We start from the raw sequence: 108,193 nt of genomic DNA, 5'->3' as shown, positions 1-108,193 counted from the left end.
TTAAAACCATCGCCGCCTTTGCTGGAGTTGGTCTTAATGGTGCTGCGGGTTTTATGTTCCGGCAGTTTGTACGGCGGACGGTTAAGGCCGTGATACACCCGACCAATCACTAGCGGTTTGTCCGGGTCGCCTTCGAGGAAATCAACAATCACCTCTTCGCCGATACGGGGAATAAACATGCCACCAAAGCTACCACCGGCATGTGACTGACTGACCCGGATCCAGCAGGAGCTGGTCTCATTACCCTGGCCTTCGCGATCCCAGTGGAACTGAACCTTAATGCGGCCATGCTCATCGGTGTAGATCTCTTCGCCCTCGGGACCAGTGACCGTCGCGGTCTGGGTGCCTTCCACATGGGGGGACTTTACTTCCGTCGTTGGACGGAATGGCACCTCGAAGGGAACACAGAGATAGCTGTTGCTGTATTGGCTGCCTTCGGTGGATGCTCCCTCTTCCAGCACCTGAGGCTGAGCACATTCATGCTCAACCCGCGCAATCAGATACTCACTATTGAGTGCATCCCGGTCGTGCCCGGTGAGTTCGAAACTGTAGCCCGGTGTCATCCGGTTAACATCGCTGCTGCCCCTGGCCATTTGACGGTAACGGTTGAGGGATTCCAACCGGATCAGGGCGTTATTATTGCCCCGGCCTGAATCGATAAAACGGCCCGGGTGGTCATAGATCTCCAGCGGCACATCCAGCTCGCCCGATTTCGCGGATTCCAGTTTGAGGTTGGGCTTTTTAAAATCAAAATCCCGCAGAGTCACTTTTCCCGGGACAATTGATTCGCTGTAGCTGAAGCTGAAGATATGCTGTTCACGCACCGCCCCCTGACTGTCGTGAAAACAGTCCAGTAGCGGATCACCACTGATGGCGGGGTTGGAGCCGGAGGTATCGCTGAACACCAGCACATGGCCTTCGTCGCTGTGTTCGAAGTAGTAGTGAATCCCCTCTTCAGCCAGCAGCCGCTGAATGAAGTCCAGCTCGGTTTCCCGGTACTGCACGCAGTAGTCATAATCGGGATAGCTTTTGAGCAGATCAAAACGGAACTCATCGGTACTCAGCCCGGCATCGGTGAGAATGGTCTGAATGATGGTCTGGACATTCTGAAACTGGAAGATCCGGCTGTTCTGCCGATGCTGCAGTGCCCAGATTTTAGGCACCAGGCGGATATGATAGGTGCTCTGGTTAACCCCCTGATCACCGAGACTCACTTCAGAGACCATGCCGTGGATATAGCGGGTGAGATCCTCACTGCCATCGGTCTGATCCAACAGGGTGACGAATGCGGGCTGGCCGATCAGCGTAGCGAAATCGATATCGCCATCGTCTGAAACCACTTCGATGGCAAACTCAAACAGCGCCGAAATCTCCTCGGCACCGTTAAGCCGCACCAGACTGAACAGGTCCGAATCGTCTGTATTCTGTAGCTGAAAGAAAAAGCGTTCTTCGTTGGCGTTAAGAAACATCGTTAAATCCTTTTAACGGAGAGGGGCTTCCAGGCCCCTGTCGGTAAACTATATAGGTGTTATTTTATACAGCAAGTTGCATGCCGTACAGGCTATTTACCAATTCAGATCAGTAAATCCTCGCAACATCTGGATCTCTTCTGCCCAGATCGTCTCATCGATAGTTTCCAGCACCAGCGGAATACCGCGAAAACGGTCGTCGGACATGATAAAGCGGAACACTTCCAGACCGATCTCGCCCATCCCCAGACTATGGTGGCGGTCTTTACGGCTGTCGAACGCCGTTTTGGAGTCATTCAGGTGCATCCCTTTGAGATAGTCAAAACCGACAATCCGTTCAAACTCAGCGAAGGTCTGCTCGCAGTCAGCCCGGTCACGCAGGTCGTAACCCGAAGCAAAAGTGTGGCAGGTATCGAGGCAAACAGCGACCCGGCTTTTGTCTTCCACCCCAGCGATAATATGGGCCAGATGTTCGAAGCGACAGCCCAGATTACTGCCCTGACCGGCGGTATTCTCGATCACGGCGGTCACGCCAGTGGTTTTATCCAGGGCGATATTGATCGATTCAGCGATGGTGTTAAGGCAGGTCTCCTCATCCACCTTGCGCAGATGACTGCCGGGGTGAAAGTTGAGGTAGCACAAACCCAGCTGTTCACAGCGCTGCAGTTCGTCAATAAACGCGGCCCGGGATTTTTCTAACGCCTCAGGTTCCGGATGCCCCAGATTGATCAGATAGCTGTCATGGGGGAGGATCTGTTCAGGCGCAAAGCCTAAGCGTTCACAGCTATCACGAAACTTAGTGATATTGCCTTTGGTAAGAGGCTTTGCCTCCCAGCGACGCTGGTTTTTAGTAAACAGGGCAAATGCATTGGCACCGAGTTTAGCAGCGTTGAGCGGGGCATTTTCAACCCCGCCGCTAGCGCTGACATGGGCACCGACAAAATAATTCAAAAAAGCGCGACTCACAGCTTGCAGGCACCGCCAAGACAATCATCAAAGTCCATACTTTCCAGTTCAGCACGCTCTGCCTGTGCGGTTTTAATACGACTGAACATCAGCGCTTCAGCACTGCCATCATCGCTAACACCGGCCTTCTCAAATACAGCAACCAGGGTGTTCAGTTCGTCCAGGGTAAAATCATTCATGGTGTAATTCTCTTAAAAAAATAGCTCTTCATCAAAAATAGCTGCCAGATCAGAGAGGCAGCAGGTGGTCAATCATCAGTTGCAGGCTGCGTTGCCCGCGAAACTCATTTACGTCGAGTCGATAAACAGCGCGAACCCGCTGAATGGAATCATTGGGCCAGAGTGTAGTATCCGCATTAAAGTGGATCGCATCAATGGCGATACCGCTGGCGGGTTCCATCAGCACCAATTTCAGGTGCCGCTGGCCGACGATCCGTTGCTGCAACAGGGAGAACTCGCCATCAAACAAAGGTTCTGGAAACTGATGTCCCCAGGGACCAGACTCACGCAGTAGTTCAGCCATCTCCATCGACAACTCAGCACCGGATAAACAACCATCGGTCAGCACCGCATGCTGCAACTGTTCAGCGCTCAGCTGACGCCGCACCTCGGCATCAAACGCCTGTTGAAACAACCCCAGATTGTCGGCTGCGATGGTCATACCGGCAGCCATCGCATGGCCGCCAAACTTCTTCAACAGCTCTGGATGTTTCGCCGCCACCGCATCCAGTCCATCACGGATATGAAATCCGGGGACCGAGCGTGCAGAACCTTTCAGTTCACCCGCATCACCCATGGCAAAGGCTACCACCGGGCGGTTAAGCTTCTCTTTAATTCTCGATGCCAGGATACCGATAACGCCCTGGTGCCAGTCCGGATCGTAGAGACAAAGCCCAAAAGGCAATGCCCCCTCGGCGTCCAGCTGCAACTCATCCAGCAATGCCACCGCCTGCTGCTGCATCTCCTGCTCGATCCCCCGGCGCTCCTGATTCAGGGTGTCCAGCTGCAGCGCCAGTTTCTGAGCCCGATCGGAATCATTGGTCAGCAAACATTCGATACCGATCGACATATCGTCCAGACGGCCCGCAGCATTCAAACGCGGCGCCAGGGCAAAGCCAAGATCCGTTGCGCTGAGGCGGCTGCGCTGACGACCGCTAATATCAATCAGCGCCATAATGCCCGGCCGGGCTTTGCCCGAGCGGATGCGTTGTAATCCCTGATAGACCAGGGTGCGGTTATTCTGTTCCAGCGGCACAACATCGGCGACCGTCCCCAGCGCCACCAGATCCAGCAGCGATGCCAGATTGGGTTTAGCAAGGCCTCGCTGTTCAAACCAGTTCAGCTCTTCCAACGCCCGGCGCAATGCCGTCATCACATAGAAGATGACTCCCACGCCACAGGTGGATTTCTCGCTGAAGTCACAACCCGGCTGATTCGGGTTTACAATGGCACAGGCATCCGGTAACTGATCCCCGGGCAGATGGTGGTCGGTAATCAATACATCGATGCCCAACGCATTCGCTTCAGCGACACCGCTGACACTGGAGATGCCGTTATCCACGGTGATAATCAGGTCCGGCTGTTGCTGTGCCGCCACCCTGACGATCTCCGGACTAAGGCCATAACCAAACTCAAACCGGTTGGGCACCAGATAGCTGACCCGGTTGGCCCCCATCATGCCCAGCCCCAGTACAGCCAGCGCAGTACTGGTAGCACCATCGCAATCAAAGTCGCCAATAATCAGGATATGCTGATCCTGCTGCAACGCCAGAAGCAGTCGTTTGACCGCCTGAGCCAGGCCGAGCATATCCCGGCCGGTTTGCAGCTGTTGCAGGCTGCGTCCCAGAGCCTCAGCATCATCCAGGCCGCGACTGGCGTAAATACGTGCCAGCAATGGGTGCACCTGACTGAAGACTTTACTGTTCGGGTCGGCCTCGCGGCGACGGATGATGAGTTCACTCATTCAGACTGATATCCAGATTCGCGGAAGGGAACAGCTCATCGGTTTTATCGGTCACATAGTAAGCGCCCAGACCGATCCATTCTCGCACCCCGATAGACAGCTCATACAGATTACGGCCAAGGTCAGCCCGCCAGCTGTTCAGCCCGGCAGGTTTTGAGTAATAATCAACAGGATAGGGGATTACATTCCAACCCTGGCCACGAAAGATGCCCACTGAACGCGGCATATGAAACGCAGAGGTCACCAGCAACCAGCCCCGCGGATCAGCATAATCGGCACCCGGCGGCAAAACGCCCTGACTATAGATGGCATTTTCGAAGGTGTTGCGGGAATCCCGTTCAAAGATAACCTGTTTATCTAACTGCTGTTGCTGCAACCAGGTTTGCTGCACATCGGCACCGCGAAACTCAGGCTTACGTACCGAGCCTGAACCACCGGTAAGAATAACCGGAACATCGGTATAACGCTGCATCAGCGGCAACATCAGCATATCCCGTTCCGCCGCCATATTAAACTGGGGCTGGTTCCAGATTGAACTTAACTCTGCTTCCTCTGCGCCCCCCAAGACGATAATGCCGGCAATTTCATCCGGCAACACCTGCGGTGGAGCGAAGCGCTTTTCCAGCGGCTGCAGCAGCAGATCGCCGACCGGATAGAAGGTAATCAGCAACAGACAGAATGCCACCGCCGAAGAGAGTGCCCGCCAGCCCTTAAACAACGCAATCACCAGTATCAGAATCAGCAGATTGCCTGGATTGGCTAACACCCAGAAACCTTTCGACAACAGAAAAAACAGGTCCATGCTTATTATCCCCCAATAAAAAGCCCGTTAAAGCCTGAGACTCTAACGGGCTATTATCAAAGCAGCAAGTAATTACTTTTCGTGGACGTTATCTGCAACAAACTGCTGCACTGTTGCCAGTTGATTGGGCAACACGGTAAACCGCTCTTCACGCTCAAACAGATCCGCCATATGGGTCGGCAGCTGAGGTGATTCGAGGCCTGCTTTCAGCACGGCTTCTGGGAATTTAACCGGATGCGCAGTGGACAGCACAATCATCGGCACACTGGCATCGCGATTACATTCACGACCGGCAGCAACGCCGATGGCGGTATGCGGATCCAGCAGGTAACCGGTCTCAGCGGCCACTTTAGCGATCACTTCACAGGTCGCCTCGTCATCGCAGGCATAGCTATCGAACAGTTCACGCACCGCTTCCCAGCGCGCTTGATCCAACTGCACAGGCTGCGTTTTAAACTTAGCCATCAGTTCACTGATCGCTGCACCATCACGGCCGTAAACATCGAACAGCAGACGCTCAAAGTTAGACGACACCATGATATCCATTGACGGAGACAGGGTATGCACCAGCTCACCCTTACTCATATCGTTGCCAGAGATAACCCGGTGCAGGATATCGTTCTTATTCGTAGCCACCACCAGTTGACTGATCGGCAGACCCATCTGCTTTGCCAGATAGCCAGCAAAAATATCGCCAAAATTACCGGTCGGCACAGAGAATGCCACTTCACGGTGTGGTCCACCGACCGCCAGGGAGGCGGAGAAGTAGTAAACGATCTGGGACATAATACGCGCCCAGTTGATCGAGTTCACTGCACCCAGCTTACGCCCGCCGAGAAAATCCTGGTTGGCAAAACTGTCTTTAACCATCTCCTGACAATCATCGAAGTTACCTTCCAGAGCGATATTGAAGACATTATCTTCAAGAATCGTGGTCATCTGCTTACGCTGGACTTCAGACACCCGGTTGTAAGGGTGCAGAATAAAGATATCCAGATGGTCACTGTGGCGACAGCCCTCAATCGCGGCAGAACCGGTATCTCCGGAGGTCGCTCCCATAATCACCAGACGTTCCTGACGCTTGCTCAGGGCATAATCCATCAGCCGCCCAAGAAGTTGCAGGGCAAAGTCTTTAAATGCCAGCGTCGGGCCGTGAAACAGTTCCAGCACCCACTCATTGGTACCCAGCTCTTTCAACGGCGCTACGGCGATGTGGTTAAAGCCAGCATAGGTATCATCGATCATCTGTTTCAGATCGTTGTCTTCCACACAGTCAGCAACAAACGGCTTGATAATGTTGTATGCCAACTCGTTGTAAGGCAGACCCGCCCAGGAGGCGATCTCCTCTTGACTGAATGTTGGCAGAACTTCCGGCACATAGAGGCCACCATCGCTGGCCAGACCGGCCAGCAGTACTTCTTCAAAATTCAGTGCGGGGGCCTGACCCCGGGTAGAGATATATTTCACTGTCTAAATTCCTGCTCTTGCGGTTGCCTTACAGATGTTCAACACGGATACGGGTAACCGGTTCATTCACGTCAGCCAGCGCTTCAATCTGAGCAATCGCCGCATTCATCCGCTTCTCTTCAACATCCTGAGTCAGAATGATGATCGGTACCTGCTGCTGATGGGTTTCTTTCTGCACGATTGCATCAATGCTGATCTCAGCCTCGCTCAGAATTGACGCGACCTTAGCCAGAACACCGGGCTTCTCATTAACGGTCAGACGCAGATAATAGCCACTGACAATCGCATCAACCGGCAAAATCGGCAGGGCAGACAGGCTGCCAGGCTGGAACGCCAGATGCGGCACACGGTTATCCCGGTCTGCGGTCAGGGTGCGAACCACATCAACAATATCCGCCACCACCGCTGAGGCGGTAGGCTCTGCGCCAGCACCGGCACCGTAATACATGGTCTGACCGACAGCATCGCCATCCACCAGCACCGCGTTCATGACGCCATGCACATTCGCCAGCAGTGCTTTCTCCGGAATCATGGTGGGGTGAACCCGCAGTTCAATACCCGCCTCAGTGCGACGACTGATACCCAGATGTTTAATACGGTAACCCAGCTCCTCGGCATACTGCACATCTTCGGCGGTGATATTGCTGATCCCTTCGGTATAAGCTTTATCGAACTGCAGCGGAATACCAAAGGCGATAGACGCCAGTATAGTCAGTTTATGGGCCGCATCGATCCCCTCAACGTCGAAGGTTGGGTCGGCTTCGGCATAACCAAGCGCCTGCGCTTCAGCCAGAACATCGGCGAAGTCACGGCCTTTGTCGCGCATCTCAGTGAGGATGAAGTTACCAGTGCCGTTGATGATCCCCGCCAGCCAGTTGATTTTATTACCGGAAAGGCCTTCACGAATCGCCTTGATCACCGGAATACCACCGGCAACGGAGGCTTCAAACGCCACCATCACATTCTTTTTCTGCGCCGCTTCGAAGATCTCATTACCATGCACAGCGATCAGTGCTTTGTTGGCAGTGACAACGTGCTTACCGTTTTCGATAGCAGTCATCACAAGCTTCAGCGCGGTGTCATAGCCACCGATCAGCTCAACAACGATGTCGATTTCGGGGTTGGTGGCAATCTCAAAAATATCCCCTGTAATATGGGTACCCCAGGTGTCGCAATCGGGATTTACACGACGGGCGCCAATCGATTCTACAACGATGTTACGACCCGCACGACGGGAGATCTCTTCCGCGTTGCGTTTCAGTACATTGAACGTACCGCCACCAACGGTGCCAAGACCACAGATACCAACTTTTACAGGTTTCAAACCATTACCTCGCGCTTTTACTTTGCCATTCGAGTGGCAGACTTTTCTGCGGTTAAAAAACAGGCAGGCATTATAACGAAAACAGGGCACAAGCTCTATGCAGCGCCCGGCAGAGATTAAAAAAAACTGCGAAAAGTTTTGCCACAAAAAAGGGAGCCTGAGGCTCCCTGTTTACCAATAAAACCCAGCTGTATCAGTTCGTCACACCCAGCATTTTTGCCAGCTGAGCGGCAGGCATATATCCAGGCACCAGAGTACCATCCTGCAGCACCAGTGCGGGCGTTCCGGTGACCCCCATCTTCTGGCCCAGTTCATACTGACTCATCACCGGGCTGTTATCACAGCTCAGCGCGGGAATTGTCCGGCCGGACTTTGCCTGGGTAAACAGCTCAGCCTGATCCGCTTTATCGGCACACCAGATTGAATCCATCACCTTTTGCGTTTTAGAACCTGCACCGGCACGGGGGAACGCCAGATAACGCACCTCGATACCCTGAGCATTAATCTGTGCCATCTCTTTATGCAGCTTACGGCAATAGAAGCAGTCGGTATCGGTGAAAACCGTCATGTGAGCCTTGGTTTCCCCCTTGGCCGGAAAGATGATCATATCCTCTGGAGCAATACTTGCCAGCTGCTCTATACGACCCGCTTTTTTACCCTCTTCGGTCAGATTAACCAGACGACCATCCGCCTGAACCTTATACACCTCACCCACAATAAAGTGACTGCCGCTCTCGTTGACATACAACTTTTCGCCACTGGCCAGGGTCACTTCATAGAGGCCGGGGAACTGAGCATCGGCTACAGCTACAATGGGAACCTGGCTGTTCAGCGAACTCAGTGCGGCACGGATAGCCGCCTCCTTACTTTCATCTGCTGAGGCATTGAAACTCAGCAGTGTCATCGCTACCAGGGTAAAAAATATTTTTCGCATAATGTCCTCAACTATCCGGGCGTTGTCTGTTTGCACCCCGTTTCGGCCGCTTTAGTTTGCTAAAGCATACCTTAAAATCTGAACCCAAAAACCTTTACTGAAAAAGCGTCTGCTCTTAAGACGCCAAAAAGGCCGCTTAGTTTCCAGACTAACCGCGAAAACTGAAAATAACCTGAATGCGATCTTTAAAGTCATCCCCGGGGGTGATGCTGTTGATGCAGAGATTGTAACCGATGACGGGCAATATGCGTATAGATCTGCGTGGTTGACAGATCACTGTGTCCCAACAGCAGCTGCACCACCCGCAGGTCAGCGCCATGATTTAACAGATGAGTGGCAAAAGCATGACGCAACACATGGGGCGATGGCAGCTGTGCCACTCCTGCCGTCAGGCCGTGACGCTTAATCCTGTGCCAGAAGGTCTGACGGGTCATCTGCTGCCCCCTGCGACTGGGGAAAACCACCTCATTGCCTGAATCGCTGATCAGCGCCGGACGGGCCTCTTTAAGGTAACGCAGCAGCCAGTCGGCAGCTTCATCGCCTAACGGCACCAGACGCTCTTTATCCCCTTTACCAACAACCCGGATCACTCCCTGACGCAGATTTATCTGGGATAATTGCAACCCCACCAGTTCACTGACCCGTAAACCGGAAGAGTAGAGCATCTCCAGCATCGCCCGGTCGCGAAAGCCCAGCGCATCGCCCAGATCCGGCGCCTGCAACAGCGCTTCAACCTCGGCCTCAGTCAGACTTTTAGGCAGCGGCCTGCCCCGTTTGGGACTTTCAACCTGCAGAGTAGGGTCAACGCTTAGCACTCCCTCACGCAGCTGATAACGAAAAAAACCCCGCAAACACGACAGTAGGCGGGATGTGGAACTGGCTTTCATCCGCTGGCGAACACGCCAGTTAAGGTAACTCTGAAGATCGGTTCGGGAAGATTCCAACAGAAACAGCTGGCGACTATTAAGCCAGCAGGCATAGATAGACAGATCACGACGGTAGGAGCTGAGGGTATTCTTACTCAGCCCCTTTTCAAGCCATAAGGCATCAAGATAGTGTTCAATCAATTCTGCGTCGCGCGGAGAGGGATGCTCTGCCGTCATACGGGCATCTGTTACGGGGTTATCGCCAACAAGATCAGCATCAGACAATTGGGTAGTCACACAGGAGAGATCCTTTATCGGGCACGCGTTATCGCAACACTTTCAACCCGGAAAGCTTGGTTTTATCAATTGGATAACTTGCGCTACCCTGCCCCAGATGTTCATCAATATATAGTGTATTGCCATTGACGCTTCTGAGCGTACCTTCAACCTTACGGCCGAAATAGGTTTCCAGTTTTACCCAGCTACCCACATAGCGATCAATCTCTTCATGACTGACCGACTGATAACTCTTCTCCATCTTTTCCTGCGGCAGACCATCCCCACGAACAGCCCGACGAATAGCCTCACGCGTTGCTTCACGGCGTGATGCTTCATTGTTAACCGCTGTATCGGCCTTTGCCGCTGTTGTGGCTGCCTCCCCGCTGTCGTCACCCGCATAGGCTGCGATAACCGACAACAGTACAACTGAGCCCAGCCCGATCGATAGTCTCTTCACTGCACGAACCTAAGCGATGGTAAGTTTTGAAACTCTGCAGCCCGTGAAAAACCAGAAGCAGAAATTACATCCTGCCTGTATATTAATGCGAGTTCAACAATGTCGCCAACGCCAGACATCAAAAAAGGCAGCCGAAGCTGCCCTTTTATACTCAAACTGGTAAGCGATTACTTAGCCAGTTTCTCTTTAATACGTGCAGACTTACCGCTACGCTCACGCAGGTAGTACAGCTTAGCCTGACGCACGTCACCGCGACGTTTGACCTCAATGCTGTCTACAGTAGAGGAGAACGTCTGAAAAGTACGCTCAACACCCACACCGTGAGAGATTTTACGTACAGTGAACGCAGAGTTAACGCCACGGTTACGCTTACCAATCACAACGCCTTCAAACGCCTGCAGACGCTGACGGGTACCTTCAACTACTTTAACCTGAACAACAACGGTGTCACCCGGTGCGAATTCTGGTACTTGCTTGTTCATCTGTTCAGCTTCGATCTGCTGAATGATAGAGTTTTTGCTGCTCATAGCACGCTCCTAAATACTAACCCTGAGACGCTTTTGTCTCACGGATAAATTCGGTTAACAATGTCAGCTGCTCTTTGGTCAGTTCAAGGTCTTCCAGCAGTTCGGGACGCCGTTTCCAGGTTCGTCCAAGCTGCTGTTTCAGACGCCAGCGTCTGATCGCCTCGTGGTTACCGCTAAGCAACACATCCGGTACGGACATATCGTCGAGTTTTTCCGGTCGGGTGTAGTGCGGGCAGTCCAGCAACCCATCACTAAAGGAATCTTCTGCCGCTGAATCCTGGTGGCCAAGCACACCGGGAACCAGTCGGGATACCGCATCGATCAGCACCATTGCTGGTAACTCGCCGCCACTCAGGACAAAATCCCCTAATGACCACTCTTCATCGATCTCGGTCTCCACCAGGCGCTCATCAATACCTTCATAGCGCCCGGCTACCAGAATCAACCGCTCTGCAGCGGCCAGCTCCTTCACCCCGGCATGATCGAGTCGGCGCCCCTGCGGCGACAGGTAGATCACTCTGACCTGTTCGCCGGCAGACTGTTTCGCTGCCTGGATCGCGTCCCGCAACGGCTGCACCTTCATCAACATTCCGGGACCTCCGCCATAAGGGCGGTCGTCCACGGTTCGGTGTTTATCCCTGGTGAACTCACGAGGGTTCCAGCACTGCACATCCAGCAAGCCGTTGCGCACTGCTTTTCCGGTGACGCCGTGGCGGGTTATCGCCTCAAACATCTCCGGAAAAAGGGTTACAACACCGATCCACACCGGTTAAAACTCCGGGTCCCAATCGACCCGAATCGTACCTTCTTCAAGGTTTATCTCTTTAATCACCTGATCTGGCAGGTAGGGGATCAATCGCTCGCGGCGATCAATACTCTCAGCGTTGCCTTTGACCACCAGCACATCATTTGAACCGGTAGCGATCAGATGACTCACCTTACCCAGCTTGTCGCCGGACTCGGTTAATACTTCAAGCTTTTCCAGCTGGCTCCAGTAGAATTCACCCTCTTCCAGTTCAGGAAGCTGATCTTTCTCAATCGCAATATCAACGCCACAATACTGTCGCGCAAGATCCCGATCATCGACTCCAGCCAGCTTTGCGACCAGCCCTTTACCGTGTCGTTTACCGTCCGCAATTTTGAACGGTTTCCACTGACCATTAATGTTCAGTAGCCACGGTGAATATTCGAGGATGCTCTCCATCGGTTCGGTATGGGAATAAACTTTAACCCAGCCCTTAACACCATAAAGTGTGGTGATTCGCCCGATGGTTGTTAGATCTTCAGACGTATAGCCACTCATCACTCAAACCCGACTGATTGCTTAAATATGTTTACTTAGCTTCTTTAACCAGCTTAGCAACACGGTCAGACATTTGCGCGCCTTTAGCTACCCAGTACTCAATGCGTTCCAGGTTAATGCGCAGCTTCTCTTCCTGACCTTTAGCCAGTGGATTGAAGAAGCCAACACGCTCAATAAAACGACCATCACGCGGATTACGAGAATCAGCCACAGTCAGGTGATAAAATGGACGCTTTTTGGCGCCGCTACGAGCTAGACGAATAGTTACCATGCGTTAGGTCCCTTTATTAAGTGAGTTTTGAAATCGCTCACAGTTTACAGATAACAGCCCCATTCCGGGTTCATCAGAAACACCGACGCAGACTGCACCCATTTAAAAAACAGGGCGGCATATTACGTGAATTTGCCGCCCCTGTGAAGCTTTTTGATTATTTAATAATCACACTGCAGAAAGTTACATCCGCGGGAAGCCACCCGGGCCACCCATACCACCCGGCATCATCCCCTTCATACCGCGCATCATTTTTGCCATACCGGCTTTTGATGAAAACTTCTTCATCATTTTAGCCATCTGCTTATGCTGCTTGAGCAAACGGTTAACATCCTGAATCTGGGTACCAGAACCCATCGCGATACGTTTTTTACGGGAACCGCTGATGACATCAGGCCGTTTACGCTCATGGGGTGTCATCGAATTGATAATCGATTCAAACTGTTTAAAGCCTTTCTCCGCACTGGACAGGTTCGCCCCCTGCATGGCAGCTCCCATCTGTCCCATACCCGGCAGCTTGTCCATCAAAGACGCCATGCCACCCATATTGTTCATCTGCTGCAGCTGGTCACGGAAATCTTCCAGATCGAAGCCTTTACCTTTCTGAACCTTCTTCGCAAGGCGTTCCGCTTTCTCTTTATCTACCTTCTGTTCTACCTCTTCAATCAGAGAGAGAACATCCCCCATTCCCAGAATACGGGAGGCGATACGATCGGGATGGAAGGGTTCAAGGGCATCAACTTTCTCGCCAACACCGAGGAACTTGATCGGTTTACCGGTGATATGACGAACCGATAGTGCCGCACCACCGCGGGCATCACCATCAGTTTTTGTCAGCACCACACCGGTCAGCGGCAATACATCATTAAACGCTTTGGCGGTATTCGCGGCATCCTGACCGGTCATCGCATCGACCACGAATAACGTCTCTACCGGTTTAATCGCAGCATGCAGTGCCTTGATCTCATCCATCATATCGCTGTCGACATGCAGACGGCCGGCGGTATCGACGATCAGAACATCAAAATGCTTAATCCGGGCATGATGAATCGCGGCATTAACAATATCGATCGGTTTCTGATCGACAGAGGAGGGGAAGAACTCCACCGACACTTCCGCGGCCAGGGTTTCCAGCTGTTTAATCGCGGCCGGACGATAGACGTCAGCAGACACGACCAGAACTTTCTTTTTCTCCCGCTCACGCAGAAAACGGGAAAGCTTGGCGACCGATGTGGTCTTACCAGCACCCTGAAGACCCGCCATCATGACTACAGCAGGAGGCTGAGCGGCGAGGTTAAGGCCTTCATTGGCCTCACCCATCACTTTTTCCAGTTCCTGCTGAACGATCTTAACGAATACCTGGCCCGGACTCAGACTCTTACTGACTTCGGTGCCTACTGCCCGCTCTTTGACGTTGTTGATAAACTCTTTAACAACGGGCAGCGCTACATCCGCTTCCAGTAGCGCCATGCGCACTTCACGCAGTGTGCCTTGAATATTGTCTTCGGTCAGCTTTGCCTGACCCGTGACCGCTTTAAGCGTTTTGGCCAGACGATCCGTCAGATTCTCAAACATAGTTACGCCTTGAGGTGTTAAATCCGCTACTGCTTTTGTCAGAACCCATCGGTACTTCAGTTCTGTTACAGCAAAATAAAGTCCTGCATTATACAGCAGCAGCGCGCTTTAGGAACCATGATAATCATGGCACTCTGAGTATTCACCAGCCTCAGTCTGGCCAATCTGGCCTAATTGAGCTGGTATCAATATTTCATCACACTGATATTTATGACACACTTAGCGCCTGCACACTCTATGGAACTGATGAGTTAACCGCTAATGCACATTCTGCCCGCTATTTTCGCCATCGTATGTTATCTGATCGCTGCTGCATTACAGTGGCAGGTTGTCAGCGGGCGTAGCGTAAACAGCACGATTATCCGCCTGACCGGTTTGCTTGCGGTTATCAGCCACGGCTATTCCGCCTATCTTGATCTTCATCGTCCAACCGGTATTCATCTGGAATTTTTCAGCGCCGGCTCGCTGATCGGATGGCTGGTTGCCGCGCTGGTGCTGTTAAGTTCGTTGCGGCAAAAAATTGATAACCTCTATATCGGTATCTTTCCGCTGGCGGCTTTCGCCCTGTTTTTTACGCTGTTTGGGCTCGACTCTCCACAGGGAAAACATTACGACACCGGCCTGGTTATCCATATCCTGATCTCAATTCTGGCCTACAGCATCTTCACCCTGGCTGCGTTTCAGGCGGTGTTGCTGGCAAAACAGGAGTATCAGCTCAAACATCATATAACCAGAGGTTTGCTGCGCTCCCTGCCCCCCCTGCAAACCATGGAAACCCTGCTGTTTGAGATGATCTGGACCGGTCTGATTCTGCTGACCCTGTCACTGATCAGCGGCGCTATTGTGTTTGATGATCTGTTTGCTCAGCACCTGGTGCATAAAACCGTTCTTTCCATCCTTGCCTGGCTGCTCTATGCAACCCTGCTGATTGGCCGTCACCTGCTGGGCTGGCGCAGCCACCGGGCGATCCGCTGGACCGTGGGTGGTTTTATTGTGCTCATGCTTTCGTTCTTCGGCAGTAAGTTTGTTGTCGAGTGGCTGTTATAACCGGGCCCTGCGCGTGAAACGGTTTCACTGAAACCTTAGTATGCTTGACACTATCGGGGGTTAAACCCGACAATGACTCTCCAACTAGCAACCATAGGTTTACCGTCTTGGAAGGCGCATCGATCGAGTCCCTGTTGGGACTGCTTCTATTTCTGATTCTCTGCTCAGCTTTTTTCTCAAGTTCTGAGACCGGCATGATGTCTCTGAACCGCTATCGGCTGAGGCACCTGGTGAAAAATCGTCACCGGGGTGCGGTTAAGGCGAACAAATTGCTGAAGCGCCCGGATCGACTGATTGGCGTCATTCTCATCGGCAACAACTTCGTCAATATCCTGGCGTCGTCGATCGCTACCATCATTGCGGTTAAGCTTTGGGGAGAGGGAGGCATATTCATCGCCACCGCCGCCCTGACCATGGTTATTCTTATCTTCGCTGAAGTCACACCCAAGACCGTTGCGGCACTCCATCCGGAAAAGATCGCCTTCCCGGCCGCTTTTGTGCTTCAGCCACTGCTGAAACTGCTCTACCCTCTCGTCTGGATCGTCAATCTGATCACCAACAACCTGCTCAAACTGCTCGGCATCAAGGTCACTGCGGGCGAGCATCACCATCTCAGCACTGAAGAGCTGCGAACACTGGTAAATGAGTCCGGTGCGGTACTGCAGCAGCGCAATCAGTCAATGCTGCTGGGGGTACTGGAACTGGATGAAGTCACCGTTAACGATATTATGATCCCCCGCAACGAGGTGATCGGTATCGATATGGACAACGATCTGGAAGTTATTATTGATCAGTTAAGCAATACCGCCCACACCCGGTTGCCGGTCTACCGCGGAGAGCTGAATAAAGTGGTCGGTATCCTGCATATGCGCAATCTGGCGCAGGTATTCAGGCAGGAGTCGGTCACTAAAGCCGCGATTCTTCAGGTGATACACGAACCCTACTTTGTGCCGGAAAGCACTCCGCTGCAAACTCAGCTGCTGAACTTCCAGCAGGAAAGCCGCCGTATTGCACTGGTGGTGGATGAGTATGGTGATATTCAGGGGGTGGTTACCCTGGAAGATATTCTCGAAGAGATCGTTGGCGAAATGTCACTCAACGGCAAAGACGACAATCAGGATATTTATCCTCAGGCTGATGGCAGCTACTTTATCGATGGCACCGCCAATATCCGCGATGTTAACAAATCGCTCAACTGGAACCTGCCCACCGATGGTCCCAAAACCATTAACGGGCTGGTGATGGAGATACTGGAAGCGATTCCGGATGCCAATATCTGTATGCTGATCGGCAACTACCGGATTGAAACCCTGCAGGTCAGCGACAACCAGATCAAAACCATCCGGGCGATCGAGCAATACCGGGATTTTGAAGAGGAGGAGGAAGACTGATCAGGTCTTCTTCAGCTGTGCTTTAACGCTGTTGATCTTATCATCCATGGTTTGATCCCGATCAGTGCGGGTGCCGATACGCATACTACTGCTGATCCGCACCGCCCCCATCTCATGCACCACTTCATGACAGCGTTTCACGGCGGCAAACACCTCATCCCATTCGCCCTCAATATCAGTGCCATAAGCATGCATCTGATGTGTCAGTCCCGCATCCTGCAAAACCCGCTGGCAGGCGGTGACGTAGGCAGAAACGGAGGTGCCTACCCCCACGGGCACGACACAAAGATCGATCATCACTTTCATACTATTCTCCGGCTCAGCCCTTCCGGTCTTCCGCTTCCCGCTGTCGGATCAGCGCCCACACAGCTTTTTTCTGCTCTTCGGTTAAGACGCCCCATTCGGCAATCTCCATACCGCTTCGACGGCAGGCGACACACAGATCCTTCTCATCAAGGGCACATACGCCAATACAGGGAGAGCGGATCGGACGGGCTGGTGCAAACTCATTATTCATAGTTCAATTCTGTCGGGTTAAAAACGGGATCTATCTGATAACGCTTACCGGAGACTGTGCTCAGGCCTGATTTTCATCGGAATCCGGGCATCAAACCCGACGTTGAGCAACTCCACCAGCATATAAGCGGTCAGCCCCCAGATTATATCACCCTCATACTCATACGCGGGTACATAGTGAGTCATCCCCCGGAACCTGATTTTATCGGTGTGATGCCGATGATCATCGAGAAAAAAACTCAGCGGCACCCGGTGAATCCGGTCCAGCTCATCCAGATTCGGTATCAACTCAATATCGCTGGGTATTACGCCAACATAGGGCCTCACCTGCAGCATATGCTTCGACAACAGATCGCCCAATGAGCCAATAATTTCCACCCTGTCCGGATCAAGCCCCACCTCTTCCTGCGCTTCACGCAACGCGGTAAAAAGCAGATCAGGATCGGTATCGTCACGCTTGCCACCGGGAAAGGCGATCTCGCCGCTGTGGGTGCTCAGGTGATCACAGCGACGGGTCAGAATCACTTCCGGACCCGCTGGATTGTCGGTCAGCGCAATCAGCACACTGGCTTGCGGGCCACCATTATCAAGCGTCCTCGGGGCATATCCGACTAATCGTTGTTTCAGCTGACTTATCATGGGTATTACTGTGAACTACTTATAATCTGAAGTGGATGGTATCAGAACATCATACCGCTGGTTTAAACGAAAGTTTAGTTCTGATACATCGATTAACCGCGATTCATCTCGTTAGATGATGAGTGCGGCAGTTTGCCACGCGACAACATGTCACATTGTCACTATCGGTGTAATTGCTTATTTTCCGCGCAGACTAAATTTCTGAACGGACTCCTCTATGAATAACTATCTACCGGACTTTTCCCGCTATCATCTGACAATCATGGTGACCGCCGCACTTACCGGCACCTGCGTGCAGGCGGAAGAGAGTGATACCGAGAAAAGTGCTGCAGACGTTATCACGGTCACCGCCACCCGTACTGAGAGAACCTCAGCTGAAGTACCGGAAAGCATCTCTATTATTGATCAGAAACGGCTGGAACAGGAGAAGATGTTCAATATCGCCGATGCCCTGAAAGGCACGCCCGGCGTCCTGATTCAGTCCACCAGCGGCGGCAGCAGTTCACGACTGATTGTCCGTGGTGCCGGGCTGAAAGCACAATACGGTATCCGCGAAATCATGGTGCTGCGGGACGGAGTGCCGGTCACCGATCCTGATAGCTTTACCCGCATGGACTTTATCGATACCCAGGACATCGAGCAGATCGAGGTCAGCAAAGGTCCGGCGAATATTTATGCAACAGGATCTACCGGTGGCGCCATTCATATCATCTCCAAATCGGTGTTTGATGATCGCCGGGATCAGCTCAGACTGGGGCTTGGCGACGAGGGCACCCGTAATCTGCATCTGCGCAAATCCTGGATGACAGAGGAGGGCAACGCTCTGGCCATTACCGCCTCACACCGGGCGCAGGATAACGACTGGCGGCGCAACAACGAATATGAATCCAATCAGCTAAGTATTAAAGGAGGGATTCTGCCCAGCGATAACTCTGAACTGGAGATGGAACTGAGCATGACCCACTCCGATCTCAACCTGCCGGGCAGTATGGATGAGGCCCAGTTCGCTGAGTTTAAAAAAACCGGCAAACAGACTGACAATGATTCCGCCTTTAAAAACACCGCCCGAAACTCAGAGATCGTCTTTTTTAATAGTCGCCTGAGCGTCGATCTGGGCGACCTGACCTTCAGACCCCGGGTGTATTACAACCAGTGGAGTCACTTTCACCCGGTCACCGGCGTGATCAACGACACTGACGGCGTGGCGATATTCGGCACCGACCTTGAACTGGACTATCGTCATAACCTGATGGGGGAAGATAATCTGGTCAGTGGCGTGACCTTCCGTCAGGACCGTACCGATAACGCACGCAAATATGCCTATGCCGATATCGTCACCGCAGGCCCACGAATTATCAGAACGCTTTCAGACCGCAAAGGAGCACTGCTGGAGATAGAGGATTCAGTCAACACCGTGTACGGTGTATTTTTGCAGGAAAACCTGCGCCCGACAGACCGTCTGTTAATCGATGCGGGTTTCCGCCTGGATCAGATCAAAATAGACCAGGACACCTGGAACAGCGATACCTCTTACAACTATGGCATGGGCGGTTATCTGACCATTCCCGGCAGCGGCGGCGATAGCTCACTCACCCGTACCTTTACCCTGTTTGCCCCCCGTATCGGCAGCAGCTATAAACTGAATGATACCTTCACTCTGTTTGGCAATATCTCTCAGGGGGAACAGGTCCCCTACTCCAGCGAACTGGGCAGCAATGAAGATCTGCGCAGCGCAACCAATACCAGTGTCGAATTTGGCCTGAAAGGACGTACCCATGACTGGCAGTTTGATCTGAGCGCCTATGCCAGCACAGTGGATGACGAAATTATTCAGGTGCGTACCGATGGTGAGACGATCTACCAGAACGCGGGCCGTACTGATAAAAAAGGGATCGAATTCAGCAGCAGTGTCAATGTACTGCAGGATAGCGTGCCCGGCGAACTGCAACTGGGCTTCAACTACGCTTACAGTGATTACAAATATGATGATTTTTCGGAAGTTGTATACGTCATGGGCGTACCGACAAACTTCGACCGCTCCGGCAATCAGCTGCCCTTTATTCCCGAGCACTATTACAGTTTCAGCCTGGACTATAAACATCCGAGCGGGGTTAAACTAAGGCTGCAGGCCGACAGCTGGGGGGAGTATTACCTGGATAACGCTAACACTGAAACCTATGGTGGTTATGATTTTGTCACCAATGCCAATCTTGGCTATGAGACCGGGCCTCACACGCTCAGTCTGAATGTGCAGAACCTGTTTGATAAACGCTATGCTGTGGAGGTTAAAAAAGATACCAGTGGGGACAAATCATACTCGCCGGGTGCACCCCGCAGTGTGATGTTAAGTTATAGCTATCAGTTCTGAGATCTCTGCAGCTACCTATAGAAAAACGTGGTTTAAAATGCAAAAAACACCACCTGCAAAAAACGCAGGTGGTGGGCACGAAAACAATACCTGTTTTCCAATTGCCTACGAAAGTATGGGCTAATTCACTTTCGCTAAGGCATCCTACATTCTGACCACAGGTTTGATGGTGACACCGGACTCTGAATCCGCAATCGCCTCGTTAATCTGCTCAAATGGGTAGAACCTGACCATCTTATCGAAGGGAAATTTACCCTGCTGATAGAGATCGATCAGCTGCGGAATAAAACTGTCTGGATTCGATTCACCTTCAACGATACCGATCAGACGACGACCGCCACTCATAAAGTGCACTTCATCGAGCACAATCTCACTACCCGGAGCTGACGCCCCCAGCACACCACAACAACCCCGTGGAGCCAGGCTCAATACCGCGCCCCTGATCACCGGAGTCAGTCCGGTGGTATCCAGTGCATAGTCGACACCGTAACCGGTGATCTCCATGATTGCAGCGGTCACATCACCGTTAGAGGGATTCAGACTGTGTGTCGCCCCCACCTCTTCGGCAAAGGCCAGTCGCTCATCATTCATATCAACGGCAATAATAGTCGTGGCACCCATCGCATGGGCAGCCATCACCGCTGACAGCCCTACCGAGCCGGTACCAAAGATCGCAATCGACCTACCCGCCTTCACTTGCAACGCATTGATAACCGCACCTGCACCGGTTTGCACGCCACAGGCCAGCGGTCCGAGCAGATCCAGCGATACCGCATCGGTGACTTTGACGATGTTGCGCTCATGGCACAGCGCATGGGTGGCAAACGAGGACTGACCGAAGAAGTTACTCTGGATCACCTCGCCCTCTTTTGACAGCGCCGTCGTGCCATCCTCCCGGGTAGCAAAAAAATTGCGGGGGAAAAACTCATGGCAGTAACTGGGGGCATGTTCCTCACAGCTGGGGCAGCCGCCACAGGAGTTATAGGTCATCACCACATGGTCACCCGGAGCCACTTTGGTCACACTGGCTCCCACCTTTTCAACCACACCGGCCCCCTCATGTCCCAATACCACAGGCATCGGCGTTGGCAGCATGCCATCGCGCACCACGATATCGGTATGACAGACACCGGTCGCCACCACGCGCACCAGAATTTCATCCGCCCGTGGTTCCTCAAGTTCCAGACCTTCCAGAGTCAGTGGCCCATGTACAGTTCGGGCTACAGCCGCTTGAATCTTCATAAATTTCTCCTGTTATTATTATCTCGGTTTACGCAACAGAACTAAAAACCTGCCGCCAGACGGTCGCCACTTCATCAACCGCACGCCCCGCTGCAGCCACCGCACCGGACATGCTGATATAACCGTGCACCAGCTGCGGATACTCAGTCAGGTTGACGGAGTTACCCGCTTGTTTCAGTGCCTCAGCGTACGCCATACCTTCATCCCGCAGCGGATCAAACCCCGCCACCTGAATCAGAGTCGGGGGCAAATCTGATAGTTTTTCAGCTTCCAGCGGTGCAAGCCGAAAATCCACCGGCTCAACACTGCCTGCCAGATAATGCTCCATAAAATAGACCATACTGCGGTTGGTCAGCGTATAGCCCTCACCATATTTTTCATAAGAGTCATACCCGGTATCGGGGCCCGATGCAGTGGGGTAAATAAGGGTTTGCTGGCGGACTGAGGGACCTGCATGATCCCGTGCCAGCAACGCACAGACCGCGGCCAGATTTGCACCAGCGCTATCACCGGCCAACGCAATCTGTCCGGGTGCAACCCCCAGCTCCGACGCTGCATCTGCCAGCCAGCAGAGTGCTGCGTAACTATCTTCGACGGCCGCCGGGTAGGGGTGCTCCGGTGCCAGACGGTAATCCACCTGCACAATCAGACAGCCGGACAACCGGCTTAGCTGACTGACAACACCGTCATAATCCCGGGGGCAGCCCACCACAAAACCGCCACCGTGCAGATAGAGCACCGCGCCAGCCAGTTGATCCTGTCCCTCCGGACGGTAACACCGCAACGCCAGTTCACCGCCGGGGCCGGGTATGCTCAGATCAGAAATATTCACCCCGTCAGCGACGGCAACATCGGTGGCCGCCAGTATCTGGCTGTAAACCTCACGGCCAACCGCGGGGGGCAGATCAGCAAAGTCCGGCGCACCGGCAGCTATCGCCTGTTCCAAAATGCCTTTTATCTGCGGATCAAGCATGGCTGTTTTCCTCAGTTAAAGGCTGGCTTTTGAGACCATCCGGATCATGACTATTGTGCTTCTGCCCTGGCGCACTGCTGCTAACAGGCGGAGCAAGCACCGTAGAACCAAACAGGAAATGCGCCAGCGCCGGCAACAGAATCAACGCTCCCAGCATGTTAAACAGGAACATAAAGGCTAGCAGGATCCCCATATCCGCCTGAAAAAGGATCGGGGAAAACACCCAGGTAGCCACCCCCACCGCCAGGGTTGCCCCGGTCAGCATCACGATCCGACCGGTCTGACGCAACGCCAGCTGATAAGCCTGGGTGACCGTCATGCCGAAGCGCAGTCCCATCAGTAACACAGACAGAACATACAGCGCGTAATCCACACCGATCCCCACCCCCAGCGCAATCACCGGCAGAATCGCCACCTTAACGCCGATTCCCAGTTTGACCATCAGCGCCTGACACATCACCGAGGTCAGCATCAGTGGCAACACCGCCGCCACGACACCACGCCAGGTGCGGAAGGTGATCCAGCAGAGAATAATCACCGCACCGTAGACCATGTACATCATCTGATTCATCGCTTTTTTCACCACGATATTGGTAGCCGCTTCAATACCGGAGTTGCCCGCTGCCAGCATGAAGCGAGCCTCATCATCGCTGTTATCAGCGGCAAATGTCTGCGCGACTTCAACCACACTGTTAAGCGTCGCGGCCTTATGATCCTTGAGATAGACATATACTGATAACAAACTGCAATCCGCATTAAACAGCTCCCGTGGTGCCCGAGCCTGCACCGCTCCCAGCGCTGCATTGTTGGGAATCAACTCCAGCCATTTAAAGTTGCCCTCGTTGTAGCCCACCATCGCATAGCGGGAGAGCCGCGCCATTGAGTTGGTCGATTCAACACCGGGCAGCCGTTCCAGCTGCCCGGTCAGCTCACGGACCTTCGACAAGACTGAGTAATGGGTACAGCTATCCACGGCGGTTTTCACCATCACCACGAAGATATCGGAACTGGCGGCATAGTTATCGGCCATAAAGGCGGTATCCAGGTTATAACGGGAATCTGCCCGCAACTCAGGCGCCCCCGGTTCCAGATCACCGATCTGTAAGCGGCTGCCGACCACCGAACCAAACACCGCCAGTCCGGCCGCCACCGTCAACGCTGTCAACGCCCATTTACGCTCAGTAAACAGGGCAAAGAATTTCCACAACCGTCCGGGCAGTACCTGATGAATTTCACGATCACTGCCGTCATCACCAGCACCAACGCAGTCATGCTCAACCGAGCGCGCAGCTGCCTTAGGTGTGACACCGATATAGGAGAGCAGTACCGGCAACAGCACCAGATTACTGATAATCAGCACCGCCACCCCCAGACTGGCCGCAATCGCCAGCTCGCGGATCACACCGATATCGATCACCAGCAAAACGGCAAAGCCAAAGGCATCGGTAATCAGCGCCGCGATACCGGTGCGGAACAGACGACGGAAGGTATTGCGGGTGGCCACATAGGGCGCCATACCACTACCAATATCGCGCATCACGCCGTTCATCTTCTGCGCACCATGGCTGATACCGATGGCAAAGACCAGAAACGGTACAAGGATCGAATAGGGGTTCAGATCGAAGCCAAACAGCTGCAGCATTCCCAGTTGCCATAGCACCCCGATCAGGGAGCACCCCATCACCAGCAGCGAGCTACGCAGGCAGCGGGTATAGGCAAACAGTACCGCTGTGGCAATCGCCACCGCCAGTACGAAAAACACCAGAACCTGCTGCATCCCTTCGATCAGATCACCGACAATCTTGGCAAAACCGGTGATATGAATCTCAATATTATCGCTCTGGTACCTGGTTCTGATCTGCTCCAGTTGACGGGACAGTTGACCGTAATCCAGGGGTTCGCCGGTGCGAGGATCTTTATCCAGCAACGGCACATAGACAATACTGGAGCGGAAATTAGCTGACACCAGCTGGCCGATCTCACCGGAGCGCTGCACATTCAGGCGAACCTGTTCCAGACTCGCGGCAGAACCATCAAAATTACCAGGAATCACCGTACCGCCATCCATGCCCTCTTCGGTGACGGCGATCCAGCGGGTACTGGGGGTCCACAGCGACTTCAGATAGGGACGATCAACCCCTGGCAACAGGTAGAGTTCATCATTGATCTGCTGCAGTGTTTGCAGATACTGCTGATCGTAGATAGTCCCCTGTTTAACACCGACAGCAACCCGCAGAGAGTTCCCCAGCCCGGCCAGACTGGAACGGTTGGCAAGAAAATTGGTAATAAACGGATGTCCGGTGGGGATCATCTTTTCAAAGCTGGCATTCAGTCCCAACTGAGATGCCTGCCAGCCCAGCCCGATACTGATGATCAGGCAAAATACCAACACCAGCCGGCGCTGATTAAACACCAGTCGCTCAATAAACGATCCGGAATGGGGATCGAACGCTTCCGGCTGCGAGCTCGCTGCAGCGGTTTTTATATTATTCGCACTATTCACAACGCTATTCCTTCACACTGCCGGACGTACTATCCCTGGCAATACGCCCGGGCAGATCAAATCGATGAACACCGGCCAGACTGGCAACAATGGCCGCCCCGTCAGCCGACTGAACAACATCCGCTAACGGCAACGCTGGCAGATCCGCTACCGGCGCAAAACCGCTGTCATTCCGGTTAACCAGCAGCGAGCCACTCTGACTCACCACCAGCAGCCGCCCATCCGCCAGCATCGACGCCGCACTGAGTGCAACCTCTTCCCGGGTATCAAGCTGAGTCCAGCTGTCACCATTGTCGACTGAACGGAACAGGTGCCCCCGCAGGCCATAGACGACAAACGCCCCATCCGGCTCAGCGATAATACCGAAAAAGCTGCCATCATAAGGCGAGTCGAGCGCTTCAAAATGTTCTCCGGCATCACGGGAACGCAGCAGAGTCCCCTGCTCTCCGGCCATCATCAGCACCCCATCCGCCTCGGCCATACCATACAGATGCAGCCCCATCGGGTTATCAACCCGACTCAGCCACGGCTGCCAGCTCTGACCACCATCATGGGTACGATAGATGAGGTTGTAGGCACCGAAAACAAAGCCGTTGAGGGCATCAGTGAAATGCAGATTGAGAAAGGGTTTATCAGGGCCATCATCGATTAAGCGGCGCGCTTCACGCAGCTCACGCTCATCGCCACCGCGCAGCTGAACATCCGCTAACAATAACTGTGCCGCCTGAATCCCATCCAGTTGTTTTTGCCAGGTTTCACCGCCATCCGTGGTCGCCAGCACCACGCCATAGTGGCCGACAATCCAGCCATGACGGGAGTCGACAAACTGCACCTCAGTTAGCGCGGCAGACACCGGCGACACGATCTGATTCCAGTGCTGACCGTTATCGTCCGATAACAGAATAATGCCCTCTTCACCCACAGCCACCAGCCGCTGACCCGCCCGTGCAACCGACAATATGGTTTTATGCACTGACTGAGCAGTGATCTGTGCCGGCTTGTCCAGCGCAGTAAATCCGGTTTCAGCGGCAGCCACAGCGGTCCAGCTTTGCCCGGCCATCAGCAACAGCAGGCAACCTCCCGCCAGCCGGTTTCTTAATGTTGAATTGGAAAATACGACCATCAGAAAACTCCTGATCATCGCCTGAGATCAGCTGCTGTGGTTTACAGCAGCCGTCAGGCAACGATCAAATACGGATTGCGAGATATTAGCGAGCCCCCTGGTTGGCCAGTTCTACCGGACTCCAGGTGCCTTCAGATATCGGTTCACGCACCCGGTAATGTGGGGTACCACCATTCATGGCAGCGTTCAGATAGTACGCGCCGGTTTGCAGGTCATACCCCCCCCACATCACATTAGTCACCAATGCTGGCAGTTCGGGCACCAGATAGGTCAGTGAGTAGTTCATGCGCCACAGATCACCTTTAGCATCCCAGCCATCAAACAGGACAATTTTCCAGCTGTCTTCGTCGACATAATAGGTACGCTTCGGTACGGTGTGACGCATGCCGTCTTTCAGTTCAGCATCTACCACCCAGACCCGATGCAGTTCCCAGCGGACATTCTCCGGATTGAGAAAATGCTCACCCATCAGCTCATCAATACTCACCTGCGCGGCACGGTTATTGTTGTAAGGGATAAAGAGCTCTTTTTTGCCCAGCAACTTATAGTGATGGCGATCAATAGGGCCAAACATCATAAAGGCCTCATCAAACAAGCCGACCCCCGAGGTGACGAAATCGGGAGTATCATAGGCAACAGATGGCGCTTTACGCACCCGGCGCTGCCCCACCAGATACTGCCAGATAGCGCGTTTTTTCCCGGCGATTGACGGGTCATGAACCAGGATTGCTTCGCCGGCCTTAGACGCCGGACCGGTCACAATAAAACGCCCTAACTGGTTTACACCGCTATAGTCGGCAGCGTCCCCCTCCTTGTAATAGTAAGGAAACTGCATCAACTCATCACCTTCACTGGCCAGCGAGCGATGCCCATCGGCAGTCACAATATAGGTTTTCATCGCATACTCGACCGATTCTCCCGACCAGCCTAAGCGATGATTCCACATCACCTCGGCACCGGTTTTTGGAATCGGGAACGGGATGCCACCATAAGCACCACTGACGGAGGTTTCATCCGCTGCCAGTTCCGCGCGGGTGGCATTCTTTTCGGTATTGCTATAAACCCATTCAGGTGCCGCTGCCGAACGATGGGTGGGATAGATATTCATGCGAAAATCAGGATTTTTGGCAAACAGGGCTTTGACGCCATCACTCAACTGATCACTGTATTGCGCCAGATTTGCAGCTGTAATGGTAAACAGCGGTTTATCACTGGCAAATGGATCAGGACGTACCTCACCACTTTTATAACCGGCCGCCACGGTGGTATAGCCACCTTTCCACTCGGGAATGGTGCCCGCAGCATTGCCTGATTTTTCCGCCCCCAGTGGCGTCAGCGTAGTGTTAAGTTGTGCTGCCGTCTGGGCATCAACAGCGGCCAGCGAGAGTTGTGAGGTCAGTGCCAGAGCAACCCCTGTCACCAGTGCTTTAAGTGTATTTTTCATTATTTTTATCTCCACTGAATTCGGTTAGAAACTGCGCTGAATATACAGCGACACAAAATCCCGGTCGGCACGGGTCTGTTTAAATGAAAGCGCCGGAGCCGGGTTGTTCTGCGGCGTTACGAAGCTGAACTCGTCGCCGAGAAAACGCACATAACTGGCTCCCAGTTTCCAGGTGTTCTGGTAGGTTCCGTTAACCCCCAGAGAGAAATCACCGCCGTAAGAGGCACCACCATTCATATTGGCAACCGCGCCGGAACGCCCGGCAAAGTTGTATCCAAGGCCGACAGGCACTTCGACATCCAGACCTGGCAATACCTGAAAGTAGGCTGGCGAAAAGATCATCCGCATCGCCCAGGCGTCGCGGGTACTGTTAGGATCCAGCGCATTCGGATTCTTATCGACCGACACCACCCGGTTCCACGCCAGCTCACCCAGCAATGCACCGCCATCCCATAGGGAACTTGGCTGCAATACATAGATACCGGAAAGGTTGGCATGGGCGGTCTTACCCACCGCATAAAGAATGTTGTTATCGTTATCGGCGGTCTGGCCGACGGAGATCTGCGGATCACTGTTGAGCGGGGCGTTAGTGCGCATCGATGCTTCCGCCGCGATATTCAGCTGACCAATGGAGGTAGTCGCACTGGCGCCAAAGGTGTCAATATCCTGACCATAGACGGTGCGGATAGTCCCCCCGACCGGGTCAAAATAGAAGCCCGACGGCGTCTTGGCGTGATAGCGGGCATAGTAAAGACCATACTCAAAATCACTCTCTTCCGGGGCGATACGCAGTTTCAGACCACCCTGACCGGAATCATCCGGTTCGACATCTGAGATATGATTCCAGACAACCCCGGGACCGGCGATCAGTGATTCAGTACCGGGACCGGCCCAGTCAATATTGGACAGATAGCTGCCGACACCCGGCAGACGGGTCTCTTCCCAGCCGAACTGGTAGTAACCGCCCAAAGACAGTTCCGGACTGATCTGCAAGGTGCCAGACAACTGGTTAACCGGCCGCAACACCTCTTTAAACTGTGTGCTCGGTACGCTTAACAGTTTGATCAGATCGATGGGGCCCTGAGCATCAGCGATACCGTTGGCACCAAAGAAAAGCGTTTCACCGTATACCAGTGAGTGGCGTCCCAGACGCAGGTTGCTGCGCATATCACCGAGGTCAAAGTTACCGTAGACAAACGCATCCAGCAGCTCGGCCTTACGTCCATGCACATCGCGGGTTTCGTCGGTGAACTTGTTGTTTTTGACGCTGGTGGCATTATTGGTAAACGGCGAGTCGTTATCGTTGCTCTGGTTATACACCGAGTCATACCAGGCAGCGCCACTCACCCTTACTCCATAATCTTTATAACGGGCATCCAGTTCGGTCAGCCAGTCGAGTCTGTTGGATATTAGCCCTTTATCGAAGTTGCGGTCACCATCATCATAGTTAACATCGGCCAGCAGAGAGTCTGACTTGTCTTCCACCCTGAATGCCGCACTGTATTTAAAGGTGTTATCCCAGCGCAGTCTGATATCAGGATTACCGGTATCAATTTTATACGCCAGTGCCTCTGGAACGCATAGAACCGTTGCCAGTGAAATGGCAACCGTCAGGGGCTTTAATGACGTTCTTGTCAGGGGCAAGGATTTTAAGCGGGAGTTGTTATTCATATTTTATTCCTTCGCTTTGAATTAAACGTTGTTATGCGGCTGAGAGACTGATCGTCGGCAGCGCTGCAAAAAATATTGGTTAATCGATCAGAACACCTCAGAATGGATAGGCCGGCGGGGTATCTTTCACGGTAACCCACTGCCACTGGCAGAACTCATCCCAGTCAGCCGGTCCGCCGATGCTGCCACCATTGCCGGAAGCGCCGCGACCACCAAAGGGATTGATGCACTCATCATTCACGGTCTGATCATTGATATGCACCATGCCGGCGTGCAGACGCTCGCCGATCGCTGTCGCCCGACCGACTGAGCGACAGATCACCGCTGCGGCCAGACCATACTCAGTATCATTGGCGATACGGATCGCTTCCTCGTCGTCGCGATAGGTAATGATGCTGGCAACCGGACCAAAGAACTCCTCGCTATAGGCGCGCATCCCCGGTTTGACGCCCGACAGAACTGTCGGCTGATAATAGGGTCCTTCGCACTCGCCACCCGCTTCCAGGATTGCTCCGGCAGCCACACTCTCTTTGACGATGGCGTCAACCCGCTCCAACTGAGCACGGTTGATAATCGGTCCCATGGCCACGTTACCATCGGTTGGATTGCCAAAAGGCAGGTGAGCAGCTTTAGCCACCAGCCGTTCTGTCAATTGCGCTGCAATCGATTCATGAACAATGATCCGTCCCGATGCCATGCAGATCTGCCCCTGATGGAACCAGGCGCCCCAGGCTGCATTGCTGGCGGCCAGATCAAGATCGACATCCTCGGTGATGATCAGCGGGCTTTTCCCCCCCAGCTCCAGCATCACTTTTTTCAGATGGCGTCCGGCCAGCTCACCGATTCTGCGGCCAACCGGAGTGGATCCGGTAAAGGCGATCATGCGCACATGGGGATCAGTACACAGCGCTTCACCGGCATCCGCCCCCCCAGGAATCACGTGCAGAAGGCCTTTTGGCAGCCCTGCCTGTTCCAGCGCCCGGGCGATGATAAAACCACCGCTGACCGGCGTACGAGGATCAGGCTTGAGCACCACAGCATTCCCCGCCGCCAACGCAGGGGCGACAGCACGAATAGACAGTATCAGCGGAAAATTAAACGGTGAGATGACACCGATAACCCCTAAGGGTTGGCGCTTGGCATAAGATAGAGTGCCCGACGCCGAAGGCAGCACCAGGCCATGATCCGGATCAAGCAGCATCGCCGCCGAACGCCGCAGAATCACCACAGCCTCGCGCACCTCATGCTCGCCCTTGGCAAAGATGCCGCCGGTTTCCCGGGCGATCCAGTCTTTTGCGGCATTGAAATCCTGTTGCAGAGCCTCAGCCGCACGAAAAAAGATATCGGCCCGTTCACGACAGGACATTTTCACCCACTCAGCCTGAGCCTCAGCAGCACTTCGCGCCGCTATGGCGATATCTGAGGCATCGCCCATACCGGTACGGGTCAGTGCTTCCCCGGTGGCCGGTTCAGTGACGACGACACTACCTCCCTGCGCAACCTTCCAGCTACCATCGAATATCCGACCCTCCCAGAGGGATGGATCCAACAGACCTGAATCACCTTCTACAATTGACACAATAGAACCTCCAGCGTGTTGTCCGCCCCAATACAGATGGGATGAACTTTTTTTATTGTTAATCTGATAGAGCAACCGCTGTGCCAGATGTCACAACAACACTGTTTATTGCAACGCAACATCGACTGAACAGTTAAAAAGAGAAGGTTTTCACAGAACAATTTTTCTTTAGCTAATTGCAGCGCACAAAAATTATTTGTCCACTCAACAATTGATAAGATTGTTAAACACAGCAAAACGACTTAATATTTTTGTTAAAAATTACAATAAACATGAGTAAAGCCGATGCCCATCCCTGATCCGAACGGTTTGTCACAAACTCACGAGCTGCCCGCAGGTGACAGCGACAATCTCACTGAAGATTCAGGCCTGAATTTTGGCCAGCTGTCTGAATATCTGCACTTCTCCCCCAAAGACGGACGTATCTGGCTGGATGGCCAGCGGATGGTGCTGATGCACAACTCGTCCCTGGGCAGCCTGCGCCGTGAACTGATTGAACGACTGGGGATTGAGCGGGCACGGGGACTGCTGACCCGGTCGGGCTACAGCTCCGGCGTCCGGGATGCACAGCTGGTGCGCGAACGCTGGCCCGATGCTGATCCGGAAGCGATCTTCTTTGCTGGCACGCAACTGCACTCTCTGGAGGGCGTGGTGCAGGTGGAAACCATCCATTTTGAGTTCGACCCCCATCAGGGAACCTATGATGGCGAGTTTCTCTGGCACCACTCCAGTGAAGATGATGAACATATCGCCGCCTATGGTATCGGTACCGAACCGGCGTGCTGGATGCAGCTGGGTTATGCCATGGGTTACGTGACCACACTGCTGGGACGACTGACCGTATTCCGCGAGGTCGAGTGCCGCTCAATGGGCCATGCCACCTGCCGGGTGATCGGCAGAACTATAGAACTATGGGGCGATGTCGAAGAGGATCTGCGTTATCTGAATGCTGAAGATTTTGTCAGTCAGAATAATGCCGGTTTAAGCTCAGGCAATCTTCCGGCGGCGGCACCGCTGCCGGTGCCAGGTACGGACCTGCCGGTTCTGGGAGATCGACAGTTAATCGGTATCTCTTCCGCCTTTATCGCCGCCTGTCATATGCTCAAACGGGTCGCCAGCACCCGGGCCACGGTATTATTTACCGGTGAATCGGGGGTGGGTAAAGAGCTGTTTGCCCGTATGCTGCATGAGATCGGCAGCCGTAAAGATGAACCTTTTATCGCGATAAACTGCGCGGCTATTCCCGACACCCTGATCGAGTCAGAACTATTCGGTGTTGACCGGGGGGCTTTTACCGGAGCCACAACATCCCGCCCAGGGCGCTTCGAGCGCGCCCACGGTGGCACCCTGTTTCTTGATGAGATCGGTACACTCAGCCCCAGCTCCCAGGGCAAACTGCTTCGGGTACTGCAGGAGGGGGTGTTGGAACGGGTCGGTGGGACCAGTCTGATCAGCGTCGATGTCCGGGTGGTCGCCGCCACCAACGTCGAACTGAGGGATGCGGTCACCAAAGGAGAGTTCCGCGAGGATCTGTTTTTCCGCCTGAATGTATTCCCGATACTGTTACCGCCATTGCGGGAGCGGCGAGATGATATTCCGCTGTTGCTGTCCCACTTTCTTGAACACTACAACCTGCAACATGGGCGAAGCATACGTGGCTTTACCCTGAAAGCGATGCGGGCACTGCTGAACTACCGTTTTCCCGGCAATATTCGTGAGCTGCAGAATCTTGTCGAGCGGGGGGTGATCGCCGCCGAGGATCATTCACTCATCGACCTGTCTCACCTGTTCCGGGATGAAGAAACCACCCGGGCGTTGCTCTTCACCATCAGTAGCGAGGGCGAATTAAGTCCGGAAAGCGAAGAGTCGGCGCTGGAACAGTTTCGCCGTTTCGCCCCGGCTAACGCTGCCGGCCCGTCACTCGATAAACTGGAAGCCAGGCTGGTCAGCGAAGCGGTCGCTCAGGCAGACGGCAATTTGTCAGCAGCCGCACGACTCCTGGGGCTAACCCGTTCCCGACTGGCTTACCGTATGAAAAAGATCAATGAGAGCAACCAGGAGTCCGGGTAACCTGTCCCGTTCTATTGGCTATCCTCAATTACAGCAGCTTATATTCCAGTGCCAATCGATAACTGAATGCCCCCTGCCCCTCCGGCAGGGGCAGCGGCAGTGATCGTTTAATCGCATCCAGTGTTGCCTTATAAAACAGCCGGTTACCCTCCAGCCACTCAAAGCTCTCCAGTGCGCCATGGCGATCCAGTGATAGTTTGAAGCTCACCCGCCCCTCAATACCCCGGGACTGTGCCCGCCTGGGGTAGCGCTTATGCTGGTCGATACGCTGTACCAGCAAGGCCAGAAAACGCTGATATTGCTGCTCAGCACTGATCACCGGAGCGACCGGTTGCGTGCTGCTAACCGGGTTGTTTATGGGCACCGCGGGCTGCTCTTTGTGTGGCTCAGGCCCGGGGACAGGTTCTGGCTTCGGTTCTGGCTTCGGTTCTGGCTTCGGTTTGGGCTTCGGTTTGGGCTTCGGTTTGGGCTTCGGTTTGGGCTTGGGCTTGGGCTTTGGCTTTGGCTTAGGTTCTGGCCTGGGCTCTACAGGTGGGACTGTTTCCTGAGGCTGAGGTTCAGAGACTGTTGGCTGGGGCACCGCAGCGGCTAACGTTACCGGCTGATAACTGATAGGCAGGGCCGCAGCAACACTCAACTCCGGCTGTTGTAATTGCTGCCAGATAACAGCATGCACCCCACCGGACAGTATCAAACCCGCTAACAGAAAACCGCCAGCACGGCGAGGTGGCTCAGGCTTCAGACTCATTCTTCCCGGGTGGCGATTTCAAGGTTATTAATGTGTAGCAAGCGGGCGGCATCCAGCAGCTTCACCACCCGGTTAAAAGAGACCTGACTATCCGCTTTAACACGCAGCAGTCGTTCCGGGTGATCGCTGAACAGACTCTGTAAACGTGATTCCAGCAGTTGCCCATGAACCACTTCTGAATTGATATAGAATGTGCCCGCTGCATCGATCATCACCACCACCGGCTCCGCTTCTTTAACCTCCTCGGCACTGGACGCTTCCGGGAGCGTCAGTTCAATCTGTTTTTCATCCACAAAATGAGCGGTCAGCATAAAGAACACCAGCAGCAAAAATACAATATCGATCAGTGGTGTCAGGTTGAGCGTAATCAGACTATGGGCAGGGGACTTATAGGACATCCGCAACACTCTCCCACTCTTCCAGCTCCTCATCGTCTGCAATATCAACGCTCTCAGAGCGATTCAGCACCAGCGCCGCAGCCTGATGCAGATGCCAGTGATAACGGCCTAAAGCAGACTCCAGAAAGTGCAGCAAAATCAACAGCGGTATCGCCACAGACAACCCCACACCAGTGGTGAGCATCGCTTCCCAGATCCCCCCGGCCAGCGCCATCGCATCCACTTTACCACCGGCATCCTCAATCACCTGAAACGCCTTGATCATCCCGGTTATCGTCCCCAACAGCCCCAGCAGAGGAGCCGTATTGGCCAAGACCGCGACGGTTTTCAGCCCCGACTCAAAGGGCTTCATCTCGGCCTGAATCAGATGGGCCGCGGTGGCACGCAGTTCAGGGCTATGACCCTGTACCCGCAACACAGAACGTAGCTGATCAACAATTCTTTTCTCTGCACCGGCATGCCATCTTTGCGGCGAAATAGTCAGGTCACTTCGACGGGTAAACAGAAGTTGCAGATAGCGGCTGGCAATAATCGTCAGACCCAGCACAGAATACGCGACCAGAATCCAGATAACCGGACCACCCTTTTCAATCCACAACATAGTTAAACGCCCCTTAAAGCGGTGTTCACCGCGACTAATATCAACATAACAGCGCCGGTGCGGGTCAGGGCCTGCTGCCACATTGCCAGTTGCCGCTGCAACTCCTGCCCCAGCAGAGCAAAGCCGTAGCGCACCAGCAGAGTGGGAATAACGATAGCCCCCAGACCAAAACTCAGCGCTACCGAAGCCCCCCATAATGGGTCTGCACTCTGTGCTGCAGCAGCCAGCAACCCCAGCAGCGGCACACAGGGGTTCAATGCCAGAGAGAACCCCAGTAAGGCCAGCTGCAAACGATTCTTTTCCGTCGCCACAGCATCCGTGGCGATCAGTTTGACAGCGGAGGAGCGCTGATCACTCGTTTGTCGCCCGTCACTCTGCGCCATAGCAACCGAACAGACCGGCTTACGACTTTGAAACAACATCCGCAACGCCAGCCAGAAAGTCACCCCGGCGATGGCCCAGGGCAGTAACGGATGTTTCAGATAGTGTTGCAGCACACTGCCACTCGCCGCTGCGAGAGTTCCCAACAGCAGATACCCGGCGAGCCTGCCGCTCATAAACGGCAACAGAACTGCATGAAACGGTTGTTGCGCCGCCGGCCCCAGCAGTACCGGCCCCAGATAGGGCAGACAACTGATATTACAAGGGCCGCTACCAAAACTAAGACCGATCAGAAAGGCGGTCAATACCGCTGCAGTCAGTTCCAACCCCAGTAGTTCAACACTCATACTTTCTCTTTTTCCGCTTTGCTAAAGCCGATCAGCTTAACGCTGTCCCACTGTGTCTGAGCTTTCTTGCGCCGTTTAAAATACGCCGGGCTGGAACTGAACACTGGCACGTTAAGATAGCGTAACTGTAATACATCCTTATCGGGACAAAACTCAACGCAGCGGCCACACAGGGTACAATCAGCCAGAGTAATATCCTTTGGCCTGGCAACCGCATTAAATTCACTCTGCAGTTCACGGATATCCATCGGGCACGCCTCAGCGCACAGACCACATTTTTCGCAACGGGAGCTGCCCTGCTTCACCAGACGAGCTAACCCCACTTTTCTGAAGACGGCGTGCAGCGCCAGCATTGGACAGATACGGCAGAACGGTTGTCGCATCGTCAACGCCAGCGCCACCATCAAACCAAAGAGAAAATCGCCGGTGATGGAAAGGGCCATATAGCTGGGACTGGAGGTATCGACAAACAACTGTTCATTGGAGCCGGTCAGCAGGGTGGTCATAATCCGGCTGGGGCAGATCTGACAAAACGGATCGCCCCACTCATCACTGAGAAATCCCAGACTGGTCAGTGCCGGCAGAACCAACACCAAGCCCCCCAGCATCAGCCACTTCACCGGCCGGATCTTATCCACGGCTCCATGAGTCAGGCTATCTACCCGGCGCAACCCAAGCTTCTGGCCGATCAGTTGCATCACTTCCTGAAAAAAGCCCAGCGGACAAACCCAGCCACAAAAGGCTTTATTGAGGAAAACAAACAGCAGCAGGAAAGTGCCTACGGTAGTCAGGAAAGGCATCAGAAACATAAACCAGTTCCCGGCATCTGCCGCGGCTCCAAGACGGTGGTGCAGTTGATGCTGTAACGGGATCAGCGCACAGTAGTCGGCATTCATCGAATCGTAAGCACAACTCAGGGCGGGCAGCGCCCCGGAAATTTTATCGGCGGCATAGAAACCGATCACCACCGAACCATATACCAGAAACACAAACATCAGTAACTGAACAGAGCGGCGCACCAGGGTCAGATTTGCACACATCTTTTCTTCCTCCGGCTATGAGCAGGCAGACGACGGTTCAACCATAGTCCAAACAGCAGCCCGCCAAGGGCTGCCATCGCTCCCAGGCTGGCACTTTTCCAATGGGAAGGGTTAACGTAATAACTCATACTCAGAGAGCTCTGATAGTTGATCCCTTCGCGGTCAACCTCACTGAATATTCGCAGCTCGCCTGGCGGGTTTTTCCGGGCACCCGGAACAACCGTGGCAAAATCATCAGGGATAACAAGCTTCAGCACGCCATCACTGTCGCTGTGCAGAATCTCGGTACTGCCCGTTTCCGTCATCACCAGTACCGGCTGCTCAGGCAGTGGCTTACCGTTAAACTGCACCCTAAAGCGGTAGGGTTTATCACTGGTATATCGCCAGTGTTCCCGGGGCAGAGGATCTGGAACAATCTCCAGCTCCCCCAGGGATTCGGCCAGCAGATCAGAGGGGGAGCTGTCCACAGGCTTTCCATTGAAGTAAAGATAACGCACCGCCAGATGCCGATAATCGCTTCCCTCCTCCCGGGCCACCAGTGCATGGTAGTTGTTTTTACCGCTACCCTTTACCCGATAAAGGCCCTTATCAACCTCCAGTGGGTTGCGTTGCAGGTCGGAGTGCAGCAGCGCTACCGTGCGCTTTGCATCCGGGATCTGCTCAGCCAGTTTAAACATCTTTGCTGCGCCGCCATGAGCGCCGCCCCTGCCTGGCACGGGCTGCCAATAGAGATCCGCCTGAACCATAAAGGCTGGCATCCATAACACAAAAACGATGAGTGCTCGCATCCTGCTTTTCCCGGTGAAATAAACCCGCTGATATTAACCAGAGTTTGGCCACCGGGGATGTGACCTAATGACGCATGAGACAATTCGACGCATAGACAAATTCAACAGATGACGATACTCACCGTCAGACAATTGCAGAAAATAGTTAACCGATAATGAATTGAATATTTGAGCCAACGGCAACTATTAGATTAAAGTAAGTGCTAACCAGTTAAGCCCACTCCACTTAATCGATTTACGGACCAGGAAGACTACCGAAGGACACGCTATGAACTACTGCAATCTGTGCGGATCGACCGTTCGATTCGAAATACCCGCAGGCGATAACCGTCCCCGGCACATCTGCAATGAGTGTGGCGAAATTCACTATCTGAACCCCAAAATCATCGCCGGGTGTCTGCCGGTGTATGAGGATAAGGTGCTGTTGTGTAAACGTGCCATAGACCCCCGGGTCGGTTACTGGACACTGCCCGCCGGTTTTATGGAGAACGGTGAATCAACCCGCCAGGCTGCCGCCAGAGAAACCCTTGAAGAAGCCAACGCCCGGGTCAGCGATTTACAACTCTACACCCTGACCTCTATCGTCCCCGTCAGCCAGGTACAACTGATCTATCTGGCACAACTGGACGACCTGAATTTCTCTGCTGGAGATGAGACGACCGATGTAAAGCTGTTTACTGAAGACAGCGTGCCCTGGGATGAGCTGGCATTTCAGACCATCAGAAACGCTTTGCGATTTTACTTTGAAGACCGAAAAACGGGGGCGTTTCCCCTGCATCACGTCGATCTGGAAACACCGCCCGGACAGTATGTCGATAAATCTTAATCATTAAGACAAAGGAACTTAGGATGGATAACAAACTGATTCTTATTATTCTTGCTATATTACTGCCCCCAATCGCAGTATTTATGAAAACCGGAGCAGGCCTGCAACTGGTTATCAATATTGTGCTCTGTCTGTTTTTTTACCTTCCAGGTATTCTGCATGCCCTCTGGCTGGTGTTAAAATAACCACTTCCCTGTCCTGCCGTGTTTTCACCCCACGGCAACAGCTATGAATAACGGCCCACAAGGCCGTTTTTTATTTAACTGCGCTTATCCTGCGCGGATCATGAGAACCACCTATGACTTTATTAATCACCACCTGGATTAAATTTTTCGTCCTTTTCGCACCCTTCTTTGTGGTGTCTATGTTCCTCTCTCTGACCCGCAGTGACACCCCGGCAGAGCGACGCAGCACTGCTAATAAAGCGGTCCTGGCCGCGGCCCTGGCGTCACTGATTCTGTTTTTCTTCGGTTCACCACTGTTTGAGCTGTTGGGCATAACGATCGACTCTTTCCGCATTGGTGCCGGGATACTGCTGTTTCTGTCTGCCATCAGCCTGGTTAAGGATGGCATACGCACCAACGCTCAGGTACCTGGAGGTCCCAGAGAGGATGCCTCGGTTGTGCCGCTGGCGATCCCCACCATTATCGGTCCCGCCACCATCGGTGCGATTCTGGTATATGGTTCAGAGCTGCACGGCATAGAGGTTATCCTGGGACTCAGTGGCATGTTTATGGCGCTGATCTGTCTGCTGATATTATTGCATGCCGCAACCCGGGTGGAGCGCCTGCTGGGCAAAACAGGGCTGAATATTCTCAGCAAGATTACCGGCCTGATTCTCGCCGCCATGGCATCAGAGATTGTTCTGACGGGCATTACCGGCTTTATGAACCGCATCAGTCACTGAGCGTTATTACACCAATAGCGCAGATCCCCGCAGCCACGGGGTCTGCGTCGCTTACCCCAGTGATACCCATACTTAATCCACAATGATATCCACAGTTTTTGTGACTTATTTTCCCTGTTCGCTGCTGCTCAGTTAATAACCTGCTCAGAATTAACACAAAACAATTTATCTATTAAATAACAATACGTTACTTATAAAGTTAAGCGGTTACCCATACTTAATCAACACCCTTATCAACAGATTATGTTTATAACACTCAGAGTTATAAACATGATTATAAATCACTCAGCTGCCAGACATCGTAAGCGACTTCCTCATAGGGATGGGCCTGCTTCAGAGCACTCACTACGGCCTGGATAAGCTGATCTTCACACACCAGCTCAACCTTCCACTCCTCCACCTGCTGCAGCAAATTCTGACGGCCGATATGCGGGTTACTTCCCGGCAGCGGGCGGAACTGACCGAGCCCCTTTACCTGCCAACAGCAACAGTCATAGTCGCCGATCCTGCCTGCCCCCACCGCAAACAGAGCCTGCTTAACCTCTTCCAGGTTGTCTTGCGGTACAAAGAACGCCAGTTTATACATCTCTCCATCACTCCCGCTGATAAAAAAAACGGCCAGTGATTGCTCACCAGCCGTCTATCGTTATATCGAACGCTGTTTACAGCTCTTCAATCTGCCGACGCAGATCTTCCACTTTTCGGGTCACCACCTTCTCCAGGTGTTCCAGCTCTTCCAGCAGGTGCTGCTTCTTATCTTTTACCGACTTCTCTTCCACCACCAACTGCTCAAGCTCAGCAACCGCTTTCAGGTAATAGGGCGAAGGCTCGGTGCTGGCACGATAGGGCACCAGCCCCCCCTCGACCGAGACGTTGGTATGGCGCCGCTTAAACTTGAATTTCTTGCTCTTGGTCATCCATTCGCCATGATGACGATGCAGATAGACCTTCAGTACATCGATATCATTCTCTGTACGGGTGGTATATTTCTCAATTTCATGGGGATCTTCAAATCCCATCTCTTTCAGGGTCGCAAATTTTTTGGCAGACATCTGGTCACTCCATAAGCCGTTCGCTGTCATCCCATCAAATATAGATTAAAAATACTACTCTGTGGGGCAGGGTTCGCCCCATTATGGGATATTTAGTTAATCATTCATTAAAAATAAAAAAACCGTCATCCGAACCCGCTGTCACAGCTGATTCATCTGACGGTCTTTTCTCACCGCAGGTTGGTATCAGTCACGCAGACTGAGCACATCCTGCATATCGTATAAACCGTTCGCCTTACCCGCCAGCCAGCCAGCAGCCCTCACAGCGCCTTTGGCAAAGGTCATCCGGGAACTCGCCTTGTGGGTAATCTCAATCCGCTCACCTTCGGTCGCAAACAGCACGGTGTGATCGCCAACCACATCGCCGGCACGAATAGTGACAAAGCCGATCTCATCCCGGGTGCGGGCACCCACCTGACCTTCACGGCCATACACCGCACACTGACGCAGATCCCGGCCTAATGCATCGGCAACCACCTCTCCCATACTCAGCGCAGTGCCTGATGGGGAGTCGACCTTATGATGATGATGCGCTTCAATAATCTCAACATCATAATCGTCTCCCAGCGCTTTCGCGGCTTCAGCCAGGAGTTTAAAGCAGAGGTTGACACCCACACTCATATTGGAAGCGAACACCAGAGGCATCACCTCCCCAAAGCTCTTCAGCTCAGCACGTTCCGCTTCACTCAATCCTGTGGTGCCGATCACCATCGCTTTGCCCTTTACTGCACACAGCGCAAGGTTGGCCAGGGTCGCCTGAGGGGCGGTAAAATCAATCAGCACATCGAAGTCATCAATGACCTCATCAAGTGCGCCGACAAGCTTCACTCCCAGTTTGCCAACGCCGGCAACCTCACCGGCATCAGCACCGATAAGACTGCTGGTTGGTTCGACAATGGCGGCACCGAGACTAACGCCCTCAGCTGCCTGAATCGCTTCAATATTTGTTTTACCCATACGCCCGGCGGCGCCGGTTACTGCAACTCTTATCATTCTGAATACCTGGTCAGACGACTGGCTGATCTACGTCAGCCGGTCATTTAATTCATTACTCTTTCTGCTGACTAACGCTCTGATCCATATCAAACGCGGGCTTTTCGCACTCAGGACGACCCACAATCTTTGCCGGAACCCCGACCACGGTCGTATGGGGCGGAACATCTTCCAGCACCACAGAGCCTCCGCCGACTTTCGCCCCGGCTCCCACTTCGATATTTCCAAAGATCTTAGCGCCGGCAGCAATCATCACCCCTTCACGAATCTTGGGATGGCGATCACCGGTCTGCTTTCCTGTGCCACCGAGCGTCACGGACTGAAGAATAGAGACGTCATTTTCAATCACGCAGGTTTCGCCAACCACAATACCGGTGGCGTGATCAAACATCACACCGCAACCGATCTGCGCCGCAGGATGGATATCCACCTGAAACACTTCACTGACACGGCTCTGCAGGTACAGCGCCATCGAATGACGCCCCTGCTGCCACATCCAGTGTGCAATACGATATGCCTGCAGGGCATGAAAGCCCTTCAGGTAGAGAAGGACGGTGGTGAAGCTGGCAACCGCCGGATCGCGCGTGCGTACTGCGCTGATGTCCTGACAGATACACTCCAGGATGGCAGGGTCTCCCCCGAGCGCCTCTTCGATCAGCTCGCGCATCGTGATAGCGGCCATCACCTCATCTGAGAGTTTATTGGCCAACAGATAACTCACCGCTTCACACAGGCTGTGGTGACGAATAATGGTGCTGTGAAAGAAACTTGCCAGAAACGGCTCTCTGGCCATCTCCTCCCGGGCTTCCTGTTGAATCAGTTGCCACAGCTCTTTCGGTTGAGTGGGAAAATCACTCATGTAAGACTCCAAAAAGTCGCAGGGGCTGCCATGCAGCCCCCTGAGAATATCAGGTCATATCCTCAAAAAATTTCTTCACGCTGTCAAAGAAACCATGTTTCTTCGGCCCGTGATGTTTTTGCCGGTCATCCATCGCAGCTTCAAATTCACGCAACAGCTCTTTCTGCTTACCGCTCAGATTCACCGGTGTTTCAACGATCACCCGTACCAGAAGATCGCCCACGGCACCGCCACGGACCGGTTTAATCCCCTTGCCTCGCAGACGGAACAATTTTCCGGTCTGGGTTTCAGCAGGAATCTTCAGTTTAACACGGGATTCCAGTGTCGGGACCTCAAGCTCGCCCCCCAGTGCCGCGTCGATAAAGCTGATCGGAACTTCACAATAGAGATGTTTTCCATCCCGTTCAAAGATCGCATGATCCCGGACATTAACCTGAACAAACAGATCACCGGATGGACCACCATGGCTGCCTGCTTCACCTTCACCCGACAGACGGATACGGTCACCAGTATCAACACCCGCAGGGATTTTGACTGACAGTTTTTTGGTTTGCTGCTTACGCCCCTGGCCATGACAGCTGGAACAAGGGTCGGAGACAACCTGTCCCTCACCATGACAGGATGGGCAGGTCTGCTGTACCGAGAAGAATCCTTGTTGCATCCGCACCTGACCAATACCACCACAGGTACCACAGGTTTTAGCACTGGTGCCAGGTTTAGCACCACTGCCATCACATACTTCACAGGGAACCAGTGTCGGTACAGAGATGGTTTTTTCGCACCCTCTTACCGCCTCTTCCAGACTAAGATCCATGGTGTAACGCAGATCAGCACCACGTTGAACATGGCTGCGACGACCGCCTCCGTGCCCCTGCTGGCCAAAAATATCGCCAAACACGTCACCAAAGATATCACCAAAGCCTCCAGCGCCGCCGCCAAATCCGCCATGGCCACCCATGCCGTTCTGGTCGATGCCCGCATGCCCATACTGGTCATACGCCGCTTTCTTTTGACTATCCGACAAAACTTCGTAAGCCTCATTCACCTCTTTAAAGGCGTCTTCGGCCGCTTTATCGTCTGGATTACGGTCCGGGTGGTATTTCATCGCCATCCGACGAAACGCCTTTTTAATATCCCGGTCAGAAGCGTCTCTGGAAACGCCTAACACATCGTAAAAATCTTTCTTCGACATAATCTGTATCGCAATCCGGTTAACTAATACTTAAATCAGCTGAGAATAAAAACAGGACAACGCGGGACCGGCCCGCGCTGTCATATCAAGCCTGATTCACTAAAGAGACTTACTTTTTCTCGTCGTCTTTAACTTCTTCAAACTCAGCATCAACAGCATCGTCAGCCGGTTCAGCCTGGGCCTGCTCTCCGCCCTGACCTTCAGCCTGCTGAGCTGCTTCAGCATACATCTTCTGAGCCACAGCAGAGACTGCTTCGGTCAACGCAGCTGTCTTGGCTTCGATCACTTCTTTGTCATCACCTTTCAGCACGCCTTCCAGCTCTTCGATAGCGCTGTTGATCGCTGTTTTTTCCTCTTCAGTCGCCTTGTCACCCGCGTCTTCCAGAGTTTTCTTAGCGGAGTGAATCATCGCATCACCCTGGTTACGGGCCTGACTCATCTCTTCAAACTTCTTATCCGCTTCAGCATTGGCTTCCGCGTCCTGAATCATCTGTTCAACTTCTTCATCACTCAGACCAGAAGAGGCTTTGATGATAATAGACTGCTCTTTGCCAGTCGCCTTATCTTTTGCAGATACGTTCAGGATACCGTTGGCATCGATATCGAAGGTGACTTCGATCTGTGGCATACCGCGGGGTGCTGGCGGGATATCGGCCAGGTCAAAGCGACCCAGTGATTTGTTGCCAGACGCTTGTTTACGCTCACCCTGAACCACGTGAATGGTTACCGCAGTCTGGTTGTCATCGGCCGTTGAGAACACCTGAGACTTCTTAGTCGGGATTGTGGTGTTCTTCTCAATAACCGGAGTGGCAACCCCACCCATTGTCTCGATACCCAGGCTCAGTGGGGTAACATCCAGCAGCAGAACGTCTTTCACATCACCGGACAGCACCGCAGCCTGGATGGAAGCACCGATCGCAACCGCTTCATCCGGGTTAACGTCTTTACGTGCTTCTTTGCCAAAGAATTCGGTTACTTTACGCTGCACCAGTGGCATACGGGTCTGACCACCTACCAGAATGACTTCGTCGATATCAGAAGCGGACAGATCAGCATCTTTCAGTGCGATGCGGCAAGGATCCATGGAACGATCAACCAGCGCTTCAACCAGCGACTCCATCTTGGCACGGCTGATTTTTACATTCAGGTGCTTAGGACCGGTAGCGTCAGCAGTGATGTAAGGCAGGTTAACATCGGTAGACTGAGCAGAAGACAGCTCAACTTTTGCCTTCTCAGCCCCCTCTTTCAGACGCTGCAACGCCAGTGGATCATTGTGCAGATCAATACCGGACTCTTTCTTGAACTCAGCGGCCAGATACTCAATCAGACGGGAGTCAAAATCCTCACCACCCAGGAAGGTATCACCGTTAGTCGCCAGTACTTCAAACTGATGTTCGCCATCAACTTCTGCAATTTCAATGATAGAGATATCGAAAGTACCACCACCCAGGTCGTATACAGCGATGGTTTTATCGCCCTTGGACTTATCCATACCATAAGCCAGTGCCGCAGCCGTTGGCTCGTTGATGATACGCTTAACGTTCAGACCCGCAATTTTACCGGCATCTTTAGTTGCCTGACGCTGGGAGTCATTGAAGTAAGCAGGCACGGTAATGACCGCATCAGTGACCGCTTCACCCAGATAGTCCTCGGCAGTTTTCTTCATCTTCTTCAGAATTTCTGCAGAGACCTGTGGGGCCGCCATCTTCTTATCGTTAACCTGAACCCAGGCATCGCCGTTATCAGCTTCGATAATTTTGTAAGGCACCATCTTGATATCTTTCTGAACCACCTCGTCTTTAAAACGACGGCCGATCAGACGCTTAATCGCAAACAGGGTATTGTTCGGGTTGGTGACGGCCTGACGCTTCGCCGGCTGACCTACCAGAATCTCACCATCTTCTGCGTAAGCAATGATGGAGGGGGTGGTACGATCACCCTCAGCGTTTTCAATAACCCGGGGCTTGTCGCCATCAAGAATAGCAACACATGAGTTAGTTGTGCCCAGGTCTATACCAATAATTCTACCCATTTTTATCACTCCAGTAATTCTGTGCCCGTTCTGACGGGCGAAATTCTTTTAACTTGCTAGCTATATTGGTGCGGATTTATCAGTTTCAAGTCCTGACTTATTCTGCGCCTTTAGAAACAATGACCATCGCCGGACGAATCAGACGTCCATTGAGGCTATAACCCTTCTGCATGACTGCCATAACGTGGTTCGCAGCAACATCCGGATTAGGTACCATCGACATCGCCTGGTGCAGCTCTGGATTGAACGGCTCTCCCTCAGGGTTATGCTGCTCAACCTTAAACTTACCCAGGCCTGTAACGAACATATTCAGGGTCATCTCAACCCCTTCACGCAGTGCAACCACCGCTTCATCATCGCTGCTGGACGCTTCAATCGCGCGCTCCAGGCTATCGACGACCGGTAGCAGCTCATTGGCAAACTTCTCCAGCGCAAATTTATGAGCTTTCTCTACATCCATCTCCGCCCGACGGCGAATATTCTGCATCTCTGCACGGGTTCGCAATTCCTGATCTTTCAGGGCCGCAACCTGATCTCTGGCCTGAGCCAGATCCTGTTGCAACGCGTCCACATCGACATCGTCAGCGGCAACGTTTTCAGCGACCTGGTCAACGGTTGCATCAGCACCCACAGTCTCTTCAACCGCTTCAGTTACTGCTTCCGGCTGCTGCTCTTCAACCTGAGACTTATCTTCGCCTGCCATCACTTTCTCCAACCATCTGATATGTGAGTTTTCTGTTGAGCTTTTATATGGGGCTATGACAACAGGATTCAAGTGGGTATTTTTAGATTTTTTTAACCAGACTGAGTAGTTATTGATTGCACAGAAGCCATTATTGGCTTATACATTAACCACTGTATAAATACACAGACTAATGGTTATGCTGACTCAACTGAACATCCGCAACTACGCTATTGTCGAAGAACTGGACCTGGAGCTGGAAAACGGCATGACCGTTGTCAGTGGCGAAACCGGGGCTGGTAAATCAATTATGCTCGACGCTCTGGGACTCACACTGGGTGATCGTGCCGATATGGGCTCTGTTCGCAAGGGCGCCGAACGGGCAGAAATTATTGCCAGCTTCGATATCTCCAATATCCCCACCGCACAGAAATGGCTGAGACACCAGGATCTGGATGACGATGAGTGCATTCTGCGCCGGGTGATCACCACCGAAGGGCGCTCAAGAAGCTATATCAACGGCAGTCCCTGCCCGATCAACAAAGTCCGCGAACTGGGTGAATACCTGATCGAGATTCATGGTCAGCATGAACACCAGCGGTTGTTGAAAAAAGATCATCACCGCTACCTGCTGGATGCCTATTCCGGCAAGGGTGAACTGGCAGGCAAAACCCGTCAGCTGTTCCGCAACTGGCAAAGCCTGAACAACCGTTTGCGGCAGCTGTCAGCTCAGAGTGAAGAACAGACCGCCCGCCTGCAGCTACTCAGCTATCAGGCGGAAGAGCTGGAACAACTGGGAATCAGTGAAGGGGAATATGAAAAACTGGTCGAGGAGCAAAGCACCCTGGCCAATGCCGGTGAGATCCTGCAGTCCGGACAGCAGATCTTACAGCTCACCAGCGAGGCTGAAGAGGTTAACTGTTTAAGCCTGCTCAACCAGTGCCAACACCTGCTGGGCAAGATCAAGGGTACCTCACCCTCGGTCAGCCAGACCATCGAGATGCTGAACAGCGCTCAGATTCAGATCGAAGAGGCTTGTCAGGAGATGAGCCACTATATGGACCGGGTTGAACTGAACCCGAAACGCCAGGCTGACGTTGAAGAGAGACTCAGCAGCATATTTGATATGGCGCGTAAACACCGCATACCCGCCGAACAACTGCCACAGTTCTATCTCGACATCCAGCAGGAGCTGGAGGGTCTGAACATGTCAGATCAGGCACTGGAACAGCTGCATCAGGAAACAGAGAACGCCCGCCAGGCATTTATCGACAGCGCAGAGAATCTCAGCAAAGCGCGCAAAAAAGCCGCCCTGTCACTCAGAAACGAGGTCAACAAACAACTTCACAGTCTGGGGATGACCGCCGCTGAACTCAGTGTTTCCATCACCCCCTATAACAAAGACCAGCTGAATGCCCATGGCCTGGAAGAGGTTGAGTTTCTGATCACTACCAACGCCGGCCAGCCGCCCCGTCCACTGAACAAAGTCGCCTCTGGCGGCGAACTTTCGCGGATCTCTCTGGCGATTCAGGTGATTACCGCGCAGACCTCCAGCACCCCGACTCTGATCTTCGATGAGGTCGATGTCGGTATCGGTGGTGCTATCGCTGAGGTTGTCGGTCGGTTGCTGCGCCAGCTCGGTGAAAACAACCAGATTCTGGTGGTCACCCACCAGCCTCAGGTGGCATCCCAGGGACATCAGCATCTGTTTGTCAGCAAGCAAACCGTAAAGGATAAGACCCTCACCCGCATCGATCGCCTGAATATGAACCAGCGTGTTGGCGAAGTGGCACGTATGCTGGGCGGTATCGATGTCACCGAAACCTCCCTGGATCATGCCCGGGAGATGCTGGGACTGGATGCCATTAAAAGCTGACACCCGAACACAGCAGAGGTTAGAAACGTAAAAAACCGGCATAGCCGGTTTTTTAAAACTCTGAAAATATCTCTGAGATAACTATTTCGTGTTCGCGCAACCATCGGCACACTCACCGTAGAGATAGAGCGTCCGGTCAGTGATTTTAAACCCCAGCTCCTTAGCGATCTGATCCTGACGTTTTTTCAACGCAGGATCACTGAACTCACGCACTTTGCCGCACTTCACACAGACAATATGATCGTGCTGTTCATCCTGGGTCAGTTCAAAAACCGAATGGCCACCTTCAAAATGATGCCGTGAAACCAGTCCCGCGGCCTCAAACTGAGTCAGTACACGATAAACGGTTGCCAGGCCAACATCTTCATTGTGCTCCAGCAGAAGCTTGTAGATATCTTCTGCACTGAAATGATCACCTTCGCCCGCTTTCTCAAGAATCTGATAAATTTTCACCCGAGGCAGGGTAACCTTCAGGCCAGCTTTACGTAATTCTTGATTTTCAAGTGCCATAATCTTTCTCTATGATGTTTATCTCAACGAATGTTAGACTTGCGATCTCAATTATCTGATTTTATACGCGAAAGTGGAAGTCATTTACTAATGCAAAAAATTCTTATTAGCGTTATCGCCGCTATTTTACTGGCCGGATGCTCCGAATTCCCCGGCGTTTACAAGATCGATATACCACAGGGCAATGTGGTCACCCAGGAGATGGTCGATACCCTCCGCCCGGGAATGACACAGAATCAGGTCCGATATGTTCTGGGCACGCCCCTGATCACCGACAGTTTTAACAATAACCGCTGGGATTATATCTACCGTAACCAGTCCGGTGAAACCGGCACAATCACGCAACAACGCCTCACGGTTCTGTTCGATGCCAATGGCAATCTCTCAGGATTCGCGGGTGACTTCCGTCCCGGTGGCAATCAGCAATAACCACCGACCAGATCGGGTACAGTGAAACACCGGATACTCTCCGGTGTTTCATACTCCCTGAGCGGTTAAACCTCCACCACTCAGGCTGAATCTCTGATCGTCAGCTCTGCGCTTCCCGCTCCGCTTTTGCCTTAGCCGCCCGGCGGGCACGAATCTCTTTGGGATCGGCAATCAGCGGACGGTAGATCTCCACACGCTGCCCCGGCTTAAGGATATGCTGTTTAGGGTCAGCGATCGCTTTACCAAAAATCCCCATAGGGTCATGCTCAATATCGATCTGCGGAAAAAAATCTGCAATACGGGACTGAACCACCGCCTCATACGCAGAACAATCCTCTGCCACCTGCAGCGGGATAATCTTCTGTTCATTCGCAAGGGCATACGCCACTTCAACTTTCATCGTGCCCATTATTTTTAAACCTTAAACCGTTAACCATAAACCTGATCAGCGCGATTCACAAAAGCGTCAACCATCGTTGCTGCCATCTGATTAAACACCTTGCTCATTGCCAGGCTGGTAAGTTTGCCTGAAAAATCAAACTGCAGACTCAGACTCACCTTACAGGCCTCTTCACTCAGAGGCTTAAAGGTCCAGAGTCCGGACAGACTGGAGAACGGCCCCTCAACCAGCTCTATCCTGATCATTCCGGGTCGTTCCAGCGTATTGCGGGTCGTAAAGCTATATTTCAGTCCCGCTTTCGCAACATTCAGACTGGCCTGCATCGTCTCTTCAGTCGACTCGATCAGCGTCGTTCCAGAGCACCAGGGCAGAAACTGCGGGTAACTCTCCACATCATTGACCAGATCAAACATCTGCTCTGCTGTATGAAGTACTAACGCGCTCCGGTCTACCTGTGTCATGCCATCAGCCCAGTTTTTCGATCAGATTGAAAATAAAGATCGCAGCAACCGCGATCGGTGCAATATAACGGATCGTAACCGACCAGGCCAGATAGTAGGCCGGAGTCACAATCGCCAGTTCATCCCGGGTTATCCGCTGATGCAGAATCCAGCCGGTAAAGACTGCCACAAACAGCCCTCCCAGCGGCAGAAAGATATTCGCGGTAACGAAATCGAGAAAATCAAAGATATTCATACCAAACAACGCGATATCACTACCAAAGTTAAACGAACTCAACGCAGCGATTCCCAGCAACCACACCAGCAGCCCCAGCATGATACAGACCGGCCCCCGTTTCAGACCAAACTTCTCCACCATCCAGGCCACACCCGGCTCCATCAGCGAAATCGCCGAGGTCCAGGCGGCCAGCGCCACCAATACAAAGAACAAAAAGCCGAAAATCTGTCCGCCCGGCATATGACCAAATGCCACCGGCAGGGTAATAAACATCAGACCCGGACCCGCCCCTGGATCCAGCGAGTTGGCAAAGACGATCGGAAAGATAGCCATACCCGCCACCAGCGCGACAATGGTATCCAACGCGGCAATCGTCAGCACGGTACCACCGATAGAAGCACTCTTGGGCATATAGGAACCATACGCCATAATCGATCCCATCCCCAGGGACAATGTAAAGAATGAGTGCCCCAACGCCACCAGCACGGCATCCCAGGACAGCTCGGAAGGGTCAAAATGAAACAGGAACTCAACGCCTTCGCCAAACGAACCCGAGGTCATCGAATACCCCAGTAACAACAGCAACAAGACAAACAGCGCCGGCATCATAATCTTAGTGGCCCGTTCCAGGCCTTTATTAACGCCTCCCATCAACACCACCATCACCAGCACCACAAATACCGAGTGCCAGATCAACAGTGCCTGGGGATCTGCCAGCAACCGACTGAAAGCCTTGCCCGCCTGCTCACTGCCGATATCGAGAAACTCACCATTTCCCATCGCGGCAACATAGGCCAGCACCCAACCGGCAACGACCGAATAAAAGGAGAAAATCAGAAAACCAGCCAGCGCGCCAACCCAGCCAACCATCGACCAGTTAGGCGAATGATCAGCCTCGAGCGCCACCTCGCGCATTGAGTTAATCGGACTCTGGCGTCCGCGCCGTCCCACCAGCACCTCCGCCATCATAATCGGTACACCCACCGCCAGAATAAACAACAGATAAACCAGAACAAAAGCACCGCCGCCATTCTGACCAGCGATATAGGGGAACTTCCAGATATTACCCAGGCCAACAGCTGACCCCGTCGCGGCCATAATAAAGACCCAGCGACTGGCCCATGATCCATGGATATTTTGGCGATCTTTCATGTAAATCTCTTAAAGTAGACTGATATTTCAAATAATAAAATAGCCCGGCATTGTCCATATTTTGGCCACTCAATTCAATGACACCGGCCATGCTCCGGGCAAAAAAACCGTTTTTGTCTAAAGTTGACTGTTGAGAGGCATCAAGCCATCCTCGCCGCTCAATTCTCTTTCATTGAACTGTAACGCTCTATATAATCCCGCCCCATGGCAAAGAAGAAAGCAAAACCCAGTGGCAATACCATCTGCCAGAACAAGAAAGCCCGACATGAGTATTCGATTGATACTAAGTTCGAGGCCGGACTGTCTCTCACCGGATGGGAAGTAAAAAGCCTCCGCGAAGGTCGCGGCCAGCTTGTGGACTCCTATGTAGTTCTGCATAACGGCGAAGCGTGGCTTGTTGGCGCCCATTTTACACCACTGAAAACCGCATCCACCCACGTAATTGCGGACCCGACCCGACAGCGCAAGCTGCTGCTGCACCGGCGCGAAATCGATCGGCTGATCGGTGCTGTTCAGGCCAAAGGTTTCACCTGTGTTGCCCTCGCCCTTTATTGGAAGAACGACCGGGTAAAATGTGAAATCGCGCTGGCTAAGGGTAAGAAACAGCATGACAAACGGGATGCGGAGAAAGAGCGCGACTGGAACCGTCAGAAACAACGTGTACTGGCGGCAAAGTAGAACTGTTCTCAAGATAAAGCTATATTCTTGCTGTAAACCGGCTATAATGCCGGCCCGTCTTACATAACACGCTGACAGTTTGGTTAAACGAACTATCCGGGTGTTGTGTAGTCGGAAATACTATGGGGGTGACTTGGCTTCGACGCTGATTGCGAACCCTTTGGTGCATGTCGTGAGTGTAGTGAATCACGTAAATCAATTACTACACAGTTATAGTTGCAAACGACGATAACTACGCTCTAGCAGCATAAGTCTGCTTGCGCTGCTCCTATAGGTGTCTATAACTAAAGGATTTTGCAGTGTCATTCGAGATAGAATCGCCCGGAAGCTTTGTCTCAAGCTGAACGGTTAAAACCTAAAGAGGCTCGCCCTAAACGCCCTGACCTTCGGGCCGTGCTGGGTTAATTGAATAGAAGTGTCTAAACATGTAGATCTAGAGGCAGAGGATTGGCGGACGCGGGTTCGAAACCCGCCACCTCCACCAAATACCACAAAAAAGGCCACCCTCCGGGGTGGCCTTTTTTGTGGTATCGGTTTCGGTGTGGTGGGTATTGAGAAGCCGCGGAGCGGGTTCGAACCGAGCGCGCTCTTGGCGCGACACATCATCGTCGCTCTTCACGATGACCCGCAGGGCAAGGCCGGAACGGACACAGTAAACCCGCCACACATTATCCCAGCACCTGCCCAAACGCCGAGGAGCCCTTTTCTTTGCTCTGATGAAAGTAAAGCGGGTATTGAGAAGCCTCGTAGCAGGTTCGAACTGAGCGCGATCTTTGCGCAACACATCATCGTCGCTCTTCACAATGACCCGCAGGTCAAGGCCGGAACGGCCGCAGTAAACCAGCCCCCCACCAACCACCCAAAAAAAGGCCACCCAGAAGGGTGGCCTTTAACTACCATCGGTGCGTAAATGGTAGTACATCCATTAAATGGAATCTTAATGCATCATCCACACCGGCAATCTTGCGTGACCGACCATATTCTGGGTAACACCACCGAATATCTGCTCATGCACGCGGCGATGAGTAAACCCTCCCATGATCAGCAAGTCTGAATTGATCGAGTCCGCCATCGAAAGAATCGCTTCTCCGGTTGATCGGCGTCCAGTATCGAAGTGCTTTGATTCCGCTTTGATACCGTGACGTCCCAGATACCTGATCAGCTCTTCCGTGCCAGGTTTACATGGAGCTGAGCTTTCGCTGGTGGCAATAATGATCTCTTTTGCCTGCTGCATAATAGGTATCGCCTGAGTGATTGCCCGGCTCCCTTCTGTGCTCCCGTTCCAGGCGATTAATAGGCGTTCGGCACTAAACGTCGTCATTGTTCTGGGAACTAATAAGATGGGTTTACCACTGCGCATTAAGGCGGCTTCGAAAGTGGCTGTGGGTTTGCCGCTTCTTGGCTGAGGCAAAATAATGAGGTCACTCACCTTACCCCACTCGCCTACAAGTTCGCTACGCAAGCCGTAGATATCACGCCAGTAGGCGCTTGGTTTATCTGTGACTGAGTCATCGCTGTGAATAATATCGCGTTGTTCACAAAGCTGAATGAACATCGCTTTAAGTTCGCTCGACTCAGTATTGGAATATTTGTCGGCTATCGCTTCTAACTCATTCAAGAGTTTCTGGGGCATTGACCGGGCCACCGCATCGACGGGAATAAATTGTCGCGGGCTGACTTGCGCATGCAATACTTCCAGGTGAGCACCGAAGAATGCTGTGACTGATAATGCACCCAGCAGTCTTTCCTGCACCTCTCCACTGCTGGAAAGCGGCATCAGTATAGATTTTACTGATCGCATAATTCTTCTCCTTATATACCTGATTGATCAGTTCAGAGGCCAGGGCATATGTACAGTTTCCTGCAACAGACCACTTGGAAGATCAAGGACCATCACATGTGCCAGTGTTGCCATAAATACAACAGCTGAGCTGCAGAGTACGAACGTGCGGAGCATCGATGCGCGCGCTTTAACTAACAGGAATGCAACAAAGAAAACGGCAATGGATATCAGGAAGCCAACAAAATAGCAGCCAACAACAAGTCCAGCTATCCAGTAGACATAGTGTAAAAGACTGGCGATGCTCTGATCCCCCTGATAACCGGCAGCAACTTCGTTATCGAAGTTGACAGTATCTTCAACCTGGTTGGTTACAAGCTTGAACAGTACGATACCGCTCAGAATAAGCATTACGCCACAGACTCCGCCGGTAAAGACACCGCCCAGCATCGATTGCTGGAAGGCATCATAGAGGCCATAAGCAAATGTCAGGAAGATAGCGCCGGCAAATAGCTTTTGCGGTCCTAAGTTAGTTGGACGCAGCGGTTTTGCCTGAGTACCGGAGTCAGTGCTGGTTTCAGTACTGGAATCATCTTTACCACTGTTTGTTGCATGACGTGCAGCAAAGTAGATAGAGATAGCGGTAATGGCACCAATGATTAATACACCTGGTTTCAGCAGGAATCCGAGGCCATCAAACTGAATCGCCTGATATAAGTATGTTTCCATTCCGCTGGCCAGCACAAATCCGATCAGAAAAGCAGGGCGTGGCCAGTCAAAGCGCTTCATTAACACACCTAAAACACCAATTCCCAATAGCGCCACAAGATCGCTCAGATCACGGGTAGCCTGGAAAGCAGCGAAACAGATCACAGTGATCATGAATGGCGCCATCAACGCATAGGGAATCGTCGTTAATTTTGCGACCCATTTTGATAAAAACAAACAGGCACCAGCGCCCACAACATTAGCGATCGCTAATGACCAGACGATGGTATAGGTTACGTCCAGGTTAGATGTAACCATCGATGGTCCGGGCTCGATACCAATTAATACCATACCGCCCAGAAATACCGCCATGCTGCCTGACCCCGGAATGCCAAACAGAAGTGTCGGAATGAGCGCGCCACCCTCTTTAGCATTATTGGAGGATTCAGGTGCGATGACACCACGTACATCGCCGTTGCCAAAACCATCTTTATCTTTTGTGGTTTGTACTGCATGGCCATAGGCGATCCAGTCCACCACACTCCCACCGAGACCTGGCAGGGCGCCAACTATACAACCAATAATGGCACATCGCAGGGCCAGCCAACGGTTTTTAATCAGATCTCTGATACCGTTTACCCATCCACGGCCCAGCTCTGCGGCTTCTGAAATAGCGCTGTTCTGGCGAAGCAGATCGATAATTTCCGGGAGTGCAAAGATACCCAGGCCGACAACAACCAGCGGAATACCATCCATAAGATAGAAGTTTCCGAAGGTCATTCGGTATTCACCCGTAGCAGGTGCACCACCAACGCTACCCAGCAGCAGGCCCACACCACAAGCACTCAGGCCTTTTACCAGACTATTACCGCCTAATACACCGACCATGCTCAACCCGAGCAGAGTCAGCATAAAGAGTTCTGCCGACCCGAAAGCCAGAATGACTGGACGGGCGATCAGGACGAAGCCGGTCAGTACAACAGCACCAAACAGGCCGCCAAATAAAGAGGAGGCAAACGCAGCTGAGAGTGCGCGAGCGGCCTCCCCTCGTTTAGCCATGGGGAATCCGTCCAACACGGTGGCTTGTGAGCCACTGGATCCTGGAATACCCATCAACACCGATGTAAAGGTATCGGAGGTTGGGATAACAGCAACTAAACCAATCAGCATCGCCAGTGCGGTGGTTGGTTCCATGCCGTATAGAAAAGGAAGTAATAAAGAAAGCCCGGCGATACCGCCAAGACCCGGAAAAATGCCGATAGCAAGTCCCAGCAATACACCACCCGCTAAATAGAGCAGATGGGTACCAGTCATGACAGTCTGTAGGGCGGTTAGGAATGCGTCTAACATGGTTCCTTACCTCATAAAAAGTGAACGACGGGCTCGGATGAGCCCGTGTCAGGGATAGTCAACAGGAATAGTGTTTACCCGATGGGTTGACGTGATAAAGGAAACAACGAGCTTATAATTGCACGTTGTATCGGCTGGTCAGCCAGTTACGAACCCACTCTCGGTCAGCATCTGAGATATCAAGCGCTGCTTTAAATGCTTTAACTGCTTTACCTTTTACGGCCTGAGGATAGTCACCAAGAACCAGCTCAGAGCGACTCTTGAAGTCATCTGCCTTAACGGTTTTTTCTACTGCATCTCCCCAGGCATCGATGACGTCCTGTGGGGTTCCTTTAGGCAGGAAAATACCTTTTTGTGCGGCAAAGCCTGCCGCGAAGAACGCTTTCCACACTTTAAATGCAGTTCCTTCTGGTTTTTTGCCATGGATCATCTCATAGACTTCAGCAAAGTGAGGCAGATCCGGGAAGTTTGGATCACGTTGCAGGTTGCCATCCTCATCCAAAACGCCCCAGGACATGATAGGCACAACTTTGCCTTCATCTACCAGCGGTACAACTTTTTTCAGGTAGGCTGACGATGTTTGGTAATCAACGTTAACTTCGCCACGCTCGAAAGCCAGACGACCCGCGCCACGGCCTTTCATGCCGAAAATAGCCTGTACATCAATATCCAGAATATCCATCGCTAACAGAGGCACTAAGTCGAGGGAGGTTGCACCCTGACTGGCGTATTTAAGCTCTTTACCGCGTAGTGATGCCAGTTCTGCTGCCGATTTGATGCCGAGTTCAGGGCTGACATAAAAAACCCCACCCGTAGGTGATGCCAGTACTGGCGTCCAGTTTTTGTAATCATAGTTGACGCGTGTATCGCCTAACAGATACGGAAACTGAGTGGAGCCGGAAGTACCTATAATATTTAAACCATTATCTTTGGCTTTTCGCTGAAACTGATTAGCGCCTTTGGTTGAACCGCCTCCAGGAATATTTTTCACCACGATAGCCGGTTTTCCAGGTAGATTTTCAGAGATCAGTGGGGCAAAAAAACGAGCCCAGGTATCTGAACCGCCGCCTTCTTTAAATGGAATAATCCACTCCACGCGTTCGCCATCAAAGTCGACCGCATGTACGGGATTAGCGACTGTCAGACTCGCGATGCAGGCTGCGCTGGCAGCCAGGGCTTTGATTAATTTACCTGCACTTCGCTTATTATTTCTCATAGTATTCATTCAGGACTCCAGTCATACTTTTTATAATTAGAATAGAGATGACCATTAGAATATTTTTTTTGGTCTTCCCATTGTTTCTACTTCAAGTTACCGTTCAAAACTGTCAGCAACCTGTCATGCAATATTTATTTTGATGTTAAGTGTTTTCTTCAGGATGCTTTTGCTTGCGCGTAAGACCAGATGCGGCTGGGTATATACAGTTCCCCCCGGAAAAGTTTCCGGGCAGTGCGGATAAGCCCGGCCCGATTGACCTGCAAACCCTGATCAGTTTCTGCCAGGTCAAGCACAATATCGATTTTCCCACTGGGGTGCTCTACACCGATCAGAATAGGTTCACCTACTGGACGATCAGCTAAATCGTAAGCAATGGTTCCGGGCAGCATCGCTGCCGTGCTAACGCAGATAGCGCCTGTGACTGCATGAGCAGCGTGACAATCTGTGGGGACAAAGTAGCGAGAACTGATAGTGCCGCCATGCTGAGGCGGAGCCATTAGTGACACTTTAGGCAGGACTTTACCTGTGGCATCACCCAGCCCCATCTTTAAAGAAGCTTGTCGCCGGATAGATTCGATACGGGCCAGAAGTTCGCGATCACTATCTAACTCTGCCTTGCTTTCCCAGCCACTTTTGCCGAGCGAGCTGGCAGGAATAAGCACCATGGGCATTGCAGCATCAACGCAGCTAACCTCAACGCCATCAAAAACGTCGCGTAAATTACCGGTTGGGAGCAGATGTCCCGTTTTTGTCCCAGCAACATCAAGAAAGTTAAGCACCACAGGCGCCGCTGTACCTTCTACACCGTTTATGCTGGTATCCCCGTCATACTCAACCTTGCCATTTGGCGTTTGTACGACGACTTCGATAAATGAATCAGTATTGATATTGTGGACACGGACCAGGGTTTCACCCTCTTCTGCTGTGACCAGCCCTGACTCAATAGCGAAAGGAGCAACACCCGCCAGCATGTTGCCACAGGAAGGCGAGCAATCTACGATTCGTTCAGTGACGGATACCTGCGCAAACAGGTAGTCAACATCCGCATCGGGGTGCCTGGATACCGAGACGATAGCCACTTTACTGGAGAGGGTGGTTCCGCCACCGATACCGTCAATTTGCTGGGCGTTACCTGATCCCATCGCGGCAAGGAGTACTTCGTCACGTAATACAGGGTCACGCGGGAGGTCATTGGCTAAGAAGTATGGACCCCGTGATGTTCCACCTCGCATCATCGTACAGGGAATGGCTGTTTGTGCTGCCATGATTAGACTCCTCTTATGATCGCAGGCCTGCTGCGGAATTTGTTATTAGTTTTTGAGAGATAGAAATTAGTTATTGCTAAGCACTGCAACGGTCTCAATATCATCCTCACAACCAGCGGCCTCGCCTGCGTCAGACTGCTTGCCAGCACCTGCGGGTATTGAGTTATCGATCACTAATTTCAAAATTGGATGAATAGATCTTTTTATTATTCTTTGTGTCAGCATCGGTCTTCTCTTAATCTGAACAGGCATCTCTTAAGACTTGATAGATCAGCTATCAGGCGCGCTTCAGACGTGAAAATTTGGTATTCAGATGGCAACTCTAACGAGTCAAGCTGTCAGCAACCTGTCATCGATTGCGTGGTGGCTAAAATAGTGCGGTGATTAAAATAGTGTGATGGCAACAATAATTACCGCCAGAACTCAGTCAGAGCTGATGCTTGAGAAGTGGGAAAGACAGGTATTAAAAAGCAGTCGCGGGTGCGACTGCTTTTTCAGCTATCAATTAAAAATTGAAGGCGTGTGTATTAAAGATTAAAGGCGTAGGTATAATCCAGATACAGACGAACATCGGTTTCATCGGCTTTAACACCATCCACCCGACCGACTTCGTTTGAGTTGTAGTCGTGAATAACGCCAGTGAATTTCAATCCTTTTATTGCAGGAACTTTATAGCTGACTGCAAGTTCTTTCCAGTATTCATCAGCTGAACCTAACGAAGGATTGGCGGAGTTTTCTGCATCCCAGCCTTTTGCTGCAGCAATACTGGTCACCAGGCCTGGAGCGTAATCTTTCCAGTCGTACTGCACTGCCAGTTTCAAAACAGTTTCATTCGCATTGGTCATATCAGGCCCAACACGAGACCGTGTCGGAAAGGGGTTAGTGCCGTGATCGCCAGCAAAGTTGTCTTCTATCCAGATGTCATCGGTTTTCGATACGGCTGCAGTCAGTTGCGTATTGCCTTTGCTCCATTTCGCTTCAAGGAAGGCCCCCAGACCATCGTTACTGCTTTTAGTGACACCGGCAATGCTGCCTGCAACATCTTCATCGTCCAGATCCCCGCTTTCTGAACCAGTGACGAACAGATCACCGTTGTCAGATGAGCTGAACACCCCGGCGGTGAACTTCAGGCTGGAATCTTCAAACCGGGTCACATAACTTCCCCGCAAGCCAAGCTTACTGATGTAATCCTTAGCATTGAGGTATTCAGCGTCGACGGTGATATCATCTTTCTTATATTGAATGCCCATCAAGGACACATACTTGAGATCACCTTCGGCTGATTTGTCAGTTTTAAATCCGATGAAATGATTATCGGCACGCGGTGACCACTTATTGTACACAGCGCCATACAGGTTCAGCCCTTTTACGGGGATATACATGGCGCTGATGCCCTGAAAACTGTTAGGAACTGCGCGGCTACCAGAGCTACTCAGGAACATAGACTTATGAGTCTGGCGGCCAATTTTAGCGCTGAAGCCTTCAATCGGGGTCAGATTTATAAATACCTGCCCCAGCAAAGCGTAACCCTGAGCCTCACCATCTTTAACGGTCAGTACGTCTGTGGTGATTTTTCCGTCTGAATCAATATCCTGAACAAAATAGGGAGAGATGCCGACACCCAACAACCCTCCATATTGAGGCGTGCTCCAGTCTGCAGTAATGGCAAGCGCTGACTGGGTTCGATCATTCGCTGGGTCTTCATACTCCCGGTCAAAATAAACCAACCGGGTTTTGGTTTTCAGTTTATAGCTGCTGTCGCTTTTATCGGCTGCGATCGCATGTCCGCTGAGTATCGCGGATGCGACGGCGACAGTGAGTACTTTTGTTGTTGTTATTTTTTTCATGAATCTACTTCCCTTCAAGGCGAGTGGTCTTAACCGTTGATAGATAAGCCTGCCGGGTAAACACTCGTAATGAGCGGTTATCCCGGTTAGCTCATGCACCATAACGGACTAACCTGTCATAAACCTGTCACAACCTTCTGCGGTTGCCGGGACGGGGAGTTGAGAGCAGGGATCAGGCGTTGCCCTCAGGCTGGCGGTTGATTGGATAACTCACCGGTAAGGATTCGGATTCTGGCCTGCTGGGCCTGACGAATATGGTCGCGGGCGGCTTGTTCTGCGGCAACAGAATCGCCCTTTTCTATCGCTTCAAGAATTCGCTGATGTTCGGCCAGGGCCGTTTCACTACGCGAAGGTAGTGTATACGTCGTGGAGCCAAGAAGCGCCATCGCATCACGCAGACTACTCAGGGACTTCAGTAGATAGCGGTTATGCGCAGCATGATAGATCGCGTTATGAAAAGCACGGTTGATTTCCGCTTGTATCGCGACATTGCCGCTCTGTTGTTTCTCCTGATTAAAAATCTCCCGGAGACTGAAAATCTCTGGCTCAGAGGCGTGTTTCGCGGCGAGGCTGGCTGCAGCAGCTTCCAGCACTTCCCGCATCTGATAGAGTTCTATTACCGCCTGGTAGTCCAGCTCGGCGACGGCCATCCCTTTATGGCCAACAAGACAGATGAGCCCCTCAGACTCCAGTCGCCGAACCGCCTCACGTACCGGCGTACGACTAATTTTCAGCCATTCGGCCAGTTCTACTTCGCGTATCCGGCTGCCAGGCTTTAACTCACCACTGACAATTGCATTCAGAAGTTGCTGATAGGCGTGTTCAGCTCTGGAGGATTGCGATTTTTTTGAGGACTGTGTAGCCATGGAGGACCTCAGAATCAAATTGAAAAGAGAGCGTTAAATGCCACAGGGGTTTATCAGAAAACCCCTGTGGATCAATGGTCAGCTGGATCGCGACTTTTACTGCAATTGCTGTTCGCGTAACAGTGCCGCTAACCGATAGAAACCATGTACCATTTTAGAGAACGGCATTAACACAAAGAACGCTAATACTGAGCCAAGATGAAACGCTAACAGTTCGGGTAGCCAGGGGCTGGCAGCCAAAACATAAAGCGCTAATCCTGAAGTGCTGACCAAAAATAGCAAAATAATAAAGCCCATTTCACCACCCCAGACACGACGATCAGCTAAGTCCCGATCGGCTTGTAACTTTAAGACCCCGAGTCCCAGCGTTCCGATGCTGAGCAGTACCCCACCCGAAACGCCTAGCATTTTGGGAAGAGAGAAGAGGGGATACGGTGCCTGCATATCAAACAGGTAGTGCATCAGTGTGCCTACTGAGGTTGCAGCAAAGCAGAGCAAAAAGCCAATCATTGTCGCCTGATGATACCAGCGACGCGCATTGGAGAAGCGGTCTTCATCTTCGAAATTACACCCCTCCCCGCTACCCCCTGCAAGGTTACGCATCTTCGCAACACTCGCTAACGCTGCTTTGATATGACTCAGCTGCAACTGAGTGCCACCAACGCTGCGCCAGTAGCGCCGCACGCTGATAGCAATAGCTAACACCGGGAGTAAAAAAGCAGGGATAAAAATAGCAATCATAGCGTTATGAGAAAGCTGGCTATAAAAGCCTTCACCGAAGTTTGCGTTGATACTTTGAGGCAGCTGATTGATCAGCCATAGCAGCAGCGCAAACCCTATCACAACGGCAACAGCGAGAGCTGCACCACTACGATGGAATGCTCTGGCCATAAACGCAGGCATAGCATTGTCTTGCCAGCTGTTCTGACGAACTTCGGCCAGCACTTTAGGTATGTTAATACCGAACTCATGCGGTGCCGTGTACTGGCATGCGTAGTGGCAACCCCGGCAGTTGTGGCAAAGATTAGCCAGCTGAGTAATCGTCGACTCCGAGAAGGTCCGCTCGCGATTTACAGCAGGAAAGACCGAGCAGAAGCTCTCACAGTAACGACAGGCGTTACAGACTTCCAGTTGTCGCCGGGCTTCAGTCATAGAACCATCTATGGTTTGTACAGCTTCATTTGGGTCGATATTGACGACATTAATGCTTTGCATAGTTTGCTGCCTCCTTTCCGGCAATACGACCAAAAACGGTACCGATAGTCATTCCAAAGCCCGCCAGATAACCCTGACCCAGTATTGAGCCAGCCATAGTCTCTCCTGCAGCCCAAAGGTTTTCGATGGGGCCTTCGGCGCTCTGCACCTGGGCGGTTTCATCCACCTTTAAACCTAAATAAGTGAAAGTTACGCCTGTACGCAGGCTGTAACCGTAATACGGTGGGGTATCAATCGGTCTGGCCCAGTTAGTTTTAGCCGGTGAGATGCCATCAGTGGCAAGACCATCAAGTTCCGTTGGGTGAAACTGACCAGGGCGACAAGCGGCATTGAACTCCTCAATGGTGTTCTGTAATGCCTCTGGGGGTAAGGTGAGCTTTTCTGCCAGTTCTTCAATACTGTCAGCCTTGATCGGCGGGAATACCGATGGCATGAACAGTTCCAGCGACTTTGCATCGATGATGACATAGCCAACCTGTTCAGGCTGGGCTGCGACTAAGCGGCCCCAGATGGCATAACGCTTTGGCCATACATCCTCGCCTTCATCATAAAAGCGCTGAGCCGCATTATTAACGACCACCGAAAAGGGAACACAGTCCAGACGGGTAACGATGCCGCCATCAAACTTTGGCGCACGGCCATCGATGGCAACGGCATGGCACTGGGTTGGATCACCAACGGATTCAGCGCCCTGATCCAACAAATCACGTAACACCGCACCTTTATTGTATGGCGTTCCGCGAATCAGAAAGTTTTTCGCCGCCGGACCCCATGCACTGGCTAACCAGTCGAGGTCGGCCTGAAAACCGCCGGATGCAACGATAATCGCCTTAGGCGTTAATCGATGTGACCGCCCCTGGTGGGTGAACTCCACGGCCTCGATACGGTTGCCACAACGCTCAAGATGAGTCACCTGAGCTTCGTACATAACCTCAACACCCAGCTTAGAAGCGGTGCGATAATAGGCGTTGACCAGGGCTTTACCACCGCCCATGAAAAACGCATTGGTGCGGGAAAGGGACAAGGTGCCAGAGAGTGAGGGCTGGAAGCGTACGCCGTGCGCCTCCATCCAGGCGTAACTCTCTTCAGTGCCACGGATAGCGACTCTGGCCAGCTTTTCATCTGTCTTACCTTTGGTCACTTTAAGAAGATCTTCAAAGTACTCCTCTTCTGTATAGCGGTCCGTCAATACAGCTAACGGTTCCTGATGCATACAACGAAAATTACGCGTATGACGAGAGTTTCCGCCACGGTAAGGTTTGGGGGCTCCCTCTAATATTAAGACCGTACTGCCATGTTCCGCAGCAGTAATGGCAGCGCATAATGCGGCGTTTCCACCGCCGATGACTACCAGATCATAGGTTTTGGCTTGCTGGATCATTATTTTGCCTGCTCTTAATTGCATACAAATGAATACATTTGGGTACATCTTAGAGCGTCAAGCTGTCACCAACCTGTCACGGTGACTTAAGAAAGTGATATGGATCGTGAGAGCTACAGAATGAAAAATTATTCCTTCATTTTTCGTGGGCTAGACTGATAGGATGAAACGAAAATACTAATAAAAAGATCACAAACTGATGTTTGTGACGTTTTTCTTTGGCAAAAATATGCGAATTCTAATAGTTGAAGACGATGAGATTCTTGGTGAAGCCATTAGTCAGCGGGCGACGAAGCAGGGCCATGGTGCTGACCTGGTTACGACAGGTACAAAAGCCAATGAAATTCTTAAACATCAGTCTTATGACCTGGTTATTCTGGATCTCAACCTGCCTGGACTGAACGGTGACCAGGTACTGGAAAAGTTACGTAGTCGCCATTCAAAAACCCCCGTGCTCATCCTGACCGCTCGAGATCAGATCGAAGATCGAATTCAGTTACTGGATCTCGGTGCAGATGATTATCTGGCGAAACCTTTTGACTTTGGTGAGCTTGAAGCTCGTTGCAGAGCGATACTTCGACGCCATCAGGGACAGTCCCTGGACACCATTAACTATGGCAATCTTGAGCTGGATCGCCGTGCCTGCACCGTAAAAATTGACGCTGAGCTGGTCGAGATGAAGCAGCGGGAATTTCGTTTGCTGGAGATTTTCCTCAGTCACACCGGGCGTGTATTAAGCAAAGAAGAGTTACTTGATCACCTCTATGGTTTCGACGAATCTCCCAGCCCCAATGCGATTGAAACCTATGTAGCGCGCCTGCGCAAAAAGCTACAGAGTAGCTCCGTCGATATTCGGACGCTGCGCGGTCTGGGATATCTGCTGGATCGGGAAAATGGTTAGTTATCCCTCCCAGTCTATTCGCAGTCAGCTAACCCTGATGACCGTCTGTTTACTGCTTGTATTGGCAGCACTGAGTTACTGGTCGGCTCATATGTATGGCAACAGGGCAGCAAGACTCTCTTATGACCGGTTGATGGCCGGAGCGGCTCTGCAGGTGGCAGAAAGTATTGGTATTCAGGATGGAGAGGTGATTTCTGATTTGCCACAGGCGGCCTTCGAAACCCTGTCTCTGGCACCTGATGACCGGGTCTTTTACGCGATCACTACCGCTGATGGCAACCATATTACTGGCTATGAAGGATTACCCCAACTCAACCCAAGCTCTGGAAAAGTCAGGCGGTTGGATGGACGGAGCGAGCTATCCCCTCAGTTCTTTGATGCTTATTACAGTAATGAACCAGTACGCTTTGTTGTTGTGAAGCGGGTTCTGAATGATGTGGGTATTACGCTGGAAGTACAGATACAGATTGGTCAGACGCAGAGAGCGAGCAATGCACTATCGGCAGATATCAGTTGGCGCGTATTGCAGTTTGTCGCGTTCTTTTCCGTGCTCGCACTGGTGCTGATTTTGTTTGGTATCTGGATGCTGTTAAGGCCACTGAATCAGTTAAACATCGCACTCAGTAAACGTTCCCATGTGGATCTTAGTCCTTTGGATCTTCAGGTACCGCAAGAAGTGGAGCCGTTATTAAAGACGATTAATCACTTCATGGAGCAATTAGCCACAACGCTGGACCGTTTGAAGCGCTTTACCGGTGAAGCGGCCCACCAGATCAGAACACCGCTCGCAGGCCTGAAGTCACAGGCACAAAATGCCCTGGAGGAACATGATGCACAACTACGCGAGCTGCAATTAAAACGTGTCGTCGAATGCAGTGATCTGCTCTCAGGAACGGTCAGGCAGATGTTGAATCAGGCAAAGCTGACCTACCGGTTTCAGAGCGAACTGTTCAATTCAGTACGTCTGGATAGCCTGATTAAAGAGGTTTGTCGTGATGTGGCGGTGGCAGCTTTGCGCAGCGATGTCGAGGTTGTTTACCTCAGTGCGGTGGAGATTTGTGTCGATGGTGATGAGTTTGCATTAAAGCAGATGATACAAAATATCTTAGAAAACGCGATTAAATATAGTCCAAGCGGGGGTGTAGTCGAGGTGGATCTGGTTGCCACGGCCGCACCTAAAGGAAAGGTCAGCGCTGTGCTCCAGGTGAGCGATAGTGGGCCGGGCATCCCGGAAGATGAGCGGTCACATGTTTTCAAACAGTTTTATCGTAGCCCGAATAATAAGCGCCCGGGTAGCGGTTTGGGGCTGTCTATTGCCCGGGAAGTCGCTGAACATCATCACGCAATATTAGAGCTGAAAGACAACCAGCCGCATGGTCTGACGGTAGAGATCTGCTTTGAAGGGAGACTGGTGAAATGATACGGCAAGCGATGCTGGCATTAGTGCTAATGATCTGCAATGTTCCGCTTCAGGCTGAAACACTCTATGATCTTCCAGCGTCTGAGCAGCCCGAATCCCAACTCAGAATCTACGGCGCTGCGGATTATCCCGCCATTGCAGCGGTGTTGCAGCAGTTTCAAAAAAAATATCCCCGCATCTCTGTTCACTATACCGAGTTTAATACCCGGGTATTGTATCAGCGTTTTCTTGAGGAGCAGCCGCACAGTGTCGATCTGGTGCTGAGCTCCGCGATGGATCTACAAATTAAATTAGTTAACGACGGCTATGCTCAGCCTCATCTGTCTTTGGAAACAGAACGGCTTCCTCGTTGGGCAAACTGGCGTAATGAGATTTTTGGTTTTACCTATGAACCGGCGGTGATTGCCATCAATAGTGACGTTATAAAAGGTGAGGATCTGCCCCGTAGCCGTTCAGAATTGCTGAGTTTAATCCGGCGCAAGAGCGATCTGGTCAAAGGCAGGATCGGCACATTTGATATCGAGCGGGTTGGCGTTGGCTACCTGACCTGGGCTAATGATCGCAAACAATCAGGCAGCTACGGGCGGATGCTAGAGTCCTTTGGCACCCACCAGGCAAGGCGTTTTCCGAGTAGTTCGTCGATGCTCAAGGCGCTTGCCAGCGGTGAAATTGTCATCGCTTACAATCTTATGGGCTCTTATGCGCTCGCCGCAGCCAAGAAAAATCCCGTGATTAAGGTCATCATGCCCGAAGATTACACGGCGCTGGTAATGCGCAGTGCGTTTATTCCCAGGAAGGCCCAAAACTTACATAACGCGCGTCTGTTTCTCAACTATCTGCTCTCGCTTGAAGGGCAGCAACTGCTGTCAGATAGCGCCAGCTTATTTCCCATTCGTGATGATGTCACTGGCATGCAAACCGCCCATACCCTGCTCAGTTCATCTCAAGGTCGGTTTCAGCCGATTCCACTGGGACTCGCACTATTGGTGCATACCGATCAGGCGAAGCGTCGCCTGATTCTGGATGAGTGGGACGCGGCTATGAAGTCAATCGATTAAGGTCACTTATCGCTCTTTGCTAGCAATCATCTCATCCCAGAAATGGCTGGCCAGTTCACTCAGGGGATGTTGCTGCAACCGGATCAGGTAGATAGGTACTTCGCTACACGAGGCGAAATTCTCTACCTGTAGCGGAATAAGTGCCCCACTTGCCAGTTCTGCTTCAATCATATGCAAAGGGATACGTGCCCACCCCATATCAGCCAGCAGTAGTGCTTTCTTAACCTGATAATCTTTGACATACCAACGCCGTCCACCGGAGATGATATTGATATTATCGATCGGTGACTGAGAGCCGGTGTCTGCCACTAATATATGCGGAACATGGCGAAGCACCTGCTGCGCAATGACCCCTGAGGTGTTGCGCCTATTGGCTTTCAGCAGACAAGCGTTAATACAAGCGGGGGTGGCGACAGTAATCATCGATACCTTTCCGATATCCACAAATTCAAAACGGTCATCCAACCCGGTATGAGGGCCAATAGCCACATCCGCCTTATCCAGATGCAGTTGTTCGAGAATACCCGAGAGATGCTCAGTGCTGATACTCAGTTGTAAATCCGGATGCCTGTCGCAGAATTGTTTGATCGTGTTAAGGCCCGGGGGTATGGCACACATGGCACTCAGAGAGATCGACAGACGGGGTGCAGCGCCTTTGGACAATTGATGCCCAAGGGATTCCAGTTCCGCCACATGATTCAGTAGTCGTTTCGCTTCCTTATAGAAGGATTTTCCTTCAGCGGTCAGGGTAGGTCTGTAGGCATCCCGGCTTAATAAACTGATCCCAAATTGTTCTTCCAGTGCCTTCACCGCCGCACTGATGGTGGGCTGGGTTTTGAACAGGTGAGAGGCCGCCGCGCGAAAGCTGCCCTGCTCGACCACGCTGACAAAGGCTCGCAGTTGATCACTCTTCATGAACGAAAAAACCTATCATTATGATAACAATATGTAGTTATCATGTTTTCGTCTTTAGCGCTACTCTAGTCGCTAATTTACGATTTAATACCCCTCTATTGTTTGAACGCGTAAGGAGCTAATTGTTGGACAGTGCCACTCTCGTCTTATTGGGCGCAGGATTAATTACCGGTTTTTCTAAGTTTTCAGTTGGCGGTATGGGTATGCTGATCCTGCCGCTACTGATGATTACTCACTCCGGCCCCGAAGCATTGGGAATCATGGTGCCAATGTACATTGTGACGGATCTGGTCGTCATCTCACTATATAGCAAGCAGGTGAACTGGGGTGTGCTGTTCCGATTGCTCCCCCTGCAGCTGCTGGGCATGATCATGGGGAGCTGGTTGTTAGCCGGTATGAGTGCCTCGGTGTTTTCCTGGCTTATTGGCAGCATCATTATCGGCATGGTGTCCTTAAGCTGGTGGCTGGAACATCATGATGCTGCATTTATGCGCAAACCCGCGATGGCTTCCTGCGTGGGTCTGGTGACCGGCGTTATCAGTATGACTGCCAGTGCGGCGGGACCTTTAATGAGTCTTTATATGTTGGAGCAGAAACTCACAAGAACGGCCTACATCAGTACCCGTGCATTTTTCTTTTTGATTATTGATCTGGCAAAAATCCCCATGTTGCTGAGCTTAGGGTACCTGAACATGGAAACCACCCTGACGGGTATCAAGGCTTTACCGGCGGTTGCGATCGGTGCTTTTATCGGGTTCTGGCTGTTACGTTCGTTAAAGTTAACGCAGTTTAAATGGATCATCAGGGGAATGGCTGCAGTCGCAGCAATCAAGCTGTTTATGTTCAGTTAACGATCCTCTGCAGTGGATAATCGCGGTATGATCATGCAGATCAAAGCGAGACACAGCAAGCATTGCTATAACGAAAGAGCATGACAATATTCAGCGCTGGTGTGACCGTGGGTGTGCATCTGTTTCATCATCGTTCCCCCATCGCTTACTCGAACAATAAGGCTGTGCTATGTGCTATGTGCTATGTGCTATGCACGATGCCTGATTCTACGGTTTCGTCAGATAAAAAGGAGAGCTTCATGAAGATTGCCGTTTTAGATGATTATCAGGATGTTGTTAAAACCCTGGATTGTTTCAAAATCCTCAATGGACATGAGGTTCACGTATTTAATGAAACCTGGACGGATGCTGAAGCGCTAGCTCAGAAACTATTTGATTTTGAAGTCCTGGTGTTAATTCGGGAGCGCACTCAAATAACCGAAGAGCTGTTGTCAAAACTGCCAAACCTCAGGCTTATCAGTCAAACCGGTAAAGTCAGTAATCACCTGGATCCAGCCTTGTGCCACCAATATGGCGTCTCTGTCGTTGAAGGGGTTGGTTCTCCTGTCGCGCCATCTGAACTTTGCTGGGCGCTGATCATGGCAGCTTCCCGCAATATCCCTGAATATGTTGAAAATCTATCACGTTCTCAGTGGCAGGATTCAGGAGTACTCGGGTTAGGCCGGACATTAAATGGCTTAACGATAGGCATTTGGGGGTATGGGAAAATTGGTAAACGCATCGCCCAATACGCAAAAGTATTTGGTATGTCTGTGCTTGTCTGGGGCAGTGAGGCATCCAGAAAACTGGCTGAAGAAGATGGGTTTGCGGCGGCCTCAACCAAACTGGATTTTTTTTGTTGTGCTGACATCGTATCTCTTCATTTGAGGTTAAATGAGGCGACAAAACACTGTGTAACCAAAGCTGATCTGGCTTGCATGAAGTCAGACTCTCTATTTGTAAACACCAGCCGGGCAGAGTTAGTTGAGCCCGGTGCGCTGTATAGCGAAATGAAAGAGAAACAAACAAAACGGGCTGCATTAGATGTGTTTTTGGTGGAGCCCGCCAATCAAACCAGTGAAGCACTGTTGTCATTACCAAATGTACTGTGCTCTCCCCATCTTGGTTATGTAGAAAAGGGCAGTTATGAGCTCTATTTTAAAATCGCATTTGAAAACATTCTGGATTTTATAGAAGGAAACAATACAGGTCTGATACCACAAGGGAGCTGAATGAGAGGTCCTAATAGAAGCTCTGCATGGGAGACCTGAATACAAGCCCCGAAACGCTTCCAAATTCGCTGGCTGCAAAATGAGCGATTGGATCATGATGAAAGGAAAGGGTGATGCACGGTGCGTAACACCACCCTTTTTGAACAGACGCGCTATAAACTTAAGGCTTTAAACTGGGCCCGCTTATGCGCAACACAATGAAACACGATATAAATAGTCCCGGCAGAAATTGCGGCTATCCACAGCAGTGATCCTGTCGAAAAAATCATCGCTGTCGCACCGGATATTAGCATTATGGTGCGTTCGAAAACGTTCATCGGTTTGTTCAGATACCCGGTCAGGCCGATCGCCCAGATGATAGTCGAGAAGATTAAGCCCACACCGGCAATCATAATCTCCATTACCGTCCCCTGAAACAGTAGCGCCTGATCACTGACAAACGCAAAGGGGATCAGAAACGCCACGGCACACATCTTAAACGCCACGAAACTTGTTTTCATCGCATCGGTCTTAGCTACACCGGCGGCGGCAAATGATGCCAGAGACACCGGCGGAGTCACCATTGATAAAACGCAGAAGTACATCACAAAGAAATGCGCCTGAATAGGCTCCAGACCCAGTGTTTTCAATGCCGGAACATAAAGAATTGCGCCAATAATATAGGCGGCAACCGTCGGCAGTCCCATACCCATAATAATGCAGCCAATCACGACCAGGATCAGTGAGATCGCATAGGAACCATCACCTACCGATATAAGTCCGGATGCGAATTTCAACGCCAGATTTGACTGAATCGCAACGGAAATCACTATACCGATAGCGGCAATTGGAACTGCAATGACGGCTGCCTGATATCCTGAATCCGTAACCATTTTAGGCAGATCAGACAGTTTATAGCGTGTTTGCTTTGTCAGAAATGGGGCAAATAAACAGGTCAGCGTAGCCCAAAGAACAGCCACCTGGGCAGACAGGCCGAGGACCAATCCGATTATCAGGACTATCGGCGGTAGCAGCATATGTATACGCGGCAGGATGGGCGTTACCTCTTTCAGATCCTGATCAGTCAGTGTTCCGGCACTGGTTTTCTTTGCGTACAGGTGGGCAAAGATAAACAGCGAGAAATAGAACGCAAGGGCGGGAAAAATACCGGCTAACGCGACGTCACCATAGGGAATAACCAACAGTTCTGCCATGACAAACGCTGCAATCCCCATGATTGGAGGCATTAACTGGCCTCCGGTCGAGGCGATTGCTTCAAATGCGGCAGCCATTTCTGGTTTGATGCCCGTTTTTCTCATCAACGGAATAGTAAATACGCCGGTTGACGTCACATTGGCGACCGCGCTTCCGGATATTGTGCCCATCAGGCTGGAACCGATGATTGCGACCTTAGCCCCCCCACCGACAGACTTTCCAACCAGCTTCATGGCAAGATCAATAAATAGCTGACCACCACCAACCGCACTATATATGACACCAAAAACAATAAAGTAGAAAATGAAGTTAACTGATGTTGCGGTCGTCACCCCCAGAATACCACTGGTTGTCATGATCAGGATTTCAGACCACTCCTCTAATGATATTTCACCAAAGCTGATTCCGCCTGGCAGAAGATGCCCGAACAATCCATACATACCGAATAGTACAATCACAGCAACCAGAATGTTGCCGACAGTGCGTCTGACACCTTCGATGAGTATGACGGTTAAAATGATAGCCATCGCAATGTCGTACCATTCAATGGATGAAACATTCTCTATTCGGTTGTTGAGTCTGGAAAGCTCCACAAAGTAATATGTGGCAACAAGTCCGGCGCAGGCGATGAATATAAAATTCACAATGCGGTTTAGCGCTGATGATTTACTGAAGGGTATAAATAGAAAAACCAACAGTATTGATACAGTCAGGTGAAATGAACGTTCAGCCAGGGGAGACTCTGGATAAAATAGCACCCAATACTGAAAGATAATAAATACACTACAGATCGCTAGCTTCAGATAGCTTGTGATAGTTGTGACTATGCTATTCATAGAGATATCCTGAATTGTTTCTGTAAAGGAAGTCCGGCCCTTAATTGCAGGCCGGATTATCGACCAGGCTACAGAAGCCCAATCTCTTTATAGTAACGAATGGCACCGGGATGAAGTGGAATGCCATTATTTTCAGGTTTAGCTGCGTCTTCTGGCTTGAAGAACTTCCAGGCAGGAAAGTCTTCAGCAAGTGTATCCATATTTTCGATAACCAGTTTAGTAATCTGGTAAGCGGTCTCATCAGGCAGATCACTGTTAGCGATAAGATGAGTACCATAATTTCCGCCGACTACTGGCTCAGTCTGAATATCAAACCATTTAGGAATAGAGCCTTTTTGAATGCCGACTTTAGCTAAAGCAGCGAGCCCTTCTTCAGAAATATCAATAAAACGAACGCCCCCGGTGAGCGTAATTTCCTGAATAGTTGGGTGACCTCTTAAAATAGTATCAAAGTAGATATCCGCCCGACGATCCCTGATCATTGATGCCATCTGCGCGGGAGCTACCTGAATGATGCGACCACCATTCTGCTCGATTTTCTCCCGGCTGGTGCCGTGAGCTTTAAGAATAATATCGACTGCAGGAGGGATGTTAGAGCCTGGCGGTTTCATCAATATATTGACAGGTTTGCCGGACTCAAGAATATCTTTCAGCGTGGAGAAATGGTTATCCTCCATAAACTGATTTCTGACGATTGCGCCAATATAGACGGGGTTTAGCCCACCCACCAGTGAGCGGATATGAGTGGCTTTTTTACCGTTGTATAACAGTTCGCCATTCATTGCCCATTGAGAGGTTGCAACATTCGAGATCGCAATCTGGGCTTTGCCCTGTTCGACCACCATCGGGTTAGCGACACCGCCCCCTCTGGCAAGAATATCGATATCGATACCGCTATCGGTTTTTTCCATCATTTTTTTGATGGCGGCGGCCCCAACATACCATCCTGAGCCAACCTTCATTGCACCAATTCGAACAGAGTCTGCACTTGCGTTCATGGAGATAACAGTACTGAGTAGCAGCACGGTCGAGGTTCGGATAAACGTATTTATTATTTTCATGTTATACACCGATTTATGAGCCTGGCAGAGGAGAACATCTCAGCCAGGCTGGTATTAAATACTTATTTTGTCACTCTATCATTAAATGATTCCGGCTGAACGCAAAGCGTCCGCAATTTCAACTTCAGCACCTTCTGCTAACGGGAGTAATGGAGAGCGAACATTGGCGTTATCCAGAATACCTCTGGCCACCAGCGCATGTTTCAGGGCAACAGTGCCTTCCATGTGTGAGCCGCGATGGTAAACGCTCTTTGTAACAGGCAGCAGTTTATCGTGAATGGCACGGGCCGCAGGATAATCTTTGGCTTTGCCGGCTTTAATAAGTTCAACCAGCAATTCAGGTGCAACGTTACCGTAACCCACCAGCAGACCATCAACATCAAACATCGTGTGAAGTAGGTATTCATCATGGCAACTCAGAATCTGCAACTCTGGGTTTTCCTGGCGAATAACAGGGATTTCAGTATCCCAGCGACGCATGTTACGAACGCCATTCTTCATGGCAAAAACGCCAGGCTGAGCAGCAATTTCCAGCTGGGTTTCCAGATCATAAGTACACTTAGTGACATCAGGGTATTGGAACAGAATCAGCGGCAGACCACTTTCCTCATAGACGTTACGGTACTTATCCTGAGGCGCTCCTTTTTGATAGCCAAACCGCAACCAGCCGTGTGACGGGTAAAGAAGACCGGCTGTTGCTCCTGCTTCAACCGCACGCTTTGCTTCTTCTGCTGCAACTTCAGTACCTTCCAGAGTAATACCGGCAATAATAGGGATTGAACCATTGACCGCTTCTGCAAAGCTTTCGATGACCTTCATCTGTTCACTTTGAGACAGGAAAGTACCTTCACCCGCATGTCCAAGTACCGTCAGACTTTTAACGCCATCGATACCTGCAAGCCACGCACCCAGTTTTTTACAAGCAGCATAGTCCACCTCTCCAGTAGCAGTGAAAGGAGTAACCGGGGCTGGATTCAAACCTCTAAGATCAATATTTGTCATGTTATTACCTAATTGTGTCTGAAATATCTTTTATTGTTAGAGCAGTTAGTTGTGTGAAGTAATGGAGCAGGCTCTGTATCAGTTGCCTTTTGGAATGCCTGATTACTTACATAACGTAGATTCAGTCTAATACTGCTCAACCTATACATGAATACCTATTATTGAATTTCAGATATGCATATTACGTATATCAAAGAGTACAATCCGTCATCTGACAAATCACTTAGCCAACTTTGGTTACGTCATCTCTTAATGTGTTTAAACAGACCGGGGAGAGGCTGAATATCAGGTGGAGAAGGAGTTACAAAATGCAGACAGCATAGGATAGGAAAGAAAAAGAAAGACCTGACCACTACCACACTCTCTAATTAAGTATTTCGACATTATACTTATCACCAAGATTTGATGTTAACGATGTCAGATCTTTTACCAGCTCCATGACGGTTTTACATGCCAGTGTCAGCGAACCGTGGGGAGACATCGCCAGCGCTATATACCGGCTAATTTCCGGCTCAATAATCTTAACCGCTTTGACATTATGACTGTTCTCAGCAGCATAGCTTGCGTATGGCCCCAGGAGCGCATAACAGTTACCTTTTTCAACCGCTTCAGCCTGAAGCCCCAGAGAATCGGCTTCTAAAATGACATTGAGATTGATCTTATATTCAAGTGCAAGCTCATCCAGGCGATCCCTCCAGGTACTGGGTCTGCAGAACGTGGTCAGCGGTATGCCATCGATAGCAGCAAATGTTAACTCGTTTTTGCATGTTAAAGGATCATCTTTATGACCGACTAAATAGGTGGATGTATTTAGCAGATAGATATCTCCATTTTTCGGAGATGGGCTTTGCCGATAGAGAATCGCTAAATCAACTTTACCCTGTTCAAGCCAGGTTTCCAGTTGCGCCCCCTGCCCCTCTCTCACCATTAGCTGAATCAATGGATACTTTTGTTTGAGAATGAAAAACAAATTGCTGATCCAGGGGTGTGATGTCGATGGCAGAATGCCGATACTCACTTTTCCGATGGGCTGGCCAGATGTTTCCCGTATATCATTCTCAAGCTGTTCTGTTGAGAGAATCCAGCCACGAACTTTGGGAGCCAGTCTTTTACCTAAATCAGTTAACTCAACCCCCCGCCCATTTCGTTGAAATAATCGCCCACCGCACTGCTTTTCTAAATCCTGGATATGTCTGGAAACCTGTGGCTGACTAATATTCCAGAATAACGCTACCTTGCTGAAGCTACCTAACTCAGCGGCATCGATAAAAACTTTCCAGCTGGTGTAATTCATCACGATACCCTTATCAAGCTATTCATTTAATGCATATCTGAAATTCTAAATCAGCCATTCTTGTATGTTAAGGATAATACTATAGTGAGCAAACGTATTGTAATTAATTACTAACAAATAATTACAACATGATAATAAACCATAAAATTCAAATAGTTAATATCTTTTGAGTGATGTTCAAGCACTCAGGTTAGAGCAATAAATACAACAAAAAAATAACTTGGAGTTTTCGATGAAACAAGCTGATAAAACCTTACTCGTATTAGCCATCGCCAGTATCTGCAGCGCAAGTGTCTCTGCTGATACCCTCAGGGATTCACTGAAGAATGGTACTTTTTCTGCGGAAATCAGAAACGTTGTCGTACAAAGCTCATACACAGATGCTATCGGTGAAGCCGGAGTTACCAATAACAACAACTCGGGCGGCACTGCCATCTCAATTAAATATGAAACAGCCCCCTATAGCGGACTGAAATTTGGTATCGCTTTCCAGCATGGCCAGGACTGGAAGTTGCAGGATGAGTCTACAGGCCTCTCTATCAAAGGAGGAGAGGATGAGCACAGGGTTAGTATTACGTCTACCAGTCTTGAACAGGCGTATATTGATTATGCTTTCAATCAAGAGACGTCGAATACCAGCATCCGCCTGGGACGACAAAAAATTGTGAGTCCTCTGATCATGAATAGTGGTGTATTTCCGATGAAAGACACCTTTGATGCGGTCGTTATTACCAACAAAGATCTGCCCGATACTACGCTGAAACTGATGTACATCGATAGCTGGATTATGCGCTATGGTGATGCTGCCAGTGCCTCACCGACGCAGAACGATATACACTATGAGAATCCGCTTTACTCACTCTATCTTAATAATAACAGCCTCGCTGGCCTTAATGTCGAAGGGCAGTGGCTGATCAACGATAATAACTCAAAAGCGGGAGACCCTCCAACGGCGGCGGTAACGGCCGATGGCTACCAGGCAGGTTTTCTTGGCCTGACCTATAAGATTCCTCAAACGTCATGGGTTCTCGGCGCCAAAGTGCTAACGGCGGATTATGATACGTTATCTGATACCGGTTACTGGGGTGTAAAAGCGCAAACCAAACTGGGTGATTACACGGTTAAACTGGCCTATACCGATGTCGATGATGCTCGCAACTTCCCCGGGACACTGGGCCATGTACCTATGTTCAGAGCGTATCACTCAACCGTCACAAGTGAGATTTTTGCTGGCTTGAAAACAACATCCCTGAGTGTCAGTTCAGGCTTTGGTATTCCTGGATTCAGCTCAGGAATTACCTATGCAATGTGGGATCAAAGTGCTACTGGTATGGCTAATAGTGGTAAAAACTTTGATGGCGGCTCTGAGCTGGCGCTGGATCTGAAATATAAATTTCAGACGTTCGAAGGCCTGTCATCACGTATTCAACTATCCCAGATGGATTATGACCAGGCCGGTGATGATGATCAGACCTACCTGAGGGCTACACTGAACTACGCCTTCTGATAGTTTGCTATTACCCCTTCGATGGTAATCAGTCTGGTCGCTATACAAGCCGATAGTTTTTAACTGGATAAAACCAGACTTTTGAGAGGGCATGCCCTCTCTTTTTTATTGTGTAGAGAAAGTCGTCAGATCATTCCTCAACTATTACAAACTGACATCGCGAATGCGCCTGCATGTTTCAGCCCCTCCCCCCCCCCTGCGATGCTGTTTAAATAGATGAGCAACCATCTCACTATATCTGTCACTATGGTAACTGTGCCTGGTCAAAAAGATTTACATATTATTGCAGATGGCAGAGACTTACAGAGTCAGGCGGATGCTGTAATGTGCGGGGCTGCAAAGAGTGGTAAGTGGGGATAAGTCCCCAAACTGTATAGAAACCAGCCAGTCTGTTGATTCAAAAGCCCGCCCAAATGATCTGCTCTGATAACAATACTATGCGCAAACGCTTAAGCCGCGTTTGATGAAAGGATATACCTCAACTGCTGGAGTCGACTGTCGTGCTATTTGGACTATTTGGTAGAAAAAAGAAAAACGCTGACAAGCGGCCTAAACCAACGAGTCGGTCCAGCGAATCAGCAAGCAAACCCTCCAGGCCTTTCGGGCAGCTTTTGGATGAGCCTGCCGATGAGGCCACATCGGAATTATCGCAGGAGATGTACAGGTCGCTGACCGAATTCAATCTGTTTGTCGCATCATATATCGATGAGCAACAAGCGGCCCGGGCACAACAACTGTGTGAAAAACTGCCAGATCCAAATCCCGTACAAGCAAAGTTAGCCGGTGGCCTGGATACACCACAGGAGCTGGTTGCCACCCTTGCCGCCGATCCCGGACTGACAGCAGAGGTGCTGCGTACAGTGAACTCCGCAGCATTTTCATTGACCTCACCTATTTCAAGCGTTCAGCACGCGGTTAATTATCTGGGGGTCAGTTTTGTTAAGGGTCTGGTATCCCAGGCCGCGACAGCGGATCAAACCAAAGGCTGCTCTGAAGCACAGAGAACCGCATTGCAGCGGGCCTGGTTATCTACCGCTGTTGCAAGCGCGTTTGCCAATTTATTGGGACAAAATGCGGGTCATCCCCGCCCCTCGGTGTTGGCAACCAAAGCCCTGTTTTTCAACCTCGGTGACCTGGGGTTTATCCTCGGTGAGGAAAGCGCACACACCTGGTATGCTGAAGGCATGACAGTGCTTGACAGAATTAAAGCGCAGCAACAGGGTAGCGGATTGAACGCCGCTATCGTTGGCTCAACATTAGCCCGGAGCTGGGGATTACCGGAAGATATTGAACGGGCCATTGCCAATTCCATGCTGCCGCTGGTCAAGACACCCGCGCAGTTGCCTCGGGTTTTGCAAGAGGATGAACTGAAAGATACCGTGCTACTTTATCTTGCCGCACGTATCGGTGACCGTGTAGCGTATCGCGGCCTGCGTGACTTGTCCGAATTCAATCTCGAAGCAGAAGATGAACCCGGGATATTCTTCCTGAAAAACCACCTGGATACGTCTGACCAGAAACTGGTTATCAAGTTGCTGTCAGATACAGGCTTTCGCAATAAGTTTAATCGCCTTCTGTCGACATTAGCTATTTGAACAAAATTCTAAGGGAAATGCCCTCCCATCTGGGTGCCTTTCTGATTACATTATCCTCACTTTTACCCTATTTATTAATATAAGGATTATCCCTCATGGAAGCACGACAGAAGCACAACCGCCGTCTACGCAAAAAACTGTACCTGGGTGAGTTTGCAGTTAATCTCTTTGAGATAAATGTGACGCTATCCACCAGCGCAGAGACGGATCTGGATGCGTTCATTGATAGTTTTGTTGATCAACTTGAAAAGCTGGGACTAACCTACTTTGGTTACTCCGATGCTGACGGAATTCAGGGACATGTACTATCTCAGAAGCGCTACGAGTCTCCCTCTGAGAGCCAGAAACAGGAACTGTCCGAGTGGTGTGGCACATACCCTGGTATTAAAAGTTACGACCTGGGCGAGCTTGTGGATATTAATCAGGCTTAGCGTTTTAACTCAGATAAGCCTCCTTCTATCCACCTCCCGTGCAGCAGAATCTAAAACAGCATACCGATAAGCTAGAATAGTGTCTTTCTGGGACGCATGAAATCACTGATTTCCTGGCGTAGGCTGGAATCGGTGATCGCAACTGATAACCTGAGACGGGCAATGGCGCAGTCAATCCGTCACACAATCTCCCCGCACCTACCCAGCCTCGGGGCAACCTTTTTCGTTGTTTTGTCGAAAGAAAGGCACCTGTTGATAACACGCTCTTTGCCTCTCAAGCTTTGGCGAGTTTTATGCTGCCCCTATTTATCTCTGATGTTGAATATCGGTGGGGGAGGTTTACAGCGAAGCAGGTTTCGCATCTAAACCAAGCAATCGATCAATTGACAGAATTCCCGGGCCACGGGCAACAATAACCAGCAGGGAAACGGCCCACCAGGATGCTGGATTAATCCAGTGATCCCATGTTGGGAATACCGCCAGTTGAATAAACATTGTCATGCCTATCAGACCTAACGCGGCAAAACGAGACAACAAACCAATAATGAGTAAGACTGGCAACACAACTTCCGCTATACCCGCAAACACGGCCAGTAACTCAATCATTTTCACGACAAATGAGCCTTCAACATATTCAAGTGTTTCAGGGTTACATAGCTGTAATGCTCCGGGTCTTACCGGATCGGGGCAGAAGAATTCATACTTGAACAGGTCATACTTCTCGACATTAAACTTTAAAAAACCGTCCCACTTACTCAGCCCGGAATCCAGGAAGACTTTGGCCACCATAAAACGGAGAAAGAACAGTGCCAGGGGTTCTAATAATCGAGACAACTGCACGCCCAGTTGTACGTAACGTTCACGGAGTTTGCCTACCATACCCATATGTATTCCCTAGTGCTTATCATTGTATTTGGCCATATCAATTTCTAATATTTCATTTTGCAGGCAGGCAGAGAAAACATCACTGACATCAAAATCGGGGTCTACAGCTAACGCGGCATCAAAAGCCCTTTCAAGTATGCCTCCCTCTCCCTGTAACGTTGCCATAAGCGCTATTTCAGGCGCGGAAAGCGAGCGCGCCTGCACGGCCCCCTGTACACGCCAAAACATCACAGTATCAACAGCTACAGCACTATCCGCCCGCGTTAACTCGCTGATGCTATGGAGTTCTTCCTCAACAGCACTGTTCTCTACAGGCTCCGCGATACCTGAGTCAGTTTTTAGTCCAATCCATTGATTCAAAGTACCGGGATTGACTCTCAGAAGCACAACACTGGTGTTTAATGTCACCACGGCTTGAGTAAAATCGTGTCCCCCTTCCACCAGCCATGAGATCTTTTCTGCTGTCAGTGTCTGCGTCGCGTCCGCACTCATCAGGCTCGTTAGCCATGCGTAATCCAAACGCGCTAAGTCGACCAGAGCCGGGGATAGCGTTACCGTCTCAGGCGGTGCTTCTATCGCCGCAATAAAGTCACTGAGAAAGCCAGGGAAGCGCTGCCCATAGCCGACCAGCGTCCCTTGTCCAGGCGGAAAATGGTCGACATAAACACAGGCGATACGCTTAAACGTTTCGCGCCCAATAAGCTTTTCACACACAGGAAAGTTTGCGGCTAGCGCATCAACACAACCTTTATAAAAACCATTGCGATACACAGACAATCGCTTCATATGCTCAGCATTAACGCAAAAATCGTTCATACCACGGGCATCACCGGTACGCAGGTAATCTGCAAATGCATCAATGTAAGGACTCAGCGCCATCAGCGTGCCTCCTTTTGAAAGCCATTAGCCACCGCTGTATGACCGCTGCATTGATCTAAATAGCCCTGTGCCGTTTGGCGCTCCCTCATCAACTCAGCAAACGGCGGTATATTGGCATCCCGTTCGATTAATACCGGCCGATGTCCAAACAGAGACAACGCATGCTCCAACAAAGCCCAGACCGGGCCATCAATATCTGCTGCATGACTGTCGATTAATAGTGCCTGGCCTAATTCCGGGTCAGGGTCATACCCGGCCATATGAATCTCACCAACCAGCTCAGCAGGAATCTGCGACAGATACTCCGTTGCATCGATACCGGTGTTTTTACTACTGAGATACAAGTTGTTGATATCAATTAATAAACCACAGCCACTGCGCTGCGCAGCTTCAACTAAAAACTGAGGCTCATCCATCTCGCTGATGAAATCCAGATAGTTAGTCGGATTCTCAATTAAAATACGCCGGCCTATGCCTGACTGATAACGGTCAATCCCTTCCACTAACGACTGGAGTGCGTCCCGGGTTCTGGGCAGGGGCATAAGGTCAGCAAAATATGCACCGCCAGAGCGAGACCAGACCGCATGTTCGGATATCAGCGTTGGCTGAAACTCATTGATTAACGCTTTGACCTGTTGAATATGCTCAGGCATAGACTGATGATCATAGCCTAGTGACCCCCCGACGCCATGGAAGCTCAGATCATAGTTCTCACGGATTGAGCGGAGATAGTTTAGCCGGGGCCCGCCTGCAACAAAGTAATTCTCTGTATGCACTTCAAACCACAGACTATTTCCCGTGCAAATGGCTTCTTCCACAGGTAACGCCAAAATATCATCCAGGTGTTCAGCCTTTAACCCCAGGCCGGCCCCTAAATGCGCTCCGGCAATCAAAGACTGCCGGGGCGGGTTGCATTCATGAACCTTCAAGAGAACCCATTCCATTTGGTGTCACGATTGATTCACAGGTACCTTTAGGCGCATAGGCCCAGGCATTCGTCTGAAAATCTGTAGTCGAGGTACCTTCGCAGCTGGTACCGGCACCTGCTGCACAGTTATTCTCACCGGCGAGTGCAATACCAAAGCACTTATCTTTACGGCCGCTAATTTCTTCACCCGCTAACCAACTGTTAACTTTAGCCTGAACTTCGGCAGAGGCCGTTTCAGAAACCTTCAATTGACTACTAGGACCGGCCACGGAGCCCGTGCTCAGAAGCGCAGTTGACGCGCCAAGAAGTAGTGCTGTCGCTAAGTTTGCTTTGTTCATTTTTATTGCTCCAGATTAAGTCGATATTTTTATGTTGAGAGACGGCTGCAACAAGTTTTCGTCACTTGATGTTAGCTACTGTAAAGACTCAAACTGAAATAAAGCTGAAACGAAACAAAAAGAAAGAAAAATGAAAACAATCAATATTCAGGGTGTGTTTCAGAGCGTTGATGACCGTATAAAAACGATCAGCAATGCGTAGGAGATGATGAGGCGGGTATTAATAACCCATAAAAAAAACAGGCATCGGATCGCACCGATGCCTGTTTAACACTCTGCTATTTCAGCTTTATATTATCGGGCTATTGGCTGGTAGATTGCTGCAAAAAAGTCAGCCAGTGCCTTATAACTATCCAGCGGCAGAACCTGGGCAATATACTGATCAGGGCGAACCACAATCATACAGCCCTGTTCACGGTTGATACCCCGCATATCATAGATATCCCCCAGCCCTTTGTGATCAACACAAAACACCTTCTCATGGTCCTGAAGACCAAGTTTACCTTTGGTTGGGCAAAGCAGCGCGGGCATATCTTCATACGCCAACTGATCAAAGGTTTGCTGGAAGACAGCGCGAAGATCGATCAGACCATCGATATCCTCCTCTTTACCCGTGAACTTCACCACAGGAGAGTTCAGATCATTCTGAAGCCAGTCAGCCAGTTTGTGGACCGCTGATCCCGGTGCCGAGCTGTCATTCTTGCCTGCAAACGCATAGATGCGCCAGCGGGTATCTGCCTCAGCCACATGACCCAGCTGCATCTGCTTCGCATCCGCCAGGCGCACAACAGGAGCAGAGTGGAACCGGCGACCAATCTCTTCGCCCTTCGCCAGCGCCTGATGTGTTGCCGGGCCAACCAGAGCAGACTCACCATATTTAACCGCCAGTCCACCGGTAAATTCCAGATTAGCTTTAAACTGACGCATAAAGCGAGGCTCGTCACCATTATCCAGTACCGACTCCCCGGCAGGCGCGGACATAATGCGCGCCCACTCATGGTCGGTATCCACCAGACGTTTAGCCTCGGCCCAGCGTTCCGCAGAGTAACTGTGCAACAGAGCGGGATTAGCCCGTCCCTGGAGCACATGCGCCAGCTTCCAGCCCAGGTTAAAGGTGTCCTGCATGGACACGTTCATCCCCTGACCCGCTTTAGGGCTGTGAGTATGGCAGGCATCACCCGCGGTGAACACACGGGGGTTACGGCTGGCGGTTTCACCTTCTGGCACATCGTCAAACCGGTCGGTCATCCGGTGACCAATCTCATAGATAGACCACCAGGCAACCTCTTTAACATCGATCGAATAGGGCTGCATGATGCGATTCGCACCGGCAATCAGGTCATCGACTTTAAAGTTACGGTTAGCTACCCGCTCATCAGGATTCAGCTTATCCAGCTCAACATACATCCGGAAAAGATAGCCACCTTCCCGTGGCAGGATCAGTACGTTGCCTTCATGGGCAGAGGTGATCAGACATTTCTGACGTACATCCGGGAAATCGGTATTCGCCAGAATATCCATAACACCCCAGGCCTGATGTGCCGCATCCCCATGCAGTTCACCGCCAATCGCTTTGCGTACGTTAGAACGGGCGCCGTCACAACCAACGACATAGTTAGCGCGCACAGTTTTTCTTTCGCCCGCATTAATGCCACTGTTTTCAAGGGTAACGGTGACAGGGTATTCGTCAGTAGTCGTATCGACCTCAAGATCGACAATTGACCAGCTATAGTCGGGTTCCAGTCGTGTCTGTGAGTTTTTCATCACCTCGAGGAACAGCTCATGGATGCGCGCCTGGTTGATCAGGATATGGGGCATCTCAGAGGAATCATCGGCAACATCCTGCACTCTGCCGATACGTTTGATATTGGCTGGTTTTTCCGGATCAGGCATCCAGAAGTTGGTCTGATTGACCCAGTAACTTTCTCGCTTGATCTTATCTGCGAAACCAAACGCCTGGAACATCTCCATGGTCCGGGTATTGATACCGTCAGCTTTACCCTTTTCAATCGGACCCGGTGTAGGATCAACGATCATGGTGTCAATTTCAGGGAACTGAGACAGCTGTGCCGCCAGGCAGAGACCTGTGGGCCCACAACCGGCGATCAATACATCTACTTTTTCCGGCAGCGGAGCAAACTCACTACGGTCGCGACGCTTTGCTGTCGCATTTTTTATATCGGGATCACCCCCACGAAAACCATCCACATAATACTGCATCGCTTACACCTTCCGATCTTCTTGTTGTATAGAGGCAACCACTGTAAACGATCACATATATAGATAATAATTGATATTTATAGCCAGATATAAAGATTATGCATATATAAATGCTAACCCAATGATTTCGCGTCAACTAGCTTTCAGCAGTGACACCCTTAGCCCGAATTTTCATCACCGTCCGCTCCGCATCACGCCTGCTATATACCCTACGACCAATGTTTACAAATATAACATTGACTCTGGCTATATTTTGATCTTATATTAGATAAATCTAATAAATATAATACTAAAATAGAGAGTGATCTCTGGAGGAAATGTATGGCGCATATCATCATCCTCGGTGCCGGACTTGGCGGCGTTCCGATGGCCTATGAAATGAAGGATCTGGCCGGGCCAGACGATACGGTTACTATCGTTAGTGATAAGGATTACTATCACTTCGTCCCCTCCAACCCCTGGGTTGCTGTTGATTGGCGCAAGCGTGCAGATATTACCGTTCCTCTGGCCGCGCCAATGGCAAAAAAAGGAGTTGAACTGGTTGTCAATGCAGCTAAACGGGTTCACCCCGAAAGCAACGAACTGGAACTGTCTGACGGCACCCGACTGCGCTACGACCACCTGATTATCGCCACCGGTCCGAAACTGGCATTCGATGAGATCGAAGGCTTCGGCCCGGAAGGCTTCACAAACTCTGTCTGCCATATCGATCATGCAGAAACGGCCTGTGATCAATGGAACGCGCTGGCGGAAAACCCCGCTCCGATTGTTGTCGGCGCGGTGCAGGGCGCCAGCTGTTTCGGCCCTGCCTATGAAACCGCCTTCATCATGGATTCTGATCTGCGCAAGCGCAAAATCCGTGATCAGATCCCCATGACCTTTGTTACCTCAGAACCCTATATCGGCCACCTCGGCCTTGATGGCGTTGGCGACAGCAAAACCATGCTGGAAAGTGAACTGCGTAAGCACCATATCGACTGGATCTGTAACGCCAAAGTTGACCGCATAGAAGATGGCCTGATGCACGTTATCGAGTGTGATGAGCAGGGCGAAGAGAAAAAGCGTCACGAACTGCCCTTCGGCTATACCATGATGCTACCCGCCTTTACCGGCATCGACGCCGTGCGGGATATCGAAGGGCTGGTGAATCCACGCGGCTTTATTATTATCGATAAACATCAGCGTAACCCCACCTACCCCAATATCTGGGGTATTGGTGTCGCCGTCGCCATTGCACCAAAAAAACCAACCCCCGTGCCTACCGGCGTGCCTAAAACCGGCTTTATGATTGAGAGCATGGTCACCGCCACCGCCCATAACATCCGCTCGGTGCTGGACAGCAAAGAACCGGAAAGCGAAGCCACCTGGAACGCGGTCTGCCTGGCTGATATGGGCGACAGCGGTATCGCCTTTGTCGCCATGCCGCAGATTCCGCCACGCAACGTTAACTGGATGAAATCCGGCAAGTGGGTGCATCTGGCCAAAGTCGGCTTTGAAAAATACTTTATGCACAAGATCCGCAGCGGCGTCAGCGAACCGATCTTCGAGAAATTCCTGATGAAGATGCTGAATATTGATAAGTTGAAGAAGTAACAGGGGAAGAGGGCCGCCCGGTGAAAGCCGGGCACGCTTTCTAAAATCGTTAGCCCGTTGCTATGTGTCTAACTCACCCGAGCCATATATTCTGATGGCTTTAAATCACAGAGTTCTTCCAAATTACCCTGTAGCGCAAATACCCTTGGATCTGCACGAAATTTAAATACCCGGTAAAGGTGGTAACGTTTTGCGTTTTCTTGAGAAAAGCGTAACTCATTGGGCGTTACATAGAATGGCGTACTTTTCCCATACTTAGTTGTCTTAGCTTCGATAAAACGATCGGTGCCATCCTCCTCGAAAGAACGGATGTCAAAGCCTGCCGCAGGGCCTTCGGTCACAGACACCTGTTCTATTCGGTCCGCAAGAGACTCTTTTCCGGCTCTAATTAATCTCGCTTGTTCAAAATTGATAACAAACTGCTCGCCCGCATCGCCCAGCTTTTGGTTTTGCGCTTCCCGCTCCAAATAGTTTACTACGTTAGGAATATAGACAGCCTTAGGCTCTGAAATAGCACTTGCAGTTCGTTCTTCAGGCTTAGGAGGCTTATCAAATGCAGCTAAGAAGTCGGTAACAGTTGGCACCTTGGGAACAACCTCAGAATCAGCTTGAAAAAGAGCCAACACTTCAGGATTTTTAACTAAATAATCAGTTACGGCGTAAGGCAAAACTTTACGTTGATAGTTATAGCGAGGCTTATAGCCATCAATAAAAGGGATCCCAAATTCAATTAGTACAGCACTAATATTTTGATGTTTGAGCTCAACCGAACCATCGGAACGCCCACTGAGCCGCTCCTTTAACGCTCGCCGGTGCGCAGTTTTGTTGTATTTCTCGCCCAGCAATTCAAGACGAAGCATATCGAAGTAGTCTTGAACGGCCGCCTCAACTTCAGATTCTGACCAGTAATTAGCCATTTACATCCTTGAAATCTAAAACTAGTAATACCAACACTCTGCCTCTATTTATTCAAACTTTCAAACAGTTAAAGTGCCTTTCCTCAATATTAAAGATCGCAGAGGCCTGCCAGATCAATGATCAGGCAGTAAATAGCTGTTCCAAAAGCTTACTCAGCTGCTTAATATGCGCTTTGGTCATATTTTTGAAGCTTTTGTGAGAAAATCACCGGTAAAGTCCCGGCCGATGTTTAACCCTGTTTCTTAATCGCCACCGCTGTTCTTAGCCGGCCACTGCCAAAGGCAGACATCTTATCGAAATCCTGTCGGGTAATCGGCAGATACTGGTTATCGATCGCCAGTTGGCTGATATCCTCCGCATCAGGGTCATGGACGTATAAGCAGCGCTCATCAATGCCGGTAACCGCCACCCAGTGGGGCGCTTTTTTGCCATCCAGCCGGAAGGTGCTGATAAGAATAATCACCGCATAGCCCGCCTGCAGCCAGTCTGATATCCGCTGCTGATCTATCTCCGCATAGATCACATCGATATGTTCATCACGATCGGCCTTCTCCACAAACTGCTGATGCACAACCGCCAGCACCTCTTTTTTATGTGGAGATCGCACGCCATCAATAAACAGGGGGCCTTCGGTGTTGATCAGTGCCTGCACAGCAAAGCCCCGCTGACTGGCGGCCAGGGCCAGCCCCAGCGGATGGCAGCCACCGTGGCCGGTGGTCATAAAGATGGTGGTGGCTTGCCGCCAGATATCCAGCTCCTCTTTCTGGTCCACCACCTGTGACTGATCCAGGCTGGCCATCGCCATCATCAGCGCTGCCGGGCCGCAGGTAAAAGGGGTGGTTTGCTGATACCAGGGGGTCAGACGCTGGGTTTTATCGATGCTCAGATACTGAATCGTCTTCTGCATCCGCAGTGCATCGGAATGATCTTCATAATAGTCGTGATATTCACCAAACACCCGATAGCCACAGCGACGATATAGCGCGGCGGCCGCCTGATTGGTTTTAGCGACCTCCAGACGCATAAACAGATAGCCCCGTGCTGCGGTGGCGGACTCAAGTTCGCGTATCAGTCTGACAGCGGTGCCGGAACCGCGCATCTCTGGCAACAGTGCCAATGAATACAACCGCGCCAGCCGGGTGCCTTTATGGCACCAGACCAGACCATATCCGACCACCCGGCTTTGACTGACAGCAACAATAAACTCACCATGAGGGGCTTTTATCCAGTTGCGCAAACTGCGCCGATGCAGCCGATCCCCTGCAAAGCAGTTGTTCTCTATCTGCTCCAGTGTATTAAGATCATCCAGAGTTGCCCGGCGTAAGGTCACACTCTGAAGATCAGGTTTGGTTTTCATCAATGGTTATCCCTGATCATGGCCTAGCGTCCACGCAGCTCAAAGCGACGCAGGAACTCATGCATAATCTGCATATACAACTCTTCACCCAGGTAGAGATCCTCGACACCGCTATCAATGCTTGGGTTATCGTTCACCTCTATCACATAGGCGCACTTATCCACCTCTTTAATATCGATACCGTAGAGACCATCTCCCACCACGGCGGCCGCTTTCAGTGCCGCATCCAGCACCACCCGCGGCACTTCAAATGTCGCCAGGGTGTCAAATCCGCCAGAGAAGTTGCGCTTTGATCCATGGTTATAGATCTGCCAGTGGTTGCGCGCCATATGGTAGCGGCAGGCATAGATTGCCCGGCCGTTGAGCACGCCTATGCGCCAGTCATACTGGGTGAACATATACTCCTGTGCCAGCAGTAAGGCAGATTCCTGAAACAACTGATCCAGCAGGGTCTTCAGTTCGCCGCGGGACTCAGCCTTGAACACGCCTTTAGAAAACGACCCTTCAGGCAATTTCAGTACGACCGGATAGCCAAACGCCATTTCAATGCTGTCCAGCGTCTCCTCACTGGCATCGGTAATAACCTGAGTTTTCAGGCTGGGCACCTTCTTGTAGTTAAACGCATCGTGCAGATAGACCTTATTGCAACAGCGCAGTATCGAGCTGGGGTCATCCAGCACCACCAGACCATTCTCTTCCGCCTCGCACGCCAGACGGTAGGTATGATGGTCTATGGCGGTGGTTTCACGAATAAACAGACCGTCGAACTGATTCAGATGATTTAACTCATCCGCCGTTACCGTTTGGGCGCGGATACCATACTTTTCGGCCGCTTTAACAAACCGGGAGATCGCCCGCTTATCACTGGGGGGAACCTTCTCTTGCGGGTCCACCAGAATCGCCAGATCCCAACGGTATTTTTTGCCTGCCCCCTTCTTGTGCCAGCTGATACGGGCGTAATCATCCATCACCCCAAGGGCAAAGCTGAGCTGTTCAGCGGTCAGAGATGACAGAGAACAACGGCTCAGACGGATATCATAGCCCGATTCAGTCACACTCAGTGACATCTCCAGCAATGGTGCCGGAAACTGCTGAAACGCTTTGCCCGCGATTTTTTTAAAGCGGACATCTTCAACCGCCCCCATACAGATAATGTGAGAGCCCGCAACGAGCTGCTGTTCAGCCAGGCCGGCCAGCAACGAACTGCTGAGCCAAAGACCGGAACTGCGGCGGCTGCGCAGGGCATTGATCACTTTAACACTGGGCAGCACCTGGTGTTGCCGGGCTTCCGCCAGCAGGGAGCAGTAATAGCCCTTACTGAGATAGCGCTCGGTATCACACAGGTTAATAATGCGGATTTTCGGTTCACCCAGTTTAGGATAATCCCGCAGATAGGTTTCAAAGGTCAGGGTATTAGCAGGCAGCCCCGACAAAGAAACATCATCATCGACCACGAAAAGCGTTTTATACATATGTCAGTCCAAAGGTTTGGGGCGATGCTTGAGCACATCAGACACTGACGGTTTGGGCACCCCACATTTACAGGGTTGTTTAACAGTTTTTTGCTTCCGGACGATCCCGGAACCAGGTTTGATTTCACAAAAGGCGCACCATCACAGCAATAGTTATTTGGCGACCAGCGTTCTTAATACACCGGCCAGTAGTGCAATGCCTTCATCCACCTCTTTTTCAGTCAGCGTCAGTGCAGGCATAAACCGCAGGGAGTCCTCTCTGGGCGCATTCAGCAATAGCCCTGCGTCTCTGGCCAGTTCAACAATCTTCGGACCGGAAAAGGGACCGGTATTGATCGCCAGTAACAGGCCTTTACCCCGAATCGCTCCCAGACCAAATTCTTCAGCCAGCTCAGACAACCGCTGACAAAAATACTCGCTGACCCGGTTCACCTGTGGTAGAAAGTCTGCAGCCAACACCTCTTTCAGCACTGCGCCGGAGACGGCACACATCAGCGGATTACCGTTGTATGTGCCTCCCTGATCACCAGGATCAAAACAGCTGACCGTTTTATCGATGACCATCGCCGCAATCGGCACACCACCCCCCAGGCCTTTACCCAGCGTCATAATATGCGGCTCAGCCTGATACTGCTGATAGGCGAACAGACTGCCCGTACGGCCGATACCGGTTTGCACTTCATCCACGACCAGTAACAGATTATGCTGTTTACACAGCGCATCCAGTCCGGCAACAAACTCAGCATCCGCCGGGATCACTCCCGCTTCACCCTGAATCAGCTCCAGCATTACCGCAACAGTCTGATCATCAATGGCGGCTTCAGTAGCCGCCAGATCATTATAGGGCACCTTGGTAAAGCCGCTCACTTTCGGCTCAAACAGTGGCGCAAACGCCTCTTTACCGGTAGCCGACATCGTAGCCAGTGTCCGGCCATGGAAGCTCTGCTGGAAGGTAATGATTTTAAACGCACCACTTTTGTTCTTCTGACCCCACTTCCGCGCCAGCTTAATCGCCCCCTCATTAGCTTCCGCACCACTGTTAGTGAAGAACACCTGATCAAACCGGGAGTTCTCGCATAGCATCTCTGCCAGGTTCAGCATCGGCTGATTATAAAAAGCCGGGCTGGGGTTGATCAGTTGCGATGACTGTCTGATCAGAGCCTGCTGCATCAGCTTCGGACTGTGGCCCAGGGTGTTAACCGCCCAACCCTGAATCCAGTCAAGATAAGCGTTGTCATTCTGATCAAACAGATAGTGGCCCTCTCCACGGATAAAACAGAGCTCAGGCCGTTTAGTAATCGGGATCAGATAGTTTTGCTTCGCTACAACGTCGGTGACAGAATGAGATTCCATCTGTTTATTCCTTAAAAAATAATTAATTCGGGCTTCGCCGCTCTTGCACATCAATTCGCCCGCGGCATAGCGTAAATTCTGGACAAAAAAAACCGCAGGGGTTACCTGCGGCTCTTTGAGTATTTTGCTGGCTCAGACGGTTATCGTCGTCGGCCCACCACACCCAAACAGACACAGGTATACGATACATGGCGTCGCAATGTATTCAGGTATTCAGTCACTGATATTGGTGTGTTTTGAGATGGTTTCATAATGGCGCGAGTATCGGACTAATTTGCGTCACGGTCAATACAGAATATTCACTATTTTGATGAAATAGCACGCGGAACAACAAGCCATATATTTTTTCGTTCCGGATTATAAACAAATCGAAAAATACGACTAAAGGATAATAAAAAACAACTTCACAAAAATAATATTGAAATAGTCGATAATCTATTGAGCTGTATACCGAAAAAAGCGTGTCAAACGCTTGATTCAAACAGACATACTTCATAAGATTCTTGCGAAACAGGCGGCACTGGCTTTTGAATTTTAAAAAATCAGACAGGGCAGTTCAGCCACAAATATTATGACACCGGAACGTCGGGTAGTTGCTTAACTATCTGCTGAATGACACAGCGACAATATCTGATTTCTAAAAGAAAGCAGATCGGTCAGATGGAATTTAACCGGTATTTGCAAAGGAATGACAGATGAATAATTCTCTGAAAGCAACGCTTCTCTGCTGCAGCGTCTCACTGCTGGTTACCGGGTGTGGCGGTGGAGGCGGCGGTAGCAGTGCAGTTGTTAAACGCTCATTCACCAGCTTCAGCGCTATTCCGCCAAACACAATAGTTGATATTGAAGGGCAGTCAGTGGAATCCAGTTATGTTGCCAACTCTACATCTGTAACAAGTATTACTGACTTAGGCACAGACTCAACGGCTAAAGCAACCCTGACTTACGACTCCAACGGCAATATCTCAAAGTTATCAATAGCCACAGATAACGGCACAGTTAGTTGGGACTCATCGTCAGATTCTTTTTCCTATTCAGCACCAACTCTGGAAGTTCTTTCAGCCAACGAGAGCAACTATGGCGTAGCAATAGTTGCTGAAGATATGGGCTGGGATTACCAGACCCTCGGATCATGGGTCACCGGTATGGGAGATATCAACAGCGCCGGTCGAATTGGCTCAATATCTGTAGGGTCCCGCACCGATGGTAGTGCAGTTCCCACGACAGGAAGCGCCACCTTCGTTGGTATTACTTCTGGGGTTTATATTGATTCGGCGGGAACGGCTTTCTTTGTTGCTGGTAATACATCAATCAATGCAGACTTTTCAGCCCGAAGCCTGAACTTCACCACCTTTAACAATAACACGGTTAATGGGAATACCGGGGCGACAGGGGTTAATTCAGACCTCAATCTTTCCGGCACCCTGACCTACGCTGCAGGGTCTAATAATTTTTCCGGTTCAGTGAACGGTACCGGCCTGACAGGCTCAGCTAGCGGCTACTTCTATGGCCCCTCTGCTGAAGAGGCTGGCGGAACCTTTGCTCTCACCGGTAGCGGTGTTGAAAACTACACCGGCGCCTTTGGTTCCAAGCAGTAAGTTGCCCATCAAAATAAATCAGACTATCGGTTTACTGCTCTCTTCACTGGTATGGCTTAACAGCTATGCCGGTGAAGAAAAACCTGCAAGCCCTCCCCCCGTCAAAACCGAGAAGCTGGCGACCGAACAAAAGCTGCAGTCGCTGTTTGTGATGGGAGGGATAGCGCTGCAACAGGGAGATTACCCCCTGGCCGCAATTATCTTCCGTGAGATTCTGAAGCAGGAATACAGTCCCCGTGTAGAGCTTGAACTGGCCAGAGCACTATTTCTGGCGGGCGAGTTTTCAGCATCAAGAGAGATATTCAACTCAGCGCTGGACTCTGGCGGCCTGCCCTGGCCGGTAAAGCAGAAGGTCTATCTGTATCTGCAAGAGATTGATAACGCAGTGGGGTTTGTGGATTTCTCTGTCGCCCTGGTCAGCGATGATAACCCAACCAGCTTTACCTCAAAAAAAGAGATTACCATTCTTAACAACACCTATACCGTTCCAGAAACTCAGGAAGCACTGGGGTTAAACTATAAACTGCTGGGTGGAATTCCACTCTCTGACAACCTGCTTACTCAGGCCTATGCCACTCTTTCCGTACGTGATTTTGAACAGAGTTCATTAGACAGCTACACTCTGGATACCGGCATACGCTATACCCCCGCTGAAAAGCGCAACGTCTTGTTATCCGCTGGGGTAGAGAACCACTGGAACTCCCAATCCGGAAATTACCGTTACCCCTATGTCAGTGTTAAATACAGTCCCAGAATTACTGATCAGTTCAGCCAGGTGATTGAATACTCCATTGGCCGTCTCGACTTTGAAAAGGCTGATCATCTCGATACCACGCTACAAACGGTAGCTGGCAAGCTGATTGTCCCCATTGGTGAGAAATCCCGTTTTCTCGGGGGCTTAACCCTGACAAACTCCCACGCCAGAGAAAAGCCCTATTCCTATCGCTCTACAGCGCTGTCTGCTGCCGTTGAAATTCCCGTTGATTCCTGGAACGTAGAAGTGGGTGGTCGGTATACAAAAGCAGACTATGGTGATACAGATCCGTTTTTCAACCAAACAAGAAACGATAAAAAAACCGTCTGGCATATTAATCTGCTAAACCGGGATATCGACTGGAAAGGACTCACCCCCATGTTAGGAATCTCTTTTGAACAGGGAGAATCATCCATTGATTACTTCACTTATGACAGAGTGATGTTCACCGCTGAGCTAAGATCCTACCGATAAAGAGCTCAGCGCTTCACTTTTAACTGCTGATCCAGCACATCGCGCATCAAAGATTCAAACGCCTGCTCCTCGAAATACCCCAGCACCTGCGCGGCGGTTGAAAGCGAGCTGTTGTTCAGGTGCGCTTCGTGAACAATCGCAGACGCCGTATCATAGCCAATCTGCGGAGCCAACAGGGTGATGATTGACAGATTATGCGCCATATTCGATCTGATCTGCTGTTGGTTCAGTGCCAGTCCCGCCACACAATGCACGGCAAACGAGTTCATCGCATCGGCTAACAATCCGGTGCTTTCCATCAGATTATGGATAATCACCGGGCGATAGGTATTCAGTTGCAGCTGGCCCTGCGAGGCCGCCATCGACACCGTCAGATCGTTACCAAACACCTGCAGGCACACCATGCTTAGGGCTTCGCACTGGGTTGGATTCACTTTACCCGGCATGATCGAGCTGCCGGGCTCATTGGCGGGCAGTTGCCACTCATTCAGGCCGCAGCGGGGGCCACTACCCAGCAGACGAAAATCATTGGCCAGTTTCAGCAGCACCGCGGCCAGCTGCTTCAGGGCAGCACTGAAACGCAGTGAGGCATCCTCACCGGAGACCGCCGCATAAAGATTTTCATGGCGGCTGAAGGGCAGGCTGTATCGTTGTGCCAGACCCGCGGCAACCTCATCGCCAAAGCCCTCCGGGGCATTACTGCCCGACCCCACTGCTGTGCCGCCTATTGCCAGTTTACAGACCGCCTTCAGACTTTCCTGTATCGCCTCTGCGGCCTCTTTCAGCTGTGTGATGTGTGCCGACAACGCTGCACCCACTGTCACCGGCAGCGCGTCCATCAGGTGGGTGCGGCCCACGGTATAGATAGCGGCAAACTCTGTCTGTTTATCATTCAGTGCGGTCATCAGCTGATTGAGCGCAGGCAGCAGTATGTCATCGCTTTGCTGCGCCACGGCCAGACGCATCGCCGTTGGAAATACATCATTGGAGGACTGGGACATATTGACATGATCGTTGGGGTGAACCTTCGCACCGTCCTCAGATGCATCTTCGCCCGGGTTCAGTGCCCGGTTAGCCAGAGTGGTGATCACCTCATTGACGTTCATATTGGTCTGGGTACCCGAACCGGTTTGCCACACCCGCAGGGGAAACTGGTCCCGATGGTTACCGCCCAGCAGATCGTCGCAGGCCTGGGTTATGGCGTCATACAGATCGTCCGGGAGTCGTCCCTGACGATGATTGACCTCAGCGCACACCCGCTTTATATGCACCAGGGCATCGATAAAATCCGCTTCAAAGCGCTGTTGGCCGATATTGAAATTGATCAGTGATCGCTGTGTCTGCACTCCCCACAGCGCCCCTTCATCGACGCTGACCGGGGCAAAATACCCCTTAGCCTGTGAGGCGTCATTATGCTGGGCTGCGGTTTTGTCGCCAGACCCGTTGGCTGAATCGCTGTTAGGTGTTGCAGTGTCGCTTTTCTTCATCTCTCCTGTGCCTCCGGTTGTCAGCAGAGGCGAAGTCACAGCCCATGTCAGGGACGCTATCAGTGCAGCCGGTCCTGACATACTCATAAACCTTTAACTCCGGGCGCTGAAACAGCAGCCTCCACTGCTTAAACCATAGACTAAACCCGGTCAGTTCTCTATTTAATCGCATGCGTGATAAATTTCTGAATCGCATCATTCTCTTGTGGATGGGCAATAGCAGGACTGATCAGCTCAGGTTTGAACAGATACCCTTTATCGATCAATCCGGTAATAACCGACAGATGTTCAATTGAAACCTTACCCGACAACAGATTGTTAAAATCGGGGCGGGTTTCATAGGCATTCAGCATCTGATGCAGGCCCTGCAGATAAAGATAATCCTTGGTAAAACCGCCCCCACGATACACCCGGGCAGTAATGGTGAACGCCTGCTCATCGGCAACGTTATGCTGCTCTTTGAGGAACAGAAAGGTTTTCTTGAAATCGTTTTCCTCAACCATCGATTCAACCGCCAGCACCCTTAAAGCAAGGACTTTCAGCCGGGGAAGAGTCATACATCCGGCCAGATACTCACTGAGTATCGCCAGCCCTTCCTGCGTCATGGTATTAACCGGACAACCCATCGACAGGATTTTTAACGGCTGGCGGCGGGCGTTCAGGGTGGTAACCAGATGCACCCCCAGTTCATGATGCGCCAGGGCATCAACTTCCGTTTCAGATACACTGGCTGAGCGGTTAACTTTAACCGTCGTCCCGGACACCAGCGCATTAGCAATCATGCTGTCTTCCAGGCGGATCTGATACTCATAGCCTTCCGTCTGAGCAAACCGTTCAAGCCGGCTCACTATCTCATCCGCGCATAGCATCTCATCACGGCCCGGATCGGGGTCGGGCAGGTGCAGAATAAAGTTAGCATTGCGGATATCTTTTTCGCTGGGTTCGCCATAATAGCGAAACGACTCGTAGAGAAAATCGGCAGTGCCGATCGACTTATACTGATCAATCTTATCCACATAAGACTCGATCACATCGCTGTATAACTGGCTCAGTTCCGGGTCGGCAAGTTTATCAACCGGAAGGTTAAAAAGACTGCGTTTAAGACAGAATGAGTCGACCTTCTGAGTTGCATACACAAACGCCGGGCTGCGGGAAAAACTGGATTCAAAAAACGCAGCTTTTTCCTGCCGGTAGTTCACCGGGCTAACACTGTCCAGAATATTGAAGCCCTTAACCAGATCGTACAACTCATTATCCAGCTTCCTCAACGGTGCTGTTATCAGCTCAGTTGTACTCATAGTTTTGTCCTTCCAGAACGCCCGAGGGTCTGGTCTATTTTTTGATGTACACCGCGGGTCAGCACACGCAGACGGTTTTCAATAAACTCAACACCGCATAAAATCAACACCACCAGCAGCGACAGTTTGATAGCAGGCAGCAGATGGCCCATGCTGATAAGCACGCCTAACGCGGCCAGTATCCAGATCGCTGCGGCCGAGGTTACACCGATGACAGCTCCATGTTTTGACAGCATAACCCCCGCCCCCAGAAAGCCGATGCCAGTGACCACCTGCCCCAACACCCGGGTAGGATCAGAGGTCTCACCCTGCAGCAGCAGTGCGCTGGCGAGAAACAGGTAGGTTCCAACGGTGATCAGCGCGGAGGTCCGGATGCCAACAGGCTTGCCCCTGATCTGTCGCTCACAGCCAATCACTGCACCACAAAAAAGCGCGGTGCCGATTGCACTCCAGTGGTAGGGGGCGATATTAATCCATGCCGCCAGGTCCGTTGATAACGCCATTGTACTCAAAGTCGATTGCCTCTATCTTGGCGTGGTCTCGTTAAATAATAGCTGTTTTGACGCGAGAAACTGCTGTCCCAGCTGGCGGATGGCGGTGGCATTATCCTGCTGCAACGCTTCAGCAAGCAGTTCGCCTGCCTGCTCTCTGGAGATGTTCCGCAAGATCCATTTAATCAGCGGAATCTTCGCGGCACTCATACTCAGCTGTTGAATCCCCATACCTACCAACAGAATGACCGCAACCGGGTCAGATGCTATCTCCCCACAAACGCTCACCGGCAGATCTATCTGCTTAGCCATTGTGCTGATGCGCAGCAACTCATGTATCACAGCGGGATGAAGCGAGTCGTACCATTTCCCGACCAGCGGGCTGTTACGATCCAGCGCCAGCAGATACTGACTCAGATCGTTGGTGCCGATAGAGATAAAGTCGAGCTTATCGCGCCAGAACGGCAGCAAAGAGATACAGCTGGGCACCTCTACCATAATGCCAACTTTGGGGCGGCAGACCTGTACCCCTTCCTCTATCAGTTGATGATGCACTTCATTGAGTATGGCAAGGCACTGGTCCAGCTGCTCGGTTGAAGCAATCATCGGCAACATCAGATGAACATGCTCACTACCAGCTGCCGCCTTCATAAAAGCGCGTAACTGAGTAATTAACAGTGGCTGGTTATCCAGAATATAGCGAATCCCCCGCCATCCCAGCGCCGGGTTTTCCTCTTTCACCAATGGCAGATATGACAACGGTTTATCGGCACCGATATCCAGAGTACGAAAATAGACAGGTTTATCTTTATAGTGACTGATAAGTCTGCGATAGATCTTTTCCTGATCATCTTCAGAAGGCAGACTGGAACGAACCATAAAGGGGACTTCGGTACGGAACAGGCCAATCCCCTCGGCGCCAAATCTCAGCCCGGGCAAAACATCAGCCTGCAATCCGGAGTTCGCCAGCAATGTCACTCTGACATTGTCTTTAGTCACCGCGGGCAACTGACTGTCAGCCTGTAAACGATTTGCCAGTGTCTGTCGTTCAGAGATAATACGTTTGTATTCTCTGAGGGCCGATCTTGTGGGAGAGCAGATCACCTGACCGGCATCACCATCAACCACAACCTGCTCACTGTTCTGGACTGAGACCTCCCCCAGCCCCATCACCGCAGGGATGCCCAGGGCATTGGCAAATACCGCTATATGGGATAGCGAGCCCCCGCCAAAACAGACGATACCCGCCAGCCGGTCAGTAGCCAGATTAACAATATCAGACACGCTGATCTGGTCACCCACCAGAACCAGCGGTTCATTTCCTGCCGGCGCTTGTGGCTCTGAGGTACGCTGCCAGATCTGATAAAGCTTAGCGCCCAGCTGTTCAATATCCTCATGACGGGCCCGAAGGTAGGGGTCATCCATCTCTTTAAATTTATCGGAGAAAAAACTGACCGCTTGCCGGATCGCCCAGGGCAGTTGATAGCCTTGCGCCACCTCATCCAGAATTCGCTGCTCAAATGTCGCATCTTTTAACAGCATCTGATAGGCATCCAGTACTGAGGCAAGCCCCTCCCCCAACGTACTGCAGACGGTGTCGCGCTCTTCCCGCAATTCGCTCATTGCTTCCGCTTTCAGGCTTACCCAGCGCGTCTGCTCGGTTCCTACATCATCGGCTTTCAGCTTCTGAATTTCGGCAAGTCCGGACTCTTTACGAATGAATGCTCTACCCAGCGCTACTCCCTGTGCACCGCTGATCCCCTGATATAACTTTGCTTCAGATGGCGAAACAAACAGGTCCTTTGAATAGGTAGCTATCAGCATCGCCAGGTGGGTTGCCAGGGTAGAGAACAGCGCAACATGATCGGACGGCAACACTTCAGCACGACGGCTCTGCACGACCAGAACACCATTCACCTGAGCACGGTAAACCAGTGGTACGCCACAGAAACTATGGAACTGCTCCTCCTCAGAGTTTGCAACGTAGAAATAACCAGGGTGCTGATCCGGGTCTTTGATATTGATGGTGTTCTGCTGCTGCATCACCTGCCCCACCAACCCCTGCTTAGAGGGAATAACAACCGGATGGTTACGAATCAGTCCACGACTGGCCACCAGCCTCAGACTATCATCCGGCTGCCGCAGATAGAGACTGCATACGTCGACCAGCAGGGTTTCACTGATCGCCTCAACAATGTGCTGCACCTGCGCTTCAATGGTATTTGCTTTCGCGGCTGACTGAATAATCTGTGTGAGTTTAGTAAAGGCACTTTCACTGGAATTCTGACTCATAACACACGCCTTGTTTTGACAACCCTGAGCAACGTTAACCCCTGTCCTGCTCACCGGATAAAGCAAGCGAGACAGACAACATCCCCCTTTACATTAAGTTTATATCGCTCCCGACGCATCAAGACAATCAATTATAATCACTGTGGCTCACTTAATTGCCCCAGTCCGACCGGGTGCCTGACCGACCGCGATATTTATCAGTTTGCCGGGGTATTGCAGAGCGAAGCCGAACTGAGTAGTACAAAACCGAGGCGAAACTCGCCGCGGTCAGAATACTGATAGGGGGCGCTGATATAGCGCTGCTCAGCATCGCTGACAACAATCCCCAGGGCATCAAGATAGTGTGCCAGGCCGGCCGGCATAGCGTCCTGGCGAGTGGCTTTCCAGGCGATCAGACATTGCCCTCCGACGCCGTGCTGGTCCGCGATGAAAAACTCAGTTCTCGGACTCAACAGCCGCGCGCCCTCAAAATAGAGGCCAATATTAGCAGCCGTCAGATTACTATCACCAATAACCGTACCGCCGCTAAAGCCTTCCTGCTCTAGCTGCCCGGCAAGGGCCGCTGAAGGGTACTGCATCCGGTTAGCATTGCTTTTCACATAAGGAGCCAGCCAGAACTGGCTGAATCTCAGAACCATCACGATGAGCGCAAAAAATATAATCACCCAACGCAGCAGTCTCTCACGCCGGAAAGACAATCCTGCCGCTTCCGCCCTGCTAAGCAGATATAGAGGAAAGATAATCAACAGGGGCTGAAACCAGCGGCTCTGAAACTGGGTAATGCCAAACAACAGAATCAGCACCAGACACACCGATAGCGCCACCATCAGAAAGCGGCCCGCGAGCTGCCGGTGAATATTCAGATCACTGCCCGGTAGCGGACGATATAGTGAAGGACACAACAACGTCAGTACCAGCCATACCAGAATCAGGAACTCAGTGATATTCTTCGCCAGGCTGGAGACACCGCTGATAACCCCGGAGAGATAGCCTCCCCCATTGCCCTCACCCACCTGATTGCTGATGAACCCCCTGATCTCATCCAGATGATCCATCGCCCACAACAGATGGGGCAAAAACAGTAGCAGAGCAATAACCGCAGCAACCAAGATACGCCAGTCCATAATCAGACGGCGATACTCCCGTATCGACAACGCCGCCAGCAGCAGACTCAGGGCAAACAGTCCAAAACTGTACTTAGCCAGCATCCCGCTGGCCAGCAATACACCCAGTAATACATAGGCTAAGAGGGAACGCTTCTGATAGATATGGATAGCGGTATAGAAGGTAGCCGCCGCTATCGCCGTCGCCAGCACGGTATGGGTCAGGTCTCTGACCGATTCCCAGGCGATACTGGGAATCAGGAACAACGAGAAAGCCGCCAGCAACGCGATACGCTGATTCCCGATAAGCTTGCCCGCCGTCAGCCAGCTAAACAGATAGATACAAAAAAGTAGCAGCGATTTCAGCAGCGCCAGCGCCAGCACCCCAGTGCCAAACAACTGGAAGAAAAACCACTGTAACCAGCTATAAAGAGGGGGCTGCGTGTTATAGCCCAGCTCTAACTGCTGACCGAGAATCAGTTGCTCAGCCTCATCCAGCTCCAGCGTTCCCCCCATCGCCAGACGAATCAGCAGATGCACCAGGATATAACCGCTCAGCAGATATATAAAAAGGCGGGGGGATGAGGTCGCATTATCAGAGAGGGGCACCGGTAGTCCTTATTCCGAAATGATAGGGGAGACTATGTTATCACTGAGACCGGATAATCCGAATACCGCTGTCGCTGGTATTCACGCTCATAGCCCCACAAGCCCTATGACAGATCGCCCGGAGCGATACACCCGATGTGTTTTCCATGTTGATGTCTCGACAATAGCTTCCCGCATCGCCTCCTGAGCTTCCACTCAGCCAAAGCCGCGGAGGGCATCACAGTTCAGGGTCGACCCGGTTGCGGTCAGATGTGTTGATGCGATACCAGCCAGCAATACTATAACGGTCAGCTCTGGCCGGTAACACCTCATGGGGGAACTCCTCACTCAGGAATACAACCAACGTGCCAAACTCTGGCTGCACAGTAAGCAGAGGGACGCCGCTTTTTTCCGGATAAATAAGTAACTCACCACCATCATTATCTGTCCAGTCCGGATTGAGATAAGTCACCACCGTCAGCACCCGGTTCTGCTGCCCCCTGAAGGCATCGAGGTGGACTTTATAAAAATCACCCTCGCGGTAATGAGCGTAATGGCTCTCAAAGGAAAACAACCCCAGGAACAAGCGCCGGTTCAGCGCCTGCTTCAGACCATCTGTCCATAGCAGCCATTCCTGCCCGGCAGGCGTCGAGTTATCGATCCAGCAGATCTCATCACGCCGGATCGCTTCTACATTCTGATAATCGGCCTGACGACCAATCCCGGCCCGGCTGAAACGATCATCAGGCAGAGTCCTGACCTCCCGAGCCAGCGCCATACCCAGTTTTTCAGGCAACGCCTGGCGGATAACACAATAACCCTGCTGGTAAATCTCATGAGCGATGCGGTCAAATAACTCGCTGGATGACATTGGCGTGCTTCCCATTCGTCACACTACTTAGAAAAGCGCATTTGACAGAAAAACAACGTCACCGGCAATCTATTTCTGCATTCGCTATGAACTAAATAACAAAAACAGAAAGGGGCCGCTATTGCGACCCCTGTTTATGCGGATGATTCAGTGTCAGCTGCGACGATCAGCAGGGCTTCCGCGGCGCTCGCTACGTCCAAATGTGGGTGCAACATCGGTACTACGGACATAACCCACAACACAGCGTTCAGGGTCGATCACTTCACTCAACACCTCGCGCCACTTATCAGAGTTTAAGACCACATGTGAAGAGTCACTAAACTCTAACCAGCCATTTTCAACCATCGCTTTAACCTTGCGGCGAACGGTCTCGTAAGGGATTCCGGTAGCGATACTGATTGAATGATTGTTGCAGGAGAAACCTGCCACATCCTGACGGTCCTGCGCATCTTCGCGCTGACGCAGCGCCCAGAGCGATATTACATTAAAAATGATGGCCGACTTGATATCACCATCAAATACCCGGTAACAGCGAATCAGAAAATCGGTTGAAAAAGAAACAAAGCCCAGCTTCTGAGCCAGTTCATCGGCATCATAACTGGCACGCAGGCTAGTTGGCATACCCCCTCCAAAAATAGATTTTTTAGCGTCTTCAGAGCCAGCCCTGTGAGCAGTATCCTTATCCATTGTCCCCCCCTTGTTATAATTTTATGTAAAGTCCGTTTTACTTGTGCATTTCACCCATTCAGCGGCTTAATCAAACAGATCTCTCATTTTGAGTATAAAACAGAACATATACTATTCCGCCCCTGTCCGACAACAAAAACCCTGTAATAAATAGGAAATTTAACCTTTGAAACTGTTTTGTCATACTTTTCTAAGAAACTATATCGGCTAAATAAAAGAAAGGTTTAAAACAATGAAGACAAACTCAATTGAGCATCAGATCGGACAACTGATGCGGGATGGCCACAGCGCCGAACAGATCATCCATCTTATCGACCTCCCTGCCGAACAGGCGATGTCGCTCTACGCAGACTATATTGAACAGCGTAAACAGCAACAGCTGAGAGCCTCAAACCAGCACAACCAGGCAACCTACGCCATGAGCCTGCGTGCCTGAGAGCCGTTTTTGCTCTGCATCATTTTTTCACGATTCAGCTTCGATTAAGACCTTTTGAGGTATTTACAGTAAGTAGCCATATGCATACACTGCGATGACTAAAAATTCCGGGGCCGGTGATACGGCAGCGATAAACGGATACTAAAAAGGTGAGATGAGATGAAAAAAACGATGATTCTGGCAGTCACTGCCATGCTGATGACCCCTGTAGCTGCCATGGCTGAACGCGATGGTGCCACTCTGTATAACACTAAGTGTATGGCCTGCCATATGACTGGCGCAGCAGGAGCACCAATATTTGGTAATGCTGAACAGTGGGGCCCTCGCGCTGCAAAAGGTATCGATGCTCTGCTGGTCAGTGCAACTAATGGCCTGAATGCAATGCCACCCAAAGGCACCTGCATGGATTGCACCGAAAGCGAACTGAAAGGTGCTATCCAGTACATGCTGGATAACTCTAAATAATAGAGCTCAGATTAAAAAACCCGGATTTTCCGGGTTTTTTATTGTCTGAAGAACTTCAGATCTACAACCGCTTCAGAACACTTCCTGAGGTTCTAACGGGCCGAACTCTTTATCATTCGCCCCCTGCGCTTTAAGTTTTTTCAGTGCTTCAGGGTCATCCCCTTTCTGAATAATAATCTCTACCCGACGGTTCATACTACGGTTTTCTGCGGTATTGTTTGGTGCCAGAGGCTTAGTATCGGCATAGCCGATAATGGTAAAGCGGGACTGATCGATACGCGGATCGGCAAACAGCTCATGGCCAACCGCCAGAGCCCGGGCGGTAGACAGCCCCCAGTTAGACTCATACTGCCCGCCAGACACGGGAATATTATCGGTATGCCCCTCGATAGCCACTTTACCTCCGACATTCAGCAAAACATCACGGATCTTGGCTATGACAGGTATATAAGCGAACTTTAATTCAGCAGAACCGGAATCAAACGAGCCTTTCTCCTTAACACGAATGACAATCTTGCGGCCATCGGTATCGACCTCAACACTTCCCTGACCTATCTCCTGCCGCAAAGCCGCTGCAAACTCAACCGCCTCTTTCTTCGCTGCAGCCTCAGCCTGAGCCTCCATCTGCTGCAGCATCTGTTGCAACTTGTCCGCCGTTTCCCCTTCCAGCTTATCACTGATATCAGATTCCCCCTCCTGGGTTCTGACGTCCAGGGTCTGCAGGTCATTATTGAGAGTCATCTGCCTGACTTCATTCAGGGGTGTAGGCTCCGGCCGGCCGGGGCTGAACTCCTGTGCAATAATACTGGTTCCCTTGGGAATATCCTGAACCTTAATCTGATTTTGCACCCCAAACGCCTCGCGCATCGACCCCGCCAGCTGCTTAAACTTCAGTACATCCATCTCCGAAAATGACAGCAGCAGTACGAAAAAGCACATCAGCAGCGACATCAGGTCGGCGAAGGTTGCCAGCCATCCGGGAAGACCTGCGGGACAGGGGGGACACTCGAGTTCTTCATCACTCATCTTAGTATGTCCCTTTAAGCCTCTTCTGCAGCGACTGCACGTTTCGATTCAGGCAGATAGTTGCGTAACATCTGTTCAATCACCCGGGGGTTCTGACCCGCCTGAATGGCTAACAAACCATCGATAATAAGCGCCTGATTGAGGCTTTCCTCCTCTTTGCGGATAGAGAGTTTATCGGCAATTGGCAGGGCGATCATGGTTGCCACCATTGCACCATACAGAGTGGTCAGCAGCGCGACAGCCATCGCTGGCCCAATCGATTTTGGATCAGACATATTTGACAGCATCTGCACCAGACCCACCAGTGTTCCGATCATCCCCATCGCCGGAGCCACATCCCCCATTGCCTGGAAAATGGTGATACTGGTCTGGTGGCGATCCGTTGTCAGCTTCATCTCTTTATTCAGCAGCGTTTTGACAACCTCTGGATCATGACCATCCACCAACAACTGGATGCCCCGCTGCATAAAATCACTGCTGACCTCTTTATCTTCAAGTGAGAGCAGCCCCCCTTTTCGGGCAGCATCAGCCAGCTCCACCGTTTCAGTGATAATCTCTTCCGGACTGACCGATTTGAACAGAAATGCTTTGGCGGCGACTTTACCAACGCTGAGAAACTGTCCCAGCGTAAATTTCATCAACACCACCAGCAGCATACCGCCAATAACGATCAGCATTGACGGTACGTTGACAAACACACCGGGATCACCACCGAGCACCATTGCGGCGATAACGATGCCTAATGAACCAATCAATCCAACAAGTGTTGCTAAATCCACACAAATCCCCTTCGTGTCTCTGACTGCTTCAGCTCTCTGAACGGTCTGAACAGTCATACGTTATCGCCCGCATAGCGGTGAAACTTTAACGTGATGATACCAAAATTTTGACCGGGTTCCCCCTATATCCCTCTGTTTAGAGTACAATTTATGGGTCTGATTGACCCTGACCGGCCTGTCCGGTAATTTGTCGCCTTTTAAACGGTTCCAACACCGACGGTATGCTCTATGTGCGCAAAGAAAAAAACACCTGATTTTGAAACCTCTCTGTCACAACTGGAAACCATGGTTAACCAGCTGGAGCAGGGCGAACTGTCTCTGGAACAGTCACTGCAGACCTTCGAACAAGGGGTCCGCTTAACCCGTGAATGCCAGTCTATTCTCGCCGATGCCGAACAAAAAGTGCAGATGCTGATTGAGCAAAATGGGGAGTTAAAAGAGGTTCCCTTTGACCTCCCAGAGGAGTGATCTGATGGACGCTAAACCGCTGTTGCAGCAATATCAGCACCGGGTCGAACAACAGCTCAAGACAGTTCTCAGCCATACCTGTGATGCCGACCGGGTTCGCCAGGCGATGCATTACTCCCTCCTCAACGGCGGCAAACGGGTTCGCCCTGTGCTTGTCTATATGGCCAACCAGTTGCTGGGGGGGCAGCTCGGGCAAGCGGATGCCGCGGCCTGCGCGATTGAATGTATTCACAGTTATTCGCTGGTGCATGATGATCTTCCGGCAATGGATGACGATGAGCTGCGCCGGGGCAAACCTACCTGCCACATCGCCTTTGACGAGGCCACTGCAATTCTCGCGGGCGATGGTCTGCAAGCGCTGGCCTTTGAGCTACTGGCGGCAGACACAACCCTGCCGACAGAGATCAGTCTGAAGATGGTCGGCATACTGGCTCGTAACAGTGGTTATCGGGGCATGGTGGGGGGGCAATCTATCGACCTCTGCAATGAAGGCCAGCAAATCACGGTGGAACAGCTTGAACTGATGCATCAGCATAAAACCGGCGCCCTGATCAGTGCCAGTGTTGAGCTGGGTGCCCTGTCGAGCAACCGTGCGAGCGCCACCGATCTGCAGGCGCTGAACGCTTACTCCCGTGCTATCGGTCTGGCCTTTCAGGTAAAAGACGATATTCTGGATATTGAGAGTAATACTGAAACCCTGGGTAAACCGCAGGGCTCCGACCTGTTACTGGAGAAATCCACCTATCCGGCGCTGCTGGGAATGGCAGGCGCAAAGCAAAAGTTGGTTCAGCTGAATCAACAGGCCCATGCCAGTATCGACTATTTTAAAGATGCAGCTGCGCCGCTTCACTGGCTGGCTGACTACATTGTTGAGCGCCAGTATTGATGACTATGTTTTATGCTATCCCGGAATCCCGGCCGCACACACCGCTGCTGGATCAGATCAGTATTCCGGCGGATCTGCGACAGCTAACGGTAGAGCAGTTGCCTCAGCTGGCTGAACAGTTGCGCGCATTTCTGCTCTACACGGTTGGCCAGACCGGTGGACATTTTGGTGCCGGTCTTGGTGTGATTGAACTGACCATCGCCCTGCACTATCTGCTCCGGACACCGGATGACCATCTGATCTGGGATGTAGGCCATCAGAGTTATCCCCATAAAATTCTCACCGGTCGCCGCCAGGAACTGCTGAGTATCCGGCAAAAAGATGGCCTGGCTCCCTTTCCCCGCATCAGCGAAAGTCCATATGATGATTTCGGTACCGGACATTCGAGCACCTCGATCAGTGCCGCCCTAGGCATGGCGCTGGCGGACCGTTTGCAGGGACTGAAACATAAAACCGTAGCGGTTATCGGTGATGGTGCGATGACAGCAGGGATGGCATTTGAAGCGCTGAATCATGCCGCCCATACCCATGCCAACCTGCTGGTGATTCTGAACGATAACGATATGTCGATCTCCCGCAACGAGGGCGGACTGGCCACCTATCTGGCGAGAAACCTCAAAGATAAGATGGGGGCCACCACAGCGGCACTGTTTGAAGCCCTGGACTTTCATTATAACGGCCCGGTTGATGGCCACGACTTCAATCAGTTATTGCCTGCCCTGCAGCGGTCGCTGAACAGCAAAGGGCCACAGTTTCTGCATATTACCACCCTCAAAGGCAAGGGCTTTGCTCCGGCAGAGAAAGATCCGGTGGGTTATCACGCGATCACGAAAATTGAACCTATCAACCCACCTACCCCGCCAAAACCAAGACAATCCAGCTATGCCAACATATTTGGCCGCTGGATCTGCGACCTGGCGGAGCACGATTCCCGTACAGTGGCTATCACCCCCGCAATGTGTGAAGGCTCTGATCTGGTGCAGTTTTCGCAGCGTTTCAGCGAACGTTTCTTTGATGTCGCTATTGCAGAGCAGCATGCAGTCACCCTGGCGGCCGGTATGGCCTGCCGCCAGATGAAACCGGTGGTTGCTATCTATTCCACCTTTTTACAACGTGGTTATGACCAGCTGATTCACGATGTCGCTATCCAGAATCTGGATATTCTGTTCGCGCTCGACCGGGCCGGTCTGGTGGGTGAGGATGGCGCGACCCACTCGGGCTGCTTTGATATCAGCTATCTGCGCTGCCTTCCCGGACTGATGATCATGGCCCCTGCTGACGAGCAGGAACTGTGCAACCTGTTACAAACCGGTTATGAATATCAGGGCCCTGCAGCCGTACGCTACCCCCGCGGAACAGGTCCCGGCGTTGCGACCACAACGCCACAGATCATCCCTCCCGGCCAGGCCAGAGTGATACGACAGGGCGAGCGTGCTGCACTGTTAAACTTCGGCCCGCTTCTCAATGAAGCCAGGGTGGCCGCTGAACAGCTGAATCTGACTCTGGTGGATATGCGATTTGTTAAACCCCTCGATCACTCGCTGATCGATCAGTTGGTCACAAATCATCCGTTGCTGGTGACCCTTGAGGACCATGCTGTCAAAGGTGGCGCTGGGGCTGAGGTTAGTGAGCACCTGCATACACAGCAATACCATAACGATTTACTCTGTCTGGGGATTCCTGATCGCTGGATTGAACATGCAACCCGGGCAGAACAACTGGCGGAGTGCGGGCTGGACAGCCAGGGGATTATCCAGTCAATCCAGGGCTGCCTGTAACATCCAGGTATAAAAAAACCGGCCTGGTAAGCCGGTTTTTTTAAAGTTCATTCCTCTTCATCATCCTGAAAATGATGTTCACTCATCAGGTGACCGAGCTTGCCCATCTTGGTCGCAAGATACTGCTCATTGTGGCGGTTTTTGCCCACCTGCAGAGGCACCCGGGCGGCAACATTGAGGCCATACTGTTCCAGCGCCTTAACCTTACGCGGATTATTCGTCATCAGGTTGACGCTGGTCACACCGAGATGCTCAAGCATCACCTGACACATACTGTAATCCCGCATATCTGCAGCAAAGCCCAGTTTCTCGTTGGCCTCAACAGTGTCAGCCCCACCATCCTGAAGGTGGTAGGCCCGGATCTTGTTCAGCAGGCCGATACCCCGCCCTTCCTGGCGCAGATACAGCAGTACTCCGCAGCCCTCTTCACTGATCCGTTTCAGTGCTTCCTGCAGCTGGAAACCACAGTCGCAACGTAGCGAAAACAGAGCGTCACCGGTGAGACATTCAGAGTGGATACGCGCC

Annotated in this window: 100 protein-coding genes and 1 other RNA gene (1 of these 101 only partly in view); 27 read left to right on the top strand and 74 right to left on the bottom strand. The window is 51.4% G+C overall.

Going from position 1 to position 108,193, the window contains the following annotated elements; all coding sequences use genetic code 11:
• From tssI to ffh, 15 genes are all read right to left on the bottom strand, one after another.
• The coding region (tssI, locus tag BMY09_RS05895; RefSeq protein WP_091355210.1) for a type VI secretion system tip protein TssI/VgrG at nt 1-1,469 on the bottom strand (1,469 nt) is incomplete at its 3' end.
• Nucleotides 1,470-1,565: 96 nt separating this feature from the next.
• A complete protein-coding gene (gene nfo / locus BMY09_RS05890; protein WP_245756511.1) occupies nt 1,566-2,435 on the bottom strand; it encodes a deoxyribonuclease IV in 870 nt (289 codons plus the stop codon).
• Complete coding sequence (locus BMY09_RS05885) at nt 2,432-2,614, bottom strand: hypothetical protein (protein ID WP_091355208.1); 183 nt, start codon at nt 2,612-2,614, stop codon at nt 2,432-2,434. The genes nfo and BMY09_RS05885 overlap by 4 nt, the downstream gene beginning before the upstream one ends.
• A gap of 49 nt (nt 2,615-2,663) precedes the next feature.
• Complete coding sequence (gene recJ / locus BMY09_RS05880; protein ID WP_091355205.1) at nt 2,664-4,397, bottom strand: single-stranded-DNA-specific exonuclease RecJ; 1,734 nt, start codon at nt 4,395-4,397, stop codon at nt 2,664-2,666.
• On the bottom strand, nt 4,390-5,199 hold the full coding sequence (locus tag BMY09_RS05875; protein WP_091355203.1) for a YdcF family protein: 810 nt from the start codon (nt 5,197-5,199) through the stop codon (nt 4,390-4,392). The genes recJ and BMY09_RS05875 overlap by 8 nt, the downstream gene beginning before the upstream one ends.
• Before the next feature lie 72 nt (nt 5,200-5,271).
• On the bottom strand, nt 5,272-6,666 hold the full coding sequence (gene thrC / locus BMY09_RS05870) for a threonine synthase (protein ID WP_091355201.1): 1,395 nt from the start codon (nt 6,664-6,666) through the stop codon (nt 5,272-5,274).
• Between the two features lie 28 nt (nt 6,667-6,694).
• Entirely contained in the window at nt 6,695-7,990 is a 1,296-nt protein-coding gene (locus BMY09_RS05865; RefSeq protein ID WP_091355292.1) for a homoserine dehydrogenase, read from the bottom strand.
• 193 nt (nt 7,991-8,183) lie between these two features.
• The gene (locus BMY09_RS05860; RefSeq protein WP_091355194.1) at nt 8,184-8,924 is read right to left on the bottom strand and encodes a thioredoxin fold domain-containing protein; all 741 of its coding nucleotides are present in this window, start codon (nt 8,922-8,924) and stop codon (nt 8,184-8,186) included.
• Between the two features lie 191 nt (nt 8,925-9,115).
• Nucleotides 9,116-10,027 (bottom strand): site-specific tyrosine recombinase XerD, encoded by a 912-nt coding sequence (gene xerD, locus BMY09_RS05855; protein ID WP_091355288.1) that lies wholly within the window; start codon nt 10,025-10,027, stop codon nt 9,116-9,118.
• 88 nt (nt 10,028-10,115) lie between these two features.
• Nucleotides 10,116-10,526 (bottom strand): LSm family protein, encoded by a 411-nt coding sequence (locus tag BMY09_RS05850; protein ID WP_091355191.1) that lies wholly within the window; start codon nt 10,524-10,526, stop codon nt 10,116-10,118.
• Nucleotides 10,527-10,693: 167 nt separating this feature from the next.
• On the bottom strand, nt 10,694-11,053 hold the full coding sequence (gene rplS, locus BMY09_RS05845) for a 50S ribosomal protein L19 (protein WP_091355186.1): 360 nt from the start codon (nt 11,051-11,053) through the stop codon (nt 10,694-10,696).
• A gap of 16 nt (nt 11,054-11,069) precedes the next feature.
• A complete protein-coding gene (gene trmD, locus BMY09_RS05840) occupies nt 11,070-11,819 on the bottom strand; it encodes a tRNA (guanosine(37)-N1)-methyltransferase TrmD (RefSeq protein WP_091355183.1) in 750 nt (249 codons plus the stop codon).
• Nucleotides 11,820-11,822: 3 nt separating this feature from the next.
• Entirely contained in the window at nt 11,823-12,356 is a 534-nt protein-coding gene (rimM, locus tag BMY09_RS05835; protein WP_091355180.1) for a ribosome maturation factor RimM, read from the bottom strand.
• 31 nt (nt 12,357-12,387) lie between these two features.
• A complete protein-coding gene (rpsP, locus tag BMY09_RS05830) occupies nt 12,388-12,627 on the bottom strand; it encodes a 30S ribosomal protein S16 (protein ID WP_091355177.1) in 240 nt (79 codons plus the stop codon).
• Nucleotides 12,628-12,810: 183 nt separating this feature from the next.
• Nucleotides 12,811-14,202 carry a signal recognition particle protein gene (ffh, locus tag BMY09_RS05825; RefSeq protein WP_091355175.1) on the bottom strand — a complete coding sequence of 464 codons (1,392 nt, stop codon included), beginning with the start codon at nt 14,200-14,202 and terminating at the stop codon, nt 12,811-12,813.
• Nucleotides 14,203-14,463: 261 nt separating this feature from the next.
• On the opposite strand from ffh, the gene BMY09_RS05820 reads away from it, so the two are divergent.
• The gene (locus BMY09_RS05820; protein WP_091355172.1) at nt 14,464-15,249 is read left to right on the top strand and encodes a cytochrome C assembly family protein; all 786 of its coding nucleotides are present in this window, start codon (nt 14,464-14,466) and stop codon (nt 15,247-15,249) included.
• Nucleotides 15,250-15,356: 107 nt separating this feature from the next.
• On the top strand, nt 15,357-16,640 hold the full coding sequence (locus BMY09_RS05815) for an HlyC/CorC family transporter (RefSeq protein WP_091355169.1): 1,284 nt from the start codon (nt 15,357-15,359) through the stop codon (nt 16,638-16,640).
• Here BMY09_RS05815 and BMY09_RS05810 read toward each other — a convergent pair whose 3' ends face one another.
• Genes BMY09_RS05810 through BMY09_RS05800 form a run of 3 tightly spaced genes read right to left on the bottom strand, consistent with a single transcriptional unit; the run spans nt 16,641 to nt 17,795 of the window.
• Entirely contained in the window at nt 16,641-16,946 is a 306-nt protein-coding gene (locus BMY09_RS05810; protein WP_091355167.1) for an MTH1187 family thiamine-binding protein, read from the bottom strand.
• A 13-nt stretch (nt 16,947-16,959) separates the two neighbouring features.
• Complete coding sequence (locus BMY09_RS05805) at nt 16,960-17,157, bottom strand: DUF1289 domain-containing protein (RefSeq protein ID WP_091355164.1); 198 nt, start codon at nt 17,155-17,157, stop codon at nt 16,960-16,962.
• A 44-nt stretch (nt 17,158-17,201) separates the two neighbouring features.
• On the bottom strand, nt 17,202-17,795 hold the full coding sequence (locus BMY09_RS05800; RefSeq protein WP_091355163.1) for a CoA pyrophosphatase: 594 nt from the start codon (nt 17,793-17,795) through the stop codon (nt 17,202-17,204).
• Between the two features lie 217 nt (nt 17,796-18,012).
• Here BMY09_RS05800 and BMY09_RS05795 point away from each other — a divergent pair, with 217 nt between their 5' ends.
• Entirely contained in the window at nt 18,013-20,163 is a 2,151-nt protein-coding gene (locus BMY09_RS05795) for a TonB-dependent receptor (RefSeq protein WP_091355160.1), read from the top strand.
• 144 nt (nt 20,164-20,307) lie between these two features.
• On the opposite strand, the gene BMY09_RS05790 is transcribed toward BMY09_RS05795, so the two are convergent.
• The 7 genes from BMY09_RS05790 to BMY09_RS05760 form a co-directional block, all read right to left on the bottom strand.
• Nucleotides 20,308-21,405: an NAD(P)-dependent alcohol dehydrogenase gene (locus BMY09_RS05790; RefSeq protein WP_091355157.1), complete on the bottom strand. Its 1,098-nt coding sequence runs from the start codon at nt 21,403-21,405 to the stop codon at nt 20,308-20,310.
• Nucleotides 21,406-21,433: 28 nt separating this feature from the next.
• Complete coding sequence (locus tag BMY09_RS05785) at nt 21,434-22,378, bottom strand: alpha/beta hydrolase (protein ID WP_091355155.1); 945 nt, start codon at nt 22,376-22,378, stop codon at nt 21,434-21,436.
• Complete coding sequence (locus tag BMY09_RS05780) at nt 22,371-24,881, bottom strand: efflux RND transporter permease subunit (protein ID WP_245756510.1); 2,511 nt, start codon at nt 24,879-24,881, stop codon at nt 22,371-22,373. The genes BMY09_RS05785 and BMY09_RS05780 overlap by 8 nt, the downstream gene beginning before the upstream one ends.
• Nucleotides 24,882-24,885: 4 nt before the next feature.
• A complete protein-coding gene (locus BMY09_RS05775) occupies nt 24,886-26,004 on the bottom strand; it encodes a WD40/YVTN/BNR-like repeat-containing protein (protein ID WP_175483449.1) in 1,119 nt (372 codons plus the stop codon).
• Between the two features lie 85 nt (nt 26,005-26,089).
• The gene (locus tag BMY09_RS05770) at nt 26,090-27,448 is read right to left on the bottom strand and encodes a DUF1329 domain-containing protein (protein ID WP_091355152.1); all 1,359 of its coding nucleotides are present in this window, start codon (nt 27,446-27,448) and stop codon (nt 26,090-26,092) included.
• A 24-nt stretch (nt 27,449-27,472) separates the two neighbouring features.
• Nucleotides 27,473-29,119: a DUF1302 domain-containing protein gene (locus tag BMY09_RS05765; RefSeq protein WP_091355149.1), complete on the bottom strand. Its 1,647-nt coding sequence runs from the start codon at nt 29,117-29,119 to the stop codon at nt 27,473-27,475.
• Between the two features lie 97 nt (nt 29,120-29,216).
• Nucleotides 29,217-30,698, bottom strand: a complete 1,482-nt coding sequence (locus BMY09_RS05760) for a benzaldehyde dehydrogenase (RefSeq protein WP_091355283.1) — start codon at nt 30,696-30,698, stop codon at nt 29,217-29,219.
• 285 nt (nt 30,699-30,983) lie between these two features.
• Between BMY09_RS05760 and BMY09_RS05755 the strand changes: the two genes are divergently transcribed.
• Entirely contained in the window at nt 30,984-32,768 is a 1,785-nt protein-coding gene (locus BMY09_RS05755) for a sigma-54-dependent Fis family transcriptional regulator (RefSeq protein WP_091355147.1), read from the top strand.
• Between the two features lie 28 nt (nt 32,769-32,796).
• On the opposite strand, the gene BMY09_RS22120 is transcribed toward BMY09_RS05755, so the two are convergent.
• From BMY09_RS22120 to BMY09_RS05720, 6 genes are read right to left on the bottom strand one after another with little or no spacing between them, the layout of a single operon-like run.
• Entirely contained in the window at nt 32,797-33,516 is a 720-nt protein-coding gene (locus BMY09_RS22120) for a TonB family protein (RefSeq protein WP_175483448.1), read from the bottom strand.
• Entirely contained in the window at nt 33,513-33,914 is a 402-nt protein-coding gene (locus BMY09_RS05740; protein ID WP_091355141.1) for an ExbD/TolR family protein, read from the bottom strand. Before BMY09_RS05740 ends, BMY09_RS22120 begins: the two co-directional genes overlap by 4 nt.
• A complete protein-coding gene (locus BMY09_RS05735) occupies nt 33,904-34,515 on the bottom strand; it encodes a MotA/TolQ/ExbB proton channel family protein (RefSeq protein ID WP_091355140.1) in 612 nt (203 codons plus the stop codon). The genes BMY09_RS05740 and BMY09_RS05735 overlap by 11 nt, the downstream gene beginning before the upstream one ends.
• Nucleotides 34,516-34,517: 2 nt before the next feature.
• On the bottom strand, nt 34,518-35,243 hold the full coding sequence (locus BMY09_RS05730) for a sulfite exporter TauE/SafE family protein (protein ID WP_091355137.1): 726 nt from the start codon (nt 35,241-35,243) through the stop codon (nt 34,518-34,520).
• On the bottom strand, nt 35,240-36,283 hold the full coding sequence (locus BMY09_RS05725; protein ID WP_091355135.1) for a 4Fe-4S binding protein: 1,044 nt from the start codon (nt 36,281-36,283) through the stop codon (nt 35,240-35,242). The genes BMY09_RS05730 and BMY09_RS05725 overlap by 4 nt, the downstream gene beginning before the upstream one ends.
• Nucleotides 36,268-37,071 carry a DUF4198 domain-containing protein gene (locus tag BMY09_RS05720; protein WP_139203138.1) on the bottom strand — a complete coding sequence of 268 codons (804 nt, stop codon included), beginning with the start codon at nt 37,069-37,071 and terminating at the stop codon, nt 36,268-36,270. The genes BMY09_RS05725 and BMY09_RS05720 overlap by 16 nt, the downstream gene beginning before the upstream one ends.
• Before the next feature lie 268 nt (nt 37,072-37,339).
• Here BMY09_RS05720 and BMY09_RS05715 point away from each other — a divergent pair, with 268 nt between their 5' ends.
• The 3 genes from BMY09_RS05715 to BMY09_RS05705 all read left to right on the top strand — a co-directional run bounded on the left by BMY09_RS05715 (nt 37,340) and on the right by BMY09_RS05705 (nt 38,804).
• Complete coding sequence (locus BMY09_RS05715; RefSeq protein ID WP_091355130.1) at nt 37,340-37,897, top strand: NUDIX hydrolase; 558 nt, start codon at nt 37,340-37,342, stop codon at nt 37,895-37,897.
• Nucleotides 37,898-37,920: 23 nt separating this feature from the next.
• Nucleotides 37,921-38,082, top strand: coding sequence for a YqaE/Pmp3 family membrane protein (locus tag BMY09_RS05710; RefSeq protein ID WP_091355128.1), 162 nt, complete (start codon nt 37,921-37,923; stop codon nt 38,080-38,082).
• Nucleotides 38,083-38,195: 113 nt separating this feature from the next.
• The gene (locus BMY09_RS05705; protein ID WP_091355126.1) at nt 38,196-38,804 is read left to right on the top strand and encodes a MarC family protein; all 609 of its coding nucleotides are present in this window, start codon (nt 38,196-38,198) and stop codon (nt 38,802-38,804) included.
• Between the two features lie 274 nt (nt 38,805-39,078).
• On the opposite strand, the gene BMY09_RS05700 is transcribed toward BMY09_RS05705, so the two are convergent.
• The 7 genes from BMY09_RS05700 to grpE all read right to left on the bottom strand — a co-directional run bounded on the left by BMY09_RS05700 (nt 39,079) and on the right by grpE (nt 45,635).
• Nucleotides 39,079-39,390 (bottom strand): YqfO family protein, encoded by a 312-nt coding sequence (locus tag BMY09_RS05700; protein WP_091355124.1) that lies wholly within the window; start codon nt 39,388-39,390, stop codon nt 39,079-39,081.
• 76 nt (nt 39,391-39,466) lie between these two features.
• Nucleotides 39,467-39,856: a DUF3461 family protein gene (locus tag BMY09_RS05695; protein ID WP_091355123.1), complete on the bottom strand. Its 390-nt coding sequence runs from the start codon at nt 39,854-39,856 to the stop codon at nt 39,467-39,469.
• A 186-nt stretch (nt 39,857-40,042) separates the two neighbouring features.
• Entirely contained in the window at nt 40,043-40,849 is an 807-nt protein-coding gene (dapB, locus tag BMY09_RS05690; protein WP_175483447.1) for a 4-hydroxy-tetrahydrodipicolinate reductase, read from the bottom strand.
• A 55-nt stretch (nt 40,850-40,904) separates the two neighbouring features.
• Nucleotides 40,905-41,708, bottom strand: a complete 804-nt coding sequence (cysE, locus tag BMY09_RS05685) for a serine O-acetyltransferase (protein WP_091355120.1) — start codon at nt 41,706-41,708, stop codon at nt 40,905-40,907.
• 49 nt (nt 41,709-41,757) lie between these two features.
• Nucleotides 41,758-42,900, bottom strand: a complete 1,143-nt coding sequence (gene dnaJ / locus BMY09_RS05680) for a molecular chaperone DnaJ (protein WP_091355118.1) — start codon at nt 42,898-42,900, stop codon at nt 41,758-41,760.
• Nucleotides 42,901-43,009: 109 nt separating this feature from the next.
• Nucleotides 43,010-44,932, bottom strand: coding sequence for a molecular chaperone DnaK (gene dnaK, locus BMY09_RS05675; RefSeq protein ID WP_091355115.1), 1,923 nt, complete (start codon nt 44,930-44,932; stop codon nt 43,010-43,012).
• Nucleotides 44,933-45,029: 97 nt separating this feature from the next.
• Nucleotides 45,030-45,635, bottom strand: a complete 606-nt coding sequence (gene grpE, locus BMY09_RS05670; RefSeq protein ID WP_139203137.1) for a nucleotide exchange factor GrpE — start codon at nt 45,633-45,635, stop codon at nt 45,030-45,032.
• A gap of 178 nt (nt 45,636-45,813) precedes the next feature.
• On the opposite strand from grpE, the gene recN reads away from it, so the two are divergent.
• A complete protein-coding gene (recN, locus tag BMY09_RS05665; protein ID WP_091355113.1) occupies nt 45,814-47,490 on the top strand; it encodes a DNA repair protein RecN in 1,677 nt (558 codons plus the stop codon).
• An 81-nt stretch (nt 47,491-47,571) separates the two neighbouring features.
• On the opposite strand, the gene fur is transcribed toward recN, so the two are convergent.
• Nucleotides 47,572-48,000 (bottom strand): ferric iron uptake transcriptional regulator, encoded by a 429-nt coding sequence (fur, locus tag BMY09_RS05660; protein ID WP_091355110.1) that lies wholly within the window; start codon nt 47,998-48,000, stop codon nt 47,572-47,574.
• Between the two features lie 90 nt (nt 48,001-48,090).
• Here fur and BMY09_RS05655 point away from each other — a divergent pair, with 90 nt between their 5' ends.
• Nucleotides 48,091-48,429 (top strand): outer membrane protein assembly factor BamE, encoded by a 339-nt coding sequence (locus tag BMY09_RS05655; RefSeq protein ID WP_091355105.1) that lies wholly within the window; start codon nt 48,091-48,093, stop codon nt 48,427-48,429.
• 100 nt (nt 48,430-48,529) lie between these two features.
• Here BMY09_RS05655 and BMY09_RS05650 read toward each other — a convergent pair whose 3' ends face one another.
• From BMY09_RS05650 to BMY09_RS05640, 3 genes are read right to left on the bottom strand one after another with little or no spacing between them, the layout of a single operon-like run.
• Complete coding sequence (locus BMY09_RS05650) at nt 48,530-48,829, bottom strand: RnfH family protein (protein ID WP_091355277.1); 300 nt, start codon at nt 48,827-48,829, stop codon at nt 48,530-48,532.
• A 29-nt stretch (nt 48,830-48,858) separates the two neighbouring features.
• A complete protein-coding gene (locus BMY09_RS05645) occupies nt 48,859-49,290 on the bottom strand; it encodes a type II toxin-antitoxin system RatA family toxin (RefSeq protein ID WP_091355102.1) in 432 nt (143 codons plus the stop codon).
• Nucleotides 49,291-49,294: 4 nt separating this feature from the next.
• On the bottom strand, nt 49,295-50,659 hold the full coding sequence (locus BMY09_RS05640) for a sodium-dependent transporter (protein ID WP_091355100.1): 1,365 nt from the start codon (nt 50,657-50,659) through the stop codon (nt 49,295-49,297).
• A gap of 204 nt (nt 50,660-50,863) precedes the next feature.
• Between BMY09_RS05640 and smpB the strand changes: the two genes are divergently transcribed.
• Both smpB and ssrA read left to right on the top strand, forming a co-directional pair.
• Nucleotides 50,864-51,337, top strand: coding sequence for an SsrA-binding protein SmpB (gene smpB / locus BMY09_RS05635; RefSeq protein ID WP_091355097.1), 474 nt, complete (start codon nt 50,864-50,866; stop codon nt 51,335-51,337).
• 124 nt (nt 51,338-51,461) lie between these two features.
• Nucleotides 51,462-51,821: a transfer-messenger RNA gene (gene ssrA / locus BMY09_RS05630) on the top strand.
• A 453-nt stretch (nt 51,822-52,274) separates the two neighbouring features.
• On the opposite strand, the gene BMY09_RS05625 is transcribed toward ssrA, so the two are convergent.
• The 8 genes from BMY09_RS05625 to tcuA all read right to left on the bottom strand — a co-directional run bounded on the left by BMY09_RS05625 (nt 52,275) and on the right by tcuA (nt 62,968).
• Nucleotides 52,275-53,138 (bottom strand): universal stress protein, encoded by an 864-nt coding sequence (locus BMY09_RS05625; RefSeq protein ID WP_091355095.1) that lies wholly within the window; start codon nt 53,136-53,138, stop codon nt 52,275-52,277.
• Between the two features lie 27 nt (nt 53,139-53,165).
• Nucleotides 53,166-55,175 carry a tripartite tricarboxylate transporter permease gene (locus tag BMY09_RS05620; protein ID WP_091355092.1) on the bottom strand — a complete coding sequence of 670 codons (2,010 nt, stop codon included), beginning with the start codon at nt 55,173-55,175 and terminating at the stop codon, nt 53,166-53,168.
• A gap of 112 nt (nt 55,176-55,287) precedes the next feature.
• Nucleotides 55,288-56,400: a Bug family tripartite tricarboxylate transporter substrate binding protein gene (locus tag BMY09_RS05615; RefSeq protein ID WP_245756509.1), complete on the bottom strand. Its 1,113-nt coding sequence runs from the start codon at nt 56,398-56,400 to the stop codon at nt 55,288-55,290.
• A 149-nt stretch (nt 56,401-56,549) separates the two neighbouring features.
• Nucleotides 56,550-57,659, bottom strand: coding sequence for a 4-oxalomesaconate tautomerase (locus BMY09_RS05610; protein WP_091355091.1), 1,110 nt, complete (start codon nt 57,657-57,659; stop codon nt 56,550-56,552).
• A gap of 527 nt (nt 57,660-58,186) precedes the next feature.
• Complete coding sequence (locus tag BMY09_RS05605; RefSeq protein WP_175483446.1) at nt 58,187-59,506, bottom strand: OprD family outer membrane porin; 1,320 nt, start codon at nt 59,504-59,506, stop codon at nt 58,187-58,189.
• A 185-nt stretch (nt 59,507-59,691) separates the two neighbouring features.
• Nucleotides 59,692-60,372 (bottom strand): GntR family transcriptional regulator, encoded by a 681-nt coding sequence (locus tag BMY09_RS05600; RefSeq protein WP_091355085.1) that lies wholly within the window; start codon nt 60,370-60,372, stop codon nt 59,692-59,694.
• A gap of 96 nt (nt 60,373-60,468) precedes the next feature.
• On the bottom strand, nt 60,469-61,587 hold the full coding sequence (gene tcuB, locus BMY09_RS05595; protein WP_091355083.1) for a tricarballylate utilization 4Fe-4S protein TcuB: 1,119 nt from the start codon (nt 61,585-61,587) through the stop codon (nt 60,469-60,471).
• Complete coding sequence (tcuA, locus tag BMY09_RS05590) at nt 61,574-62,968, bottom strand: FAD-dependent tricarballylate dehydrogenase TcuA (protein ID WP_091355080.1); 1,395 nt, start codon at nt 62,966-62,968, stop codon at nt 61,574-61,576. The genes tcuB and tcuA overlap by 14 nt, the downstream gene beginning before the upstream one ends.
• A 229-nt stretch (nt 62,969-63,197) precedes the next feature.
• On the opposite strand from tcuA, the gene BMY09_RS05585 reads away from it, so the two are divergent.
• From BMY09_RS05585 to BMY09_RS05575, 3 genes are read left to right on the top strand one after another with little or no spacing between them, the layout of a single operon-like run.
• On the top strand, nt 63,198-63,869 hold the full coding sequence (locus BMY09_RS05585; protein ID WP_091355272.1) for a response regulator transcription factor: 672 nt from the start codon (nt 63,198-63,200) through the stop codon (nt 63,867-63,869).
• Entirely contained in the window at nt 63,862-65,289 is a 1,428-nt protein-coding gene (locus BMY09_RS05580; protein ID WP_091355077.1) for a sensor histidine kinase, read from the top strand. The genes BMY09_RS05585 and BMY09_RS05580 overlap by 8 nt, the downstream gene beginning before the upstream one ends.
• A complete protein-coding gene (locus BMY09_RS05575; protein WP_091355074.1) occupies nt 65,286-66,347 on the top strand; it encodes an ABC transporter substrate-binding protein in 1,062 nt (353 codons plus the stop codon). The genes BMY09_RS05580 and BMY09_RS05575 overlap by 4 nt, the downstream gene beginning before the upstream one ends.
• 6 nt (nt 66,348-66,353) lie before the next feature.
• Here the strand turns inward: BMY09_RS05575 and BMY09_RS05570 are convergent, their stop codons facing one another.
• Nucleotides 66,354-67,262, bottom strand: a complete 909-nt coding sequence (locus BMY09_RS05570; RefSeq protein ID WP_091355070.1) for a LysR family transcriptional regulator — start codon at nt 67,260-67,262, stop codon at nt 66,354-66,356.
• A 125-nt stretch (nt 67,263-67,387) separates the two neighbouring features.
• Between BMY09_RS05570 and BMY09_RS05565 the strand changes: the two genes are divergently transcribed.
• Both BMY09_RS05565 and BMY09_RS05560 read left to right on the top strand, forming a co-directional pair.
• On the top strand, nt 67,388-68,113 hold the full coding sequence (locus BMY09_RS05565) for a sulfite exporter TauE/SafE family protein (RefSeq protein WP_091355067.1): 726 nt from the start codon (nt 67,388-67,390) through the stop codon (nt 68,111-68,113).
• Between the two features lie 239 nt (nt 68,114-68,352).
• Nucleotides 68,353-69,324 (top strand): D-2-hydroxyacid dehydrogenase family protein, encoded by a 972-nt coding sequence (locus BMY09_RS05560; protein WP_091355064.1) that lies wholly within the window; start codon nt 68,353-68,355, stop codon nt 69,322-69,324.
• Between the two features lie 152 nt (nt 69,325-69,476).
• Here the strand turns inward: BMY09_RS05560 and BMY09_RS05555 are convergent, their stop codons facing one another.
• The 4 genes from BMY09_RS05555 to BMY09_RS05540 all read right to left on the bottom strand — a co-directional run bounded on the left by BMY09_RS05555 (nt 69,477) and on the right by BMY09_RS05540 (nt 74,711).
• Entirely contained in the window at nt 69,477-71,354 is a 1,878-nt protein-coding gene (locus BMY09_RS05555; protein WP_091355061.1) for a TRAP transporter permease, read from the bottom strand.
• Between the two features lie 68 nt (nt 71,355-71,422).
• A complete protein-coding gene (locus tag BMY09_RS05550) occupies nt 71,423-72,415 on the bottom strand; it encodes a TAXI family TRAP transporter solute-binding subunit (protein ID WP_091355058.1) in 993 nt (330 codons plus the stop codon).
• A gap of 81 nt (nt 72,416-72,496) precedes the next feature.
• Complete coding sequence (locus BMY09_RS05545; RefSeq protein ID WP_091355055.1) at nt 72,497-73,417, bottom strand: dihydrodipicolinate synthase family protein; 921 nt, start codon at nt 73,415-73,417, stop codon at nt 72,497-72,499.
• 364 nt (nt 73,418-73,781) lie between these two features.
• The gene (locus BMY09_RS05540) at nt 73,782-74,711 is read right to left on the bottom strand and encodes a LysR family transcriptional regulator (protein ID WP_091355053.1); all 930 of its coding nucleotides are present in this window, start codon (nt 74,709-74,711) and stop codon (nt 73,782-73,784) included.
• Nucleotides 74,712-74,943: 232 nt separating this feature from the next.
• On the opposite strand from BMY09_RS05540, the gene BMY09_RS05535 reads away from it, so the two are divergent.
• The 3 genes from BMY09_RS05535 (at nt 74,944) to BMY09_RS05525 (ending at nt 78,244) form a co-directional block, all read left to right on the top strand.
• Entirely contained in the window at nt 74,944-76,218 is a 1,275-nt protein-coding gene (locus BMY09_RS05535; protein ID WP_091355050.1) for an OprD family outer membrane porin, read from the top strand.
• A 656-nt stretch (nt 76,219-76,874) separates the two neighbouring features.
• Nucleotides 76,875-77,813 carry an HDOD domain-containing protein gene (locus BMY09_RS05530; RefSeq protein ID WP_091355048.1) on the top strand — a complete coding sequence of 313 codons (939 nt, stop codon included), beginning with the start codon at nt 76,875-76,877 and terminating at the stop codon, nt 77,811-77,813.
• Nucleotides 77,814-77,908: 95 nt separating this feature from the next.
• Nucleotides 77,909-78,244 (top strand): 50S ribosome-binding protein YggL, encoded by a 336-nt coding sequence (locus BMY09_RS05525; protein WP_091355046.1) that lies wholly within the window; start codon nt 77,909-77,911, stop codon nt 78,242-78,244.
• A gap of 339 nt (nt 78,245-78,583) precedes the next feature.
• Here BMY09_RS05525 and BMY09_RS05520 read toward each other — a convergent pair whose 3' ends face one another.
• The 5 genes from BMY09_RS05520 to BMY09_RS05500 all read right to left on the bottom strand — a co-directional run bounded on the left by BMY09_RS05520 (nt 78,584) and on the right by BMY09_RS05500 (nt 83,494).
• On the bottom strand, nt 78,584-79,129 hold the full coding sequence (locus BMY09_RS05520) for a DoxX family protein (protein ID WP_091355043.1): 546 nt from the start codon (nt 79,127-79,129) through the stop codon (nt 78,584-78,586).
• 9 nt (nt 79,130-79,138) lie between these two features.
• Nucleotides 79,139-80,008, bottom strand: coding sequence for an HvfC/BufC N-terminal domain-containing protein (locus BMY09_RS05515; RefSeq protein WP_091355040.1), 870 nt, complete (start codon nt 80,006-80,008; stop codon nt 79,139-79,141).
• Nucleotides 80,008-80,937 (bottom strand): MNIO family bufferin maturase, encoded by a 930-nt coding sequence (gene bufB, locus BMY09_RS05510; protein WP_245756508.1) that lies wholly within the window; start codon nt 80,935-80,937, stop codon nt 80,008-80,010. Before bufB ends, BMY09_RS05515 begins: the two co-directional genes overlap by 1 nt.
• Complete coding sequence (locus tag BMY09_RS05505; protein ID WP_091355034.1) at nt 80,924-81,274, bottom strand: BufA1 family periplasmic bufferin-type metallophore; 351 nt, start codon at nt 81,272-81,274, stop codon at nt 80,924-80,926. Before BMY09_RS05505 ends, bufB begins: the two co-directional genes overlap by 14 nt.
• Nucleotides 81,275-81,568: 294 nt before the next feature.
• Entirely contained in the window at nt 81,569-83,494 is a 1,926-nt protein-coding gene (locus BMY09_RS05500; RefSeq protein WP_091355032.1) for an FAD-dependent monooxygenase, read from the bottom strand.
• Nucleotides 83,495-83,815: 321 nt separating this feature from the next.
• Between BMY09_RS05500 and BMY09_RS05495 the strand changes: the two genes are divergently transcribed.
• A complete protein-coding gene (locus BMY09_RS05495; RefSeq protein WP_091355030.1) occupies nt 83,816-85,087 on the top strand; it encodes an NAD(P)/FAD-dependent oxidoreductase in 1,272 nt (423 codons plus the stop codon).
• Nucleotides 85,088-85,155: 68 nt separating this feature from the next.
• Here BMY09_RS05495 and BMY09_RS05490 read toward each other — a convergent pair whose 3' ends face one another.
• The 4 genes from BMY09_RS05490 to BMY09_RS05475 form a co-directional block, all read right to left on the bottom strand.
• A complete protein-coding gene (locus BMY09_RS05490; protein ID WP_091355028.1) occupies nt 85,156-86,004 on the bottom strand; it encodes a protein NO VEIN domain-containing protein in 849 nt (282 codons plus the stop codon).
• Nucleotides 86,005-86,234: 230 nt separating this feature from the next.
• Nucleotides 86,235-87,362, bottom strand: coding sequence for a GNAT family N-acetyltransferase/peptidase C39 family protein (locus BMY09_RS05485; RefSeq protein ID WP_091355025.1), 1,128 nt, complete (start codon nt 87,360-87,362; stop codon nt 86,235-86,237).
• Nucleotides 87,363-87,385: 23 nt separating this feature from the next.
• On the bottom strand, nt 87,386-88,834 hold the full coding sequence (locus BMY09_RS05480; RefSeq protein WP_091355023.1) for a RimK family protein: 1,449 nt from the start codon (nt 88,832-88,834) through the stop codon (nt 87,386-87,388).
• A 153-nt stretch (nt 88,835-88,987) separates the two neighbouring features.
• Nucleotides 88,988-90,187: an acetylornithine transaminase gene (locus BMY09_RS05475; RefSeq protein WP_091355021.1), complete on the bottom strand. Its 1,200-nt coding sequence runs from the start codon at nt 90,185-90,187 to the stop codon at nt 88,988-88,990.
• A 695-nt stretch (nt 90,188-90,882) separates the two neighbouring features.
• On the opposite strand from BMY09_RS05475, the gene BMY09_RS05470 reads away from it, so the two are divergent.
• Nucleotides 90,883-91,785, top strand: coding sequence for a transferrin-binding protein-like solute binding protein (locus BMY09_RS05470; RefSeq protein WP_091355019.1), 903 nt, complete (start codon nt 90,883-90,885; stop codon nt 91,783-91,785).
• Nucleotides 91,748-93,013, top strand: a complete 1,266-nt coding sequence (locus BMY09_RS05465) for a surface lipoprotein assembly modifier (RefSeq protein WP_175483445.1) — start codon at nt 91,748-91,750, stop codon at nt 93,011-93,013. The genes BMY09_RS05470 and BMY09_RS05465 overlap by 38 nt, the downstream gene beginning before the upstream one ends.
• Before the next feature lie 5 nt (nt 93,014-93,018).
• Here the strand turns inward: BMY09_RS05465 and BMY09_RS05460 are convergent, their stop codons facing one another.
• From BMY09_RS05460 to BMY09_RS05430, 7 genes are all read right to left on the bottom strand, one after another.
• The gene (locus BMY09_RS05460; protein WP_217647395.1) at nt 93,019-94,587 is read right to left on the bottom strand and encodes a class II fumarate hydratase; all 1,569 of its coding nucleotides are present in this window, start codon (nt 94,585-94,587) and stop codon (nt 93,019-93,021) included.
• Between the two features lie 71 nt (nt 94,588-94,658).
• Nucleotides 94,659-95,798 carry a flavohemoglobin expression-modulating QEGLA motif protein gene (locus BMY09_RS05455; protein WP_091355014.1) on the bottom strand — a complete coding sequence of 380 codons (1,140 nt, stop codon included), beginning with the start codon at nt 95,796-95,798 and terminating at the stop codon, nt 94,659-94,661.
• Nucleotides 95,795-96,301 carry an MgtC/SapB family protein gene (locus tag BMY09_RS05450; RefSeq protein ID WP_091355011.1) on the bottom strand — a complete coding sequence of 169 codons (507 nt, stop codon included), beginning with the start codon at nt 96,299-96,301 and terminating at the stop codon, nt 95,795-95,797. Before BMY09_RS05450 ends, BMY09_RS05455 begins: the two co-directional genes overlap by 4 nt.
• Nucleotides 96,302-96,322: 21 nt before the next feature.
• Nucleotides 96,323-98,581, bottom strand: coding sequence for a phosphoenolpyruvate--protein phosphotransferase (gene ptsP, locus BMY09_RS05445; RefSeq protein WP_091355008.1), 2,259 nt, complete (start codon nt 98,579-98,581; stop codon nt 96,323-96,325).
• A gap of 197 nt (nt 98,582-98,778) precedes the next feature.
• Entirely contained in the window at nt 98,779-100,293 is a 1,515-nt protein-coding gene (locus BMY09_RS05440) for an ArnT family glycosyltransferase (RefSeq protein ID WP_091355005.1), read from the bottom strand.
• Nucleotides 100,294-100,510: 217 nt separating this feature from the next.
• Nucleotides 100,511-101,158: a 2OG-Fe(II) oxygenase gene (locus BMY09_RS05435; RefSeq protein ID WP_245756507.1), complete on the bottom strand. Its 648-nt coding sequence runs from the start codon at nt 101,156-101,158 to the stop codon at nt 100,511-100,513.
• Between the two features lie 138 nt (nt 101,159-101,296).
• Complete coding sequence (locus BMY09_RS05430) at nt 101,297-101,764, bottom strand: hypothetical protein (protein WP_139203136.1); 468 nt, start codon at nt 101,762-101,764, stop codon at nt 101,297-101,299.
• 298 nt (nt 101,765-102,062) lie between these two features.
• Here BMY09_RS05430 and BMY09_RS05425 point away from each other — a divergent pair, with 298 nt between their 5' ends.
• On the top strand, nt 102,063-102,266 hold the full coding sequence (locus BMY09_RS05425; RefSeq protein ID WP_091354998.1) for a hypothetical protein: 204 nt from the start codon (nt 102,063-102,065) through the stop codon (nt 102,264-102,266).
• Between the two features lie 159 nt (nt 102,267-102,425).
• The gene (locus BMY09_RS05420; RefSeq protein WP_091354995.1) at nt 102,426-102,731 is read left to right on the top strand and encodes a c-type cytochrome; all 306 of its coding nucleotides are present in this window, start codon (nt 102,426-102,428) and stop codon (nt 102,729-102,731) included.
• A 72-nt stretch (nt 102,732-102,803) separates the two neighbouring features.
• On the opposite strand, the gene BMY09_RS05415 is transcribed toward BMY09_RS05420, so the two are convergent.
• Both BMY09_RS05415 and pomA read right to left on the bottom strand, forming a co-directional pair.
• Nucleotides 102,804-103,757 carry a flagellar motor protein MotB gene (locus tag BMY09_RS05415; protein WP_091354993.1) on the bottom strand — a complete coding sequence of 318 codons (954 nt, stop codon included), beginning with the start codon at nt 103,755-103,757 and terminating at the stop codon, nt 102,804-102,806.
• A 14-nt stretch (nt 103,758-103,771) separates the two neighbouring features.
• Nucleotides 103,772-104,536 carry a flagellar motor protein PomA gene (pomA, locus tag BMY09_RS05410; RefSeq protein WP_091354990.1) on the bottom strand — a complete coding sequence of 255 codons (765 nt, stop codon included), beginning with the start codon at nt 104,534-104,536 and terminating at the stop codon, nt 103,772-103,774.
• A 228-nt stretch (nt 104,537-104,764) separates the two neighbouring features.
• Between pomA and BMY09_RS05405 the strand changes: the two genes are divergently transcribed.
• The 3 genes from BMY09_RS05405 to dxs are packed head-to-tail and all read left to right on the top strand — an operon-like array spanning nt 104,765 to nt 107,668.
• A complete protein-coding gene (locus BMY09_RS05405) occupies nt 104,765-105,004 on the top strand; it encodes an exodeoxyribonuclease VII small subunit (RefSeq protein WP_091354988.1) in 240 nt (79 codons plus the stop codon).
• Nucleotides 105,005-105,008: 4 nt separating this feature from the next.
• Entirely contained in the window at nt 105,009-105,890 is an 882-nt protein-coding gene (locus tag BMY09_RS05400; RefSeq protein ID WP_091354986.1) for a polyprenyl synthetase family protein, read from the top strand.
• Nucleotides 105,891-105,895: 5 nt separating this feature from the next.
• Nucleotides 105,896-107,668, top strand: a complete 1,773-nt coding sequence (gene dxs / locus BMY09_RS05395) for a 1-deoxy-D-xylulose-5-phosphate synthase (RefSeq protein WP_091355266.1) — start codon at nt 105,896-105,898, stop codon at nt 107,666-107,668.
• A 47-nt stretch (nt 107,669-107,715) separates the two neighbouring features.
• Here the strand turns inward: dxs and ribA are convergent, their stop codons facing one another.
• Nucleotides 107,716-108,193, bottom strand: the 3' portion of a protein-coding gene (gene ribA, locus BMY09_RS05390; protein ID WP_091354984.1) for a GTP cyclohydrolase II. The gene runs 140 nt beyond the window's last position; only the last 478 of its 618 coding nucleotides appear in the window; its start codon lies beyond the right edge, outside the window — the gene reads right to left on this strand; it ends in the stop codon at nt 107,716-107,718.

Source organism: Amphritea atlantica (assembly GCF_900111095.1).
Classification (GTDB): Bacteria; Pseudomonadota; Gammaproteobacteria; order Pseudomonadales; family Balneatricaceae; genus Amphritea; species Amphritea atlantica.
Note: the sequence above shows the minus strand (reverse complement) of the source record. Positions and strands in the feature narration are given on the sequence as shown.

Excerpts from the sequence above, each read along its gene's own strand:
- BMY09_RS05770 (WP_091355152.1), bottom strand. The coding sequence starts at position 27,448 with ATGAAAAATACACTTAAAGCACTGGTGACAGGGGTTGCTCTGGCACTG.
- BMY09_RS05470 (WP_091355019.1), top strand. The coding sequence starts at position 90,883 with ATGAATAATTCTCTGAAAGCAACGCTTCTCTGCTGCAGCGTCTCACTG.
- BMY09_RS05400 (WP_091354986.1), top strand. The coding sequence starts at position 105,009 with ATGGACGCTAAACCGCTGTTGCAGCAATATCAGCACCGGGTCGAACAA.
- BMY09_RS05605 (WP_175483446.1), bottom strand. The coding sequence starts at position 59,506 with ATGAAAAAAATAACAACAACAAAAGTACTCACTGTCGCCGTCGCATCC.
- BMY09_RS05860 (WP_091355194.1), bottom strand. The coding sequence starts at position 8,924 with ATGCGAAAAATATTTTTTACCCTGGTAGCGATGACACTGCTGAGTTTC.
- BMY09_RS05730 (WP_091355137.1), bottom strand. The coding sequence starts at position 35,243 with ATGAGTGTTGAACTACTGGGGTTGGAACTGACTGCAGCGGTATTGACC.
- tcuB (WP_091355083.1), bottom strand. The coding sequence starts at position 61,587 with ATGCAAAGCATTAATGTCGTCAATATCGACCCAAATGAAGCTGTACAA.
- BMY09_RS05495 (WP_091355030.1), top strand. The coding sequence starts at position 83,816 with ATGGCGCATATCATCATCCTCGGTGCCGGACTTGGCGGCGTTCCGATG.
- BMY09_RS05615 (WP_245756509.1), bottom strand. The coding sequence starts at position 56,400 with ATGAATACTATGAGAAATAATAAGCGAAGTGCAGGTAAATTAATCAAA.
- BMY09_RS05535 (WP_091355050.1), top strand. The coding sequence starts at position 74,944 with ATGAAACAAGCTGATAAAACCTTACTCGTATTAGCCATCGCCAGTATC.
- BMY09_RS05885 (WP_091355208.1), bottom strand. The coding sequence starts at position 2,614 with ATGAATGATTTTACCCTGGACGAACTGAACACCCTGGTTGCTGTATTT.
- cysE (WP_091355120.1), bottom strand. The coding sequence starts at position 41,708 with ATGAGTGATTTTCCCACTCAACCGAAAGAGCTGTGGCAACTGATTCAA.
- BMY09_RS05785 (WP_091355155.1), bottom strand. The coding sequence starts at position 22,378 with ATGCTTGATCCGCAGATAAAAGGCATTTTGGAACAGGCGATAGCTGCC.
- rimM (WP_091355180.1), bottom strand. The coding sequence starts at position 12,356 with ATGAGTGGCTATACGTCTGAAGATCTAACAACCATCGGGCGAATCACC.
- BMY09_RS05560 (WP_091355064.1), top strand. The coding sequence starts at position 68,353 with ATGAAGATTGCCGTTTTAGATGATTATCAGGATGTTGTTAAAACCCTG.
- BMY09_RS05805 (WP_091355164.1), bottom strand. The coding sequence starts at position 17,157 with ATGAATAATGAGTTTGCACCAGCCCGTCCGATCCGCTCTCCCTGTATT.
- BMY09_RS05570 (WP_091355070.1), bottom strand. The coding sequence starts at position 67,262 with ATGAAGAGTGATCAACTGCGAGCCTTTGTCAGCGTGGTCGAGCAGGGC.
- BMY09_RS05710 (WP_091355128.1), top strand. The coding sequence starts at position 37,921 with ATGGATAACAAACTGATTCTTATTATTCTTGCTATATTACTGCCCCCA.
- BMY09_RS05655 (WP_091355105.1), top strand. The coding sequence starts at position 48,091 with ATGCAAAAAATTCTTATTAGCGTTATCGCCGCTATTTTACTGGCCGGA.
- BMY09_RS05640 (WP_091355100.1), bottom strand. The coding sequence starts at position 50,659 with ATGAAAGATCGCCAAAATATCCATGGATCATGGGCCAGTCGCTGGGTC.
- BMY09_RS05435 (WP_245756507.1), bottom strand. The coding sequence starts at position 101,158 with ATGGGAAGCACGCCAATGTCATCCAGCGAGTTATTTGACCGCATCGCT.
- BMY09_RS05420 (WP_091354995.1), top strand. The coding sequence starts at position 102,426 with ATGAAAAAAACGATGATTCTGGCAGTCACTGCCATGCTGATGACCCCT.
- BMY09_RS05755 (WP_091355147.1), top strand. The coding sequence starts at position 30,984 with ATGCCCATCCCTGATCCGAACGGTTTGTCACAAACTCACGAGCTGCCC.
- xerD (WP_091355288.1), bottom strand. The coding sequence starts at position 10,027 with ATGACGGCAGAGCATCCCTCTCCGCGCGACGCAGAATTGATTGAACAC.
- BMY09_RS05475 (WP_091355021.1), bottom strand. The coding sequence starts at position 90,187 with ATGGAATCTCATTCTGTCACCGACGTTGTAGCGAAGCAAAACTATCTG.
- BMY09_RS05555 (WP_091355061.1), bottom strand. The coding sequence starts at position 71,354 with ATGAATAGCATAGTCACAACTATCACAAGCTATCTGAAGCTAGCGATC.
- BMY09_RS05405 (WP_091354988.1), top strand. The coding sequence starts at position 104,765 with ATGTGCGCAAAGAAAAAAACACCTGATTTTGAAACCTCTCTGTCACAA.
- BMY09_RS05790 (WP_091355157.1), bottom strand. The coding sequence starts at position 21,405 with ATGAAGATTCAAGCGGCTGTAGCCCGAACTGTACATGGGCCACTGACT.
- BMY09_RS05700 (WP_091355124.1), bottom strand. The coding sequence starts at position 39,390 with ATGTATAAACTGGCGTTCTTTGTACCGCAAGACAACCTGGAAGAGGTT.
- rplS (WP_091355186.1), bottom strand. The coding sequence starts at position 11,053 with ATGAGCAGCAAAAACTCTATCATTCAGCAGATCGAAGCTGAACAGATG.
- BMY09_RS05620 (WP_091355092.1), bottom strand. The coding sequence starts at position 55,175 with ATGTTAGACGCATTCCTAACCGCCCTACAGACTGTCATGACTGGTACC.
- recJ (WP_091355205.1), bottom strand. The coding sequence starts at position 4,397 with ATGAGTGAACTCATCATCCGTCGCCGCGAGGCCGACCCGAACAGTAAA.
- BMY09_RS05520 (WP_091355043.1), bottom strand. The coding sequence starts at position 79,129 with ATGGGTATGGTAGGCAAACTCCGTGAACGTTACGTACAACTGGGCGTG.
- BMY09_RS05705 (WP_091355126.1), top strand. The coding sequence starts at position 38,196 with ATGACTTTATTAATCACCACCTGGATTAAATTTTTCGTCCTTTTCGCA.
- BMY09_RS05500 (WP_091355032.1), bottom strand. The coding sequence starts at position 83,494 with ATGCAGTATTATGTGGATGGTTTTCGTGGGGGTGATCCCGATATAAAA.
- grpE (WP_139203137.1), bottom strand. The coding sequence starts at position 45,635 with ATGGCAGGCGAAGATAAGTCTCAGGTTGAAGAGCAGCAGCCGGAAGCA.
- BMY09_RS05425 (WP_091354998.1), top strand. The coding sequence starts at position 102,063 with ATGAAGACAAACTCAATTGAGCATCAGATCGGACAACTGATGCGGGAT.
- BMY09_RS05490 (WP_091355028.1), bottom strand. The coding sequence starts at position 86,004 with ATGGCTAATTACTGGTCAGAATCTGAAGTTGAGGCGGCCGTTCAAGAC.
- smpB (WP_091355097.1), top strand. The coding sequence starts at position 50,864 with ATGGCAAAGAAGAAAGCAAAACCCAGTGGCAATACCATCTGCCAGAAC.
- recN (WP_091355113.1), top strand. The coding sequence starts at position 45,814 with ATGCTGACTCAACTGAACATCCGCAACTACGCTATTGTCGAAGAACTG.
- rpsP (WP_091355177.1), bottom strand. The coding sequence starts at position 12,627 with ATGGTAACTATTCGTCTAGCTCGTAGCGGCGCCAAAAAGCGTCCATTT.
- BMY09_RS05530 (WP_091355048.1), top strand. The coding sequence starts at position 76,875 with ATGTACAGGTCGCTGACCGAATTCAATCTGTTTGTCGCATCATATATC.
- BMY09_RS05550 (WP_091355058.1), bottom strand. The coding sequence starts at position 72,415 with ATGAAAATAATAAATACGTTTATCCGAACCTCGACCGTGCTGCTACTC.
- BMY09_RS05580 (WP_091355077.1), top strand. The coding sequence starts at position 63,862 with ATGGTTAGTTATCCCTCCCAGTCTATTCGCAGTCAGCTAACCCTGATG.
- tcuA (WP_091355080.1), bottom strand. The coding sequence starts at position 62,968 with ATGATCCAGCAAGCCAAAACCTATGATCTGGTAGTCATCGGCGGTGGA.
- BMY09_RS05695 (WP_091355123.1), bottom strand. The coding sequence starts at position 39,856 with ATGTCTGCCAAAAAATTTGCGACCCTGAAAGAGATGGGATTTGAAGAT.
- BMY09_RS05625 (WP_091355095.1), bottom strand. The coding sequence starts at position 53,138 with ATGCGATCAGTAAAATCTATACTGATGCCGCTTTCCAGCAGTGGAGAG.
- BMY09_RS05525 (WP_091355046.1), top strand. The coding sequence starts at position 77,909 with ATGGAAGCACGACAGAAGCACAACCGCCGTCTACGCAAAAAACTGTAC.
- fur (WP_091355110.1), bottom strand. The coding sequence starts at position 48,000 with ATGGCACTTGAAAATCAAGAATTACGTAAAGCTGGCCTGAAGGTTACC.
- BMY09_RS05795 (WP_091355160.1), top strand. The coding sequence starts at position 18,013 with ATGAATAACTATCTACCGGACTTTTCCCGCTATCATCTGACAATCATG.
- BMY09_RS05650 (WP_091355277.1), bottom strand. The coding sequence starts at position 48,829 with ATGAAAGTTGAAGTGGCGTATGCCCTTGCGAATGAACAGAAGATTATC.
- BMY09_RS05800 (WP_091355163.1), bottom strand. The coding sequence starts at position 17,795 with ATGATAAGTCAGCTGAAACAACGATTAGTCGGATATGCCCCGAGGACG.
- BMY09_RS05480 (WP_091355023.1), bottom strand. The coding sequence starts at position 88,834 with ATGTATAAAACGCTTTTCGTGGTCGATGATGATGTTTCTTTGTCGGGG.
- BMY09_RS22120 (WP_175483448.1), bottom strand. The coding sequence starts at position 33,516 with ATGAGTCTGAAGCCTGAGCCACCTCGCCGTGCTGGCGGTTTTCTGTTA.
- BMY09_RS05820 (WP_091355172.1), top strand. The coding sequence starts at position 14,464 with ATGCACATTCTGCCCGCTATTTTCGCCATCGTATGTTATCTGATCGCT.
- BMY09_RS05540 (WP_091355053.1), bottom strand. The coding sequence starts at position 74,711 with ATGAATTACACCAGCTGGAAAGTTTTTATCGATGCCGCTGAGTTAGGT.
- BMY09_RS05725 (WP_091355135.1), bottom strand. The coding sequence starts at position 36,283 with ATGTGTGCAAATCTGACCCTGGTGCGCCGCTCTGTTCAGTTACTGATG.
- BMY09_RS05505 (WP_091355034.1), bottom strand. The coding sequence starts at position 81,274 with ATGAACAAAGCAAACTTAGCGACAGCACTACTTCTTGGCGCGTCAACT.
- BMY09_RS05450 (WP_091355011.1), bottom strand. The coding sequence starts at position 96,301 with ATGGCGTTATCAACGGACCTGGCGGCATGGATTAATATCGCCCCCTAC.
- BMY09_RS05715 (WP_091355130.1), top strand. The coding sequence starts at position 37,340 with ATGAACTACTGCAATCTGTGCGGATCGACCGTTCGATTCGAAATACCC.
- BMY09_RS05735 (WP_091355140.1), bottom strand. The coding sequence starts at position 34,515 with ATGTTGTGGATTGAAAAGGGTGGTCCGGTTATCTGGATTCTGGTCGCG.
- BMY09_RS05430 (WP_139203136.1), bottom strand. The coding sequence starts at position 101,764 with ATGCCAACTAGCCTGCGTGCCAGTTATGATGCCGATGAACTGGCTCAG.
- BMY09_RS05740 (WP_091355141.1), bottom strand. The coding sequence starts at position 33,914 with ATGTCCTATAAGTCCCCTGCCCATAGTCTGATTACGCTCAACCTGACA.
- BMY09_RS05415 (WP_091354993.1), bottom strand. The coding sequence starts at position 103,757 with ATGAGTGATGAAGAACTCGAGTGTCCCCCCTGTCCCGCAGGTCTTCCC.
- ffh (WP_091355175.1), bottom strand. The coding sequence starts at position 14,202 with ATGTTTGAGAATCTGACGGATCGTCTGGCCAAAACGCTTAAAGCGGTC.
- dnaJ (WP_091355118.1), bottom strand. The coding sequence starts at position 42,900 with ATGTCGAAGAAAGATTTTTACGATGTGTTAGGCGTTTCCAGAGACGCT.
- BMY09_RS05515 (WP_091355040.1), bottom strand. The coding sequence starts at position 80,008 with ATGGCGCTGAGTCCTTACATTGATGCATTTGCAGATTACCTGCGTACC.
- BMY09_RS05810 (WP_091355167.1), bottom strand. The coding sequence starts at position 16,946 with ATGAAAGTGATGATCGATCTTTGTGTCGTGCCCGTGGGGGTAGGCACC.
- BMY09_RS05775 (WP_175483449.1), bottom strand. The coding sequence starts at position 26,004 with ATGGTCGTATTTTCCAATTCAACATTAAGAAACCGGCTGGCGGGAGGT.
- dxs (WP_091355266.1), top strand. The coding sequence starts at position 105,896 with ATGTTTTATGCTATCCCGGAATCCCGGCCGCACACACCGCTGCTGGAT.
- BMY09_RS05585 (WP_091355272.1), top strand. The coding sequence starts at position 63,198 with ATGCGAATTCTAATAGTTGAAGACGATGAGATTCTTGGTGAAGCCATT.
- dapB (WP_175483447.1), bottom strand. The coding sequence starts at position 40,849 with ATGATAAGAGTTGCAGTAACCGGCGCCGCCGGGCGTATGGGTAAAACA.
- BMY09_RS05575 (WP_091355074.1), top strand. The coding sequence starts at position 65,286 with ATGATACGGCAAGCGATGCTGGCATTAGTGCTAATGATCTGCAATGTT.
- BMY09_RS05610 (WP_091355091.1), bottom strand. The coding sequence starts at position 57,659 with ATGGCAGCACAAACAGCCATTCCCTGTACGATGATGCGAGGTGGAACA.
- BMY09_RS05600 (WP_091355085.1), bottom strand. The coding sequence starts at position 60,372 with ATGGCTACACAGTCCTCAAAAAAATCGCAATCCTCCAGAGCTGAACAC.
- BMY09_RS05645 (WP_091355102.1), bottom strand. The coding sequence starts at position 49,290 with ATGACACAGGTAGACCGGAGCGCGTTAGTACTTCATACAGCAGAGCAG.
- BMY09_RS05455 (WP_091355014.1), bottom strand. The coding sequence starts at position 95,798 with ATGAGTACAACTGAGCTGATAACAGCACCGTTGAGGAAGCTGGATAAT.
- BMY09_RS05720 (WP_139203138.1), bottom strand. The coding sequence starts at position 37,071 with ATGCGAGCACTCATCGTTTTTGTGTTATGGATGCCAGCCTTTATGGTT.
- BMY09_RS05460 (WP_217647395.1), bottom strand. The coding sequence starts at position 94,587 with ATGAGTATGTCAGGACCGGCTGCACTGATAGCGTCCCTGACATGGGCT.
- ptsP (WP_091355008.1), bottom strand. The coding sequence starts at position 98,581 with ATGAGTCAGAATTCCAGTGAAAGTGCCTTTACTAAACTCACACAGATT.
- BMY09_RS05875 (WP_091355203.1), bottom strand. The coding sequence starts at position 5,199 with ATGGACCTGTTTTTTCTGTTGTCGAAAGGTTTCTGGGTGTTAGCCAAT.
- BMY09_RS05545 (WP_091355055.1), bottom strand. The coding sequence starts at position 73,417 with ATGACAAATATTGATCTTAGAGGTTTGAATCCAGCCCCGGTTACTCCT.
- dnaK (WP_091355115.1), bottom strand. The coding sequence starts at position 44,932 with ATGGGTAGAATTATTGGTATAGACCTGGGCACAACTAACTCATGTGTT.
- BMY09_RS05485 (WP_091355025.1), bottom strand. The coding sequence starts at position 87,362 with ATGAAAACCAAACCTGATCTTCAGAGTGTGACCTTACGCCGGGCAACT.
- BMY09_RS05765 (WP_091355149.1), bottom strand. The coding sequence starts at position 29,119 with ATGAATAACAACTCCCGCTTAAAATCCTTGCCCCTGACAAGAACGTCA.